The sequence below is a fragment of the Nocardia nova NBRC 15556 genome (assembly GCF_001613005.1).
Lineage (GTDB): Bacteria > Actinomycetota > Actinomycetes > Mycobacteriales > Mycobacteriaceae > Nocardia > Nocardia nova.
In genome coordinates this window covers 1-99,784 of the sequence record NZ_BDBN01000032.1, presented here as the reverse complement: position 1 = coordinate 99,784, position 99,784 = coordinate 1, and the positions used below count along the sequence as shown (strand labels likewise).

Genomic DNA, 99,784 nt, shown 5'->3' with positions numbered 1-99,784 from the left:
CCCGGCCGGTCTCCGGCCAGTCCGGCCACGGTGTCGCTGTGCAGGCCCGCGCACACGATGAGCCGATCGACCACGATCGCCGCGGCGGCCGAGCCGATGCGGATGCCGTTCGAGGCGCGCGTGACGGCGGTGACCGGGAACGACAACCGGATCTCTCCGCCGGCGGCGGTGATCTCGTCGGCGAAGGCGGCGGCGATGCGGGAGTAGTCGGTGATGGCGGTGTGCGGCGAATACAGCGCGGCCAGACCCGTCGCATGCGGTTCGATCTCGCGGATCTCGCCGGCATCGATGCGCCGCAGTCCCGGCACGGCGTTGCTGCCCGCTCGTTCGGCCAGCGCGTCCATTCGCACCACGTCGTCCGGGGTGACGGCGACGACCAGTTTGCCGACCTCGTCGTAGGGCAGCTGCTTCTCGGCGCAGTAGTCGCGCAGCAGCTGCCGCCCGCGGGCACAGAGGGTGGCCTTCAGCGAGCCCGGTTCGTAATAGATTCCGGCATGGACGACTCCGGAGTTGTGCCCGGTCTGATGGACCGCGACCCGGTCCTCCTTGTCCACGACGACGACCCGGGTGCCGGGCCGGCGGCGGACGAGTTCCCGGCCGATCGCCAGTCCGATGATGCCGGCGCCGATGATGCCGACGGTCTGCTCCGGCACGCTCACTCCCACTCTCACCCGAGATCGGCCATTGCGCTCGTGGTCAATGTACGGGCGGTCTCCGGCGATCGCGTTTCCGGGGCCGATCGGGCGCCGCGGCGGTGTCGGCTACCGCCGAGACCGATTTCGCGTGAACATCGTGGCCGCGGCGAGGACACCCAGTGCGCCGAGCACGATGCCGATACTGCCCAGCCATCGTGCCGTGGTGTCGGTTTCGTGTTCCTCGGCCGCGGCGGCGGCGTGGACGTCGCCGTGGTTGTGTGCCCCGCCCGCGTGTGCCGGCGCCAATGCCAGTGTCGGAGCGGGGAATTCGGGTTCGCTGTCCCCGGAGGAGGGTTGGTCCCATCGCACGACCCGGCCGTCGGCGTAGGTCTGGGTGGCGGGCAGGGGGACGGTGTCGGCATCCGGCAGTCCGTCGGCCAGTATGGAGAACTGTTCGAACTGCCCGGCCTCGATGCCGCTGCCGGTATCCGCCATCCAGGTGACGGCGACGACCCTGTGGTTGTCGTTGCGGGTGACCTTGGTCTTCCAGCCCGGCACGGGTTCGGTTTCGGCTTCGGTCAAGGCCGGAAGCTGCACGCTCAATTGGGTGGTGGCGCTACCGGTGGCCGATTCGTTGGGTACCCGGAAGGTCAGCACCGCCGAACCGCCGCGCGCCGCGTCCGGACCGGAGACGGTGACGTGGGCGAGAGCCGGGGCGGCCGCGAGGATTGTGGCCCCCGCGGCGGCGACACCGGCGCGTGCGGTGCGGTGGAACCAGGAATCGTTCATAACGCGGTCACTCCTTCGCGAAGGGAAAACGGAGACAACCTGTGCTGATCGTGTGCACGATATCCCGGAAGGGCTGCGCCGGCGCCGATCCCGGCGGATTGCGCTGGGCGCCTTCGCTGTTCCGCCGGCGGCCCCGCGCCCGATACCCGGCAGATCACCGGATATCGGGGTGCGGGTGCCGCGTCGTCTCGCTACCTCACTTCGCGGGGAACGGGGAGTTCACCGTGGTGAAGTACTGGGCCGCGGCCAGGACCGCGACCGGGGCGGTGACCAGCAGCTGACCCGCGAGGGTGCCCAGCGCGCCGATGGCCACGATGCCGCCGAGGCAGCCCACCACCGCGGCCGGTACGAACGGGCCGAACATGCCGACGATGGTGGCCGCCGCGATGGTCGCGCCCGCGATTCCGCCCAGGACGCAGCCGATTCCGGCGCCACCGATGCCACCCACCAGGGTGCCGATGGAAGCGCCGGCGCTGAGGGTGCTGGTCATCCGGCTCCACGCGGCCTGCTCCCGGTCGTACGGGGTCTTCCACGGCGCGCTGTCCTCGAACGGCATCGCGACCGGCTGGTAGGCCGCGTGCGCGAGGTCGAACTTCGGCGTGAGGGTCGCGGTGCGGTCGTGGATCCGCGCCTCGATCGGGAAGACGAAATCGTCGACCCGGAACGAGAGCTGCGTTCCGGCCAGGACCGTGCCGTCGGCCGCCTTGACGGTGAATACGCCGTCGTCGGCCGACAGCGATCCGGCATCGGTGGAGATGACGGTGCCGCTCGGCGTGGTGGTGGCCTGGAAGCCCACCGCGCCGGCGTCGGTGGGGGCGGCGCCGGCGGTGGCCGTGCTCAGGCCCAGGGCGGCGGCGACGAGGGCGGCGGTGGCGGCGATGTTCTTGATTCCCATGGTGATGAATCCCTTTGCGGTATCAGGTAAACGAAAGTTGCTGTAGGTGTGCCGACTGCGCCGAATATGGTCATGATGCAGCCCCGGACGACCGCAAGCGGTACGTCCTGCGTATTGCGGCGCAATCGGTGATGCCGGCCGATCGCTGTCGGCGGCTGTTACGACCCGGCCGAGCGCGCGGTCCATCGCACGGGCGACGCGGTGGTGCTCGCGTGCGCGGGAATGATGGTGCGGCGCAACCGAATTACCTCGGCTGGTGTCGTAACCGAGTGCGATTCAGGACCTCAGACGACTGCTCCCCGGCGTCGTCCCGCGATCAGGCCGAGGACGACATCGACGATCAGGAACGCGAGCAGGCTCACGCCCAGCACCGGTGCGAACCAGCCGATCCCCACAGTGACCGCGATCAGCGGCACGCTGATCCACAGCGGCGCCCGCCGCAGCACACCGCGTGCCGGTGCCCGCCCGAAGGTGAACGGGCCGTCCGCGCGGGTCGGCCGTCGTCGCCACCACATCAGATAGCCGCGTCCGATCACGGTGATCAGCGCGATCATCGTGGCCAGCAGCAGCAGTTGATTGGCGAGGCCGAACAGCATGCCCATATGCAGCGCGATGCCCCAGTTGGCGAGTTTGGCCATCAGCGGCCAGTCCGCGTAACGCAGGATGTCGGTGACATCGCCGGTCCTACCGTCCACGGCGATCGCGTCCTGGGTGTAGACCCCGGGCAGGCGGCGCTCCTTGACGGTGAAGGCGGTGGTGTCCTTCGCCGGGACGGAGATCTCGACCGGACCGTCGATGCCGTGTCCGCGGGCCACCGCGAGCACCTTGTCCGCCTGGGCGGCGCGGTCGGCGGGAACGGGCATCGACATGCCGTGGCCGCCGGTGTGTTCGGCGTGTTCGCCACCGGCTGGCATCGACGGCATCGGTGCACCCGGCAGCGCCGTGTCGACGACCGGCGTGGTCCAGCTCAATTGCTGCCGCAGCGACGTGATGTGCTGCCCCGCGTGCAACGACCAGGTCAGGCCCGTGGCCGAGAGGAACAGCAGCGGCAGCAGAATCCACATGCCGACCGTGGCATGCGCACCGACGCTGCGCGGGCGACCGGCCTTCGACCGGTCCGGCCACAGCAGCCGCCGCAGCGAGCCACGGGAGCGGCGCAGCCACATCACCACACCGGCCAGCGCGATGATCCACATCCACGAGGCGGCCATCTCGCTGTAGAGCCGGCCCACATCGCCGAGATGCAGGTTGCGATGCAGCACATCGATCCAGGTGCGCATGGGTAGCGCGCCCGTACTGCCGTACACGACGCTGTCGCCCACGGACGTCGCGGTCGCCGGGTCGACGAAGACGGCGCGGCGCTCGGATTCACCGAGGCTCGGATCGGTGAAGATCACGCGGGTGGTGTCGCCCGCGAGCTGCGCCGGGTCGACGGCGACCAGCGCGAGTCCCGGTTCGGCGGCCACACCCGCCGCGATCTGCTCCGACAGCGGCCGCGCCGGGCCACTCGAATCCACATGCAGCAGATCCCGATTCACGATCGACTCGAGGCTGGGGGCGACCGCGTACAGCGCCCCGGTCACCGCCGCGATCAGGATGAACGGCGCGACGAAGACGCCGGCATAGAAGTGCAGCCGCACGGCCAGCGCCTGCACCGCTCGTGCGGTGCCGGACCCGGACGGTCGCGACCGATCGGCCGAACCGGGTGGTGACTGCTGCGCCGCCTCGGGCGGCGACTTCTCCGGCTGCGGCGGCTCGGTGCCGGCAGCCGGAATATCGGTGATGCTCACTGGTAGTGCTCCTGTTCGAGGGCACCCACATGGCTGTGCGCGAAAACCGCGTGGCTCGCAACCGTATCCGGGATCGGCGTGGTCTCGGGTTCCGCCGCACTGGGACTGTGGCGGTACCCGCTTCCGAGACAGCCGAATACGCGCCGGGACGACGCGGTTCGGATTCACCCGCAGAGTCTCGGTGCGGACGATACGCCGCCCGATCCCGCGGTCGAAGCACCCGAAATGCTGCGCCGGTTACCCGGAACGCACTGTCGGCGAGAAGGATTCGCGAATGTGGGTGATGAGATGTATCAGCAGGACGCAGCGAGCGGGGGTCCGCGAGTGCGGAAGGTCTCGGTGGGGAAGATCCGCAGGATCACCCGGTCGCGGTGAACGCTGCGCGGAAGAATCGGTTCGTCGACGGCCGGGAGGCTGATTGGGACGGGCAGCGCCCGCACGACGGCGGTGCCGATCCGGTAGGCGGCCTCGGCACCGAGAATGACGACGGCGGCGCACACCGCGCCGACCAGGTGAGCGCCCAGCATGGCGGGCGTCCACAGCGGCATATCGTGCATCTGCGCCATATCGGCCGACATCACCAGATGGCCGATCAGCTGCCCGCCCCACAGGGCCGCGACGAGTCCGACGGCGGTGGTGCGCAGTGGCGCCAGCCCCGCGACGAGCGCGCCGACCACGGTGGAGGCGGCCACGAGCAGCATCAAGGTGCTGGACTGCACCGGCATCCCGCCCGCCGCCCATCCGTGCGCGGCGATCGACAGGGCGCCCGATACGGATCCGGCCGACGCGCCCCGCAACCGCGCCACCGCGGCCCGACGCGCACGCGTCGACACCTGGGCGCGGGCCGATGCGCGGCCGGACGGGGGAAACACGAGCTGAATGATAGCCGACCGCTTCGAAGCGAATTCACAGATACGTTCGACTCTTCCCGCGTGGAAGCTCCGCGGAAACACGATCGGCCCGGGAGTCGAAACTCCCGGGCCGATCGGTGCCGGTGAACTCAGTCGCCGGTGACGTCCATTTCGGTCAGCGGCTTGCGCAGCAGCTTGCCGGTGGCGTTGCGAGGCAGCTCGTCGAGGAAGATCACCTCGCGCGGCACCTTGTAACGCGCGAGGTTCGCCTTGACGTAGTCCTTGATCTCCTGGGCGTCGCGCTTGGAGTCGGGACCCGGCACGACGAAGGCGCGCAGGCGCTTTCCGAATTCCTTGTCGTCGACACCGACGACCGCCGCCTCCTGCACGTCGGCGCGATCGGCGATGAGGTGCTCGACCTCCTGCGGGAAGACGTTCTCGCCGCCGGAGACGATCATGTCGTCGTCGCGGCCGTCGATGAACAGCAGCCCGTCCTCGTCGAAGTGCCCGACGTCGCCGCTGGACATCATGCCGTCGATGGTCTCCTTGGTGCGGCCGTCGGTGTAGGCCTTGAAGGAGTGCGCGTTCTCGATGAAGATCGTGCCGGTGACGTTCGGTTCGGTGATGCGCTTGCGGTTCTCGTCGAACAGCGCCAGCCGGATCCCGAGGGGCGGGCGTCCCGCGGTGCTCGGCGACTTGCGCAGATCCTCCGGACTCGCGACGGTGATCAGCGCGCATTCGGTGGAGCCGTACACGTTGTAGAGGACGTCACCGAAGTAGTCGAGGCTGCGCGTCACGACGTCCGGCGGGATCGCCGAGCCCGCGGCGAAAATCATCCGCAGCGAGGACATGTCGTACTTGGCGAGCGTCTCGGGCGGCAGGTCCAGCATGCGCTGCAGCATGGTCGGCACCACCACCAGCGACTCCGCCTTGTACTTGTCGATGTTGGCGAGCGTCTTCTCGGGATCGAACCGGCGCTGCTGGAAGATCATCCGGTTGCCGAGCGAGAGCCCGAGGGTGAACTGCGAGAGCCCGGTGGCGTGGAAGACCGGCGCCGCGACGACCATGGAACCGTTGCGCGGCAACGGAATTCGATCCAGGAACTGCGCGGAGATGAACGGGCTGACCTTGTCGCGCGGCGCGCCCTTCGGGGTGCCGGTCGTGCCGGAGGTCAGAATCACCATGCCGCCCGGCTTCGTCGGCGCGCTCACCGCATCGGGGGACTGGCCCTCGCGCAGCGAATCGACGGTCGGGATCGAAGGATCGACGTTGTCGGACTCGTCCACCCAGGTCAGGATGCGGGGGATCTCGTCGGGAATGGCGCTCATCAGGTCGAAGAACTCGCTGTCGTGCAGCACCAGTTTGACCTGCTCGCGCGTGGCGACATCGGCGAACTGCGGTTTCGCGAAGCCGGTGTTCATCAATACCGCCCGCACACCGAGCTTGCCGGTGGCGGCCAGGCTCAGCACCATGCCGCGGTGGTCGCGCGCCAGCAGCGCCACCACATCGCCCTCGCGCAGACCGTGTGCCGCCAGGCCGCGAGCCAGCTGGTTGGACTGCTCGTTGACCTCGGCGAAGGTCAGCTCGCCCCGCTCGTCCAGCAGCGCCGCAGACTTCGGATTGGTCTTCGCGGCGTGCATGATCACGCCCGCGAAGGGTCCGAACCTGGTGACGTTGAGCGCCGAGCTGACCGCATGGTCCGGTCGCAGCGGGCTGAACAGCCCGCGTTTGCGCATGACGTTGACCCCCAGAGCCAGATCTCCGGCCTTTCGGAGGGCAGTGCTTGCTGACGGAAGGACAGCTGACATAGGTACAACCTTCCGCGGATTCCGCCAGGCAGGCGGGACCGCAACATCGAGATCCAGTGCCTGCCAACCCTAGCAAGCAGGGGCACGCGGGTGTGGTTCGCGTCTCTGTAACCGACGGTACCGTACAACTGGTCGGGTGACCGGTTATGTGATCTGGTATTCCACCAGTGCACGGCGCAGCAGCTTGCCGGTGGCGTTGCGCGGCAGATCGTCGAGGAACACCACGTCACGAGGCACTTTGTAGCGGGCCAGGGTGCCCTTGACGTAGGCCTTGATCTCGTCCGGATCCAGGGTCGCGCCGGGCTCGGGCACGACGAAGGCGCGCAGGCGTTTGCCGAATTCCACGTCGTCCACGCCGACCACCGCGGCGTCGAAGATGTCCGCCCGCTCCAGCAGCAGGTTCTCGACCTCCTGTGGGAAGACGTTCTCGCCGCCGGAGACGATCATGTCGTCGTCGCGGCCGTCGACGAACAGCAGCCCGTGCTCGTCGAAGTGGCCGACGTCGCCGGAGGACATGTAGCCGTCGATGATCTGCTTGTGCCGGCCGTCGGTATATCCCCCGAAGGGTGCGCCGGACCGAATGAATATGCGCCCCTTGACATTCGCGCCGTGCACACGCTTGCCGTTCTCGTCGAACAACGCCACCTCGCAGGTGACGGGCGCGCGGCCGGCCGTGCCCGGGGCGAGGGCCAGATCGGCCGGCTGGGCCACCGTCGCCACCGCGCATTCGGTGGAGCCGTAGAGGTTGTAGAGCACCGGGCCGAACGCCTCGGTGGCGCGCACGGTCAATTCCGGGGACAGCGCCGATCCCGCCAGCACGATGGATCGCAGTGAGGACAGGTCGTACCGCTCGCGCACGGCCGGATCGAGTTCGACCATCCGATGCAGCATCGTCGGCACCGCGACCAGCAGGTCGACCTCGTGTTCGGCGATCAGGGCCAGGGTCCGCTCGGCGTCGAAGCGGCGCATCATCACCGTCGTCGCGCCCAGCGCGGTGGCGATCAGCCAGGTGGCCTGGCCCGTGCTGTGGAAGATCGGCGAGACGATGAGCATCGTGCCCTGCGCCGGGAACGGGATCCGATCGGTGATCTGTGCCGAGGCGATCGGCGAAACCGCCTCCCGGGGAGCGCCTTTCGGCAGGCCGGTGGTGCCGCTGGTGAGGATCACGAAGCCGCCCGGCTTGGCCGGCAGCGGCAGCTCGGTCGGTGGATGGGCCGCGATCAATTCCTCGATCGTTATTGCGCCCGTGGGCAATTCGGCGCCGTCGTCGACCCAGGTGATCACCCGCGGCAGCTCCGGCGGCAGCGCGTCGAGCAGGCCGACGAATTCACTGTCGTGCAGCACCACCTTCACGTGCTCGCGCTCGCAGACCTGCGCGAACTGAGGTTTCGCGAAGCCGGTGTTCATCAGCGCCAGCCGTGCCCCGGCCTTCCCGGCGGCCGCCATCGCCAGCAGCAGTCCGCGATGATCGCGCGCGAGAATGCCGATCACCGTTCCGGGTTCGACGCCGAGCGATTGCAGGCCGCGGGCCAGCCGCGTGGAGTTGTCGTCGAGTTCGCGGAAGGTCATACTCCCGTGCTCGTCGACCAGCGCGGGCCGCTGCGGCCACATCCGCGCGGCATGCCGGACCATCGTCGCCTGCGGTCCGAGCCGGCGCCCCTCCTTCGCCGACAACACCGTCTCACCCAGATTGCGCGGGTCGATCAAACCGCGCTCCCGCAGCACATTCAGCGCCCGCACGGCCTCGGTCACCTCGACCGCCTTGCGCTGCACCCCCTGCAGAATCGACCCGATACCGACGCCCACGTCAACCACCTCCACACGACCCGATCGCGTGCTGGGGACGGTAGCAGCCGCAAGTGTGACTTGGTACACACTTCCGGTCAACAGCTTGGCCTCGATTGTGGGTGGCGACGTGTGACGCACGCCATAGCGTCGGGTGTCATGTTTCGCGCGCCGGCGGTGTCCCGAGAGCATGACCGAACACAACACACACCACAGGATCGTCGTCATCGGTGGCGGTTACGCCGGAACGGTTGCCGCCAACCATCTGCGGATCCGTACCGATGTCCATATCACGCTGGTCAATCCGCGTCCGGAATTCGTCGATCGGGTCCGGCTGCATCAGTTCGTGGCCGGTACCGGTGCCGCCACGGTCGACTACGGCACGCTGCTCGGTGCGGGCATCGAATTGGTCGTCGACAGAGCTACGCGCATCGACACGGCAGCCCGGGTCGTCCGGCTGGCGTCGGGCCGCGCCGTGGACTACGACCACGTCGTCTACGCGGTCGGCAGTGCGTCTGCGATACCGTCGTCGGTGCCCGGCGCGCCCGAACTCGCCTTCCCGGTAGCGGAATTGGAATCCGCGCAGCGGGTGCGCACCGAGTTGGACCGGCTGTCCTCCACTGCTCCGATCACGGTGGTCGGCAGCGGGCCGACAGGTATCGAGACCGCCGCGGAACTCGCCGAACAGGGACGGGTCGTCACGCTGGTCTGCGGCGAGACCGCGATGCCGTCGCTGGGTGCGCCGGGACGCCGATACGTCGGCAAGTGGCTGGCCCGCCACGGTGTCACCGTGCTCGCGGGCAAACGGGTGAGCGAGGTCCGCTCGGACGCGGTGGTCTTTGCCGATGGTGGCGTACGTCCCAGCGCCCTCACCATCTGGACGACGGGCTTCGGCGTACCCGAGTTGGCGGCCGCGAGCGGGTTGCGAACCGACGAACTCGGCCGGTTGCTGACCGACGAGACGCTGACCAGCCTCGACGACGAACGCATCGTCGCGACGGGCGACGCTGCGGCGCCCTCCGGGCAGCCGCTGCGAATGAGCTGCCAGGCGGCCGGACCGCTCGGAGCTCACGCCGCCGACACCGTCCTCGCTCATATCGCGGGGACCGAGCCCCCAACGATCGACCTGGCCCTGACCGGGACCTGCATCAGCCTGGGCCGTCGCGTCGGCATCCGTCAGCTGGCGCGCCGTGACGATATACCCGTGAACCTCTACATCGGTGGCCGCCCCGGTGCCAGGATCAAGGAAATGACCTGCGACCTCGGGGTGCGCAAAATTCGCCGCGAGGCGCGCAAGCCGGGGTCCCTGGTCTGGGTCAAGGGCGGCCCGCGGCCGACGCAGCCGGTCTCCTCCGAACGAGTGGAGAGGTCCGCATGACGACCGACGAACATGCCGAGCGCTTCACCGGCTTGCGACCGCTGCTGTTCACGATCGCCTACGAAATTCTCGGCGCGGCAAGCGAATCCGACGACGTGCTACAGGACAGTTATCTGCGCTGGGCGCAAGTGGATCTGTCCACCGTGCGCGACACCAAGCCGTATCTCGCGCGCCTGGTCACCCGGCAAGCGCTCAATGCCCTCCGATCCCGCACCCGCCGCCGCGAGGACTACGTCGGCCCCTGGCTGCCCGAACCGCTGTTGCTGGACGACACCGACGCGTCGGCCGACCTGGTCCTCGCCGAATCGGTATCCATGGCGATGCTCATCGTGCTGGAAACTCTGAGTCCGGATGAGCGCGCGGTCTTCGTGCTGCGCGAGGTCTTCGGCTTCGACTACGGCGAAATCGCCTCCGCCGTAGGCAAATCCGTGAGGACAGTACGCCAGGTCGCACACCGCGCCCGCGCCCACGTGCAGGCGCGCCGCAAACGCTTCGACTCGGTCGCAACCTCGGAGCTCGAGCAGATCACCGAGCAGTTCCTCATCGCCGCCGTCACCGGCGATCCGGAGGCTCTACTGTCACTGCTCGCTCCCGATGTCACCTTCACCGCCGACAGCGGGGGCAAGGTCATCGCGGCCCGCCGCCCTGTCGTAGGCGCACACCATGTCGCCCGATACCTGGCCGAACTGTTCGGAAAGGCCCGCGAGATGCCGAACTTGCGAATGGACGCGGTCAACTGCAACAACGCGCCCGCCATCGCCGCCTACGCCGACGACCACCTGGTAGGCGTCTACCTACTCGAAGTCGTCGACGGCAGAATCGCCAACTTCTACGCCATCCGCAACCCTGACAAACTCGCCACGCTGGGGGTACGTCGCCGGATCAGTCGATAGCGATCGAGCGGGGACGGCGATCACCCGCACCCGTGCAATCCGCGGATGCATCGACGCACCACGCCAGACCATTGTTGCCAACGAATTGGCCTCGGTTGTGGAACCGCGTCGCTAGTAATTCGCCGGCGTGGTTATCTCGGATATGTCCACGCGCTACCCGTTCGAGAGGAGTGGATATGCGTTCGGAAGAAGGTCGTATCGACGTTCCCGGCGGGCGCGTCTGGTATCGGTCGCTCGGCGAGAACGGAACTCCGCTCCTGTGCCTGCACGGGGGGCCGGGCTTTCCGCACGATTATCTGGAGGCGCTGGCGCAGATAGCCGGTGAGCGCCGGGTCGTCTTCTACGACCAGCTCGGCTGCGGCAATTCCGATCGGCCGAGCGATACCTCGCTGTGGACCGTGGACCGGTTCGTCGCGGAACTCGTGGCCGTGCGTGCGGCGCTGGGCTTGGAGCGCGTCCATCTGCTCGGCAATTCGTGGGGCGGGATGCTGGCCCTGCAGTACACGCTCGACCGGCCGCCGGCACTGGACAGTCTGGTGCTGGTCGGTGCTCCGGCAAGTATGCCGCGGTGGTCGAGGGACTGCGCGGAACTGCTCGAGGAGGAGCCGGCCGAGGTGCGAGAGACGATCCGGCGGCACGAGGCGAGCGGGTTCACCGGGTGCCCGGAGTATCAGGCCGCGACGCTCGGCTTCTATCGCAAGCATGTGTGCCGGCTGCGGCCGTGGCCGGTCGGGCTCGAACGTGCGTACGCGGCAGCGGGTTACGAGGTTTACCACACCATGATCGGACCCAGCGAGTTCACCGTGACCGGTTCGTTGAAAGAGTGGGACGTCACCGAACGGCTGGGGGAAATCGGCGTGCCCACCCTGTTGATCGGCGGCCGGCACGACGAATGCCGTCCGGCGCATCTCGAGGATATGCGCCGCCGCATCCCCGGCTCGCGAATGGTGACCGTCGAGGACGCCTCGCACCTGTGCTTCGCCGAGCAGTGGGACGCGTTCCACGCCGAGCTGACCGGCTTCCTCGCCGAGGTGGAAGGCAGGCCGGCCCAGCCGACGGCGTGAATCGACCTCGGTCCTTCGCTCGGGGTGACCTCCAGCGCCTCGAACGGGACCTACGGCACGGGATCGGGAACCGTCAGCGCCCTACCGTCGAAGGTGTACACCGAGGAGCGGCAGTGCCGCAAGGGAGGATGACACCATGAACTGGCCGACCGCCGCAGTCCTGATCGCTCTCCTCCTCACGATCATGGTCATCGTGACGACCTACCTGACCGGCCGCTTCTCCAAGCGGTAACCGGCCGTCGGCCGGTCCGGTGTAGGGCCGATCGGTGAACCGGTGCGAGTCGGACCCCCATCGGTTTTCCGTTGTCCCGCAACCTACTTCAGCTGCGCGTTGCTCAGCTCCAGCACCCGCCGGGCCACGATCAGCTGCTGAATCTGCTGCGTGCCTTCGAAGATGTCCAGAATCTTTCGGCTCAACGACTGCGACAGCAATGAGCGCAAAGATCGTGTTCAGCGGGTCGCTGCGGTGTTCACCCCTCTGATGGCCATCGGACCGAAGATGTCGTCGTTGTCGCGAATCAGCGCGGTGAACCGGTCACCGACTTGTCTTGTGGGATATACCTTCTCGGCGGTGCCGTCGACGGCGTTACACGCATGCAGCATCGCGGCCTCGATTTCGCCGCGGCCGAAGTCGTCGATCGCCAAGCGGATCGAATCACACCGTGGTGCCACTGAGCTGGAAAGAAGGATCGCCGATACAGCACCTGGTGGTCCTGAGTGCTGCGCCGCATTGGGACGGCGGATCGTGGTTGTCGCTGTGTGCGGTGGTCTTTGTCGCCGGCTCTCGGGTTGACGCGAAAGCGATCGGATAACGTGGGTGGATGCGGAGCGTTGAGCGTCCTTCGCGGGTGATTTTCCTCAACGGCACGTCGTGCGCGGGAAAGACCACGTTGGCGCGGGCCATCCAGGATGAGAGTGACGTCCCGTTCGTCTACTGGGGGATCGACACCCTGTTCAGTCTGGTGCCGCCGAACTGGGGTGGTGGGCGCGACGGCCGGCTTAGTCGCGACGGTTTCTGGTACGACCGGACTGGCCAGGATGCAGACGGTCATTCGGTGCTGGTCGTCCGTTACGGCCAGGTCGGGTACCGCATGCTGCGGTCGGAGTGTGCTGCGGCTGCTGAATTCGCTCGGGGTGGTGATCATCTGGTCATAGACGAGATGTTGCTTTCCCCGGATCTGCTGCCGATATGGCTGGATGAATTGGCCGGCCTGCATGTTCAACTGGTCGGTGTCACCTGTCCGCTCGCTGTCGCCGAGCAGCGGGAACTGGTTCGTGGCAAAACGATCGGGTTGGCGCGAGGCCATCTGGCCACAGTGCACGATCACGGTTTCCCCTACGACATGATTGTCGACACGACTACTGCGACGCCCGCCGAACTGGCCCGAGTTGTACTGCATCGAGAGCAGACTGCCGGCCAGTGACGTTGTTTGGCCTTGGTGGTGGTCGGTATGCGTACAGGGGTGGGCGAATGCCCATCACGTAGTGACGCGTAGCGCCCTCGAGGCTGGAGGGGCGCGGGAACACAATGCAGGGCCGACCACCACCAGGGCCACGCGGCCGAAGGACGCCCACGTCGGTAGACCGCATCGGCGGGACCTCGGCAAGGTAACTGGTCTTTTGACCAGCGATTATGTCGATTTTTGTTTGCTTTTTGTGTTTCGTTGCTACCAGGGGGTGGTAGCCATCGATCGGGTCGGGAATCAGAAAGAATCCATTTGAAGGAGATGAGGACGATGGGTTCATTCGGACTCGATACCAGTGTCGCCTTTACTGCCGCTCTGCGGTGGATTGAGCTGATGTTCGGAATCGACCTCGGCGTCCACTGACGGCGGCGTGTGACAGGTTGCTGACCGCCGGTAGCTCACTACCGGCGGTCAGTCCTTTGCCGGGCCGGTTTCCCGGCTTATCCGGCTTCTGTTCCAACCCCGCCTTGGAAAACGCCGGAGGTGAAAGAATCGGTGCGAGTGATGAAGCGAACCCGCACCGGTTTTCCGTTGTCCCGCAACCTACTTCAGCTGCGCGCTGCTCAGCTCGAGCACCCGCCGCGCCACGATCAGCTGCTGGATCTGCTGCGTGCCTTCGAAGATGTCGAGAATCTTCGAGTCACGGCTCCACTTCTCCAGCAGGGTGCGCTGGGAGTAGCCCACCGCGCCGGCCAGTTCGACGGCCTTCAGGGTCACGTCGGTGCCCATGCGCCCGGCCTTGGCCTTGGACATGGAGGCTTCGAGGGAGTTGGGCTTCTTGTTGTCGGCCATCCACGCCGCGCGCAGGGCGAGCAGGTAGGCGGCTTCCCAATCCGATTCCATGCGAAGGAATTCCGCGGCGGCGGCGGACTGGTTGTTGGCGGGGATGTCGTAGGAGATCTCCACGCCGGACTCCTCGAGGATCTTGCGCAGTTCCTCGAGTGCGGCGCGGCCGACGCCGATGGCCATCGCGGCCACCAGCGGGCGGGTGTTGTCGAAGGTCTGCATGACCCCGGCAAAACCCTTCTCCACGTTGACTTCCGGGCTGCCGAGGATGTTGTCGGCCGGAATGCGGCAATCCTCGAGGCGCAGTTCGGCGGTGTCGGAGGCCTTGATGCCGAGCTTGTGCTCGAGGCGAGCCACGGTGAGGCCCTTGGCATCTCGCGGCACCACGAACGACTTGATCGCCGCGCGGCCCTTGGACTTGTCCACCGAGGCCCACACCACGATGTGGGTGGCGCGCGAGCCGGCGGTCACGAAGATCTTGGTGCCGTTGAGGACCCACTCGTCACCGTCGAGCACCGCGGTGGTCGACACGGCCGCGGAGTCCGATCCGAAGGACGGTTCGGTGATGGCCATCGCCGCCCACACCTTGCCGAAGCGCTCCAGCTGCTCGTCGGTGGCGACCGCCGCGATCGCGGCGTTGCCCAGTCCCTGGTAGGGGATAGACAGCATCAAACCGACGTCGCCCCAGCAGGTTTCGAGAGCATTCAGCAGAGCCGACATGTTGCCGCCGTTGCTGTTGCCGAGCAGTTCGGTGGAGTGGCTGTCGGCGGCCTCCTCACCGGACTTGGCCTTGCGGCCGCCGGTGGCGCCGGAGATGTCCTGGGTGCCGGAGTCGGCCAGGCCCTCCACCATGGCTGCCATGGTGTCGAGCTCCACCGGGTATTCGTGCTCGCCCAGGTCGTACTTGCGCGAGATGGGGCGGAAGATCTCGGCGGCGACCTGGTGGGCCTGGTTGGCGCTGGCCCGCAGCTTCTTGGGGAGTTCGAGATTGATCATCGGAATGTCTCCATCAATACGGTTCAGGGGGTCGAGGAGACCCGGATCAGATCAGGACCACACCTTCGGCGACGCCGATCGCCCGCAGATCGCGGTACCAGCGCTCGACCGGGTGTTCCTTGGTGTAGCCGTGGCCGCCGAGCAGCTGCACGCCGTCCAGGCCGATCTGCATGCCCTTGTCGGTGGCGAACTTGCGGGCCAGCGCCGCCTCCCGGGAGAAGGACAGCCCCTGCTCCGCGCGTGACGCACCCCGCAGAGTCACGAGCCGCAGGCCGTCGAGTTCGATGGCGATATTGGCGACCATGAACGCCACCGCCTGCCGGTGCGCGATCGGCTCGCCGAACGCCTCGCGCTCCTTCACATACGGCTTGACGTAGTCCAGTACGGCCTGGCCGGTGCCGACCGCGAGCGACGCCCAGCCCAGGCGGGCCAGCCGCACCGCGTCGGCGTATTCCTCGGCGCGCTGGGCGGCGTCGCCGTCGCCCAGGATGGCCTCGGCCGGAACCGCGACGTTGTCCAGGATCAGCCGGCCCAGACCGGCGGCGCGCAGGCCCATACTCGGATCGGCCTCGATCACCACACCCGGCGTATCCGATTCGACGATGAAAAGCGCGGGGCGGCCGTCGATTTCGGCACCCACGATGAACAGCTCGGCGTCGGCGGCGGCCGGAACCAGGCTCTTGACGCCGTTGATCCGGTAGCCGCTGGGGGAGCGGGTGGCCTTGGTCTGCAGCGCGAACGGGTCGAACAGTGCCCGCGGCTCGCTGATCACGACCGAGGACTGCGGCACGTTCTCACCCGTGAAGGCGCCCAGGTAGGTCTGCTGCTGTGCGTCCGAACCCCACTGCGACAGCGCGACGGCCACACCCGACGGGGCCAGAATCGGCAGCGCCAGGCCCATATCTCCGTGCGCGAGCGCCTCCGCGACCAGCGAGTTGGTGACCGCGCCGCGCTCGGTGGCCGCACCCTCGAGCTCCTCGGGCACGTTGATCAGCGTGATGCCCAGTTCGGCGGCGCGCTCGAGCAGATCCTTGGGCGCCTGGGCCGCGCCGTCGGCCTCGTAGGCCGCCGGGCGCAGGATCTCCGCGGCGAATTCGCGCACCGTCTCGACGATCATCTGCTGCTCGTCGGTGGGGGTGAGGTCGAAGTAGTCCTTACTGCGGGACTCGTTGGCAGGCAAGCGCTTCGGTTTACCGCCACCGGATACCTTGCCGAATGCGCGGGTGGCTGCGCCGAGCGTGCGGAAGCCGGTCTTGGTGCCCTCGTAGGTCAGCCGTTCGATGGGCTTGCGCAGGTTGTACTTCTCGGCCAGTTCGGAACCGGTAATGGTCGTCATGACCCGCATGGCCGCGCCCATCCAGTCACGCTTGACCGGGTTGAGGCCGACGGCGGAATCCGGACGTCGCTCCGTTGCGGTGTCTCGAGTGCTCATAGTCACCAGTCTTCTCGGGTATGGGTTTCGGGTGATCGGTCCCAGGATCTTACTTGCGAGTAAGTCTATCTTACTCCAGAGTAAGAAGGCAGTCGAGTGCCGATCGGTCTGTATCGATTCTCATACCCCGGCGATGTCGCGACGATCGAAAATCGGCAGCGAAGCGACCACGAAGACAGCCGCGGCCACCACGAGCCACAGATAGCCCGGCCGCAGGCCCGCGCCCATCGGGCCGTCGGACAGCGCCTGTTCGAACGGCGACCACCGGCCCCACGGGCGCACCGCGTCGACGATCTTCGACGCCGCGTACAGCACATAGGCGGCCACCGCGGCCACGCTCGCCACCGCGACCGCGACCAGGCGGCGACCGGAAGCGGCGCCCACCGCCAAGGCCAGCCCGCCGAACGGCGCGGCCAGCGCGATCATGGCGATCGATCCCGTCGCCGCGGCCCCGACGCCGATATGCATCCCGAATATCGCCGAGAACACGACAACGGAGGCGAAAAGCACGGTGCCGAGCACCACCAGGCCGGTGAGCAGCACCGCGACCTGTTCCTGCACGAGCCGCACCGGCGTCACCCGCGTCACCAACAACACCTCGAGGGTCCCGGACTCCTCCTCCCCGGCGATCGCGCGGGCGCCGCGCGAGACCGAGAAGACCAGGAACAGGATGGGCAGCATGATGCTGTAGAGCTCGGTGTTGAGAAAGCCTGTGCCGGTGAGGAAGTCCTCGATCCCGAGCAGCTTCCGCAATGCCGGCGGGTAGTTGTCGACCATCTGCCGGAGCCCGGGGATGTTCGATATCGACGGCCACAGCGCCGATTCCAGCAGTACCAGCGCGACGATCCCGAGGCTCCAGCCGATCAACCCGCGCCGTTGGTCACGCAGGCATTTGACGAACACCGTGCTGAACATCAGCTGTCCTGTCCGTAGTAGGTGAGGAAGACCTCTTCGAGATCGGGTTCGTGGCTGATCACGTCGACCACCCCGTAGGGTGCGACGAACTTCAGGAGTTCGGCCGTCGAGCCGTCCACCTCGACGTGCAGCACCGGACCGGCGCCGCTCACCGATCGCACCCCGCCGACGGCGGCCAGCAGCTGCGGTTCCGGAGGTGTGGAGGCGAAGGTGAGGTCGAGCCGCCGCAGCGATTGCGCCGCCAGTGCCGCGACCGACCGGACTTCGACCAACCGGCCCCGCCGCAGAATCGCCACCGTGTCGGCGACCGCCTGCACCTCCGACAGCACGTGCGAGGACAGGAATACGGTGCGCCCGGCGTCGCGGGCCTCTCGCAGCAGAGTCAGGAATTCTCGCTGGACCAGCGGATCCAGCCCTTGGGTCGGTTCGTCGAGCACGAGTACGTCCGGTTCGCCCATGAATGCCTGCACCAGCCCGACCTTCTGCCGATTGCCGTGCGACATCGCCGAGATTCGAGCCGATGTGTCCAGGTTCAGGCGTTCGGCCAATTCGCGGGGAACCGCCGGATCGACGTCGCCGCGCAGCCGGGCCAGGTAGGTCAGATACCGCTCGGCGGTGAGATTCGGATAGGCGACGAATTGGCCGGGGAGATAGCCGATATGGCGCTGGGCGGCCGATCGGTCACGTCCGACGTCCGCGCCCGCGACCGTCACCGAACCGCGGCTCGGACGCATCAGGCCGACGAGTATCCGAACGGTCGTCGTCTTACCGGCCCCGTTGGGTCCCAGGTATCCGAAGATCACTCCGGGCGGAACCTCGAGGTCCAGGTCGAGCAGTGCCGGCGTGTGACCGTAGAACTTGGTCAGGCCGCGCATCGCGAGCATCGGTGGCATGGTCCCAGACTGCGCGGCCGGGGCCGGACAGAGCAGAGCCCTGCGAACCCGTGGGGACGGACTTATGTCACCCGCGCAGCGCCTCGAGTACGGAGTCGTGCAGCAGTCCGTTGGTGGCGACCGCGCTGCCGTGATGCGGTCCGGGGGTTCCGTCCAGGGCGGTGAAGCGGCCGCCGGCCTCGCGTACGAGCACATCGAGCGGCGCGAGGTCCCACAGCGAGACCTCCGGTTCGGTGGCGATATCGAGCGCGCCCTCGGCGAGCAGGCAGTAGCCGAAGAAGTCGCCGTAGCCGCGGGTGCGCCACACCTGATCGGTCAGGTCGATCAACTGCTCACGCAGCCCCAGGTCTCGCCAGCCGGACAGGCTGGAGATCGCGAGACTGGCCGAATTCAGCCCGCCGACCTCGGAGACCGTGATCGGCTTCGGCTCCCCGTCCTCGAAACGGGTCCACGCGCCGGAACCCGTTGCGGCCCACCAGCGTCGGCTCAACGCGGGCGCGCTGACGACGCCGACGACCGGAACGCCGTCCTGCAACAGCGCGATCAGACTGGCCCACACCGGAACTCCGCGCACGAAGTTCTTGGTGCCGTCGATCGGATCGATCACCCACTGCCGTCCGATGAACTCGGCCTCACCGCCGAACTCCTCACCGAGCACGGCGTCGTGCGGACGCCGCTCGATGAGAATGTCGCGCAGCGACCGCTCCACCGCCAGATCCGCGTCCGAGACCGGGGTCAGATCCGGTTTGCTGTTCACCTTCAGGTCGAGGGCGCCGAAACGATCACGGGTGATCGCATCGGCCGCATCGGCCAACAGCAGGGCAAGGTCGAGATCGCCGGCATGATCGGTCACACGGCCACCGTAATGGGCGCACCCGATCGGAGCCATTCGCGGTCTCGCCGGGGCCACGCGCTACTGCTGCGGATTCCAGACCGCGGGCCAGTCCTTACCGCGGAAGGCCGCATCGATGCCGCCGTCGCAGAAGATCACCGAGCCCACGAAGAAACCGGCCTTGTCCGACAGCAGGAAGGCCGCGAGGTCGGCGATCTCCTCCGGGCGACCGGGCCGCCCGATCGGGGTCATGGCGAGGAACTGCTTCATGCCCTCCCCGGTGAGCGCGTCCTTGCTGCCCTCCTGGGTCATCGGGGTGTCGATGATGCCGGGCGCGATGGCGTTGAGGCGGATGCCGTCGGCGATGTACTCCGCCGATTTCGTCCGCGCGTACCAGGCCAGGGCCGCTTTCGTCGCCGGATAGGCCTGGATCGCGCCCAGGTCGCCGAACGATTCGGCGATGCCGCGGGCGCGTTCCTCGTCGCCGGCCAGGCAGGCGTCGGCCAGTTCCACCGGCCAGAGTGGTTGTGTCGTCGTGGAATTCGACGACACCAGTACCACCGAGGCGTTGCCGGACTCGCGCAGCAGCGGCCGCAGCCCCTCCAGCAGCGCGATCGCGCCGAAGTAGTTCACCGACACCACGAGCCCACCGGGCCGCCCGGTCGCGGCGGCGACACCGGCGAAGGGCAGGAATCCGTCCAGCCGGCCCGCACTGATCCGGGAGACCTCGGCGACCGCGTGCGCGCGTCCCTCGGCCGTGCCCAGATCGGCGGTCACCTCGGCGTCGCGCAGATCGACCCCGATGACCCGGTGCCCTTCCTTCTCCAGGTGGGCGGCGACGGCCGCCCCGATCCCCGACGCGCTCCCGGTTACGGCGATGGTCCCCATCGACCCTCCTGTTTCGGCTGGATGAAACCACGAATCAGATATTCGAATCGAGGCTAGTTGTGGGCTCCCGTCGTGTGGAGGGTCGTTCCACTGAGCGGGCCCGGCCGAGCGTCTGTGACCGGCCCATGCCATCGCGAGCCGTTGTTCACGCCGCGACCCGCGCCGCAGCCAAAGCGCTCGCCCACCAATGCAATTGGTCGAGCATTCCCGCTGCCGCCGCCTCGGATTCGCCCGGTGCGGTCCACCGTCCCTCGGCGTCGAACTGCTGGTAGTACCGGGGGAAGGACACGTAGTCGCGGATCGTGTGCGCGTTCAGCTCGGCGAACACCTGCCGCAGGTGAGCGATGGCGTTCAGCCCGCCGCTCGCCCCGCTGTAGCCCACGAAGCCGATCGCCTTGCGGTCCCATTGCGTGTAGTGCCAGTCGATCGCCGTCTTGATCGAGGCCGGGTAACTGCTGTTGATGTCGGGCGTGACGATGACGATCGCATCCGCGGCATCCAGACGCCGGGTCAGATCGACCATGCCGGCGGGCCGCGGCGGATTCGGTTCCATTCGCGGGGGAACCGCCGGCAGTGCGACGGGCAGATCGGCCCCGGCGAGATCGATGAGGTCGACCTCGAATCCGTCGTGCCGCCGGGCCTGTTCGGCGAACCACTCACCGACCACCGGCCCGAAGCGGCCCTCCCGGACGCTGGCGATGACAACTGCGAGCCGCATTGTGCTGCTGGACATTTTGGATCTCCTTCGGAAAGCGTCGTTCGCTGTCGTCGACTCTGCCGTCCGGGCGTGAGGCCAGGGAGCCCGCTGCGAGGGTGGTAGTGAGAGGGATACCCTCGGCGCGCCCCGCGCTGTTAGCGTCGATCTGTGAGCGATAACGAGCTGGGGCTTTTCCTGCGTACTCGGCGTGCGGCGGTCACCCCCGCCGAGGTCGGGCTCCCGGCCGGGCCCCGCCGCCGCACCCCGGGGCTGCGCCGCGCCGAACTCGCGACACTCGCCGGAGTCAGCGTCGAATATCTGATCCGGCTGGAGCAGGGCCGAGACCGGCATCCGTCGGCGAGCGTGCTGTCCGCATTGGCCGATGCCCTTCGATTGAGCCCGAGTGAGCGCGTCCAGCTGCATCGGCTGGTCAAATCCGCCGATCCCGGATTCAGCTGTACGGGCGGCGCGCTGCCCAATCGCCTGGTCCGGCCCGCGGTGCAGACCATTCTCGACCGTCTCGCACCGGCGCCCGCGGCCGTCTTCAACCGCCTCGGTGAGGTTTTGAGCTGCACCGATGGCTATCGCGCGCTGGTCGGCGGCACCGGCCTGCTCGATCACGGCCTGCCCGCGGGCTACCCGCGCTGGCTGTTCACCGATCCGCGTGCCCGCATCGTCTACCCGGAGTGGGACCGTCGTGCCGATCTCGCGGTAGCCAACCTGAAGGCCGGTCCCTTTCGCTCGGATCCGACCATCGCCGCGCTCGCCGACGAGCTGACGCTGCTGGCGGGTGCGGAATTCACCCGTCGTGTCGCCGACATCGCCGGGCTGCCGGATACCAGCGGCATCAGCCGGATGGACCATCCCGAGGCGGGTCCGCTGCGGCTGGCCTACGAACGGCTGGACCTGTCCGCCGACGACGACCAGTACATCCAGGTCCAGCTGCCTGCCGACGACGCGACGGCCGCGGCCCTCGATGCGCTGCTGGGCCGCCGCCCGGGTGGATTGCGCGCGGTATCGGGCTGAGCCGGCCGCCCGCCGCATCGCCCGGGCTGCCGGCGACTCGCCGCATTTCACCGCCACCTGCGCGAGCGGTAGATTGGACAACCGTGCATCCTGACGTTTCCGCTGATCTCGCCGAACTCGACACCACGTTGAAGACTGTCGAGTCGGTACTCGACGTCGACGAGCTGCGCCGTCGCATCGACGAGCTCGAACATCAGGCCGCCGACCCGGAGCTGTGGAACAACCAGGAACACGCCCAGCAGGTGACCAGCGAGCTGTCGCACGCCCAGGGTGAGCTGCGCCGCGTCACCGAACTGCGGCAGCGGCTCGACGATCTGCCGGTGCTCTACGAACTCGCCGAAGAGGAAGAGGGCGAGGCCCGCACGTCCGCCCTCGCCGATGCCGACGCCGAACGGGCCGCGCTGCACGCCGACGTCGAGGCGATGGAGGTGCGCACGCTGCTCTCGGGCGAGTACGACAAGCGCGAGGCGCTGGTCAACATCCGCTCGGGCGCCGGTGGTGTGGACGCCGCCGACTGGGCGCAGATGCTGATGCGCATGTATGTGCGCTGGGCCGAGCGCCACAAGTATCCGGTCGAGATCTACGACACCTCCTACGCCGAGGAGGCGGGCATCAAGAGCGCCACCTTCGCGGTGAAGGTGCCCTACGCCTACGGCACCCTCTCGGTGGAGATGGGGACCCATCGCCTGGTGCGGATCAGCCCCTTCGACAACCAGGGCCGTCGCCAGACCTCCTTCGCCGAGGTCGAGGTGCTGCCCGTGGTCGAGGGCACCGACCATATCGAGGTTCCGGAGTCGGAGATCCGCGTCGACGTGTATCGCTCCTCGGGCCCGGGTGGCCAGAGCGTCAACACTACCGATTCGGCGGTGCGGATCACCCACCTCCCGACCGGCATCGTGGTGACCTGCCAGAACGAGAAGTCGCAGCTGCAGAACAAGATTTCGGCCATGCGCGTGCTGCAGGCCAAGCTGCTGGAGCGCAAACGGCAGGAGGAGCGCGCCGAGATGGACGCGCTCAAGACCACCGAGGGCGCCTCCTGGGGTAACCAGATGCGCTCGTACGTGCTGCACCCGTACCAGATGGTCAAGGACCTGCGCACCAACTTCGAGGTGAACAATCCGTCCTCGGTTCTCGACGGTGATATCGATGGTTTCATCGAAGAGGGAATCCGCTGGCGGATGCGCCAGGACGCGTGAAACCCGCCTATCACGGCACAATCACGGCATATCGGTCGGTCGCCGGTCGTAGTAACCTGTCTGGCGTGTGTTCGGGCGGCAGATCGGCTTGTGTCGGTGCACGGTTGATACCGGAAAGGATGCGCCGATGACGACGACTCTCGCCACCGGATCCGGTGCGGAATTCACGTCGTGGCTGCGCGGCAGCGGGCTCGAGATCGTGCTGCTGATCGTGGGCGCGATGCTGTTCAGCCGCTTCGCCACCTTCGTGCGTGACCGCATCACCCGCCGCATCGACGCCGGTTTCCAGAGCAGCGATTCGCTGGTGCGCACCGAGGCCGCCAAACATCGCCATGCACTGGCCCAGGTCATCACCTGGGTGGTGCTGTCCATCGTCTACTTCCTGGTGTCGCTGGAAGTGTTGCAGCGCTTGGGCTTTCAGCTCGGCGGTCTGGTCGCTCCGGCCGCGGTGCTGGGTGCCGCGCTCGGTTTCGGCGCCCAGCGCATCGTGCAGGACCTGCTCGCCGGATTCTTCCTGATCACCGAGCGGCAGTACGGATTCGGTGATGTGGTGCGCATCGCGGTCACCGGGCAATCCGAGCCGGCCGAAGGTACCGTGGAGGACGTCACGCTGCGGATCACCACATTGCGCAATCCGGACGGGGAGGTCATCACGGTGCCCAACGGGCAGATCGTGAAAGTGACCAATCTGTCGAAGGATTGGGCCCGCGCGGCGATCGATGTGCCGGTGCCCGCCACCGCCGATATCACCAAGGTCAACGAAATCCTGCACGAAGTGGGCGCCAAAGCATTTCAGGATCGCCGCCTGAAATCGCTACTGCTGGACGAACCTACGGTGATGGGCCTGGAAGATCTCACCGTCGACCAGATGAACATTCGGATGGTGGCCCGCACACTGCCGGGTAAACAATTCGACGTCGGACGCGAGCTGCGAGTGCGTGTCGCCGCGGCGCTGCGTCGGGAGGGTTTGAGTGAAACCGCGTAAATCGACCGCGATCTTGGTCAGTGTCTGGGTCGCGACGCTCGTGCTGTATCTGTTCGTGAAGCCGGCCACGCCGGACCATTCCGGTTTTCCCAACATCGCGAATACCGTTTCCGGTTCCGCGCTGACGACCGCGCCGGCCCGCTGACCTCTCTGTGACAAGTCGCATGCTCCGGAGTGGGCCGGGGTGTGCCATGACTTCGCTGGCTACACTGGCACCTCGTGATCACCCTGCGGAACGTCACCAAGTCATATAAAACCTCGACGAGACCCGCGCTGGACAATGTTTCGGTCGAGGTCGACAAGGGCGAGTTCGTCTTCATTATCGGACCGTCCGGGTCGGGTAAATCGACGTTCATGCAACTGTTGCTGAAAGAGGTCAAGCCGACCACCGGCGAAGTGCATGTCGCGGATTTCCGGGTCGACCGGTTGCCGGGACGACGGGTGCCCAAGCTGCGCCAGCGCCTCGGCTGCGTCTTCCAGGATTTCCGGTTGTTGCAGCAGAAGACGGTCGAACAAAACGTGGCGTTCGCGCTCGAGGTGATCGGCAAGAATCGCAAATTCATCAATCGGGCGGTGCCGGAGGCGCTGGACCTGGTGGGTTTGTCCGGTAAGGCGGATCGCCTGCCGACCGAGCTGTCCGGCGGTGAACAGCAGCGGGTCGCGATCGCCCGCGCGTTCGTGAACCGGCCGCTGGTACTGCTCGCCGACGAACCCACCGGCAACCTGGACCCCGACACCAGTCAGGACATCATGATGTTGCTGGAACGCATCAACCGCACGGGCACCACGGTGCTGATGGCCACCCACGACAATCACATCGTCGACGCCATGCGCCGGCGCGTGGTCGAACTCGATCGCGGCCGCCTGGTCCGCGACGAGGCCACCGGCGTGTACGGGGTGGGCCGGTAATGCGCGCGAGCTTCCTCTTCGGTGAGGTCTTCAACGGCCTACGCCGCAACGTCACCATGACCATCGCGATGATCCTCACCACCGCTGTCTCGCTCACCATGCTCGGCGGCGGCATGCTGGCCGTCCGGATGGCCGACAAGACCGAGCAGTACTTCCTGGATCGGCTCGAGGTGCGGCTGTACCTGACCGAGGACGTCTCGGCCAACGATCCGGACTGTTCGCAGGACCCGTGCAAGGCGCTGATGTCGGCGCTGAAGTCCGAGACCGGCGTGGAATCGGTGCAGTTCCTCAATCGCGAGGAGGCGGTCCGGGAGGCGAAGGAGAAGACCTTCAAGGATCAGCCGGAGCTGGCCAAATACGTCAGCGAGTCACCCCTGCCGGCCTCGCTGCGCGTCAAGATGACCGACGCCTCGCAGTATCCGCGCATCTTCAAGGACTTCCAGGGCAAACCCGGGGTCGGATTCGTGCGCAACGACAAGGACATCGTCGACCGGCTGGTGAGCCTGTTCGACGGCCTGCGCAACGCGGCCTTCGGCCTGGCGGTACTGCAGGCCCTGGCCGCCCTGCTGCTGATCGCGAATATGGTGCAGATCGCGGCGTTCACGCGCCGGGAGGAGGTCGGCATCATGCGGCTGGTCGGTGCGACGCGCTGGTACACCCAGCTGCCGTTCCTGCTCGAGGCGGTGGTCGCCGCGCTGGCCGGGTCGGTGCTGGCGGTGATCGGACTGATGATCGCGCGGCCGCTGGTCATCGACCGCGCCCTCGGCGACCTGTTCGCGTCGAAGGTCTTCCCGCGCATCACCGGCGACGACATCGCGGTGGTGGCGCTGACCGTGGTGCCGGTCGGCATCGTGTTCGCCGCGCTGACTGCCTACGGCACACTGCGCTACTACGTGCGCGAATAGGGTCGTTCCGGGTTTCAGCCGGAGCAGAGCAGCAACGCGAGAATCGCGCTGGCGTCGTTCGGTGTTGCCGGTCGCATCGGGGCGGAGTCGGTCACGTCGGCGGAGACTATCAATCGGTGGTGGTTCGCAGAATCGACAGCAACGGGTGCGGCTGTGGATTGGGGGTTCGGATCGTCGGTGGTGGTCCGTAGGATGGCTGGCGTGAATTCCCCGGAGACGCTCGAGACGGCCGATGCTTCGTCGCGCACTGTGGAAACCGATGCGGCGCAACAGATTCTGCAGCGTGTATTCGGGTACGACAGTTTCCGGGGATTACAGCGCGAGATCGTCGATCAGGTCGTCTCCGGGGGCGATGCGCTCGTTCTGATGCCTACCGGCGGCGGCAAGTCGCTGTGTTATCAGATTCCGGCGCTGGTGCGGCCGGGGGTGGGTGTGGTCATCTCGCCGCTGATCGCGCTGATGCAGGATCAGGTCGACGCGCTGACCGCGCTCGGGGTGCGGGCCGGATTTCTCAACTCCACCCAATACCCGGACGAGCGGCGCACGGTCGAGGCGCAGTTCGTCGCCGGGGAACTGGATGTGTTGTATCTGGCGCCGGAGCGGTTGAAGCTCGAATCGACCGCGGAATTACTCGATCGCGGCAAGGTGTCCGTATTCGCCATCGACGAGGCACACTGTGTCTCACAGTGGGGTCACGACTTCCGGCCCGACTATCTGGCGTTGTCGGTACTGCACGAACGCTGGCCCGACGTGCCGCGGATCGCCTTGACCGCCACCGCCACCGAGGCCACACGCCGCGAGATCGCCGAGCGGCTCGACCTCACCGGGGCCAAGCATTTCGTCGCGGGTTTCGACCGGCCCAATATCCAGTACCGGATCGAACCGAAGAATCGCGCCGATCAGCAACTGCTGTCCTTCATCCGCACCGAACATCCGGGGGAGGCGGGCATCGTCTACTGCCTGTCTCGCAATTCGGTCGAGCGGACCGCGGAATTCCTGTGCCGCAACGGAATCGAGGCGGTGCCCTATCACGCCGGTCTGGACGCGCGTACCCGCGCCACCAACCAGGCCAGGTTCCTGCGCGAGGACGGGCTGATCGTCGTCGCGACGATCGCCTTCGGGATGGGCATCGACAAACCCGATGTGCGGTTCGTGGCACATCTGGATCTGCCCAAGTCGGTGGAGGGCTACTACCAGGAGACCGGTCGCGCCGGCCGCGACGGCCTGCCGTCCACCGCCTGGATGGTCTACGGCCTCAATGATGTTGTGCAGCAACGCAAGATGATCGACTCCTCCGAAGGCGACGCGGCGCACCGGCGCCAGTTGCAGCTCCACCTGGATGCGATGCTCGCGCTGTGCGAGACCGTGCAGTGCCGCCGCACCCAGCTGCTCAACTACTTCGGCCAATCCGGTGACACCTGCGGTAACTGCGACACCTGCCTGAATCCGCCGGAATCCTGGGACGGCACGGTCGCCGCGCAGAAGGTGCTCTCGGCGGTGCTGCGGCTCAAACGCGAACGCGGGCAGAGCTTCGGCGCCGGACATATCGTCGACATCCTGCTCGGGAAGTCGAATCCGAAAGTGTTGCAGCACAAGCACAACGAGTTGAAGGTGTTCGGCGTCGGCGCCGATTTGCGCGATACCGAATGGCGCGGCGTGATCCGCCAGTTGCTCGCCCAGGGCCTGCTCGCGGTGCACGGCGAATACGGCGTGCTGACCCTCACCGAAGCCAGCGACGAGGTGCTGTTCAAGAACCGCACGGTCCTCATGCGCCGCGAGCCGGAACGTGTGAAGCCACCGCGCGCGGCCAAGGCGAAGGCGTCCCGCCTCGCCGCGGCCGAGCTGGCGCCCGCCGCGGCAGACCTGTTCGAACAGCTTCGTGCCTGGCGTGCCTCGGTCGCCAAGGAGCAGGGCGTTCCCGCCTACGTCGTCTTCCACGACGCCACCCTGCGCGATATCGCCGGCCGTGCCCCCGCGACCCTGGCCGAACTCGGCGGCATCAGCGGAATCGGTGAGAACAAGCTCGCGAAGTACGGCGAAGGTGTCCTCGAAGTGGTCGTGGGATTCGATGCGGGTAGCTCGGTCGGGGCGGCGGAGGCGCCGGCCCCGCGTCCGAACCGAGCCGAGCGACCGGCCGGCCGGCGCGGCTCCTCCCGCGCGGCCGCATCGGGTGCCCGCCCGCGCCCGGAACCGTCTCGCGGCCCGGTCACACGCTCGAGGTTCGAGGCCGCGGAACCGGCAGCCCCGAACGATTCGGTGAACCGGGACATCCCCGACGCCGATTTCGAGCCCCCGCCGGACGACTTCTACTGAACCGCTCGGTGCATCGGCGTGCCCGCTCACCAGCGCGGACGGTGGTTGCGGTCGCTGTGCGCGCCGGTGTCGACCGCCACGCCGGACTCGGGGTGGCGCCCGTTCCACGTTTATCCCTCCGCCCGGCGCGGGTAACCGTCTCGCCGTGACACATGGGCAGGACGGAGTGATCGAGACCAACGGGTCGCCGAAGAACCACGACCCGGCTTCAGGCGCCGATTGGGCCGTCTCGGCCACGCCGGATCCTTCCCGGCTCGGGGTGCGGCCTCTGGGCCGGATCGGCATGACCCGGCAGTTGCGACGAGCCCGCACCGGCATGCGGCCCTCGACGCTGGCCCTGATCACTGTCTGGATTGCCGTCTTGGCGCTGTATCTGGCGGTGCGACCGGGCGGATAGCGGTAGCGTGCCGCTATGTCCCACGACCATCACGACGACCGCTCCGATCAGTCGTCGGATTCCGGCCCCGGCGGCGATCCGCCGGATGCCGCGAAACCCGGACCTCGCCGCACCCGAGCGGATTCGGTCGAGGCCGGGTGGCTGCGCCCGCACGCGAACCCGCTCGGTCGCCCGCGGCTGACGACCGTGGTGCTGCTACTCGCGTGGATCGCCTTGCTGATTCTCTATCTGCAGGTCCGCCCCGGCGGCTGACCGCGCGTCAGCGGTCGGTGCTCACCCGCTCCCACATCATCGCGTTCTGCCAGCCGTAGCGCTGAAAGGCCCAGTCCTGCACGGTCTTTGCGACGAGTTCGAAGGCGGGTGAGTGCGGGGTTCCCCAGCGCGCGGTGTCGCGCACGCTGGCACGGAACTGCATGCCCGGCCCGCCCCCGCCGTATTCGACGATATAGCCGCGACCGTCGTCGGGATCGATGCGCCGATCCATCTCGACGCGCAGATAGTGTTGGGCCGCAGGCGAACCCGGGCGTTCGACGACGAGTTGGGGTTCTCGGTAATCCAACTCGGCCAGGAGATCGTGTAGTTGCGCATCGGTCGGGTCGTCGAGTACACGATCCGAGGCGGTGCTCACTCTGAATCTGGGTACCGTTGTCACGCAACCATTTTGCGCGCTCACTCGGCGATGGGCACACAAAATCGGTTCCCGGCGGTGGGGATGTCCGCATTCGTCCGCTGCCGCCGCCTGCCGCTGCGGTGGTTTCTCCCGCGACACCGGCACCCGGGCGGTGCGGGCGGGTTGCCGGAGACCGGCCGACCGTGAGCCGGATCACGGCATGTTCCGCGCCGGAATTTCGTTTTCCTTCTGTTCGGCGGCCGTGTAAACCGGACAGGTCCGCCCGCTCAGCGGGCGTCGAGGCACAATGACAGCGTGGAGCCCCGCCGAGCTGCGCGGAGTCGAGGGAAAGGTGTTCATGAAGGAGAAGGGGCGCAAGGTCATCGCCACCAACCGCAAGGCGCGGCACAACTACACGATCCTCGACACCTACGAGGCGGGAATCGCGCTGGTCGGTACCGAGGTGAAAAGCCTGCGGGAAGGTAAGGCGTCGCTGGTGGACGCCTACGCCACCATCGACGACGGGGAGGTGTGGCTGCGTGGCCTGCACATTCCCGAATACGGGCACGGCACCTGGACCAACCACGCCCCGCGCCGCACTCGGAAACTGCTGCTGCACCGTCGCGAGATCGACAAGCTCACCGGCAAGACCAAGGAGAGCTCACAAACCCTCGTCCCGCTGTCGATGTATTTCGCCGACGGCAAGGTGAAGGTCGAACTGGCGCTGGCCAAGGGTAAGCAGGACTACGACAAGCGCCACGACCTGGCCCGCCGGACCGCGGAGCGAGAGGTGACGCGCGAACTCGGCCGGCGCGTGAAAGGTATGCACTGACCGGCGGGAATGTATGACGGCGAAGTGATGTTAATATGAACAGCCCGGCCCACCAGCCGGGTGTTCAACTGAGTTGAGTACGGGGCTGATCGGTTTCGACTGCGTACGTCGATTCAGGGGAAGCGTGTCGGTGCAGGCAGGAGACCACCGTAAGCGTCGCTGTAACCCAATAAGCGCCGATTCTCATCAGCGCGACTACGCTCTCGCTGCCTAAGCAGTAGAGCGTGTCTGTCAGTCCGGGTTTGCTCTCGGCCCGGGTACTGGCATCAGCTAGAGAGCTCTACCGTGCGGCTCGGTCGCGGAGTCGTACGGGACATCGAACAGCGACTGGGATCGTCATCTCGGCTTGTTCGCGTGACCGAGAGATCCGAGTAGAGGCTCAGCGAACTGCACACGGAGAAGCCCTGAAGAAGCGGCGGAGGACCCGGGTTCAATTCCCGGCAGCTCCACCACAGCGGCCTTACTCGAAACGGGGTCCGTAAGGACATCGTGGAGGGTAGGGCCGCTTTTTCCGTTTCTGGACGTGGCTTGGCGCGGGGAGGTGCCGGGGTGCTCGCAGATCGAGCGGGTGCCGGCAGCATTGTGAAGATCGGCGAAGGGCTGGCGAAGTCGGTCGGTGCGGACCCCGTCAATGTCGAGGTAGAAGCGCTCGAAGAAGGTGTGGTTGAGATGGCGCCTCACCGCGTCGGTACGGGTGCGATAGAGCTGGGCAGGCTCGTTCAGTAGGTCGAGTCCTCGTTTGAGCACCTCGACGCCCACGGCGAGTTCAGCGCCGGTGGCCGCCAGGCTGGCTTGGACGCTAGAGCGGTCGGTCTCGATCGCGCGGAGCCGGGATTTGATCTTGGCTTGTGGCAGCGTGCCGTCGGCGGCGAGGTCGAGTAGGCGCTCTTCCTTGGCGTCGAGCTCCTTGAGTCGCGTGGTGAGCGTGGCATGCATGGTACGGACGCTGGACTGTTCGTCGGCCAGCGCTTCATCCAGCAGTCCGCGGATGGTCGTGTGGAAGCTGCTGGGAAGGCTGAGCGTGGCGTAGTGGTCGACGATGGCGCGTTCGACTTGCTCGGCCGGAATGTGGGGCATGTCGCAGTGGTTGTCTTGCCGCCCTCGGCAAAGGAAGTAGCCATAGAGGTGGCCGTTCCGTCCTCGGGCTTCGGTGTAGATGAAGCGTGACGTTCGCCCGCGATTGTGGCATCGATCACAAAATAGATCGCCTTTGAGGTAGTGCTGATGGATGCGGTCGCGTTGCCCGCGCCGGCTGCGCATGTCCACGACGTCTTGAACGCGATCGAACAGTTCTTGCGTGACAATCGGTTCATGCCGACCGGGGCGGAGTTCGCTGTCGACTTCGATCCATCCCGCGTAGTAGGGGTCTTGGAGCATCCGATGCAACAGTTTGAACGAGACCGGGCGCTCCGGGATGGTGCCACGTGCACGTGCGGTCAGTCCGAGGTCGGTCATCGTTGCTTCGAGCTGTTCGAGGCCGTAGTCGCCGGTCGCATAGAGTTCAAATGCCTTGTGTACCAAGGGAGCACGCTCTGGATCGAGGGCGATGGTGTTGATTTGTTTGCCTTCGTATTCGACCCGGACGTTCAGGTAGCCAACTTTGGCGAAGCCAATCGTGCCGCCGTTGCGGGCCTTGGTGCGCATCTTCTCCTGAATGTCTAAGCCCTGCAACGTATTCATCAGGTGATTCATCACGTCGAGCATGCCCTCCATCGCCACCGCGTGGGGACCTTCGCCGAAGTCCTCTTTGGCGCTGATGATGCGCACGCCCATCTTGTTGAGCTGCGTCTCGATGATGGCGGCGTCGAAGCGGTTGCGAAAGGCGCGCGAGCGCATGTAGACGATGACGTACCGGACTTCGGGATGGTCGGCGAGGTACTTGAGCAGTTCCCGGAAGACGGGCCGCTTGTCGATCGTCTTGGCAGAGTAGCCGGGTTCGATGAACTCCTCGACCACGTCCACCCCCATCGCGTCGGCCTTGGCGTGCCCTTGGGTGCGTTGGGTGGAGATGGACAGACCGTCGGGGTCGATGTCGATGGCAGTGTCGAGCTGCTTCTTGGTCGAAACACGCAGTAGGAGAACAGCTTTGTCACTTCTCTGACTCCTGCTCGGTTGGGTTCGTCGGGCCATTGGGTGCCTCCTTGCATGTGGGGGAGAGGAACGGTGGGTTCGTTTGTGTCAAGTCTGTGTGAGTCGGAATCCATTGCCACAGAGGCCATTCGGAGGATCCGGTCGGGCTAATCGCGTTGACGGCAATTTTGACGGCAACACAGCCGAACTTCCACGTCCTTTCGCGTGTTCGTACGACGTTGTGTATAGAGGTCAGACGCTCTTGCAAGGTGGCCCCGTTTGCTCTGAAGAGCCTTGTGTCCCCAGTTCGAGCCTGGGAGGAGCCACCAAGGAAAGCACCTAACCCATCAGGGGTAGGTGCTTTCCTTTTCTGTGGATGACGGTTGGTCGAAGTGCCCGCATACGCCGTTTGACGGCGATTCTGACGGCTACGCTGCCTTTTGACGGCTGCCGTGAACAAACGGTCCTCGACTTTGCTGAGGGCGTTGCGCTTGCTGGCGAGATCCACGTGTTCATAGATGCCGGTGGTGCGGACGTCGCCGTGGCCGAGGATTGCTTGGATGTCGCGGGAGTGGACATCGAGGTGCTTCTGGGTGGTGGCGTTGCTGTGGCGGAGGCCATGCAGTGTGATTCGTGGTAAATCAAGCCGTTTGCAGATCCGCATGAACGATCTCGCCAGATTGTGTGACTCCAGCGGTCGTCCGGTGCTAGTCGTGAAGACCAGCTCGTTCTCATCGCCAGCGCCTTGCCAACTTTCACCGGCAGTGCCCCTGGCGACTGCCTGGCCGGCTCGGTGCTGCAGGAGCAGGTCGCGGGCTGTCGCGAGTAGGGGTTCGTCTCGTCGGCTCGACTCTGTCTTGAGCTCGACCTGCCGAAGTTCACCGTCGATACGTTGCACCTGTTGGCGGATGCGAAGTACGCCATGATCGAAATCGACGTCACACCACCGAATGCCGACGACTTCACCGGCACGCAGTCCGTAGAGCGTGAGCAGGACGAAGGCTGGATAGAGCGGGTTCTCGCGGGCAGCATCGAGAAACTGAACCGTCTCATCGGGAGTCCAGTGCGCTGCTTCCTTGGCGCGGTGGCGCGGCAGTTCGACCAGGCGGGCGACGTTTCGGGTGATCACTTCCTGGCGCATTGCGTAGGTGAGGGCGGCGCTGAGCACTTTGCGGGTCTGGTGGAGGGTGGGGACCGATCGGCCGTCGGCGTGGAGGTTGTCGAGGAAGGTCTGCACCGTGCGCACGGTCAGTCTGTTGAGGTAGTAGTGGCCGAGGCCAGGTTTGATGTGCAGACGTACAGCCGACTCGTGCCGCTTCACGGTGAGGGAACGGCGTTTTTCGTGTTCGAGCCAGAAGTCCAGGTATTCGCCGACTTTCCATGCGCGGTCGGCAGGTAGGAGTCCCCGGCGGGCTTCATCGATGGCCTGGGTGAGTTTGGTGTGGGCCTCGGCGCGGGTACGGCCGTAGACGCGCAGTCGGCGCGTCTTCCCGTTGACCGTGCCGAGGTACGCGGCGCCTTCCCACCGCCCATCCTTCCGCCGGTACAGAGTGCCCTCGCCGTTGGTCCTACGCCCCGTCATGGTCGGCCTCCGGCATCGGATAAGTTGCCGACGAAACGCTCAATTTCCATGATGGGTACGAATCGTCGGCGCCCGATCTTCACCGTCGCGAGCTCGCGACGGTGGATCAGCTGGTAAACGCTCCATCTGCTTAGCCGAAGTCGCTCACAGGCTTCGGGAACCGTCAGGAGTGTCGACTGCGTGCTCGTGGTCGCGGGGGCCTTTGGCAAGTTGCCGAGTTGGGTGCGAAGCCACGCAGGATCGTCGGTCCCGCGGTCGGCCAATCTGAGCGCCACCGCTCCAACTGTTCGCAGCAGGGCGCGCGTGTCATCGGACAACACGGCAGAGCGCTCCGTGCGCGGCGTGGTTGCGGTAGCACGGGTCATGCCGGTGTCTCCGCAAACGAATGTGCGACCGGATGCTGGGAATCCTGGTTCGGCAGAAGCACCCGGACGTCGAGGCGTCGGAAGTGTTCGGTGAGCAGCTGCGCGTGGGCGCTGTTGAGCGCAAACCGGCGAGCTGAGGGGAAGATTGCGTAGCGGATGTCAGGGTGCTGTTCCAGGTGGGCAAGCAGTCGTCGAAGTACGGGGCGCCGCCGCAAGCTCGTTGCGGGAGCGCCGATCTCGACGAATTCCTTCACGATGCCAAGCTGATGCTTGGCCGCGGTGCGGAACCCTGCTTCGCGCTGCAGCTGAATGCGGATCGGCTCACCGCCCGCCGCCCTGTCTGCTTCGGACACGGCAGCTACGGACAAGAACATGACGGCCGGCGTGAAGCTTGCGTCGTTGACGACAGCATCCTGAGGACTCATGCCGCCCTCCAACTGGGGCTACCCTGAACGGCGGAGCCCACACGGACTCGCTCGTCGTAAAGACGCTCACGGATGACATCATCGGGAACGTCAAAATAGGCTGCGAGAGAGGTGATTTCGGTGAGGCCCGCCCGGAGGGCGCGTCGGAGAAGCTGATCCGGCACAAGCAGGTGACGGGCGAAGTAGTCGGCTGCGCGCTCCGCCTCACAGGCCGAGGATCTGACCGAGGGGCTTGGATACAGGGCCGCTGTGCGGCCGTGGTCAAGCACTCGCTTGAACTCGTGGGCGAGATAGATCCTGTGTCGTTTCCAGCTATCGGCTCGACGGAGCGAGATGACCCACTGTCGCGTGTGAACGTCCCAGAAACTGGCGTGGGCGATTTGCTGGTCGGGCGAGTACTCGATGCGGATACGGGGCAGCTCGGTGATGAGCTCTATGGGGGTGAATCCGGTGGATCGCCCTTCTCGCATGAGGGCGATCGCTTGTTGTTTGGCTAAGCGCAGGCTGTGGTCCCAGCGCACCGGTTGGCGAGGGATGAGGCCTCGCAGTTTGGCGATGATCCCTCGCGGCGGCGGGCCGGCGTGCGGGCGCTTCAGCTTGATGAGTTGAACTGACGGTGTCGTGGTTGGCATGGTGGTCTCCTTCCAATTGTTGTAACTGTCTCTATTTCCTTTCGTTTGCGTGGTGAACGGAATTGTTTTGCAGTTGCCTCCCTTTTGCAGCGGCCTCCTTTCATTGTCAGTCATTTACTTGTCGCCGAATCGTTGTCAGGCGGGCGGATTAGAGTTGCGGTTAATGGCTTCGTGGTAAATGTCGATATCCGGAGCGCTTCGTTTGACGAGCATGTTGATGCGCGCCTGGATGTGCTGAGCGACGTCGTCAGGGACACGGTGGTACGTGACCGCGATGTGCGGTCGATCGGTCGGCCGCTCCGTCTTGGGCATCCATCCGGCTTCGTTGAGCAGGATGTCCACCGGCATTTCCAGTCCGTCGGCAATGGCCTTTAGTGAGCGTGGGCTCGGATGAGCAAAGCTGCCTTCCTCAAGACGTAGTATTGAGGAATACGCCAAGCCGGTGCGGCGAGCGAGGTCGCTGCGCGTCAGACCTAGGTCTTTGCGTCGTTTCTGAATAATCACGGCTATCCGTTTGGCTTCGTGGGTCCGCGATGCGGCCATGTATCAATTCTCCCGTTTATTTCACGAATTAATAATAACTCCTTTTGTGCGTATGCGCAAAAGTAATTGCTATTTCGGCAACCTCTGCCATCGGTCATTGCTTTTATGTTTTTTCGTCGAATATCCACACGCCGCCACCTTCTGCCGGAAAGGCCACGATGTCGTCCTGTGCCAGCAGTTGCTCGCCGATCGCCTCGTAGTCGATGTAGGCCAGGTGTTTGAGCTGGTCCGGGAAGGCGTCTTTCAGGACGTCATCCAGTCCGAGCGGTGCGAGCAGGTGGCGCACGTAGCCGTCGACACTTTCGTAGTGCCCCTGGTAGGCACGCTCGAAGCGGCTGAATTGGCTGGGGTCGTCTTCGTGGGCGCTGGCCCAGGCGGAGAACGCCGGGCCGTAGTCGATGATCCCTTGCGCGACCGCGCTCAGAAGTTCGATGGTATGTACACCTTCAAGCCCCAGGGGGCCGGTGGTCGGCCGGAAGCTGGCGTAGCCCTGGTAGTCCCAGATGTAGAGTCCTTCGCGGTCATAAACCTCCTGCTCACCGAACATGCTGTAGAGCTCGGCGTGGATGCTTCGGGGGTCTCGGGCCATATCTATCCACGCACCGTCGGTCAGTTCGGCCCGAAGCGGCAACCCTCTGGTGACGTAGATGCGCGGATACCGCGGCGGATCCTTCTCGTGGCCGATTTCGGCCTCACGGTAGGTTGGCTCGTCATCGGAGGGTTTACGGGCGGCCTCTGGTTGGAAGTTGCTGTGCGCGTGGCTGTTTGCGTGTCGCTCATTCATGATCACCTCCTTCCAGCTGCTCGATGGTTCCGGTCGGCAACTGGCGTTGCACGAGCCGCAGGGTCAGTGCTTCAACGGCACCTTGGAGATCGCTGGTGGTCAGCTCGTCGTAGGCGTCGATCAGCTCGACAAGCCGGGCGAATATATAGCCGGCCTTGGCTGCCAACTCGTGCAGTCCGTCTTCCTCGGCCACGTCGAACTCGTGTGTCCGCTGCACTTGCTGCAACGCAACGGCGGCCGCAGCGGCACGGGCATCCAGGCTGGGGTGCCGGGCGGCATCGTAGATCACCCGGAGCAATGTTTCGCCTACGTCCCACACGAGCTGCTCGCGGTCGTGGTTTTGTTCGGCAGGCAGCGTCGTCTCGCCTGAACTGTGTTGTGGATTCTGAACTTTCTCGCTCATGTTCTTCTCCTTTCGGTTATGTTTGAGTGTTGGCCGGTGGACAGCAGTGAGGTCTGTGCATTCCTCGATCTGCTGTCCGCCGGCCTCTTACACCGGGCGCTGAGCGTGGCTCAGCTGTCCGCCTGCTCGCCGTCGCCCTGCTGTGTTCCGCGACGGCTTCGCGGTCGCCGATTCCTCTGTGATGCAGCGTTATCCATGGTTTCCTCCGCCTCTGCCGCGCCGTCGGGCGCTGGGGCGTCCTCGACGTTGGCGGGCGGTGGCGGGCTGGCGGTGAACAGGTTGGCGATAGCCGTTTGCCTCGCGCGGGCCTCTTCTTCGATGGCGGCGCGCGCGGCGTCGGCTTTGGCCATCAGCTCGGGGTCGTTCTTCGCGGCTTCGATGTAGGCATCGACAGCGTTGAAGCATTCGGCCTTCAGGCTGGTGCCGCGGAGTTCGGCGATCCAGCTGAGCTGGGCGTGGCGGGCGGTGTCGATACGGATCGCAAGGGTGATTTCCTTGCTCGACGGTTCGGACATGGTCCTTCTCCTCGGTGCGAGCGGCCGGTAAGCACGTGGTGCGCTTACGAGTACGGCCGCAGGACACCGACGAGTCGGTACCTTGCTAAGCTCAGCCCGCTCGGGGGCCGGGACGGGCGCGTGGATGTTCGAGGGGTCCGCGTGCTCGTTTTCTGTCGGAGGGCACTGGATAGCCGGGAATCGTGATGTTCGAGTGGATTTCGTTGCCCCACGCGTCCCACCCCGGTTGCGCCCGGCGCGCGAACAGCTCCAAATAGGGTCCGCTACTGACTCTTTCGATGATGGCGTACTGCTCTTCGGGCTTGTGACTGTGGTCCTGCACCGGTGCCATGAACCACGTCGGTTGCGCCCGGAAGTTGACCTTGGCCTTCCCTCGTGTGCCAAACAGGACATGTTCGGTCATATGCCGCAGATAATTGCCGAGTTGCAGGCGCGGCTTGACCCAGGTCAGTGGGGAGCGATAGGTGAAGCCCCAGGCTTCCATGACGTCGTAGCCTGCCCGCCATGATCCATTGGTGACCCACAGCCACAGGTGCGCATCGTCTTCGGCCAGATCGACAACCGGCATGTTCTTGATCTGCTCGACGGTCATGAGCGGGTAGTGCTGGCTGGCGCCGCGTCCGCCTGCCTGGTCAATATTCCACGGTGGGTCGGCCATGATCGTGCGGTAGCGCTTCTGGGGCGGACTGTGATGGTGAATCAGGTTGTCTTCGTTCATATATCGACTCCTTTCTGCATAATGGGAATGAGTTGGTCGGGCGCGATGATGCGGAACAGATCAGCGGGAAGCCTGCGGTCCTTATCGATCGCCTCGCGGAGGGCGATGCGCCGGCGTTCGGCCTTGGCGTCGGTATCGGCGCTCATGCTCCAGACCACGAACGGAAACGCGCCGTCGCTGCGGTCCTGTTCGATGCCTTGCCGTCGGTAGGCGTCGTACTCATGGCACTTCTTGAGCAACGTCGGGATGCTCTCGGTGCCCATATCGATCTCGATAAAGGCCGCGTCGACGTACTCGCTGCCGGGCGGGGAGGCGGTTTCGGCGTAGAGGTCCGGCTTGAGGGTCAGTCGCGCGCCACCGACGCCCAGGTAGGTGCGCCAGGCGGCGGGCTCGATCGCGCACCGTACCAGCTCGATACGTTCCTCGCGGGCGGCCTCGACTAGGGCCACGTGGGCGGACGCGATACCGAGTTGGTGGTCGAGAAACCGTTCCGTTGGTTCACGGAACGGCCGCCGAGACTGCCGGGCCGTGGCTTGCCGCAGCAACCGATCGCCCACCTCGTCGACGTAGTGGACCGTGGCAGTGCTGCCCGCCTGATGTCCGCCGATGCGCTGTTTCAGGGCACCGAGGACGCGGTCTCGCCGTAGCCGGGCCAGCACCCGCTGGGCGGTTCGTAGCCCGGAATCTGGTGGCATGTCGCCGAAGTGCAGTGCGTGGATGTGAGAGACGGTCAGGTAGCGATGTTCGGCCACGGACCGCAGGATGGACCAGTCCCGGTGACTCAGCTGCTTGGCCACCTTGCCAAGGTCGCGGACGGGCCGTTTTCTGGCGGGTGTGGTGCCCGGTAGGGCACCATCATTCGGCTTCCGCAGGGACCGAACTGGCGGGGCCAGAGGGGGTTTTGTGGTGGAGGCGGGACGAATAGCGGGACGAATACCATCAACAGATGTAGTTTCTCCGTCGCTTCCGCTCCTGCCGCGTGATCGTTCCGTCGTCATGCTTGTCTCCTTCGCCGCCGAGGCGCACCATCTGCCTCGCCGTTCACCTGGTCGAGCAACTCGGCGAACCCGGCCTCGATCTCGTCCAGCGGCTGGCCGTAGCGCTCCCGGCTGACGCGCCGGATCTCGTTCGGGTCGCTAGTCTCCGGCGGCGGTGGCAGCGTGACGCCGGAAGCCCACGGCTGAACGGTGTTCTCTCTCATCAAATTCACGTAGACGTGATGCGCAGGCAGCGCGCCGAAGTCCTCGGGCGCGAGCACGGACTGTCCGGTGGCCATGTCCTTGGCGTCGCCGGCCTGGAGTTGGAAGGTGATGCGGCTCCGCGCGTTGTTACGAAAGGCGTCGAGCATCGCCGGTGGCAGCTGCTTTTGGTACTGGTGGGCCAGATGGAAGCCAGCGCGCAGGCTGCGGGCGGTGGCCAGCGCGTCACCGAGATCGGTTGGCAAGCGCAGGTAGTCCTGTACCTCGTCGATGTAGACCATGACCGGGGTGCGGGTGTCTTCGGAGGTCCCGGCCCGTTCCCGGATCGCCTGCCACAGTTCGGCCAGGATGATTGCGCCGAGCAGCTGCGCCGCCTCGGGTCCGATCACGCCCTTCTGAAGCGGCACCAGCAACACCTTGTTCTCGCGGAGCACTTGTCGGATGTTGAACTTCGGGCTGCGCTGCGCCAGAACGGCTCTCAGTTGTTTCGTTAGCAGTGGACGCAATTTGTTGGAGAGCGGCGCGATCTTCGTGTCCACCGCCTCCGGCGACATCGAATCGAACCACGCCCAGAACGGTCCGGCCGCAAACGGATCGTCCCGGATGACTCGCTGCGTCAGTGAACGCCGGAAGCCAGGATTGGTGAGTAGCAGCGGCAGCATGGTCAGGCTGGCGTCGTCGCGCTTGGCCAGCACCTCCAACGCATTTCGCAGAATGTCGGCCGACCGCGGCCCGAGATCGCCGTGGATGGCATGGATAGTCCCGAACAGCGAATCGGCGATGACTTCGGGTGTGCGGCCCTCGCTGTGCGCCAGGGGATTTATGCCGACCGGTGCTTCATCGAGCGCATCAAGGAGGACGATGTCCTGTTTCCGGTGTTCGGGAATGCGGGCCAGGATGTCAGACACCAGGTCCTTGGGCTCGATCACCACCACCGGTCGGCCAGCCTGCAGGTCCTGAACGATCAGGTTCAAGAGCAGCGTCGACTTGCCAGTGCCGTTGGGGCCGATCACCCAGGTGTGGCGCATGCTGTCGAGCACGTCGTAGCCGAGCGTGCCGGAGACACCGGGCGCGTTGGCCTCGGCGATCACGCGCTCACCAGTGAGGAGCGCCGGGGTGGGTCGCACCGGCTTCGGGTGCAGCGGCGGCTGCCCCGGGAAGCACTCGTCGCGGTCGCTGACCGGCCAGGCCAGCAGATGGCTCAGTTCCGGCACACTCAGCGGTTGAGAAGGTGCGAGCATCGACCACGTCGCCTTTGGATCGTTGATGTTCTTCGGCTTCTCGTCCGCCAGCTTGAAGTGCACCCCGGCCGTTTCCACTGTCCCGATGGCCGCGGCCAAGCCGAGCAGCAAGGATTTCCGTCGTTCCGCGGTGCCGGCCTCGACGCCGATCCGAATCACCGCCGCGAAGCCGTGCTGGCCGAGTTTGCGAATGAGAGCCTGGCGAGCGTTCGGTCGCCGGTCGGGAAGCAGCCCGCTCCAGACCTTGGAGGCTACGGACTGCTGACCGCCCTGCGCCGGTTCGACCGGCGGCAACATCGGCTGACGGCGGGGGCCGAGGACGACCTGAATGACCAGGCGCTCAGAGTCTTTCACCGCCGTCAGAGCCGAGAGGATGGAGCGGCTGGAGGCCACCCGGTCGACTGGCTCCAGGGGCCAGTCCGTCGCCGTCAGTTTCAGCCGGCGAGCCGTGACAATCCCCCCGCGCTCCTCCGCGTCGAACGGCGTCACCACCGACCCAGGCACCAGCTGCTCGACCGAACGCCGAACACCAGACGCATGCCGAAGTTGGCTGCCAACAAGGTATTTCACACCGTCGCTCGTTGAACGGGCTTCGAGGATCAGTTGCGGCGCGTGCTTCTGCGCGGCCCAATGGCGGAGTAGCGACGTGGCTGCTCCTTCACGGAAAGGGCTGGGCCAAAACAGGATCTGCCAGGCGAGCGAGTCTGCGGCCAGTTCTGATGCTGAGTCAATCGTCATGGCGATCCTCCTTTCGATTGCTGCGGGTCTTCTCCGAATCGGTATCGGCGTCAGCCTCGGCCAGCGCGATGGCGATGACGGCGCGGCTCAGTTTGTAGAGGTCAGGCGGGGTACGCTTCTCGCTACGCACGGTGATCTTGCGTTCGCCCCTCGTCGATGCCTTACGGCGCTTGGCTTCGCGGTCAGCGCGTCTCGGATTGGTTCTCCCTGTTTTTGACATAGGTGTCCTCCTCGCTGAATTACGTTGGTATTTCGGTGATTACGTGAATCGTCGATGCGACCAATTCTTTGCGTGTGCGCAAGAATTACAGTTGCCACTATGTTGTGCGCGTGCGCAAAAGGCAACGAGCGTTGCAAAAACAACTACGCCGACGCGAATATGCTTGCTAGAGGTCAGGATTGACGAGACTTCAAGCGATTTCGTTCACCACCCGGCACGCATTTTTCGCCAGATGATGATGCCGCCAACCACGAGCGCGATCAGGCCGATCACGCCGAGGATCACCGCCAGCGTCGGCCACATCGACTGAATCAGGCTCACCGCGAAGTAGATTGCGATCACCCCGAGCAGGATGGCGATGCACGCCCGCTTGAATGCCTCGGCCATGCCCTGGGGCGAATCGCCGCTCACCGTGGCCACCGCCGTACCCACTCGATCGCCTCGTTCGCGACCAGGCCCGCGAACGCCAGTGCCAGCAGGCTGCTCGTTGGTGCGAGATCTTCCCGTTCGCCGGCATAGCGCTCGATCTCGCCGGTGAGGCGCAAACTGCGCCTCACCACGAAATTGACCAGCTCACTGCAGGTTTCGAGATCATCACCACGGGGCACTTTGGGTTGCAGTTCATTCAGGACGACGCGGTGGTTCATCGGACGCTCCATCCTCACCACTCCCCGCCGAGGTCGTCGGTGTCGTCGTCCGCCTCGGTGGGCGTGATCGGCACCAGGGCTGTGCTCGTGGAGATTGTCCGGCGCGGATTGTCCCTCGCGGGCGTAGTGGCCTCGGCCACCAGTTCGTCCAGGCGGTCCATCAGCTCGATCAGAATGGACCGGTCGACGCCGACAGACGGCCGCAGCAGGTTGCCGTTCGGACTGCCACCCTGGTCGGAAAGCGTTGCCTCTGGCCCGCATCCCTGGTGGTACGACCGGGCCAGTAGCCGCACCTGATCCGCCCCCTTGAGCGGTGCGCCCATGCCAGTCAGCGTGGCCGCGAAGACACGCCCCGCCCTCAGCTTGAGCGGCGGCAACTGGGCCGCGAGGCCATCACACTGGCGACGCAGCGCCACCCGCTGCTGTTCGATCGGTGCCAGTGCAGCGGCCAAGTGGGTGACCTCATCGGTCTGGAGCGAGCCGTCGCGGAACTTCGTCGCGAACACCACCACGTTCACCACGATCACGATGAGCGCGAAAAACACGCCCAAGATGGCCGCGCCGGTGATGCCGCCGCCCGCCGCCACGCTGTCGCTGATGATCCGGTAGGCCATGACGATCCCGGCTCCGACAGCGAGCGTCGTCGCCAAGATGACGAACACCAGCGGCAGGAGGCGCGCCGGGCCCGCGGGCAAGGCGATGCCACCGCGAAAATTTCTGTAGCCCTTCAGGTCTCGGCCGAAGAACTTCAGCCCCACAGCCACGGCTGCCGTGCCCAAGCAGGCGAAGACGATCGCGGTGGCCAAGGGGATGATGCTGCCGCCCCAGGCCGCGCCGCTACCACTGGCGATGCCGGTCAGGTCGACGTTGAACACCTGCGCCAGGAAGTACAAGAACACCAGGCAGTCCGCCAAGGGCATCCAGGTCGCGAATCGGTGCAGCCACACCGGCACGCGCCGATGCTTCAGGCTGCCTCGGTCGCGTTCCTCGGTGATGGTCGCGCTGACGGTCTTCATGCGCTCACGCGCCTCGCGTGCCGGAATGACATCGCCGTTCATGCCGGTAACCGGCTGCTCGTCCAGCCGATCCAGTTCGCCGCGCACCGTGGCCATTTCGCCCTTGATGACAGCGGCCTGGTCCACCAGCTGGCCGAGCTGCTCGGCACCGCGCTCGCGAGCCTCCTCGGCCGCCAGCATGCCCTTGCTCATAACCAGGGCTTCCATCTGGCTGAAGGTGTCCGGATCGCGGGTGACGCCGATCCGCCGCTGTTCATCGACCAACGCCAGCACCTGCGGCAGCCACTCGCGCGGGATCGGCTTGCCGGTCGCCAGCGACAGGGCAATGTCGCGCCTGGGCACATCCGGTGGCGATGACGTCGGATGGGTGCCGGTCGTCGGCGGCCTGGTGATCGCGGCGGGCAGGGCCTCGTTGCGATCGACGTGCCCATTACTGGGCGCAGTGGGTTGGATGGTCATGGCGGGATCTCCAATCTGGTTGGGGGATAGGGATTCTGAGGAAGTAGAAGAGTGGCCGGGGATCACCGGCCGCCGCGGTGGAAGGTCAGCTCGACGCGCCGGTTCTGCTGGGCCCGCAGCTCGTCGAAGACGCCGCCGACGATGTCCGGCACCACCGGTTCGCTGGCCCCCTTGCCGGTGACGGTGCCGAGCTGCCGGGTCGGAAGGCCCAGCGCCACAAGCCGATCCGCCACCGCTCGGGCACGTTGGCCGGACAGGTCGCTGTCGTCCCGGCCGCTGCCGGTGTCCGCGATGAACCCGGTGATGTCAATGGACTGGACGTCGCACGAGGCGGCGGACGCAACGATCGGGCGGAGGGCATCGTCGGCATTCGCCGGCAGGACGGCGCTCTCCGGGGCGAAGTGCAGCATCGAATCGTTCAAGTTCGCCCAGACCGGGCAGCCACCTTCCGTGATGGCGTCCGGCACTGGCACCACCGGCACCGGCATGGTGGCCACCGGCGCTAGCGCGGACGGCGCGCCATGCGCGACAACGCAACTGGCCGCTCCGGCTCGCTGGCAGATCCCGGCCCACAGTTGTTCGACAACGGTACGGGCGAACGGCGGCAACCCCGGTTGCGATCCAGCGGCGATACCGAGGCCATGGAACGTCACGTGACGGCCCTGAAGGTTCGGGATACGGCCCTGCCGGCCAATGCTGTCGATGATGCTGTCCGGCTTAATGTTCCAGCCGATCACACGCAGATCGACTGGCGCGGCCGTGGTGATGCCCGAGGATATGACTGCGATGTCGCCGGGCAGCTGGCTGGCGCGGTCGAGCAGGTCCAGGAGATCGAGACCGGGCTGATCGGCACGGTTGTTGGCGAGCGTGTTCGCCAGCTCGTGCAAGGAGGCGGTGATTTGGCGATCGGCGTCGGCGGTGGCGTGCTGCACCTGTCCGTTCGGCCGCAGTGGCGTCAGGTCCTTCGTGGTGACGGTGCCGGTGGCCGAGGTCAGTACATGCACGGCGGCGTCGCCGGGGCGCTTGGACTGCTTGGCCATGGTGGTCAGCTTGGAGATGAGCGAATCCGGCAGGGCCGTACGCGGTTCGGCGCTGGTGGTCGTGACGACGATGGTGATGGCGGCGGGCGCCTTGTCCGTAGGGTGCGAGGTGCAACCGGTCATGCCGAGCAGCGTGGCCAGCGACAGAAGGATCGCGACGCCCGCGGCGAGGCCGGCGCGGACGCGACGACCGATTCGCCTGTCGGGGGTTACGGTGGGAGGGGCCATACGGGGACTCCTTATCTGGGAATTGGAAGGCTTGGCGAGGGATGAACTCGGATGGTGCGTAAGTGACCTGGTGCCGGATGGCCATCCGGCACCAAGCGCACACGCGCGTCACCTTGGCCAGCAGTCGATCGCCCAGACGGCGAGCAGCCGCAGGTAGCCGGTGCTCAGATCCCAGGCATGATCGGCACTTGCCGGAGCAGCGGCGTAGTGGGCGTTGGCGAAGATGGTGATCTCCGCGCGCAGCTCGCGGATGTTCCGGAAGACGAAGGCCGTGATCTCGTAGACGGTCTCGGCATCATCGCCCTCCGGGATGGCCAAGCCGCCGCCGGTGGGCTTGGTCGTGGCCAGCGCCGATGTGGCGATGGTGTCCTGCTGCGCGGCGTCGAAGTCTGGATCTACCTCAGCGGCTTCGCGTGGCCACTGCCGAATCCACTCCAGCAGACCGGTGTTCATCCAGCCGGTGAGTTCGCCGGCGTGTGCGGCCACCGTGGGGGCAGCGTCGACGTGGCCGCTCAGGAACCGGCGCAACTTGTTGTCGAAGACGGTCTGTTGCGCCAGCGCGAAGTTCGCGATAGCCGACGCCGCGGCGGGATCGTCGCCGGGCGGGACGAGCGGCTTCAAGTCGCCGGATAGGCCGATCTGGACGTAACCGGTTGGCATGCTTGACATGCGGGTGCTCCTTGAGAGTGGTGGCCGGATGGCCGGAATGGTGCAACGAGATGTTGCTGAGTGGGAGCTGCAGCGCTCCCGTTTGGACGAGGTCAAGATTTACCAACCGCAAACTTGCGTGCCAAGCGAGATCAAATTTGCGGGCTAATATCCGATATAGTTGCAGCTCAACGAGCTTTTATGCCCGTTATGGGCAACTCTGGCTGGAGCGCGCAAGTCGCCTGGCCGCTTTGAAATCGACTTTGCGGATCGATTCGCGGATACTTTGCGGGTGAATGATTCGATGGCGTCGGGGTGCTGGGCTCGCGCCGAAGCTGTGGGCGAAGTGATGTTCGAGCTATCTCTCCGCGGCAGTAAGCGCACCGGCCGCTCTGCGTGAGCCGGGATGTCGGACACGTCACCTACACTGGTCGTGTGGCCATATCGGTGGCATGCCGTACACTACTGGTGTACGGAACGACAGTGAAGGTGATACGGATTGGCGACCGAAGAGAACGGGTTCTTGGAGTACCTGCAGCTACAAGGCAGTGACAAGCTGGTCACCAAGTCCGAGCTGATCGCCGCGGTCCGCCAGTCCGGTCTTCGGTTGACCTCTCGCCAGCTGACCTTCTACGCCACGACCGCTGGGCTCGTACCCCATAGCGTGCGTGTCGGCTCCCGCGCGGGGGCGTACCCGGCAATCGTGGTCGACTTGATGAAGTGGATCTTGCGTGCTCGCAAGGTGGGCGTCTCGATTGAAGCTTTGAAAGAACTGCTCCCGCTTTGGAAGTACCTTATTCAGGCGCGATCGGCCGGAGTGGTGGACTTGAAAGAGCTGGAATACATTGCACGCCAGCACGTCGAATCGTCGGAGGGGGCAATCAACGTCCCGAGACTTGTCATCGACACACTCGGCCAACTGCCGGAGCGCGCCGTGGAGATCGTTGACAAGGACGGGCGGCGGCGGCGATCGATCGAACCCGAGACGACGGTCGGGTTTGCGATCGCTCGACGGCAGGCCGATGAGGAGGGCGGGGATGGCGACCCCAACTGGTTCGTTGTCACTCGCATTACGTTGGCGTTGCCGCCGAACTACTCGACTGATCCCACCACGGTCATCCTCGGCCTGAAGCCTAACGAGAAGCTTCCGCCTGATCCCGACGATCAGACGGTCGAAACCTCTGTTGCGGCGAAGCAGGAGGAGGTGAGCAATTGAGAAGCCACAGATACAAGTAGCGAGGCGGGCATTGGTAGTGCCCGCCTCGCCGTGAAGGCCGCTACGCAACCCTCGATACACCCCAAGCGTACGGCCTTCACTTCGCAGAGCAAATCGAAACGACGAAAGTAAAGGTCAGAAGATCAACATGGCTATTCGTATCACTGCCATCCATCTGGAGGGCGGCTACGGTCACGAGCATATTCAGCAGGTGCAGTGGACCAACCCCGCAACCAATGAGACTCGCAAAAGCTCTCGGGCCGAGATTGTTGCCTGGATCGAGAACGAGGACGGTAAGGCGTACGTCGAACAGCCGCCGGCTCCGCGGGCCTGGGTTCATGTGGTCACTCCGGGAGGCGGTCGCGCGAAGTACCTTCAGACCAAATCTGATGGTGTCTGGTCGAACAACCTGCTGTCGTTGCCGAGGTTCTAGGCAGCATAAGTAGCTCACACATGAACGGGCGCACCGGCTTCCGACCTAACGGTTCCCTTCGGTGCGCCCGTTCTGCGTGTGCTGCTCCTGCTCCAGAGGTCCTCACCGACTGTTCAGTTCGGAGCAAGGAGAAGCCCGCGCCCCGGTGTTCGGGGTGCGGGCATGCGGGGGCGCGCTAGTGGGTGCGGTGGATAGATCGGTTAGTTGAAGGGTAGGCCGCCCGTTGGGCCGCTCTTATCGATAAAGCCGCGGCGGACGGGTTGGTGGAAGCCGACCGTTGGCCAGCTGCCGTTTGCTCCGGCGACGAGCGCCAAGATTGGAGCCAGGTCGATGGGCGTTTCGCCCTTCGAGTGGGAGGGAGTCAGGACCTTCGAGGCCCGGCGAGGCCACCTCTGTATCTCCTTGAGGGTCTTGGGGTCGCGTTCGATGTAGTCCATCTTGGCCGGGTCCTTCCACAGCTCGTCGACAACGACGGCGAAGATGGTCGGCACCAGTTGTAAGAACTCATGCCAGACGTCCTCGGCGCGCGCCGGGTTCAGCCATGGATAGTGGACGCCTGAAAAGATCCGGCATCGTTCGTACCCAAGCCAGATGTCGAACCAGGTCCAGAGATCAGTCGGGAGGTCCTCGGGAGCATAGGCCTCTAGCAGGATCGGATCGTTCTGCATGCTCCGAAAGAAATCCTCACAGGCACACCTGATGTGTTCTGCGATCGGACCTACACCAGTCGCATCCTGGTTGTCGGCAGTCGGCCTATCGGGATCCCTTGGCGGTTCTGTGTCACCACTTTTTTGCGACATAAGAGAAATCCTCTCTCTCATGCGCGCCCAACGTTTGTAATAACACAATCGTTAGCGTAAGTAAATAGCTAGAGTTTTTGTACCTACGGGCGATTCCAGGTTCGAAGCGTTAGAATGAAACGCTTATCCGAGCGGCTTGCAGATGGGGGATGGATGACCGAATCGCACTCTCTTGGCGTGCCCGACCCCACCGTCACCATGAGGCAAGAGGCGGCCGAAGACCTGAAGAAGTGCTGGGTAAATGGAACCGGTGTCCTGGTCGGCAAGGATGGTCAACTGAACGAGCACTTGCTTGCTTCGTTGAGTGATCTTCAGGCACTGGTCGCCTACCTCCTTGCCGACCAGAACCTGGACCTCACGCAACCCGCGGTCTTGCATGCAGTATTACGCACGATTCATCCGTCAGATGCTGACATCACCGAAGAGTTGATGGGCGCTCCTCGTGAATATTTGGAATCGCGAGACGCGCGCACGCGGGTGGCTATGGCATGGGCAATCGGCGTTCTGATGCGAATAGACGGAAAGTATCCGCAGAACGCTGGCGGCACTCGTAGAGATACGCCTGGCAGCGGGCGACGGAGATATATCGACGCCGCAATCGGCATAAACCCTTTCCAGCTGAACGACCCCAAAAATGAGAGCGATAAGCGCAGCAAGAGCCTCGACGTGTTTCGTGAGGCGTATATCGACCACCTCGTCGAACAACTCACCACCCCGGAAACTCGGGATCGAGTTGTCCGTACTGCGCGGGCGAAAATGCAGGAGTCGGCTGTCCGGGAGCCCACCGCCGATGCTCCGGTCACCCGTCTCCGGCCAGCGACCCCCACCTCCCAAGTGGATGGTTCAGCCGAGGCCGACACGCATGCTTCGGCCCGCGATACAGAAGCGGAAGAAGGCGGGGCAACAAACAAAGCAGGCGCAGAGACCGGGTGGACACGGTATTGGAAGCACCTTGCCGCCTTTGGCGCTGTCATAGCGCTCGTAATCGGCGGAACGATCATCTTCGTCCACCGCGGCTCGGGCAGCGCTCGCCCGAGTGTGGTCGCCGGAGCAACGACCGTGGCGCCGAGTTCGACCGACCAGGCAGCGCCAGGCATCCCGCTCTCCCCGGACCACGTGTGTGAGAACTCGCCTCCGGCGACTGCGGTGGGGCAGGTCAAGGTCGAGATCTGCGTCGAGTACTGGTGCACCGGCGATTTCCACGCCGCGAATGGCGTCGACACGATTCCCGGCCGGGGCCAGATCAAGTTGCGTCCCTTGCTGTTCAATAAATCGCCCTTTGCGGTCGATATTTCGATCTCGCCGAACGCAGCAATCCGTCTACTGGTGGTCACCCCGAAAGATCCGAGCGTCTGGTGGCAGCCTCCGCCAGTCACCTCCCAGGCCGGCGACCGTCCGGTGCCGATCAAATGGAACGGCCAGGATACGTGGGCCGTCCCGCCCAACGCCCCTCATGACGCCGTCCGCATCGACCTGCCCGGCAACATGTACACGTATGACGGGTTCGCCACGTTCTGGGACTTCACCATGCTCGCTCCCGGTGAAACAGCGTTCAAACCGCTGCGCTTCGACGATCAGCACCACGCCATCCAGGAGGGCGATCTGGTATTCAACGTGCCCCTCGACGACCAAAGGGCCAGCACGGCACGGGCGCTGGTGCTCGTCGACCGCAACGACCCCACGAAGATCCTGGCCTCCAGCGACACGACCACCTGGCCGAGGCCGTCGGATCTCAACTCGTTCTGAAACTGTCGTCCGCAGGTGCGATTACGGGTTCAGTCCGCGGAAGCGTACATCGAAGACTACTTCATGAATGGTGGTCCGAGGACGGCGCCTGTATGACACCAGCGTTAAGACATAAGCTAGTCTTTTGCCGTGGCGCCGAATTTCCCGGTCGCTCTAAGATTACTATTTACTTTTTAGAGCAAAAATGTTATAAATAGACGTGGGGGTCATCTCAGGTAGGGAGTCGAATGCATCACGAACGTGGTGCCTCGACTCCTTGCCTGAGATCTCTGGCGCGACCGAAGAGCGCGCTCGCCTATCGAAAGATATGGCGTTCCAATGAGTGACGGCAAGGAGATTGGATGTTTTTGAAAAATGCATCTTCCAGTTATCTGCGCCGGTCCTGCTTGGATTCGCGCATTGGCCTTTATCATGTACGGACCTAGTTCGCTAGTGCCCGCGAGAAAGTTGGCAGCAAATGTCGCTTGTCGGCAGTACAGCTCGCCCGCCGAGGTAGGGATGTCATCCGGGTATGTCGGATCGGTATGGCTCTGCGGGCCGAATCATATTGAGGAGTTTACCGCCGCTGTTGGCCGGCCTGGCGCTGCGCTTCAAGCGACTTACCTGGTTGTACGTGTACGCGACTGGCCGAAAGTCCGTCGTCAGAGCAGATCCGTGTTTGGGTGGTCTCAGTAACGTATTTCGAATATCATTCGATACACGCGCTAGAAGGCTTCCCACGACTACCCCGAGAGATTTCCGGCAGCGCCGGAAATCTCTCGGGGGTTTTCTATCGCGACTGTTTAAAAGATGAGGACAGTTTGGTTGCTATGGATAGACTCGACAGTACGATTGTGTACACTGGAGTGACCGCCCTACTGTTCGCGTTTCTACTCGCGATCATCCAGGTGGCATGGCCCGGAGGTGTGCCACTTGCAGGAAGGGCTCGGGTATTCGGTTATGAAATGACTGCCTACCGTAGACGAAACCGAGATCTATGGGGCCTGCTGCTAGTTGGCTTAGCGTTGCTATTCTACGTGGCTGATTTTGGTAGCAATATACTCGGGAGCGTCGGGGACGCATTTGGGAGGTTGTGGTATCCGGCGAGATACGTGGGCGGAACACTTGAATTCCGTCCAAGTATCGTATTAGCCTGGGCGACGATTGCCCTAGTTCTTCTCCGGGCATTCGCGCTCGTAGTTGCCCGAAGATATCCTGACAAAATTAACGTTTACTCTAGGTCGGCCACCGCAGTTGCCGGGATCTGCCTCGCTGTAGCGGTGGGCTTCGGCGTGTCGGCAGTATTTGAGCTGAATTTATGGCAGACTCTGGTGTTGTATGCTCTCATTGCAGGCATTTACTTCGTCTTGAAGTCGCAGTTTATTTCCGACCTCTTCAGGTTATCGTGGCAGAGACTCATTCTGCTATGGCGCTTCTTGTTGCAAGGAATCGCTCCTCTACTTGCTCGATTGGTATACGTATTTTGGCGCCTTGCCAGAATGATCACGCAAGTACCCCGCATTCTTGAGGGACCCCTGCGGCGGGCTGAGGAGCGTGTGCGAAACCCCGATACACAACCCAGTCGGGCAGCGCAGAAAGCCGAGCAATTGTTGGAGGAAGCTGAAGAAACTGAGCGAAGGGATAACCGATGATGATGGAGGATTTTTTAAAGTGGAGATGATAAAGTGTCGCCATTGCCTGCAAGAGTATCCGTTAACTGAAATTTACGGTTTGCAGCGCTTCGGCATGCACGCTCAAATGATGCGACACTCGGGCCAGGATCTGGAAGGATGGCCCGAAGGAGCTCGGCCGTGGTCTGAGGTTCGTCCCGCTGCGGTCGATACTTCTCGTAGGCGAGTTAGGTTCAAGCGGGCTGACAAATATGCGAACGCCACCAATTTGGGTGGCGGATTCGACCCGTACTGTCCATATGGACATGTTGTGATAGATGCGCTTGCTGACAAGCCTTTCGTCATAACGGTGGCCGGCAACGTCAATGCGGCGAAATCAACGTATCTGCTCGGAACAGCTGCTGAAATCTTCGCAACGGGCAGGTTGGGGCCGGTCGGCATCTCTGCAAGCATCTTGCCGTCACAAGTCGACGCTTTGAGAGCGAAAATCGATCTAGTTTACGGTGAGGGTCAACCATTACCCCCGACCCCCGAGGAGGAGGTCCATGAGGGGTACGTCGCTCGATTGCAGCTTCCAGATGGTACTCGCAGGAGTCTTGCGATGTTTGACGTCTCTGGAGAGGTCATAAGGAATGTTCAGAAGTCGGCGCAAAGCGGGCGTTTCCTATACGAGAGCGATGCGATCATACTACTACTCGATCCGGACGGATTTCCGGACCGAGATGCATTTATGAAACCGATAGTTCCAGGGACAGATTTGGCTGGCCCGCAGCAGGTCTCTACACTTGCGGATGGCATCGAGCAAGTGACTGAGCGCAAGGTGAATATACCGATAATTGTCACTGTGTCGAAAGCTGACAAATTCGGATCTTGGTCAGTCGATGTGCCGCAGCCGAAAACGCTGCAGGAAGTAGACAAGTATCTTCGAGAAGAATCCAAACAGGTGCAAGAATTCCTCATCTCCGAAGGGCTTGAGCCTGTTGTCTCGACAGCTATTGCACGGTTCGGAGAGGAAAAGACTGGTTTCGCGCGAGTGAGTGCTTTGGGTATGGATTACGGCAAGCAGGAATTCGGCGGAACCTTGCGCCCCGATGGCTGTTGGCGCCCGGTGGCTTCCGCGATATCGCTGGGTGGTATGTGATGGTATTAGTTGGACAGGCAATCTATACGTGGTCCAATAAGAATCTCTTCGGACAGTCGGGATTTGGATTCGTTGCAGTATCACCCGGCGTCGAAAGTAGACTGCAATGGCTGGCTCAGGAAACGAGACAACTGACCCTGTTTGAACCTTTAGCTGGGCATCCAGTTGTCGATCCAAAGCTTCAGGAAGCTATTCTGCCGTTCAGGGAAGTAATCGATGGAATAGCGATCACGGGGTACAAGACCTTCCAAGGTGAGGATGGAAAAGGAAGGCCGGGGCGGTATTGTATCCAAATGCTCCTCTCGGACGCTTTCAGTCTTCCTGTGTCCTGCGTCGCTTCGTTAAACCCGCAGCTTCTGGTTCGGCCTCGATCGCTCGATGTTGATTCCGAGCTTGAGCTTCGGGACCTCGATTCAGACGAACTGGTTCCTGTAGCGGCTAGTTACGGCGATGGGGCGCGAGTAGGGGCGCTCATAGCACGGCTAAGAGAGAGCGATTGGAGGTATCTCGATATTTCTGCCGATGAGCTTCCCTATCTGGGCGGTTTGATGGGCCTACTTAGCGAGATATGGGATGTGCATTCCAGCATTGCGGTGCATCAAGTCTATCCTGAGCCGTTGTGGAGGCTCGTAATTCGGGCTGAAACGGATCGAAGCGATGACCGGTATCCGGATGGTATTTCTTCTTCACGACCATTTATCGCTCAGGCCGGTGATGAAGAGTGGATGATTTTGCGCGACCGACTCGGCGCAGCTAAAACGCGTCGGGATCTGGCGGTGGCGTGGGACATGGGGAGTGTCGGCAGTGTGCAGGGGAAGCCGAGGACTGTGGATGGGAATCGGGTCGCATCTGCTATTGAGGCATTTGCTAACGGACGAGGGGCAGAACTGTGCGATATGTTGAATTCGCAGTCTGGAGTTCGCAATTCGCAGTTGCGAGAAGTTGTCCTTGAGTTCCTCGCGAACAATAACCGGCGGATGGTCGCGCGCGACTCCGATACAACAGGCGTTAGCGCGAGTCTTCTCGCCGCTTATGAGGGTGCGTGGGGAAAACGCAATAGGAATTTGTCTAGAATAATACCCGATTCGGCTGTCGAGCTTGCTACCCTTGCCCAAGCAGCCTTGACGCCATCCCTCCTAGAGGAGATTGCCAAGTTAAACCAATCTGCAGACAAAACTAAACACGTGACCCTTTCAGATCCTTCTGTTCAACCGGAACTGTGGCGAGTTATTAACCAACTTTGGTCCCGTGAAGATACCGCAACGGGTATAATTGCCACTTTGCGCCTTTCGGGCGTCACTAACACTAGTCTTATCGGGAAGCTGCTTGAGCTTCCTCGTCAGACGATTCCTTACGATTGGCTGTTTGAAGAAGTAATCCCCGCGACCTTCACCGTGTCACATGGTCTGAAACTCGTTGCCGAGAATTTCGACGAATTCAAGGATTATGCGAATCTTAATCAATATTACTGGAGGATGTTCAGGTTCGACAAGCATGCTATGCGGTTTTGGAGGCGCCTTCGTCGCTAGTTGGATTAGGTGTCGGCCGCCCGCGACTTGCGCAAGGAAACGTTGATTTGGCGTTGCATGTATGCCCGCGTTGAATCGGTACACCGAGAGTTCTGGTTCCGGTCGTAACCCGATACTTGTACTATCGCCGGGTATTCAATGCTGTGGAGGTTAAGCCATGGCGTGACGATCGAGGGGGCACCGATGACGATGAAGGTCGATCCCGACGCGCTACGTGCGTGGGCGAAGTGGCTGGACGGACTGTCCGGCGAAATCGACAGGCTGCGAGACGGATTGACGGAGCCGGCCGAAGCGAGCGACCTGTTCCCCGGTGTTGACCTCGGAGCAAGTATCTACTCGGCCCGCGACCAGGTGAAGGGCGGCTTGACCTTCTTCGCGGCTCGGCCGCAAGAGATGGCCGAGATCGCCAAGGGGGTTGGTGACAAGTACGAGATCACCGACGACGACTTCGCCGCGAAGCTACGTGAGATGGGTGGGCTGAAGTGAGCCCAGAGCCGGGCCGTCCGACGCTGAAGATCTCCGATGTCGAGAAGTGGAAGCCGGACGTGCTCGGCTTGTGCGCAACACAATTCGACAAGGTTGTCACCAAGGGTGATCAACTGCTCCAGTCCATGCTGACGACGCAAGATGACCTCGCCGAGTCGTGGAAGGGCGCCGGGGCCGATGCAGCCGCGTCGCGGGTGACGAGCGAGAAGACCGCGGGCAGCCACCTGATGGAGAAGATCGCCGGGCTCAAGACCGCCTTCACCACGCAGCAGACGGAATTGGCACACGCCAGGCAGTTCGTGATCGACAAGCGAAACCTGATCGTAGGCATGGGCTTTGAGGTCGCCGACGACGGCACAGTGACCGCGGAGGCCAAGCGAAAGGCAATCCAAGCTGCGGCCGGCAACTCGCAGCAGGAACCCGCCAACGTGACTATGGCAACGCTGCAGGTGGGTTACGAAGCCCAGCAGCAACATGTTGCGATGCTGGGCGCCCTGCAGCACGCCGAGAACACTGCCGTCGGTGCAAAGGCGGCGATCGACATCGCGAACCAGACGCTCAACCATGTCGCCATGTACGAGCTGCCGCCCAAGCAGATTCGCGCGATGTTCCCAGGCCTGACCCATCCAGATACTGCGAAACCAGGTGAGCTGCCGCCCGTGCTTGGCGGCGCGTTGCAGCTGGAGCAAGGCATCCCGATCACGGTGACAAACGCTGACGGCTCGACGACCACCACCACGCCGAATCCGGACGGGACGCTCACCGTTTCGACGTCGGTGCAGCAGCCGGATGGCTCCACTGTCATGACCGAAACCACGGGGAAGCAGCCGCCGATCACCACGGTCACGACGAAGCCCGACAGCGCTGGCATCACCAGCGTCACGGTGACAGCCGCGGACGGCAAGTCGCAGCAGTTCCAGAAGGTGCCCGAGGGCAACGGTAAGACCAGCACGTACGCCGTCAACGCCGACGGCTCGCGCGGGACGAAGGTGTCTGAGTCGTATCCGCAGAACGGCGGCACGACGACGGACCGCTTCGGGCCGGGTGGTGTCATCGAACGCCAGTGGCAACGCCCAGACGGCTTCCGCGCGTTCGAACAGTACGTCCCTGGCCCGGATGGACAGCCCAAACTGGCCGGCACGGCCAATTCGGCTGGCATGCGCTCGGTTATGAATCCCGATGGCACGATCACGACTACCGACGCGCAGGGCAAGACGGCGCAGACGGCCCAGCTGGCTGATGGTCGGATCGTCACCAAGTTCCCCGATGGCTCGGTACTCCAATATGACCCGAACCAAGCGCCCGCCGGAGCGCCCAAGCAGACGATTTGGGACAACACCAAGCTTTGGGCGGGTACAGAGTGGAACAGCTTGTACGGTTCGAGCAAGGACACCGTGATTCAGCATCCGCTCGCGACGGGGTTCGCCGGAATGACTGCAGGGTCGGCTCCTTTCGCCGAGGCAGCTGGCAACTCGTTGGCCGCCCAGGCGCAGGCGGCGATGGTGGATTCGCAGGCATCGCAGGCCCGAGCACTTCAGTTGCTGGATTCCGGGACGCCGGGCGCCGGGCACGCGTTTGTCGGGGCGATGGACTCCGCCACCGACGCAGCCAGCAAAGCCCAGCTGAGCCAGTTGCTCAAGTCCGACGGGAAGATGCTTGGCGGTGTCCCGTTGGGCGCGGCGGTCAATATCTACACGAACTATGACGACTGGAGTCACGGCAAACCTTTGGACGAGGCGGCAGCCAACGCAGCCGGCGGGACGGCAGGTGGCTGGGCTGGCGGCCTTGCCGGAGCGGAAGCCGGGGCATGGGCTTGCTCAGCGGCCGGGCCGATCGGGTCAGCCTTTTGTGCTGGCGCCGGAGCTGCACTGGGTGGCTTTTTCGGCGGCTCGTTCGGTGCATGGGCCGCTGAACAGCCCTTCAAGTAGCCTGACGCAGGAATCGAACCAGGAGGATGCCGGTTGTCCGCGAACACGAGGATCCAATCACCGCTACTTCCGTGGCCGAGCGAATGGGGCCCGCAGCGTCCTCCGGCCAAACTGCTGCTCGTGCTGGGCTTCTTTAGTTTGTGTTTCCTGATCGCAATCCCCTACGCTATCGACTTCGCAACCCATGGAGACACGCTGAGGGCGTTCTATGGCGTGCTTGGTGGGGTCGTGGCGGCGAGCTTCGTGTTGATGCTGTTGCCCAGTTTGCGCGTCCGGCGAAAGAGCCTGCCGGCCAACCTGCACGTCGGCCCGAGCGGACTGTTGATCGAGGTCAAATCTTCGTGGCGCCCGGTCATGATGCTTTGGCTCGTGACAGGCGCGATCTTCCTGGTCGTCCGCGGAGCGCTGTTTGTGCGTCACCTTTCGAGCGATGACGACGGGGCCGGCTCGGCGATAGATGTCGGAGGGATCGTCATCGTCGCCGTCGTGCTGGCGGTGATCGCGTTCCTCGTGTTCTTTCTGTTTGGTCGTCATCGTCGGTACAACGTCGTTCTGTCCCCGGGCGGGATATCGCAGGGCATGGGCCGTACGGTCCGGACGTTGTCGTGGGACCAGGTCGGTGCGGTGCTGCCAGACATAGTGAACAACGCTCATACGGTGCGCACCTACCCCACGGCAGGTGCACGAGTTGATGTTGAGAACGGACGCGGGTTTCTCGACCGCCTGCAGCAAGGTTTGCTGGAGCAATCCATCGACGTCGCCGCGTGGACACTGGCATTGGACCCGTCGCTTCTGCTGTATCTGATCCGCTACTACTGGCAGCATCCCGAAGCACGCGATGAGTTGACGTCGGATGCAGTCGTTGATCGGATGCGCCGCGGCGAATTGCTCACCGGCGCAACGCAGTAGTGACGTAACCAATGCGCTCACTGAGGAGCCAGCGGTGGCCGTCATGCCCATAGTCCCGCGCATGGAAGGTGCGGCAGATCGCGGCAGACCTTGTCGTCGATCGTGACGGTAAGACCTGAACAGTGTTGCGTTAGCTCCCGTGCCACATCGCGGGCTTGTTCCGCGCTCGCCTGGTAGTCGACTGTGAGGGCACCGGATTCGATACGGATATGGCGCTGGCGCCGGCTCCCGTAGGTGGCTGGCATCGGGCATCACGCTCCGCACCGTCGATGTGTGTCGGCATTGGTCGGCGCGGCGCTGGCGGTCGCAGCGCCAGCCCCGTACCGGGCGCCGTTCGGCGTCCGTTCTGCCGCACCACGGTCTAGCGCCCTTAGCAGGGCGGCTCGGCTCGCTGCAGCTTCAAATTCCGGTTCGACGGCGGCGCCCGAGTGAGTGATAGTGGCCGACTGCATGTTCGGGACCTCGGTTCGTAGCGGGATCAGCGGTGCGCCCGACACCGGGGGCTTTCGCCGTCAGTTCACTTGCCTCTCAAGCGAACTGGCGCGCCATTGGAGGAGAGAGGGGCGTCACCCCGGTGTCGGGTGCGGTCACGACGATATGGCGTAATGGCGGCGCTTTCGCCCGCAAATACCCACCTCCTTTTGAATATACGGAAACCGGTATATGGTCCGCTGTGTGGCTAAACTCGTTGCCCGGCAATGGGTTTGCTTTCGCGCAACTTCCCGAGATGCATTTCATTTTGAGGACGGGGATCGGCCGTGCACATGACAACTGGTGAAGTGATCCGGCGCATTCGCAAGTCCATCGGGATGACCCAGTCGGAACTCGCCGCCCTGATTCACGTCACGCAGCCGGGGATTTCCCAGCTCGAACACGACGGACCTGCCATTCACGATGTCCGAACGTTGCGCCGCGTAGCTCGTGCGCTGGGCGTGCCACTTGACATACTGGTGGTGGAGGACGAAGAGGAGGCGGCCGTGAAGCGACGCGAGTTCTTCAGAGTAGGCGCCCTCGGCGCTGGCAGCATGGCGGTGGTAGGCGCAGGAACGTCGCGGGCCGCCGCGGACTCGGCTTCTAGATCGACGCTTAAGGTGGGAGCGGCCGATGTGTCCGCGCTTTCCGACAGCGTGAACCAGATCCATGACCTCGATCTCGTTATCGGTGGCGATCGTCTGCGTGCGGTGGCGGCCGGGCAAGTCCGCTACGCACAGCATCTGCTGAATGTGGGCAGCTACAGCGACGCCGTCGGGAGCGATCTGGCAAGCGTGACCGCTGAAATGATGGTGGCGGCAGGCTGGGTGCACTACGACTCCGGAGATCCGGACAGTGCCGGCCGGTACTACGCAGAAGCTGCTCAAACCGCCACAGCGGCCGACGATGGCGTCGCTGCTGCACATGCCCTGGGCAACGCGAGCCACCTCATGGTCAATCGGTTCGGCTCAAACACAGCTCCCGATCAACGAGCGACCCAGTATGCACAGGCTGCTTCGCGGGCTGCGCTTAAGGCAGGTGGCCCCAAGCTACGGGCACTGATGGCGCTACGTGAGGCCGAAGCTCATGGTGCCCGCGGTGACAGGGCCGAAATAACGAAGGCGATCGGGAGGGCCTTTCGAGCCTACGAATCGACCCGAGGCTACGACCCTGATTGGGTATACCTGCCCGAAGCCGAGATGAGCGGGGTGTCGGGCAAGGCATATATGCGTCTCGGCGACCATGCGGCCGCCACGACACATCTGCGAGATGCGATCGAGCGGTCGGCCGCGTGGCCGCGGGAGCGCGCGTCATGGCAGCTGCATTTGGCACACAGCCTAATTCAGGACGGCGACGTCTCGCAGGCATGTTCGGTGCTCACCGGCACGTTACCGACGATCGCGGATCTGGGCTCTGCCCGGCTACAGAAGCGTCTGGATGAGGCCGCCCAAGCACTGCGGCCCTACGCGAAGGTGCCCGAGGCCCGGGAGTTCCTTGGGAGATGGACTGCCCGAGCGTAAGTGGCCTGCTCCTCTTCGCGAGCTTTAGTCGGACGGTACCGACACTGTGATGTCTCCGCCCGATCGGCCGACAATTTTCGCGTCGCCCACCTTGGCCGGGAAGTCTCGGAAGTTGTTGTAGCCGTGGCGGTTTCCATCGAAGGTCGGGTCAAGCGCCAGCATCTTGCTCTTGATGGCGCTGGCAGTCGGGGTGTCGGTCATGATCTGCGAAACCGCTTCGGCGAGTATTTGTTTGGCTTGGTGCACGCTCCCCGCCGAGCTTTGTGCCTTCGCCTTGTCGGGCGGCAGATACGCCCGGCTCACCCTGACGCAGCACTTTGCTAGCAACCAGATCGATAGCCGCGCCGGTCATTTCGTACATCACTTGCAATGAGGATGCGCGGCACTCGCGACTTCGGTCCGGCACCAGTCCAGGCCGGTGGCGGCTTCGAATAGCCATACGGATTGTCCCGAGGGCTGAAGCGTGATTGCGTACGAACGCTCGATGAATTTTGTCCGTTATGGGACGCTCCGCTGGTGGCTCGACTGCTCTTTGCTGAATGCGTCCGATCGCTTTGCAGGTTGTGTCGGCGGGCCGCCTCTCAACGTCTGCTGAGGGCTGGGGAAGGAGCGTTGATGTCGCGCGGTTTGTGGGCCGGTGTCGATGCTGGGAAGTTCCATCATCACTGCGTGGTGGTCGACGGCGAGGGCAAGGAACTGCTATCGAAGCGGGTTGCCAACACCGAGCAGGAGCTGCGTGAACTGATCAAGACAGTGATCGGCCTCGACGGCGGTGCGGGACTGACCTGGGCGACCGATCAAAGCCGCGGCGGCGCTGCTCTTCTCATCGCGGTGCTCCTGGACTGCGGTCAGCGGGTGATCTACCTTCCGTCGGGCAGCTTTCATCACGCCGCTGCGGCGTTGCCTGGGGAAAACAAGACAGATGCGCGGGACGCGTACATCATCGCCAACCACACTCGGACGCGTACCGACCTGCGGCCGTTACAGTCAGCCGACGAGATCGCTGTTCAGGTACGACTGTTGTCGGCGCGGCGCCGACAGTTGGTCGCCGACAAGACGAAAGCGCTGAATCGGCTTCAGGGGACATTGCTGGAGTACTCCCCAGCCCTGGGCGCCGCCTTCGACTACGCCCACTCCCAAGGCGCCTTGCTGCTCCTCACCATGTACCCGACCCCGGAGGCCATCCGGGCAGCCGGACCCGCCGAAATCGAAAGGGATCTTCGACGTGCCGGCGCCCGCCGCAGTGCCCAGCTCGCCGCGCGCGCAACAGAAGCAGCCGCCGATCAATCGATCCGCCTCCCCGGCGAGCAACTCGCCGCGGCGATCGCGGTCGAACTCGCTCAGACCACTCTCAACCTGTTCGCCGCCGTCGCCACAATCGAAAAGTCCATCAGGGCAGCGTTCCTCAAACATCGGCACGCGGAAATCCTGCTGAGCATGCCGGGCCTCGGGCAAACACTGGGCGCCGAGCTGCTGGCTGCGACAGGCGGCAACATGCAGATGTACGTGACCGCCAACCGGTTCGCCAGTGTCTGTGGTCTGGCACCCGTTGCACGCGACTCCGGGAGAATCACCCAGAACCACAGACGCCCAAAGCGATTCGATCGACGGCTTCTGCGCGTGTGCTACCTGTCCGCCTATCGGGCGATCCGTGACGACGACAGAGCCCGAAAGTATTACGACCGGAAACGGTCCGAAGGAAAGACTCACATCCAAGCCATCCTGGCGCTTGCCCGCCGACGCTCTGACGTACTCTGGGCAATGCTGCGCGACAACCAGCTCTACCAGCCACTGGCACGGACCGAACGGCCCTCCATACATCCAGAGGGCCCTGCTACGCCTCGTCCTCGATGAACGTAGCGACCCGCAGGAGCGTCGAGTCGAGCGCACGCACCACATGGAGCAACTCGATAGCGTCCAAGCGCCGCTCGCCAGATTCGTACTTGCTGACGAAGGATTGAGGCATGTCGAGCCGCTCCGCGACCTGCACCTGTGTCAGCCCAGCTTCCCGCCGCAACTGCCGCAGGAAGCCGCATAACCGCTGGTACTCGGCCGAATATATCGACTTTTCCACAAGGCCAACCGCACCTTGCGAAAGCGAATATCCCAATTTAGGATATTGCGCAGCTTGGCCATTTCGGTCCAGGCGTTCCGGGGTGGCGGGAGGTGAACCATGGGCGGCGACGGCGACTAAACGGCTGGCAATGGCCAAATGCGAGGGCCGCAACGGTCCATGTTCCGTTGCGGCCCTTCGCTTTTAGCGTTGGCATGACAATCCTGTATTGCTACAATGTAGGTAAGCTATGCAGGATCATCTTGAGCGCATCAACAAACTGCAGACCATCATCGTCGCGATCGTTGTGGCGGGTGGCGGTGTGGCGCTCATGATCTTCGGCAAGCAACTGCCGTCGATACCAAATCTGTTGTGGCTCAATTTCTTTCCTTGGAGCGAGGTCGGCGGCACCCTGCTCGTGGCCGGCGTGCTCGGCCTCGGCATCGACTACTTCACGGGGAAGGACCGCGATCAGCGGGACACCGCTCGGCTGAAGCGGGTTCTCGCGGACTCTGCTCCAGCCATGCGCGACGCAGTCATCGACGGATTCGCCTTCGGCAACCAGGATCTGGCCCGCGTCGCCAGCCCGGAGACGCTCGACGACATCATCCGAAATAGTTTGGCGCTCAGGCTCGGTGACGCCACCTTCGCCGACGAGGTCTACCAAGATGTTCGGGACCAAGCAGTGCGTGCCCCCGAACGCTGGCACGACGCCACCGTCGAGATTCGACTGACACCGCTTTCTGATGTAGATGGGGCGAACCCTGATGCTCATGCTGAGTCGGCCGACTCAAATCTGTTCGGCGTCAGCGTGCGCTGGGAGTACACGGTGGTGCCGAAACATCACAGCCGGCACTTCGCTGTCGTCGCCAACCGCCGTGAATACCTCGACCTGACGAACGGTCACGACGGCACCTCGGCATGGGTGCTTGTTCCGAAGCCTGGGGTCGATCCCACCAAGCCCGCGGCGTTCGAGCTGGTTCAGTTCAGTGTCGACGGTAACGACCGACCGATCCGCCGCGCCGCGCGTAAAGGAGGGCAGGTGTACAGCGTGGACCTCGGCCTCGATGCGAGGCAGGCCGAGGAGCTGGTGACTGTTGCCTACACCTACCGGACCGTCACCGAGCAGCGAGGCAATCTGCTCTACATCGACATTGAGCAGCCCACTCGCGGTATCACGGTCGAGCTCGACTACAGCGAATGTGACATCGAACGCGTCCGGGTCTTGGACTTCATCGCCAGCAGCCGCACCGCCCGGATCGAACGCAGCCCCGCCTCGGTGCCAGGTAAGACGGTCAGGGTCGGATTCGACGGGTGGGCCTTTCCCAGAAGCGGCGTCGGGTTCGTATGGACGCTCAATCAGGACCCCAGCGGAAGCACTGGCCGCACTTCCGAGTTAACTAAGACTTTCGTCGACGAGGGAAGTGGGCGACGATGAAAACTATCGAACGACACTGCCACGTTGTCATGACCGCGGTTTTGCCCCGGAGACAACATCCGGCTCGTTTCTACAACGAGCTTTCCGCCATTTAGGTGCCTGCTTGGTTCCCAGCGCTAACATGCTGAACCGGCCCTGGCCACGCTTGGCAGATCTTGTCGGCCAGCACTTCGGACCGAGCTTCGATGTCGTCCTCAGTCCAAGCCTTCTCATGCCCGTTGAGGAGTTCTTTCGTGAGGGCGAGCAGGCTGTATTGGTTCAGCAGCGAGTATTTTCCTCGTTGGGCGTGTTTGCCAGTCGGCGCAGTCAGTTTCGCCTCATCGTCGGTCCACGGCCGGTTCGACAAGCCACCGTTGAGACTTTGAGTGGTGAGTGTCAGGTTACCCAGACTATCCACCAGGCGGTCGCGGTCACGGGCTGCCGCCTCGTTCAGTGGCGGCTGCTCGTCCCAATGCTGTTTCCACTTCCTTGGCATGACGTGCTCGACCTGCAGATCGCCGTGGACTGTGACGGTCTCGTTCCGCTCAGTGCGGAGTAACGCTTCGACGGCCAGCAGCACTACCCGAAGTCGGTTCTGCTTGACCCGGCCATAAAGACGTAGTCCTGGCAGATCGGTCTTGATTTCCTCATCGGTCGGCCACCGCCGTGACTCGGCTTGCTGCTCCGACAAGAAGCGCTGCAGGGAGGCACCGACGGATTTCGGCGCCTCGCCGTCGAGCTTCGCGAGGGCGGACACCATCAGCCTGTTGATATCACTGCTGGGGAGGCGAAGCAGCGTACGTCGAACGACCCAGCTTTCGAGGCATGAAAGTGCGAGCGCGACTTGGTCTTCGGGAATGTCATGGTTGTCGGAGACGAGCCACATCAGCAGCGGTGTCGTCGCTGCCAGTTCGAACTCCTGGATCACCCGGTCGTAGAACCGGCCGACTGGATCGGTCGTCGGGCGGGTGGCGAATGAACGAAACGTACTGGCGTCACTGGCGAGTGCGGTCAAGAACCGCTCGGCCTCGGCCACCGTCTTGGTATGTGGATCGGCGTACTCGGTGAAGATGCGGAAGGTGTCGTTGATCAGGACCTCGCGGCGGGTCCGCATGGTTAGCCAGTACTGCAAGAAGATGTCGATGCGCGAACGGTTGTGCCGGCCCTGCGCGATCTCTTCACGCCACCAGTCGTCATCGAACTCCAGCCAGAAGCGATCAGGCCAACTGTCGATGTCGGCATGAAGCTTCTCTCCGCGTTGGAACACCCAGTTCTTAATCAGGTCGGCCTTCAGTAGCGGAGTGCCGCGGTCGTTGAGCGTCTCGAAGATCAGCTGGTCGTCGTCATGCCCGGACAAGTTGATCGCCACAACCATCAGCCGGAACTGCAGCACATCCGTGAGCGCCTTCGCTCGTTGCAGGCTCGGATTGCTAGCACCGGCAGACCCACCATCATCGATCCAGTCTTCAATCTGCCGGCGAAAGAAGTTGTGCGCTTCCACGATTCGATGTTCCTGAAACTTGTCGGCCGCCTTGGCGGTCATTGCCGCTGTGAACGCCGCGTGGTCAACCCGAGACGGTCGCAGTTTCAGGTGCTCCGCCTTGTCCTGAAACCGCCTGGCGGGGTTGACCGTCAACTCATCAAGCGCCTCGGCCTGATCTTCGTAGCCGCGGCCGATGAACACCTTTTTGGCCGCGTCCAATAGCAACAGCAGCGTGGTCGTGCGCTGTTGGCCGTCGATCACGCCGTACCGTGTGACGTCACCGGTGATGGCCGGCCGAGCCTTGAAGACGATAGCACCGAGGAAGTGCGCGCTCACCGCGGCGAGCGCGTCCTCATCGCTTCCGGCCGCGACTACCTGCTCGGCGACACGAACGACGTCTTGCCACAACGGCTCCCACTGATCTTCCTCCGACCAGACATACGGTCGCTGGAAGACCGGGATCTCGTAATGCACCCTTCCGTCGAACAGTGCTCGCGGTGACAGCGCATCAGCTTTCATCTGGTCCGAACTCCTCGCATCAACCGTGTCCCTCCGGGGCGAATCAAGCATAGGAGAGCCGACCGACAGCATGCTCCCGAACCGACTTGGCCCTGAGCAGTTGGTAGTCGAGTAACGGTTCATTTCACGGTGGCGACACTACGACCAGATAGGCGCCCGCCTGGCTGCGATGGCCGCGGCGACGGACTCGGAGGCAATCTGTGTCAGGCAATAGCGAACGCATACTTCTCGGCTCCAATAATGGAGATCGAGCGACGTTGTTCTTCGACGGCCGTGTCAAAGTCTGGTCAACGACGCACCTTTGGACAGTCATGGACCGCTACCGCCATAACGCTCTCGGCGAGACGGTCCTGCTCGGAATCGGCCGCGAGCTCACAATCCCGGGGCCGACTGACGGACAAGAAGTCCCGAAATTCGAGGTAACCCTCGATGCGAAGGAAGGGCACAATGTCGCCGCGACCATCGCCGGAGACAACGGCACCGTCGTCCAGTTCTTTCACGACGGCACCATCGCTGTCGGCAACGACGGCAGGGACATCGATGAGGTGCGCAACCTCCGGCGAGAAGCGACTCGCGATCGAAAGCGGAACGGCATCGGGGGATCCGTCACCGTCACCTTCACCGGCAACTACCGTCCCCGTAATCTTCGTGAAGCTGACCACTACATCGAGATACCCGAGCGGACTTCTCCGCCATCGTTCCGGCTCTATTCTGACGAGTTCGAGATCCGCTGAACACGTTGATACAGCTCCCCGCCGCAGTGGAGCGGCATGTTGGACGTACTGCAGGCCCATGGCGACCCAGTTTCTTTCCACCGACCAGTCCACCAGCGGAACTGCCTCGCTCTGACGGGAGCCACGGCCGAGTCAGCGCTACCGGCGACAACTCGGCCGTGGCGACCTTCCTGCATCTCGACTTCGTCATGTAAAACGTCACGCGGGATGTCGGATGGTTTTGCTGGTGTGGGTCACCTTCAGCTCTTCTCGAAGCCCGAGCTAGGATCGAACTTCAGAACGCGGGCGTTCTCACTGAGCGTGCGGACCTCGGACTCATCGAATCCTTCAGATTTGATGGCTTGGATGTCGATGGTGATCTCCAACCGAGCCCCCGCTCCAGCGAGTCGGTCGATGACCTCGCGCGTCACGTTCCCGATATCGCGTGAGTAGCGGTCGGGGTCGATCTTTACGGAGCCGAAGAAGCGATCTAGCACTGCTTCAGGTGCCGACTCCGCAGGTGCCAACTCGTCACCGCCCAGTTCAGCCGTGCCTGTCTCGGTGACGTCGCCCTGACCATCACTTCCGGTTGTTTCACGCACCACGACTTGCGCAGCTTTACGGTCTGCGTCGAGCTGCTCCTGTGCTCGCTTCGCGTCGAGGAGCAGTGTGCTGTCAGTGATCTGGATGGCCGCTTTCGGGTCGGGAGGAAGGACCAGCCCCCGGTAGCGCCCGGTCTCAGCGTCCTTGCCGACGGCGATCCCGAAGCATTCACTATCAACCAGGACTGTCGTGAGCGCCTGCTGGATGGCGGTGTCGAGAACTTCACGGCGCACGAGTCGGGGCATGTAGGTGTAGCGAGTGAAATAGCCCCACAGTTCGCCGACGGTAATTTCTCCGGCCTCGTCCCACAAGGCAGCGAGTTCCTGGTGCAGAGTGGCGCCTAGGATCGGCGCACCGAAATCAGTGATGAGTTGGTCTTCGCGACCGAGCTTGACGGCTACCCGTTCGGCGAGGGATCGGCCACCGGAGTCGGGCACCTTGTCAGCAACGAGCTCGAACGGCTTAGTGGGGTCGAACTGCTCGGGGTAGAGAGCCCAGACGAAGGTGTCGCGGATGCGATCAGAGACTGTTTGGTCGAGCCGTCCCACCCAGTCATCGGTCTGCCGGCGCTGCTGGGCAGACAAATTGAGGCTGTCACTGGTGGATTGCACCCGCTTCCAGCCAAGGTAGCTGCGGGTTGCTGCTTCCAGGTTTTCCACCTCGCTCTTGTCAGCGACGAGGAACACCAGCGCATTGCGATGAGTGCGCTGGCTGGCTCCCTTGGTTTCAAGCGCTCCGCGCACCCATTGATGGGTGGCCGAGTCCGCGCCGTCCTGCTTGCGGCGGGTGTGCCTGGGATGTGCGATGACGAGGCGGGTTTCTTCAAGGTCGGGGATGTCGGCGCTGGACGCCGGTGCAACGTGCACGCGGTCGAATACTCCTCGGGAACGCTCCTCGCTCTGAAGCCGTCGCGCGATCTCGTTCCAGACCGTCTCGACGTCCTCGCGGAGCCGTTCGGCGTAGTCGTTGGCAGTCTTGGTGACTGACGGCTGAGTATCGAACCAGTAGTGGCCCTGCTCCTCGTAGAAGTAGGTCGACCGCTGAGCGAGCAGCTCTATCGCGCTACCGAAATTGCCTAGCGTATCGCCCGGCACCGCAATGCCGAGCCATACGTATTGCTTGTCCAATCCCTTGCGAGTGCTCTTGATTCGTGGGGCAGCACCCATGAAGATCGTCCGCGCGATCCGCTGAGTCACGAACCGCTGGCCCAAATTTGGCCGGTCGAGGTCGATCTGCTGAGCGGTTGATCCCGGGCCGTCAATGTCAGAATCGATGATCGGCTTCCACTGTTCTTCCAAGTACTGAGTCAGATCAGTGTTCACCGTTGTGGCATCTAATGGCACATTGCCAGGCAGGATGAGTGGCGAAGCGTCGTTTGACGCCCACAGCTCATGCACAATCGAAGACATGAGCTTTAGCACGCCACGGGTGCGCTGGAACCGCTCCAACGTCGACCAATCCTCATATAGCCGATCCAGCAGCTCTGGGTGCAGCGGGTAGGAGGCGCGGATGCGCTTCTCGTAGTCATCGCTAGGCGACGCCGCATCGCGCGGGAACAGGGCCGTGTTGTTGCGGTACAGGGTGACGAAGCTTCGCGCGACCGCCGATATTGTGGTGAGACCTTCGGCGTTCGGCGGCTGGAATAGGCGGCGACGGACGATCTCGAATGACTCGTCCTTGCTGGATGGCCGCCATTGGTCTGCGACCCGGCGGATCACGTTCTGGAGACGTTCGAGGGCAAGCTGTCCATTGGCACCGCCGATCTCGATATCCGCCCCGTGCCCGTCATTGCCGGTGTCGGATGCTGGGATCGAGACGACGAGCATCGCGCCGGGTACCGACCGCACGATCTCGGTTAGAGACTGGGCAAAGGTGAATTGCGTCTCAAACGAGCCTGACGGTAGCTCCTTATCGGTCACGAGCTGGCGCGCGTAGGCTACCCATTCGTCGATCAAGATCAACGCGGGGGCGTACTTGTCGATCAAGGTGCGCAGGGCCGAACCAGGATTGGTGCCCGCACGGTCCGCATCAGCGACAATCTCGTAGGCCTCCCGACCCCCGAGTTGCCACGCGAGCTCACCCCAGAGGGTGCGAACCTCAGTACCATCGTCCTTGACCAGCGGCGACCCTGCTTGCAAGTAGGTACCGACGAGAGCAACACGCTTGACCCCGAGCGTGTCGAGATTGGGATTGCCATTCGAGGCTACTAGCTCTTGCAGCTCTTGCGGCAACGACCGTGCCGGCGTGCCGCTGAATAGGTGGTACAGCGCGAGCATCGAGTGGGTTTTGCCGCCACCGAAGTTGGTCTGGAGGTTCACCACTGGACTCGCGTTCCCGTCCCCGTTGAGGCGGCGCAACGCGCGGGAGAGCAGATCTCGCAGCCCCTCGGTGAGGTAGGTGCGGGTGAAGAACTCCACCGGGTCGCCGTATTCCGGGCTGGTCGCCTGCCCGGTGTGCACCAGGTACAGGTCAGCGGCGAACTCCGATGCCGTGAACTCTCCGCGCGCCACATCCTGATGCGGGCGGATCACCTCTCGCCAGGGCTTCAGCCCCGAGCTGGGTTCCAAGGACACCTTGGTGCGCTTAACCTGCTTGCGCGTCTGATCTTCGAACACAGTGCGCTGTAGATCGATCCGCAGTTTGCGGACATCTTCCGCAGAGTCGACCGCCCCGACCGCATGCAGTAGTCGCTCAATCGTGTCCAGTGTTCGCGCAGCGTCGTCGGAACTGAACGGCTCGTTGTGGGCCCACAGGTTCCGGCTCTCTCGCAGCTCGGACGCGAACCCCTGCTGAGCACGGGATAGCACGTCCTTGAAGTGATAGCCCTGCTCGGTTATCGCGCGAAGCTGCACCTGCACGTCATGTTTGGCGAATGTCCGCAGTGGACCGCCGCGCCGGCGGGCGTCTTCCTCGGCCCACTTCGTGGGCCACTCGCTAGAACCCTGGGCCCGAGTCATCACCTCGTCGACCACATCCTGCAGACCCTCCGCGAGCAGGTCAAACGCCTTTCCCACGCGGTCTCGGTTATTCATCGCCATGTCATCTCCCAAAGACTGTGCTCAATGTTGCAGCCACAACCTGCGAGTGGCAAGCAAGGATGCGTGGACGCGGCGGTTCGGACGAGTCTGCCAGGCGACCGCGCAGGCAAGAGCGACTTCTTGGCCCAGATACCTGCTTGTGCTCCACGTCCCATCGCAAACCAGTCATTCGTCTTCGTCTTCGTCGAAGTCGAATGCCTGCTGTGCGGACCGTGGTGCGGAGCCGATCTTGCGCGCTTGCTCGTTGACGTCACCCCACGCGCTGACCAACCCGTTAAACAAAATCGCGTCCTTGGCGTCCTTCTTCTTCTCAGCCTCGTGGAAAAGTAGGAAGCCCAGCTCTTTCACCGCATCCAGGTTCGCGCGGGTCTGGACGCTTGGCAGCAGCTCGGCCACCTTGTCTGCGCCGTCCTTCGCCATCACAGCTGCGAGCCGTACCGTCGCCTCCCACACGCTCACGCGGTCATCGGCAGCGGGGTCCCACGCGCCATCAAGTTGAGCTGGCGGCAGCAATCGCGCCTTGCCGCCTTTGGCCTCGAAGATGCCACCACGTTCCAACGCACCGATCGAGGTATCGGACGAGCGCGCCAGCTGGTCTGCGATCCCCGCGCTCTCCTGCCCCCAGCCGTACTGGCGGTACCACTTCACCGCGAAGCGAGTATCGGGGTCGAAGTCTGACTCTTGCTCACCAAGGACCTCATCGAGTGTGGCATTGATGAGCAGAAGCGCGTCTTTAATGCTCATGTCGGACCCGTCGGCTTCACGAACTCGCGAGTAACGGGAGAACACTGCGATACCGGGGCCGATCGCGGCTTGAGCTAGATCAACCGGAGCCACGTCGCCTGACAGGAGGTCACGCAGCGCACCCGGAAGCTCCGCTTTGAGTGAAGCGATAAAGGCACGACGTGTAGTCGCGGCTGCATCCTCCGGGCGCGGGCGGCATGCTAGAACGATTGAGGAGGCGAGCGCATTCGTCCCAACGCTGAGCATCCGTCCGCTGCGCTCGCTGCGCATCGGCCACGTAGCCGTGACCTCCCAACCCGAGCCGATCAGGCCGTCCAAGAGCGTGTGCCAACCCGTGGACGCGGTACCGACGTCGCGAGTGTCCTGCTGCTTATACGCGTAGTAGACAGTTATCGGTACATTTCGGTTCGCGCCATGCCTGATCTCCGAGAAGACACGATTGAATCCGTCCACGAAGAACTTGGCTGCAAGCTTCTTGCCAGCATGTCGATACTGGCTTGCCACAAGTTCTTCCGCCTTCGGTGTCAACAACGTACCGAGAGTTTTTCGGTGTACGTCGCCGAGTGAGCGCCTAAGCCAGACATAGAAGAAGTCCGATAAGTCAGAGTACGAGATGTTGTCATAGTATGGCGGGTCGGTTGAGACGACGACGCCGTCGTATCCTCGTCGTGCCGCATCCGCTTGAAGTACGCATCCTGGCAGCTCGGCGGGGGCTGGCATCGCGCCGATGCCAGCTGCAACCCAGTTCACATGCGAGAGAAAGTTGCCGACCGAATCCGAAAAGGGGTTGATTTCGGCATAGTCCCATGCCATAGGAATCGATTGACGTGCGAACGTGTCGCGTACGCCTTCGATCGTGTTTATCCAGCTGCAAGAAGTCGACGACCAGTCGGCCAGCTTACTGATCGCGAAGGATAAGTACGTTGCTACTGCGTCCCCGTAGGCGATGGCACCATTTCCGCCTTCTTCAAGCCGCGCGCCATCAACCATTTGTGCCGACTTCGCATCGCTGATTACTCGTTCACGTACTTCCGCGATCAAGTCGCTGAGCGTGATCAGCACCGTCAGTTGCCGGTTAGTGAATAGGTCTGAGAATCGAGTAAGCCCGTAGGGCGGCGTCCAGATATTTCTCGGATCGTAGGGCAACTCCTGATCCGGGGCATCGAGCGGTCGAGGAACCTGGGCCGCTAGCACGTGCTCTTCGCTCGGAGGCAGGTATAGACGGCCTCGGTTGCCTTCGGCCACAACCGCGATCAGATGTGCTCCAAGCCGGCCCGCCGATCCCTCGGCCTTGATGTAATCAGCTGATATCGGCGTCCCGTCTACGATGCTCACTGCTCCACGACCCACGCGGGTACCGTCGTTCTCCCCCTTTGGGCCATCGACACCTCGACGAACGTCGTACACAACACGACCTTCAACGACAGATGGAACGATATACGCTTCCTTGCCCTTTTTTTTGCTCAGCCACCAAGTCGCCGCTATCGGCACATCGACGGGGTTCGCGGGGTTGGGATTTCGTACGGTTCGAGCCCAGATCCATGCTATGACATTATGTTCCGTTCCTCCCGGTGCTACGGCCTTAGGATAAACGCCAGCCAGCCTGTGCTCTGCCTCATCGCGCATCCACTGCCCGTACATACGGACGTCTTCCGCCAAGCCTTCAGCCCGTTGCCAAGGCGTTGTTCGACTGCTCACGCAGGGATTGATCGGTGGCCTTCCGGCAAAGCGTGGTGGAATCTCTATGAGCCCCTTTGTGCGTAAGACGGCCACCGGGTTCAAGTCTGACGCGTAAGAACTGAGCCCAAGCCGTTGGGCCTCAAGTGGAATCGCCCCACCCCCTGCGAACGGGTCTAAGAATTGGATGGTCCCCTCGGGATTCGAGCGGCGAATCTCCTCTTTTGCTCGCGCAATTAGCTGCTCGTTGTTTGAGTTTTCCCACTTTACAATTTCGGCAAGCAACGCATGGAGCCGCGCTCGTTCCTTATCCTGTTCTTCCTGCGTGGGGTACAGATCTGGGTGCGCCGAAGGGTCATCGACAAGTTGAGCAAACAAGACTGCACGAGCAGCGGCCAATGGCCGGGGTGCCCAATACAGGTGCATTGTCGATGGATGGCCTCGCCGCGGCACAGATTTCTCGTGCTGGGCGGCCTCATTGATCGCCTTGAGCGGAAGCGAAACTTCTATCAGCTTCTTCTTCGGAGCGTCGTTCACCGTATCGCTTTCGTCGATTGCCGTGGGATTGGGTACCAGCTGGCTCACTGGGGTGGACCTCCCCGGAACCAATAGTCGCGCCACTTCTCGTTATAGGAGCGGGTTGTGGCCGAGGGCTCCAGGTGAGTGAAGGCGTTGGTGATGTAGCGGAGCTCGTCGTGCTCCGCGCCCTCAGGTGAGACGAGGACGAGTGCAAGGCGGTGCCGGTCAACTTGGGTCTGCGCAAAGGTGACCTCGTTGGCGGTGATGGTGAAAGTATCTGAGCCCACGACGCGGCCCTTAACCTCGATGTAGTGGATGCGGCCGTCACTGTCTATGGACTGGATGTCGTAGCCCGGATTGTTGCGGGGCATCTCGATGGGTGTCCGGCCGAGCGATCGTTCGGCGTCAAGCACGGCTTCGACGGCGCGGCGTTCGACTTCGTCGGTGTCACGCGCGAAGATCTGCGGTTGGTGGTGGGCCTCGTCCGCGATCACACTGCTCGGAATGACAAGTGCCGTCCCGCGGATAATGGCGGGGACAGCGACAAGTTGGGTGGCTTCGTCGAGTTCGCGGAGTCGGTGGTCGAGGCGTTCGTCAAGCTGACGCGCTCGGGCGTAGGCAGTCTCTGCCCGGAGTCGACCGATAGTTCCCGCGCGTTCGAGAGCCTCAAGGCGAGTGTATTCGCGGTCCCAGTGGTTGATCTCGGCGAGCAGTCGGTCCTTGACCTGCTTTCGGGTGCGTGAGGTCTCGATGTCAAGACGGACCTTGATTTCGTCCATACGCGGCTGGAGGCCGTCTCTGAAGGACCAGGCGCGAACAGCCTTCTCGTAGTTCTTACGGGCCCAGTCGCTGGCTGCAATCGCGGCAATTGCATCGGCTTCGTGCGGCTCAGGTGCGTCGTAATCCAGATACGGGGGCGCAGCTGAGACAGTGACGGTGCCGGTTTGTTCCAGCAGCGGATAGTCAAAGTGGTGAGACACTGTATGGGCGCCTGGGGCGGCGTTCTCAATGCGCTGCTCGACCGCATACATCAGCATGGGGGCGTCAGTTTGCTTCTCACGCCGGTCGACAAGGGTAGTGCCGCGTTTCAAAACCGCGCCGAGGTCTTCGATGGTCGCCTCGATCACGGCGTGTAACAGTGGGTGCCCAGGGGCAATGAGCGCGGCAGTGGTTTGCCCTGTGGGTCGGGTGAGGTGCAGTTCGAAGGTGACGCGCTCGTATTGGTCGGCGACCTGTGCCCATCGGTTGAGGCGCCGGGCGGTGTCAATGACCCGGGTAGGGACGCGGGTGACCTCGTAGCGACCCTTCTCGCGTTTGCGGATGCGGCCACCGAGGCGCTCAAAGGCGGGAAGAAAGAATGCGGCGATGTAGCCGGGCTGGAGACGGCGCTCACGGGCCTTCTCCATACGTGCCCGCACCTCGTCGAGATCGAGTGCACTGAACATCTCCGGGTGAAGAGCACGCTCAGCGACCATCTCGTCCAGGCCGTGGGAGACCCCTGCGTCAATGATGCGGTCGAGCCTTGCCTTCGTCTCAGGCTGATCGCCGTACCGGATGGCCTCGATGAGTAGATCGCGTAGTGACCGTTCTTGGAACGCGTCGGCATCGCCGAGTACGTTGAAAAGGTTGCCGTTGTAGGCCATGGACATCTGGGCGATCTTGGACAGCAGCCGTACAAACACGTCGCCCTCGCGTGTGTCTTTGGCGACCATGTTCCACAAGTGGCAGACTTCACGCTGACCGATGCGGTGGATCCGGCCGAAGCGCTGCTCGATGCGGTTCGGGTTCCATGGCAGGTCGTAATTGACCATCAGGTGGGCGCGTTGCAGGTTGAGTCCTTCGCCGGCGGCGTCAGTGGCCAGGAGTACCACGGTCTCGGGGCTGTAGGTGAACTTCTCGCGTGCGGCCTTGCGCTCTTCGCGGCGTATGCCTCCATGGATGGTGATGACCGAATCGGCGCGGCCGAGTCGCGCGCTGATTTTCTGGTTCAGGTAATCCAGGGTGTCGCGGTGCTCAGTGAAGATAATGATCTTTCGGGCTGCGCCGGCGCCGTCGTGGGCGAGGACCTGCTCGTCGAGGATGGTGCGTAGCTGTACCCACTTTTTGTCGTCGTCTTGCAGTCGGACGCGGCGCGCGACGCGGATGAGGTCTTCGAGGATCGAAATCTCGGCCTGCAGCTCGGGGATTGTTTGAGCCGCCGTTGCGAGATCTACAACTTGGTCGACCTGCGCCTCAAACTGAGCGCGTTCTTCCTCAGTGGCCTCCTCATCAAAGTCCTCAAAGTCCTCAATCGCCATCGCTGGGAGCTCTGTGTCAGTCTGAGAGGGGTAGGTCGGGCCAGTGGTGTAGCGGGCGGCGTCTTGAGCGCGGCGCATCTCCCGCAGGCGCCCCTCCAAGCGTTGCTGGCGTCGGTCCAGCGACCGCAGAATGGCTTCTGGGCTGGATGCGAGGCGCCGTTGCAGCACCGTCAGGGCGAAGCCAACGTTGTTGCCCCGCTTCTTGTCTCCTGCCTGAGCGATACGCTCGGCGCGTCCCATCTCGGTGCGCACATAGGCGGTGACCAGTTCATACAGTTCCCGCTCCGCAGCGCTCAGCTCGTACTCCACGGTGTAGGCACGGCGTTCAGGGAATAGCGGCTTGCCCTCAAATGTGAGCAGGTCCTCCTTCACCATTCGGCGCATCAGCCCTCGCGTGTCGGTGCGGTGCACACCCTGCCGAAACTGCCCCTCGAACCGGTCCCGGTCCAGTAGCGACATAAACAGCTGGAAGTCCTCTTCCTTGCCTGCGTGCGGGGTCGCGGTCATCAGCAGAAAGTTGTGCGCGGTCTCCGACAACAGCCGACCGAGGCGGAATCGCTTGGTCTCGTCGACTTCGCCCGCCCACGATGAGTACCTCGCCGACATCCGGTGCGCTTCATCAACTACGGCCACATCCCAAGTCACGTCGGAGAGCTGCTCCATCAGGTCGTCGCTGCGGGAGAGCTGATCCATCCGCACGATCAGATACGGATGCTGAGTGAAGACGTTGCGGCCCTCCGCATCATCGACCATCTGCCGACCGAAGACCTGGAAATGTAGGTCGAACTTCTGCGACAGCTCCTCACGCCACTGCTCGACCAGCCCGCCGGGCGCAACCACGATGGCCCGCTCGCAGTCCGAGCGAAGGATCAGTTCCTTGATGTATAGGCCAGCCATGATCGTCTTGCCTGCGCCGGGGTCATCGGCGAGCAGGAACCGCAAGGGGATCCGCGGCAGCAACTCTTCATAGACCGCGCGGATCTGATGCGGCAGCGGGTCGACGTCGGAGCTGTTAACCGCCACCATCGGGTCGTACAAAGCCGCGTATTTGATCCGCAGCGCTTCGGCCGCGAGCCGGAACTCGTCGGGATCACCATCGAACGCTGGTGCCGCGTCGAAGTCGCCCGCCAGTTCTAAACGTACAGTGTCGGCCTCAGTCAACGTACGGGCGCCGCTGCGTCCGGCGTCGTCGCGGTAGAAAATCTCGTACAGTGCCGAATCGATGGGATCGACGGCAATCAACGTGACCGTCTGCCCGGGCACCAGCCCGCGGAGGCGCTGCCCCGTGCGTAGAGTCGCCAAGCTCACCGTCGTCTCCGTGGTCTCGCTCACTGGGCAGCTCCCCTCCGATTTCAAAGCAGTAGATCAGGATACGTTCGACCTCCGACATCTTCTCTTGGACCGCATGAGATGCTCAGGAAGGGCATAGGCTTCCGGGAGCATAAGGGCCCCTCATCCGGCGTCAACGCTCTGAACCCTCGCCCCGCCCAGCACAGCACTTAGCATGCCAACACGACCTGCCCTTGGCGTCTGGTGATGCGCCGAGCGGTTCGCCCGGAAGAGCCGAAAACGCTTGTCCGACTAGCCTGCAGCGGCGACTTCTGCTTGGCTTCGCCCAAAGTGTTGGCGCCAAGACGAATGGCTGGCGGTGGTCTCAGCTCGCCCTGTTGTACGCCTCGATGATGTCCGCCTGGATCCGTCCACGGCTCGACACGTTGTAGCCGTTGTTCCGGGCCCATTCGCGAATCGCGCCGGTCTGTTCCTTATCGCCCACGGTGCGGGCGGCGGTCTTCCGTTTACCGCGGGGGATCCGGCCCACCTTGCGAGCAGATTCGGTCCACTGTTCGAAGTGGCCGCGCAACTTGCTCGCGTTCTTAGCCGACAAGTCGATCTCGTACTCTACGCCGTCGAGGCTGAAGAACACCGTCTCCTCGGCTTTCGACTTGCCGTCGTAGTCATCGATCAACTCGACGGTGACTTTCCTGGCCATGTTGTTTGTTCCTGTCTGATTCTGTGAATACTGGAGCAGCAAGCGTAGAACGCTGGTCGCTTGACTGCTCATCCGGGTTACGGGAATGTATCGCAGCCCACCTATCCGTACCTTCGAGCCGACTGATCACCGACTGATCCGTCTACTCTTGAGCGTCAGTTGGGCAGATTAGGGCAGTAGAAGGACAGTAGCGACCGGGTTAGTTGCTCCCCTCGCGTGGACAGCTTCGCAAGATCCTGGCTTGCCATTTTCGCGAAGTTGGTGGGGTAATCGTTGACGCTGCTTCTCGGAATTAAGTCGGAGACTGGCAACGGAAGATTTGAGTCGTTCATGCCCAAGTAGCTGTGGACAAAGCCGGATACTTGCCGCGCCTCGCCCGTAAGATGAATCCGAGAGCGGGCCGCGTCCTGGGTTTTTCGATGGGTTATGTCGAAGCTCTGCGCGAGTCGGCGGAGCATAAAAGATGCCGCTACGCGGTGACTAGTTCCCCTGCCGGCATCAGAGACGATTAAGTAGTCAAGTTCATAAACGTGGCTGGTGTGTTGGTGCGAACGACCAGGTAGAAGAGGCGAAAGGCCAAGGTTGTCATATACGCCCCCATCGGTCATAGTGACTGTCTTTTCGTGGGGCGATCCGTCCCGGTATTTGAAGTTGTACGTTCGCGTTATGGCAGGCAGTAATGCTGGGAAGGCTGCAGAGGCGGCTGCAGCTTCGGCAACCGCAATCTTGTCAGTAATCCGGCCGTATGGAGCGCATGAGCTGACGTTGCTGCCGAAGCGAATTGCTGATGACGTGGCCAAATCGGTTGCCGATATTACTGTTGACAGTCGGTCGTGGGTGACCTCGGAGAGATTCTTCTTACCAAATTCTCTGTGTGATAGAGCTTCGACAAGGCTGTCCGTTCTATTGTGTACTCGTTGAGATTTGCCGGTAAGGGCCTTGGCCAGACTCACTCCATTCCGAGAGACCGAATGTGGGCCAAACGTGCGCCAAACTAGCTCCGCCTGTAGACCTGTCCGAAGGAGGTTTACGACCGAGTCGTCGAATTCTGCGTAATTCTCCGGCCCGTAAGCCCACATGGCTGCTAGAATTCCTCCTCCGCTTATTCCGGACACTACGCGAACGTAGCGTAGGAGGTCACGGTCATGCAGGGCCCGTAAAACTCCGATCCCAAAAGCGATCGCCCGAAAGCCGCCACCCGAAAGTGCGAGCCCGATCTTTGGAGACGTACCGGTCATTTCTTACCAGCCCTAGCAAAAACGGACCACCAACGAAATTTGCGGGGAGTGTTATCGTCGTAAGAAGACGCATATCCGCCCGAATAGTATTTTGCGGTGGAGGGTGCTAATGATATCGAGTTTTCATGCGACTGTATGCTCCCCCCCGGGCGGGTGACTACGCGAACGTACATGCTCGGTGGTTTTCCGGATTCGACCCAATCGGTCCAACTCGCGTGGTCGCCGCCCAAGATCAGCATGAGGGCCCTCCGACCCGCGCCAGCAGGAGATACCAGCCACTTCATACCAGCAACGTCAGTGGGGCTTGGATGTGCTCTTCCGTAGGGATGGGTATGCCAGATCCCTACGAACCCAATACGTCCATTTGTTTGTGAACGATAGCGGTCTATAATTTCTTGCGTTCCTTCAGTGCCGTGGCTGAAGAAAATATCCGAAAGTTTCGAGTCCGGCGAAGGTCCCGTGGCCACGTCAACATGGACCACATTAATCGCTTCGTCGAATGAGCCGAGGAGCATTCCTCCAGTTTCGATGCTAGCGTTGCGGACTCGTGCCCCGCGTCGAGTTTCGGCGCGCATCTCATGTAGTGCTCGCTGTGTAAGCCGAATTTCGTACTGTCCTGTATCATCGCGCGCAACATGGTCGTTCGGCCAATCTAGGCGGGTGGTGCCGGGGGCGGGAGACGTGGTGCCGATTTGAGTTGCGATTGCACTCATCGGCTTCCCTTTGGCTGGACTTGTCAACTCATTTATCCCGAACCAGAACAATGATGAGGCTAGGGCGCCTGTCTGAACGGATGAGCCAACGAAAGTGGGCGCTGAACAGCCCGGCTCAGGAAAGAACAAATCGGATCTTGGAGTGCTGGGGAATATATCCCCCGCGATATCTGACCACGCGCCACTCTCGAATCCATAGGCGTCGATCGCTGCCCTTCGGAGGAGGTCGTAGCCAGAGCCTGTTGAGCCACCATGTGAGACGGTCACAATGCCGAGCGTGGCGTCGTGGCCAAACAGTGCTGTCAAGACCGGAGGCCAGATCTCCCTGTCGGGCATACGTCTAGCTTCGAGCGCGGCCCTGACACTCGCATTGGCGGTCGCGTCCACCACTAGGTCGAATTGTGAAACGTTGGCTGTTGCGCCGAGAAACTTGGCGACAACATCGCCGTTGACGAAATCGACAGTAAGCTCGGGTCGGATCTCTGAGAGTCGTTTCGCGAGAGCCCACGACTTGCTGAAGCCGATATCGCCATCACTGTATGGCTGTCGAACGAGAATTCCGGGTGTGACCGCACCGCTGTCGGCGACCGTCAGTTGCGCCACGCCGGCTCGTACGCAATGCTCGGCGATAGGTGCACCTAACGCTCCGCATCCGAGGATCAGAACTCGCTTGTTCGATAGCCAGTTAGCGGCGGTCCCGGAGTCGCGTCGGTTAGTAGTCTCTGGCCGGTTCTCGTAGACGACCATCCACTCAGCTTTTGCATATCCCATCCAACTCCGGCCGAGATCCTGCACTTCTTCTGAAAGTTCCAGAGGAGCGTTGGCGGGCATATCGCCGATAAGCTTAACGATCCGGTGCCCTAAGTCGTCGAGCTTCCACGCTACTATGTGCGTAACTGCACTTTCACCCGCCACGCCACGGCCTGGTGTCCCAAGAACGAGTATCGTGGGAAACTTCTCTGACGTATCTGTCAATGACTTGATATAGTTATTGATCGTGCTGGCTCTTGCCAAAGAATCGAGCAGAAACTTTCGGGTCACACCAAATCGATCAAGTGAAGTCGCTAGGGCGGAAACATTGTCCGGGTACTCAAAACCGATAATATCAGTCAGCAGCAAGACCGGGGCCACGAATATGAGCTCTTCGTGAGCATCGAAAGGCGAAAAACTCGATGCTGAGACACGTGAGTAGACGTCCGTCGCTCCGAGCCACTCGACAATATCGACTCGGTTACCCCTCCGGCGGCACCATGCGTATATAATCTTATGATTTCTATCTCGTGTTGATCCGAAGGGAGACAGAGGTAAAGCGTGCGTCAGCTCGGGGTGAACTACCAGCCAGCCCGCGTCACCTGAGGCATAAGCTGCGGGTGGATGCAGGGGCTGCCCATGGGGGTCGAGAGTGCCAGAAGCTGCGCGTTTGAGCCACAGGTTTAGCCTGGAGATCAAACCCCTCATGCCCTCGGCAGGGTTCCACTCGACTGAAGGCGCGAGGTACAAACAAAGCGTGCTGCCCCAATTTACATGCGGGCTTCCCGCCCATCTTCGGTGGTGCACGCTGACTGATGGATGCTTGAAGGGAAATTGGCCCCCGACGGTAATTTCGAAACGCTCGCGAGCGCGAACCTTAATGCCCCCTGTGACACTGGTGATCCCGCTTGTATCGAGCGAGACAGTATACGCTGTTGTTTGATCGCGACTAACTGTGCGCAAAATTTCTATGGCACCGTTGCTGGCCGCCGCGAGCTCCTGCAGCTGGTCAGTGGCGAGGTCGTTCACTGGCCGAATCCGACGGCTTGGTCAGGCGCACGCTCGCCGCCACGATCGGATATGACCGCATCTTCGATAGGATCTGTTGTGTCCTCAGTTGCATGCGCAGGTGATGGCAACGCGCTCGCAAGGCTCGTGGCGGCCGCGGTTACTGCTGCAAGACGGCTTGCAGCCGAAATATCGATCTCACGAACAATACGCGCGCCCATAGAATCGATGCCGAGAATGATGGGCGACGGCGCTTTATCGTCTCCCCAGGACATAGTGCAGATTGTCTCATCCGATATCTCAGCGTAGCGATCGGCTGCTTTTCGGTGGGGTGGATTCGCGCCTGGCGTATCGCTAGCAGGGACAATGCCGCTACTGAATATTACGACACCACTTTCGAGCTTATGGCGTTCGAAAGCGTCCATGATGTCCAGTTGAAGTTCGTCATTACCTGAATCGTCGGGTTTGTACATGACCTTCTTTGAGCAGTGGTGTGGAGCCAGTAACAAATCCCATTCTAAGTAATTTGCGCGATCATGGTGCTCGCTGTACTCGAATATCTTCATGATTGTGTCATGTGCCAAGTCTCCGAACAGCAACAACTTTCCTGTAGTGCCCGTGTCGTCAGTTAGTGTCACTTGCATGGCGAGGGACGTCTCATTGCGCGGGGCTGCACAGTCCTCTCGGAATGGCGCATGAATGAATGCTTCAAATCGGTCGCTGTAGTCGCGCCCATCGAGTTTAGTTATCGATTTGCCGGGCCAAGATTTATACTCGTCGGGAAGTTCATCGTACGCTTGCTTGCTGTGTTCATCGTCGTAGCCGACCACCTTAATTCGGTCACCACTGGCAGGTTGACCGCCCTTAGCAATGGCGGCCATAGTCGCCTCAATCCGGCGTTCTGACTCTTCGCGGAAAGCAACCGCATCAGGACAAGGTTCGGGTGCATCAGGGTCGTTGAACTCTCGCCACAAGCGCGGCGTAGACCACAGCTCGCCGATCTGAACTTTGGACAACAAGTCGGCGAAGCCGAGACAGTGATCCTTGTCGGCATGTGTGAGGGCGAAGGTCGCCAGGTACGGCTTGCCGTCTTGGGTGGGGAGAGCGTCGACAAGCCTGTCGACCACTGCGACCTCGGGGTTCTCTTCGTCCTGAGCCTTTGCCAGGTCGTGCAGGTCGATCTGTAGCACGGTCGATTCGTCGACAACCAGTGTCGTGCTGTCGCCGGTGCCAACCGGCCAAAATACCGCTCCACGAGCGGGCAAAGCTTCAGGACTGGCCACGGTTCCTCCCCGAGTGCGGCGTAGCTTCGTTTGAACAGCGTCGTGACTGTACTGGGTGACTCCGACAACAACCGGCGGCAAAGGCCCAGCCATGATCTGCAACGTTATGGAAGCAGGTGATCCGGTTCTGCTGACGTACCCAATGCTTTCCGCTATCGGAAGGTTGAGTGGCGATGTTACGGGCGCCACTCGTCGGTTCCGTACGGACCTGCATGCGCGGTGAGACATCACGTGGAATCGCCTAATGCGCTTGTCTTTCAGCGAGAGTTCGGCGGGCTGCGCCTGCTCGTCGGTCACATCCGCAAGGGTGATGTGGCCGATGGCATCTTCACGGTGAACAGCGGGAGTAACAGAACGTGTGCTACAGACGGCGTCCGCCCTACTTCCGCGCCGGCCGCATCTGCACGCCGCGGGCGATGAGCGCTTCGCGGACGGTGCTGAAGGAGCTGTCGAGTTGGACGGCTATGGTGCGGAGGGAGTTGCCGTCGGCGTACAGCTTGGCGGCTTGGTTGATCTGGTCAGGCGTAAGTGGCTGGCGGCGCATCGTGACGCCATGCTCGGCGAGCAGCTTCAAGATGCTGGCCTTGGAGATGTCGTAGCGCTTGCAGGTTCGGGTGTGGGCGTGCCCGCTTGGTAGGCAGTGACCAGCTCGGCAACAGTTTCCGGCGGCAAGCGTCGGGTCAGGCTGCGAGGCTTTGGCGGCGAAGTGGCTGGTCGGCGGGGCGAAGAATCGACGAGCTGGACAATCCGCGCGAGGTCTCGGGCTGACCACTGTTTTGAGTAGCGTTCGAGAAGGCCGACCACAGCGGCCTTACTCGAAACGGGTGCCGTCAGGACATCGTGGAGGATAGGGCCGCTCTTCCATTTCTGGACCCGGCCTGGCGCGGGAGGTGTCGGGGTGCTCGCAGGTCGAGCGGGTGCCGGCGGCATTGTGGAGATCGGCGAAGGGCTGGCGAAGCCGGTGGGCGCGGACACTATCAACGTCAAGGTGGACGCGCGCGAAGAAGGCGTGGTTTGGGTTGGGCCTGGACGAAAACGAAGGCGCGACAAAAAGTCAGGTAGCGGATAATTATTCGCTGAAATTCACTGTACGATTCGGATTAACATTGCTGCCCGAGGTGGTCCGATGTGCAAGAGCTCGCTGCCACGCCTGCACGACCGGCTCCAACTCTTTGCTAGACAGCTTGTCGACAGCTCCCAATTCCAATAGCCGTAGCGTCAAGGCGCCGATTTCGGCTCGTAGAGCCTGTTGTAGCTCGAAATGAGCTTCATCGCGGACTTGTTCTGGGCTTAACCTGCGCGGCATATTTGCTTGTATAATACCATAATTAAGCTATTCCGAATAGCTGCTAGCGTATTTGATTGCATTAAGGGTAGCGACGGTATTTTCTGGACATTGAGTACGTGGCAATAGATAGAGAAGAAACTCTGAATAGGCGCTCGCGCAGCCGCGGTAGAGTTGCGCGTTTAGTTCAGTGAGTCATGGAGCAACTTCGAGTTATCGGGTCGGAAAGCATCTCTGGTTTATCGCTTGCGCACATGCGCACATCGGCATCCTGGACCACAGTCAGTAGGCGCTGCGCTCTGGCGTTGCTTACGCGAACCGCCCACCAGTCGCTTTGCTTGATCCGCACCTGCAACCTGTGAGAACCTTCCTCATAGGCTAAAGCTCGGAGTTCAGGATCTAGAACTTTGGACTGCTGGTCTCAAACGAAGGAAGTACCGTGTCCCACCCTGACCTCCTGGCGGAGCGGCGCTCATGGGCGAAGCCGGCCGGCAAGAGGCGCCGCTTGTCGTCGGATGACTTGCGCAAACGGCTTCTCGATACTGCCCTGGACATGCTTCAGGAGACGGGGCTCACGGTTAGTTTGGCTCACCTGAACATGGAAGAGCTAATCCGCCTCGCTGACGTTCCGCGGAGCTCTGTCTATCGCGAATGGGAGTCGAAGGAAGCCTTCTACCTCGATCTGATGGAGAAGATGATCGAGCCCGCGACGAAGGACGGAGCTTTCGACGAGGAAACGCTTCTGGTGGTCGCGGTCATCATCGACGAGCATCGAGACCGACTGGCGACCGCCGAGGGGCGGCGAGCCGTCTTGCGCGAAGCGGTCCGGCGAGCAATCGAGCGCAACGTCGCTACCGTGACCACTGCCTTGTCCTACCGCACCTTCACCGCCTTAGTGGCAACCTTGCCGAGCTTGGTCGGCGCGGACCAAGAGCGAATACTTCGTCTCCTGCGCGGGATTGAACAACAGTTCAAGAGTCGGCTTGCCGCCTTCTACGAGAGCCTGATTCCGCAGTTAGGGCTGCGATTCAAGCCGGGATTCAACGGGACAATGCTGGCGCTCACCGGCTCGTCGGTCGTCGAAGGCCATATCAGCCGGCAGTGGACTAACCCCATGATCGTTAATACGCCCGTTCTGATGCCGGGCATCACTGATGAACCAGTCGAGTGGCATGTTGCCGCTGTCGGGTTCCTCGCGGTGGTCGACGGGATGACTGAGCCTGATCCAGATTTCGCCGGTTAACTCATACTTGGAGCTCATGCCGTTGCGCGGTCACAGCCGCGTCGCTTGGGAAAGCTGGCGGAGCATTTTCGCATCGCGTTCCTTGAGGTGTATCGGCGAGGTCACGCTCTCTGCCGCACCTGAGAACGCAGTTGTCCGCTTTCTGCCATGTCGTGAGAACCTGTGGTGAAGTTCCCGCGGCACAAGGCTTGAGACTTCAAGTCTCAAATGGAGGAGAATCGTCGTGTCAGATCGGTCTGGTGTAGATGACGAGGGGCACGCGTGGGCAACGGGGACAGGCCGTCAGCGCCGGCGGCTAACAAGGCCCGAACTGCGAGAGCGCCTGCTCGACGTAGCGGTGGACATGCTGCGGGACACTGGATTGACAGTGAGTTTGGCCCATCTCAGCCTAGAGGAACTGATTCGGATTGCAGATGTTCCGCGCAGCTCCGTCCGACGGGTCTGGGCGACTAGCGAGGCGTTCTACCTCGACTTGATGGAGCGAATGATCGAACCCGAGCAGTCACTGGGCGTCGCGTTCGACCAGGACACTCTGGACGTGACCACGGCTGTCGTACTGCGGTATCAGGATAGGCTTGGGACTCCTGGTGGTCGACGAGCCGTGCTTCAAGAAGCAGTGCGGCAAGGTGTCGAACGCAACTTCCACGCGATCGCCGAATCGCTGTCCTGGCGAACGTTCATAGCGCTGGTCGCCACGCTGCCGGCTCTCCAGGCGGAAGATCATGACCGATTGCTTCGAGCCCTGCAGACGGCAGAATCTCATTTCATCGACCGGATGGTGACCTTCTACCAGGAAATGATGTCGATACTCGGTCTTCGCATGAAGGCCGAATTCGACCTGCGCACCTTCGCTACGACGGCATCTTCCTTGATTGAGGGGATGATCGGACGGCGGATCACCAATCCGGCGATCGTCCGGTCGCCGATTTTGCTACCCGGTATCGACGACAAGCCAGTCGAGTGGCATCTCGCCGCAGTCGCTTTTCTCGGCATCCTGGATCTCATGGTTGAAGCCGACCCGGAGTGGACGGCTGCGGAAGAAGTGCAGCTGAAGCCGGCCACCGAGCTGTAAGACCGTCGAACGCTGCGGCTTCCCCTCCTCCTCGTCCCACCGTTCGGCGTAGCTGGGAAGGAAAGCGCCGCGCGAATGAGACTAGGAGTCTCAAGGCTTGTAGTTCACGTGCGGAGTCTGTAGTCTCGCCATCAGCTTCTTTGAGGTGAGCTCGGGCCGAATGGAAGCCTTCAGCCATCGAAGGAGGCTCGCGAATGGCGCACCGCGGACGCTTCGGAGACCCCAAGTCCTACCTTCGACTCGCCAGCGGGGCGAGGTGCCCGACATGGCGGGTGTGTCACCCCAGGCTTGCCGCCCTATCTGCCGGCAACTGGCACCACCGCCGGCGCAAGTTGCTGCTATGCCTTTCGCTTGTATCCCGGCTGCTCTATGCTAGTGTTCGCACACGGAAGGGGTTTAGCATGCCAGCTGACACCACCGAACGCCCTGAGTGGTTTGGGCCGTCCCGGTACCTGGACCACTTCCTCTTTCTGCATGATCTAGTGAATGTGCTAGTCGAGCGAGGCGAGGAGGGGGCGCGCGAGATGTTTGCGCGCACCGCACCCTTCCATCCCGAAATAACTATTGAGACACATATCAGGACGGCGGAAGCAAAGTGTGGCCTGGTATCACAAAGGCCGGCGAGATAGTTATGAATCAGGCCAATCACACAATGCTTCACATGGGTTTGCGTCTAAGGAAGGTGTCGGTGTCATGAAACTTGTGGAGCGAGTTGATGCAGTTCCGCTTGCGACTGCGGAGCTGCTTCTTCGACATGGGGCGCGAAAGGTTCGCACTGCGGCTATTGCAGAGCGCGCTGGCATCACTGAGAGTACACTCTTCCGACAGTACGGCAACCTGGAAAAAGTATGGACAGCCACAGACGCATGGTGCTGGGGGGAAGTCACTAAGCAGGTTGCTCGTGCTTCATTCGGATCACCTCAAATGGATGCTCGCAGAATTCTATTGCAGGACACCGCTGCCATCTGGGAAATGCGAGACGACCCAGATTTGAGAGTTGCTGCGACATGCGCACTACTTTTCATGCGACGTAAGCAAGCATTTGATTTGACTGAGAATTCGAAAGCGCAAGTCGAATTCGAACGCCGTATCGATACTCTGTGTCAGCGTATTGCTCTTGACGATGGACTTTCTCCAGAATGTGGATCGACCGTCGCCCAGCTGATCCTGAATTATATGGCTTCAGTATGGCTCACTTGGGCGACAATGCATTTTGGCTCGGATGACATAACCACAGCCCACGACCTGACGGCCGATGAAGCACAGATGGGTATCGCTGTCTTAGTGTCACATGAATATCTTCGTCGCAGCGGAGCGTCATCTACTGACGTCGACGAAACCACATGAGTACGTTGATCTCTTGCCGCGATGCGGTCGGCTGATCGCTGCCAGCCGACCGCTAGGTCGCTATTCTGAGAGGTCAATTACTATCGCATTGGTTGCTTGGGTCAGATGCGATGGGTCTACTTCTATTTCAACACCCACGGCGCCGCCGCCGACGAGCACGGTCATGTAGCCGAGCAGACCACGGTCGACAACTACGGCCACGTTTGGGCCTAGACCAAACGGCGATACCCCGTGCTTCGGGTAGCCAGTAACGTTTAGCAGATCGTCGGCGTTCGCTAATTCGAGACGTCCACATCCAAGAATATCGGCCGCGTCTTTGAATTTGATTCTTCGATCCATCGGCGCGACAAGAACTGCGTAGGTGCTTCCGGTGTGAGAACGACAGAAAACTGACTTGGTAACTCTGCCTAACTCGTATCCGAGGGATTCCGCGAAGTCATTTGGGGAGCGAATTTTTCGTCCAGCATTCATGTGTGGCCGAATTTGGTGCGGCACTTCGGTGGCGTCGAGATGTTTTTGCACGCGCTCATGTATTATGCTCATAATGAATTTATTGTACAACTATTGAACTTTAACTACCAGCTTTCTCGATGAATGCGTGAGGGCGATAAACGCGATAGTCGGCAGGTACGCTATGTTGACTAGTGGTGTGCGACGTTGAAATGCTGCTCTCTACGGAAGACGAGCCTTAGATAATAGTTTCCGTGAGAGGCGACGGGCGCTTGTTCGTGATCAGAGGTGCGGGCTTTACGCCGGGCCGAAGTGTGAGGGGTTCAAGGCAGAGGTGACTGGCCCAGTGCCGGCGCTTCCGACGTCCTTCGGCAATTCGCCAAGCTTTGTTCGATCGCTGCGAAGCGGCTCCCTCGACTTGTCAGTCTGAATCTCATGACAAGGGATGGTGGTTCGGCACGTTTATCGAGGCGACGTATGCCGCCCGACTTCCGTCGTGCCAAAATGATGCACCTCGAATGATACCGGACGACGCAACATCGGTGTCGGGTGCAAGGCGTCGTCTCGACGTCCAGTCACGGGTGTCCCTGCATGAGGAAACGAGGACGGGCCCGGAGTTGCGACTATCGCATACTCCAGGCCCGAGGCCACGCTGAGGGTGTCGATGCCCCCTGCTCGACTTCCGTGAGTTAGGCGGCGGTAACGCGTCGGATGATATCGATCCGTACCCGGGAGGGGATGTCCGGCGCGAACTGCGAGAAGTACACGCGCATCCACTCCTCGTTGCCGCACAGGAACGGATAATCGGAACTGACCATGTACCGGATGGCGAGCATCGGCAACGGAGCGTCCAGCGGCTTGAATGCGGCATTCCACAGGCCCTCTTGGGGACAACCGGGATAGAACTGTCCGACCATAAGTCCGGACCGGATGAAGAGATTTTTGTACTCCAACTGCACGCTGTCGATGGCCTGAAAGTCTGTGACCTCGGGAAGTATGAGCACGACGGTCTTGAATACCACCTCGGGCCCCTTCTCGGGCGGCAGGCCAGGGAAGATTCGCGCCACCTCCGTAAGGATTTCGCCCATCGCATCGCGGTCGATGGCCGCGCCGCGGACGAACGATACGAGGAACAGGTCTTTGCTGATCGAGGGGCCGGTGAACGGGCACACGGGCCCGTTTCTGCCCAGGTCTGGATGAGCCTTACTCAGCCAATTGCGCGCCCATGACCTCACGGTTTCGAACTCTTGTTCGGTCGCAGTGTCCGGTTTCGGATCGGACAGGCGGGAGAGTGTGATCGGCTCCCGGGGCATGGTCACCACATCCTCAGTTCGGGTGAGCGCCAGCACTGGCTCTCACTGTTGGTGTTGGTCGCCGCGCGGCGTCGAGCGACTATTCAGAAGTCTAGCGTGCACATCGTGTTATGCAAGTGGTCACTTCGACGGATGACTGTGGTGTGTATGTCGAACGGGAGCGCGCCGCTGCGGGGGCCTCACTCGTCGATCACCGACGACCACGGTCGGCTTTCGTCGGTCCCGCGTTGGGGTGCCGCGAGCGACGAGGTTTCGCAGACGCCGCTGCGGGAGTTCCCGAGCTTGGTGGCGACCGAGCAGAGGGAGCGGCCGTTGGCGTAGCTTGACCTAAGGCGTCTAGCGGCGAAACGTGGCCGACGAATCTGTGAAGGTGGCTGGCGGTCTGGTCCGATCGCGGTAACCGTCATCTCCACGCAGCCCGCATTTCAACTCCCCGCGTCAGCAATACCTCTCGCACTGTGCTGAACGAGCTGTTTAGACGTTGAACAGTCTCGCGATTTCAATGCCGCTGCCCACCCCGCGGACGGATGGTCACACCGGCCTCCCGCAGCAGCTTGGTCACGGTCCGCTTGGCCATGTGGTGTTCGGTCCTCAGCTGAACCAATGATGCGCCGGCCTCGTACTTCGCGACGATCTCTGCCCGTTCGGTCGCGGTGACGTGCTTCTTGCGGATCGCTCTCGGCGGCGCGGCCGGTGCTTGGAGCACTGGTTGGTTATTGCTCTCGGCGTGTTGCGATGTCAGGACCAGGCGTTCCAGTAGGTGTGCTTGTTTCGAGTAGTTTCCTGCGAGGTCCACCACAGGCCCCTCACCTGAGCCCCAGGTGAGGGGCCTTTTTCATGCACGAGGGTAGAACTGAGGTCGTGACGCGGTATGCATACGACGCGGGGGCCGGCGCACTTGTCGCGACGTGGGGAACCGGTGGGGGAGACGTGGCCGAGACCATCGCGCCCCTGTCGCGGACGGTCGAACCCGAGGTCGCGCTCGCGCTGGCGGCGGCGCTGACGAAACTGTCGGAGTATCAGTGGCGCACCTACACGCATCCGGCGTCGGCGGCGGGGGATCCGGAGGTGCCGAACAGTGTGGCGTGGCATCGGGCCGAGGAGCGCAATCGGTTCCGTGAGGTGGAGGCGGCTGTCCGGGAACCGAATCTGCCGGACGAGGACGGGATGATGGCGGTGTCCTACAGCGTGGTCGAGGAGGCGGCGCATCGGATCGGGCGGGTGGCGCATCTGATCGGCGATGCGACGCTGGTGGACGCGCTGGTCGCCGAGGTGCGGACCGAACAGGCGGCGATCGAGGCCGCGGAACTGGGCGATCTGTCCGGGCGAGCCCGGCAGGCGGTGGAGTTGTCGCGGGCGGACATCTCGCCGGTGCAGGTGCACGCGGCCGATGCGCTGCTGTATGCCGACCCGCTCGCCTCCCTCGACCGGTTCACCGATATCGACCCGGCCGCCGCCGCGGTGGCCGCCGCGCGCTGGCTGTACCTCGCCGCTGAGGTCGCTTCCGAGGCCGCCGAGGTGCATCCGGTGCACGTGGTCGCGGAGGCCGACAATCTGGAGGCGCTGCAGGTGGAGACGCCGACTTTGGTGCTGGAGCGGTTGTGTGCGGGCGAGAGCCCGACCGCCGTGGTGGTCGACCTGATCGCCGACGCGCTCGCCGCCGCCGAGGGCCGGGTGCGCAACCCGGTCCGGATCGTCGAGGCCGCCGAGGCGATCGAAAGGCGCTTGCGCGGAGAGGAACTCGACGAGGAGGGCCTGACCGCGCTCACCGACGAATTCCGGATCTCCTGCCTCGATCCGGGCCGTCCGGCCGTCGATCTGCTGGAGGATTTGCTGGACGCGATCCGCGGCTGCCGACTGCTGTACTGCGAGGAATACGAGTCGGGGTTCGAGGACGCGGTGCGGGCCGAGGCCGACGATCAGCGCCCGCCGGTGCTGTAGTCCCGTCGGGCATCGCCACAGCGGCCCCTCACCGTGCATCGCAGGTGAGGGGCATTCCGATGCGGACGAGGGTGGCGGCGTCAGCCGAGAATTCCCAGCTGCTGCAGGTGGGTTACGTCGTCACGAACGCCCCAGTGCTCGACGACGCGCCCGTGCTGGTCGAACCGCATCCAATGCATCTGGCGGAACCGGAACGTTCGGCCGGTGGGGGCATTGCCCATGAACTCGCCGACATGGGTTCCGCTGTACCAATTGCGTCCGACGACCACGTCGCCCGCTGCGGTGAAATCCTCGAATTCGGTTCGGCCATCGGGAAATGCGGACCGCAGCATCGACACCAATGCCTTGACGGGCGCGGTGCCGTGGCGGTGAGCCTCGGGGGCGGTGTGGTTGACCATGTTCGGATCGAAGAGCTCGTCGATCAACTCGAGTCGTCCCTCGTCGAAGATTTCGCCGTAGATGCGTCGCATCGCGGCGATGTTGCGTTGCTCGATGGTGCCGGCCGTTGCCGTGTCTTCTGTTGCCATGTCTCGATCGTGCGATCCGAACGAGTGGCACGGCCATCCCTACTTCCTGGGATTCTGCGGTGCCCGGGGGGACGCTACCGTTGCTCCGTGGGTGAAACACGGCTGGCGCGGGAAGTGGTGCGCCTGAGCCACCAGGGACTCGGGCTCGACGAGCTTCGCTACGCGCTCGATGCGGCAGTGGGCCGCGTGGTGTCGTGGGATATGGCGGCCTGGTCGACGACAGACCCCGCCACGCTGTTGTTCACCAGCTGCGTGGTCAGCGGACGGGAGGAGGACCCGCGGACCGAGGCGGCCCTGTTCGACAGCGAGTTCCGTGTCCCGGACATCAATACGTTCGGGGCGCTGGCGGCCGCGTCTCCACCGGTCGCGACGTTGTACGCGGCGACGGGCGGTGAACTGCGGCGCTCGCCGCGATGGCGCACGGTGCTCGCGCCGCTCGGCGTGATCGACGAGATCCGGGCGGCGTTTCTCGACGGTGGGAGCTGCTGGGGAACGCTGGTCGGATACCGGACCCACGGAAATCCGTTCGGACCCGATGATGTTCGGGCGATCGCGCAGGTTGCGCCACTGATCGCAGACGGCTTGCGCCGCGCGATGCTGCACACCGCGGTGGACCGTGCGATCGACGAGGTGGCCGGCCCCGGTATCGCGATCGTCGATCCGGAGGGCACACTCGGCGACGTCACCCCGGCGGCCCAGCGCTGGCTTGCGGAAATCGCCGAACCAGGGGCGGTTCCCAGCGTTTTCCGCTCCATCGCCGCGGCCGCTCGATCGGCGGCCGCCGGATTGTGCGAGCGCCCCGCGCACGCGCGATTACCCCGACGCGGCGGCGGCTGGATTCTGGTGCACGGATCGGTGCTCGCCGGTTCGGGCCAGATCGCGGTGATCGTGGAGAGCGCCGCGGAAAACCACCTCTCCGACGTCCTGGTCCGCGCCTACGGCCTGACGTCGAGGGAGCGCGAAATCACGGAGCTGGTGCTCAGGGGCGCGTCGACGGACGCGATAGCCCGGCAACTGTTCATCTCGGCGTACACCGTCCAGGACCACGTGAAGTCGATCCTCGCGAAGTCGAACATCCGCAGTCGGCGGGATCTCGTCGCGACGTTCTACGGACGCCACTACGCGCCGCTGACTACGGCCGGCGCGATTCCGAGCCCGTACGGGTGGTACTTACCGACGGAGCCGGGTACGGAATCGGAGGCTCGTTCCGCTCAGGCGCCGGGCTCGCCGTAGGCCGCCGCGATCTCCTTCGATCCACTCCACCGGCTGTAGGTGGGCGACTGCGGCCATCCCTCGGGTGAGTCCTGCCATTCCTCCTGGCGGCCGTAGGGCAGCAGGTCGATCAGGGCGAAGGTGTAGCCGAGCTGTTCGGTGCCGCGGCCGTCGGTGTGCCAGGTGCGGTAGACGGTATCGCCGTCGCGCAGGAAGACGTTGACCGCGAAGCCGCCGCCGGGAGGTGCGCCGACGTCCGCGCCGAAGGAGCTGTTCGCGGTGGAGTACCAGCTCATCGTGTTGCCGACGCGTCGCTTGTAGGCCAGCGCCTCGTCGATCGGCCCCTGGGTGACGATGACGAAGGCGGCGTCCCAGTTGTCCAGGAACTCCAATCGGGTGAATTGCGAGGTGAATCCGGTGCAACCGGGGCATTGCCAGGTTTCGCCGGGAAACCACATGTGGTTGTAGACGATCAGCTGCGACTTGCCGTCGAAGACGTCCGCCAGCCGGACCGGTCCGTTCTCGCTCTCGAGGGTGTAGTCGGGCATCCGCACCATCGGCAGGCGGCGGCGCGCCGCGGCGATCGCGTCCAATTCCCGGGTCGCGGCCTTCTCCCGCCTTCGCAGCGTGTCGAGTTCACGCTGCCAGGTCTCGGCGTCGACGACGGGTGGCAGTGCTGTGGTGCTCATGGGTCCTCCCTGACCGTTCTCCCGGATTGCGAGCTGTAGATACAGACGCGATGCCGCGCCGGAACTCATCGGTCGCGGCCCGTCGATTCACGAGCGGGTGCGGCGGAAGGTGGTGCGATAGTCCCCGGGGCGCTGACCGGTGTGTTCGGCGAACAGGGCGGCGAAGGTGCCCGCATCCCGGTAGCCGACGGCGCCGCAGATATCTGTGACGGTGCGGTCGGTGGTTTCGAGCAGGTGCCGGGCGCGGCGCACGCGTGCGGACTGCAGATAGTCGAGCGGGCTGCGCCCGGTCTCGTCGGCGAAGCGCCGCAGCAGAGTGCGAGTGCTCACGTGGAACGCGCTCGCCAGTGCGGTGAGGTCGTAGCGGGCGGTGAGATTGCGGTCGAGGTGACGCATCACCTTGCGGGAGAACGTATTTCCGGGCTGTGGCAGCAGCCGCGCGTCGACATACGGGGTCTGCGACGAGCGAGCGTCGTCGACGAGGGCGATCCGCGCGGTGGTCCGCGCGACCCGCGCGCCGCTGTGACGTGCGATGAGGTCCAGTGCGAAGTCGTACATGGCGCTGAAGGCAGCCGTCGTCGTCACACCGCGGTCGGTGACGACGAGTCGATCGGGCCGGATATCGGCCTCGGGGCACTGCTGCGCGAGTTCGTCGGCGAACAGCCAGGCCGTGGTCGCCTTCCGGTCCGCGAGCAGCCCGGCCCGGGCGAGCAGGAACGCGCCCACACAGATCGATACGACGGCTCCGCCCGCGGCGGCATGGGCGCGGATCGCCGCGATCTCGGCGGTGAGCGGTGGCAGCCGGGCATCCGGGTCGAGACCCGGAACGAGTTCGAAGCCCGGCACCACGAGGATATCGACCTCGCGCAACGGCGAAACCGACAGTGCCACACCGCCCGACGCCACCACCCGGCGCCGCGGCGAGATCACGGTCACCTCGTAACCGGCGCGATCAGGACCGGCGACATGCGCGGCCATCGTCAGCAGATCGGGAATCCCGAACACCTCGGAGGCGAAGCAGCCCGGATACGCCAGCACTCCCACTCGATACGCGCTCACGACCCGCCTCCTCGTCCGATGGCGAGATTACCCTCGAACATGGCGATCCCGCCGATCGCCTTCCCGCCGATTCCGGCCGAGGCTGACCACATGGATACCGACGACAACCCGATCGCCGCTTTCGCGCCCCGCCTGGTCGACGTGGACGGGGTGAGCAAGACCGTCTACACGGCCGGATCCGGCCCGGCCGTGGTGGTGATGCCGGAGATGCCGGGCATCAGCCCCGACGTCCTCCGGCTCGCGCGCTGGATCCGCGACGCGGGGTTCACCGTCTACCTCCCCTCGCTGTTCGGCGTCGACGGCGCCTATCCCACGGCCGAGGAGGGCGCCGAAGTAGTCCGCCGCGCGTGTGTGAGTGCCGAATTCCGCGCGTTCGCGGGCGGCGGCACGAGTCCTGTCACCCGATGGCTGCGCGGGCTCGCGCGGATGGCCCACGACGAATGCGGCGGTCCGGGAGTCGGCGCGCTCGGCCTGTGTTTCACCGGCAATTTCGCGCTCACCATGACGCTCGAACCGTCGGTCGTCGCCCCGGTGGTGAATCATCCTTCGCTGCCGTTGGACGATCCCGCCGGCATCGAGGTGAGCGACGAGGACGCGGCCGCGATCCGCGACCGCATCCAGCGCGACGGTCTGACGGTCCTGGCCTACCGTTTCGACAACGACCGCTGGTGCACCGGCCGTCGCTTCGCCGCCTACCGGGCGCTGCTCGGCGACGCCTTCGACGGCCGCGTGCTGCCGGGCGAATCCGCCAACCCCGCCCCGCCGCCGTTCTTCCGCGACGTGGTCCAGACCCCGCACAGCATCGTCACCGCGCATTTCGTCGACGAGCAGGGCCACCCCACCCGCACGGCCCGCGACGAAATTCTCGAGTTCCTCAGCGCACGCCTGCATACCTCGGCGGAGTAGCGCCGCGACCGCGGGCGTACCTTCCGGCCGCCCTCCCCGGTAGCCGACCGCCGGCCGGCATCGGCGCGTTCCGGCGAGGCCTGCCGATGTGGGCGTAGTTGAGTACAGTCCCGGGTACTCGAAAGGCGACGGGGAGCGCAGACGCTGCGGAGGGGGCGACGCATGCCGGATGTACGAGGCGACGTTCGCAGGATCCAGAATCTGCTGCGCCGGGTGACGGTGCCCGACGAGCGACCGCGGGTGCTGCCGGTGCTGTTCCGCTACCGCAAGACCAGGCGAACGCCGCCGCCGATCGTCTGCCTGATCAGCAGCGCCGCACCGCTTTCCGCGGATGGCCTGCTGCGGCGCTGTGGTGACTGGCTGGCCTCCCCGGGCAGCCGCCGCGCGGTTCCGCGTGCGGTGGTGCAGATTCCGAAACTCGAGCCGTCCACGCCGGACCACCCACCGGAGGGCCCAGACGAGCTGGATCCGCGTTTCCTGGCCCTGCTGCAGGAGCTCTACAAGTGCTTCTCCAGTGACGACACGGCCATGGGGCCCATACCCTTTCCGCGCTACCGCACTGCCGATTGGCTCATGCGGCAACGGCTCGAGGGGGCCGCGACCGAGGCGTCGGCGCAATTGCGCGAGCGGTTGCCGGAACTGCTGCGCCGTGGGCCGGCCGCCGAGCATTCGACCACGGCACTCGGCGCCATCGGAGGGACCGTCTCCCGGGTGCTGACGGTGGTGCTGTCGATGTGGCCGATCGTGCGGTTGTGGCTGTTCGTGAGTTCGCATGTGCCGGGGTTGTCGCCGGTGAGCTATTGGTTCATGCACCAGCGCTATCTGACGCCACGGCTGTCGAACAGTTTCGTCGGATTCGGGGTGCGTCTCGCCGAGCCGATGCGCCGCCGGGAGAACAACGAGCAGATCGCGAAGTTGCTGGTCAACGCCTTTCTGGAAGATCTGCGCGTCGCTTATCGCCGGAGGCTGTGGCGTCCGTCGAGCTGGCGTCGCACCGCATATCCGGTGGCGCTGCTCGATGGCGTCGAACCGGGGGACAGCGCTACCGGCCTGATGCGCTACGTCAACGAGATCCGCAACGAGACCGGGCTTTTCGATCCGCTCGCGCTGATCTCGCGCATCGAGGATTCCGTCGAGCACCCGCACCTGCACTTCGAATCGCTGGACTCTCGCGATGATCCGCTGAGCTCCTGGCAGGCCGATATCGATGGGCGCCGTCGCCGCCGCCGCACGGACAGCTGGTATCTCAGCCTGCCCCTACCGGATTCGCTGTCCGGCACGCTCGAACCGTTCGAGCACGCCGAGCTGGCGCAGCCGCCGGCGCCGCCGTGGGCGGCGCGACGGTCGGTGGTCACCGTGATCGCCCTGCTTCCCGTTGCCGCCCTGGTAGCCGCGACGGTCACGGCCGTCCAGCCTCGCATCGCCGTCGGATGCACCGCGTGGCCGTGGCACGCGGGTGTCGATGTCGTGGTCCGCGGAACCGAATGCATCGGGCTGAGTGCCGGTGCCGCACAGGTTTTCGCCGACGACGAGGAACTCGTCGAGATGGAGCGCGAGGTGTTCCGCCAGAACACCGTGGCCGCGCGGTTGCGCCACGACAATCCCCGCCGTCCGCTCGTCACCCTGATCTACTTCGCCGGGATGACCTACACCGACCGCAACGTGCGCTACCCCCACGCCCAGGCCGAGGAACTGGCGGGCCTGGCGGTTCAGCAGCGGCGGGCGAACAAGCAGAACGGCGAGTCCGAACCGCTGCTGCGCATCGTGATCGCGAACGGCGGATCGACCATGCGATACGCGACCTGGGTGGTCGAGCACCAGATCAGCCGGCTGGTGCGATCGGATCCGACCGTGGTCGGTGTGATCGGACTCGACCGGAGCACGGCCGAAACCCGCAGAGCCATCGCGCGTTTGGGTGAGCTGGGGGTTCCCACGATGGCGACCACCCTGTCGGCCGACGGGCTCGACGCCGTGTCGCCCACCTACTTCCAACCCGTCCCCGACAACCACGCCCAGGCCGAACTCGTCGCGGAGTACGCCGCGGGCGCGAGGAATGCGGACGGCACCCGCCGCTACGACAAGGTGACGGTCTACGCACCGACGGATCGCGACGACATCTACGTGCGGACTCTGGCCGACGACCTCGAAGCGGTACTGGCGCAGCGACATATGCTCGGCGACGTCTACACGTGGTCCGAACAGCAGCAGATCTACGGTCTGCCGCTGCCGTGCGCACCGGCGGACCCCGACGCGCCGCGGACGCTGTTGTTCTTCGCCGGCCGCAATCCGGATTTCGGGCCGTTCGTCAACGTGGCCGCTCAACACTGTGGTGACGCCCCGCCGCCGATCCTGGCCAACGACACCGCGACCCGCGCGGTGTCGGACAAGCTGGTGCAGAATGCCGCGCCGATCGGATTTCCGGTCCGATACGTCGCCAAGGGGGTACCGGCGCTGCTGGCGGGCAGCAATTGCGTGCGCGACGGCGCGCCGGACCGCATGGAGCACGCGGGCCTGAGCCTGCGCAGCCTGTGCGCGGAGCTGACGCAGTTGCGGCGCGACCTGCCGCATTTTCACGAGAGCTGGCCCGGCGACCGCACCGGAATCACCTTCGACGTCGCCGAACTGTTCCTCCGGGCCGTGCAGCGTAATCGGTCCCGGCCGGAGCGGTCGGCCGCGGACGGCGCGATCGACCGCGCGGCCATCGGCCTGGAACTGCGGCGTCCCGATCTCGACGCCGACACGATCACCGGCAAGCTGCGTTTCGACGGCCCGGGCGGAATCGCGACTGGCGCCTCGATCGGCGTGCTCGTCACCTCGGATCTGAACGATCCCGACCTGCCGCCGAAATGCCTGGTGATGTATCCGATCGCACCCGAGCGCCGCACACCCACCGGCTGTCCCGCCGGCACCGAGAGTGACGGCGAGAAGTGGGAACAACCCACGGGCTGAGGCACCGCGCCGGTCAGGGCGAGCAGGGCGGTGCCGGGCCGGTGCGGTAATAAGGATCCATGGAGGCCTTCTATCGACCCGATCCCTCGGATCCCGTGCTGTTCCACTCCACCGAGCTGACCCGGGGTCCGTGGTCGCCGGACGCGCAGCATGCGGGGCCGCCGTCGGCGCTGCTCGGGCATGTGATCGAGCGCTGTGAGCCGCGGCCCGGTTTCCGGGTCGGGCGGGTGGCGGTCGAGATTCTCGGGCCGGTCCCGATCGCGCCGCTGCGGGCCGAGGCGCGGGTGGTGCGGCCGGGGCGCAGCGTGGAGTTGATCGAGGCCACCGTCGCCACCGACCGTGGACCGGTGTTGAAGGCGAACGCGTGGCGGCTGCGGGTGGCCGATCCGGAGGTCGAGGTGCCGCCGGATGCGGTGGCGGCCGGCGCGTATCCCGGGCCGGACACCGTGGCACAGAGTGGGGAGTTCCCCAGCAATCAGCCCGTCGGATTCCACACCGGAATCGACTACCGCTTCGTCGCCGGCTCCTTCCAGCAGCCGGGTCCGGCGGTCTGCTGGATCAAGCTGCGCTATCCGATCGTCGCCGGAACCACTCCCAGTCCCCTGGAGCGGACTCTCGCGGCGGCCGATTCCGGTAACGGCGTGAGCGCGGTATTGGATTGGGAGCGTTACCTTTTCATCAATACCGACCTCACCGTCACGCTGCATCGTGAACCGGTGGGGGAGTGGGTCTGCCTGGATGCGGTGACCTATCCGGAACGCAGTGGCATCGGGATGGCCGAATCCCGGCTCTACGACGAGAAGGGTCCGGTCGGCCGCAGCACCCAGACTCTGCTGATCGGCGACCGGTAGGCGGGCGCCGGATTCTTCCCGCCACGGGCGACCCCGAATCCCTCGGCTACCGTGGCGACGTGGACGAGTGTGGCGCTCGCAGGGCCGGAACCTGTTGATGTCGAGGGTGTTTCGCTGGACGGCGGCCGTGCTGGCGGTGGCGGCCGTGCTCGTCACCTCCGGTGCGGCGGTTCCGTCGCCCGTCACGGGCATGGACCGCTTCTACCGCCAGCGGGCCAACTGGAAGCCGTGTGGTCTCGACACCTTGGACGCGGTCGGCGGTTCCTGCGCGGCAGTGCGGGTCCCGCTGGACTACGCCGACCCCGACGGCCGGACCCTGAACATCGCGATATCCCGGGTGCCGGCGACCGATCCGGACCGCAGGCGTGGCGTCCTGCTGGCCGATCCCGGCGGGCCCGGGGCCTCGGGGCTGGACACGATCGATCTGCTGGGAGACGTTCTGGCGCCGGAGGTTCGGGCGCACTACGACCTGATCGGCATGGATCCACGCGGTGTCGGGCGGTCCGGCGGCGGCCGGAGCTGCGGCTGGCCGATCGGTGAGATGATTCGTTCCGCCGGGGTCGGGCTGGACGGATTCCTGGCCGACACCGCTCGCGCCGCGCGTCTGGCGATGGCTTGTCTGGCAGGCGATTCCGCCGCGCTGCGGCAGGTGACGACCCGCAACACGGCTCGCGATATGGAGGTGATCCGGCGCGTCCTCGGGGAACCGGCGCTGAGCTATTACGGCGTCTCCTACGGCACCTATCTGGGTGCGGTGTTCGCGCAGATGTTTCCGCGGTCGGTCGATCGCATGGTGCTCGACAGTGCGATCGATCCGGACCGGTACTGGACCGGGATGGTGCGTGACTGGGGCGCCGCCGACGAGGCGGCACTCGACGACTGGGCCGGATGGGCCGCCCGGCACGATCCGGACTATCACTTCGGTACGACGGCGGCGCAGGTCCGCGCCACCGTCCAACAGCTGGTGAACGACCTCGCTCGTCGGCCGGTCACGGTGAACGGCTTCGCCGTCGACGATCATTGGCTGCCGTTCCTCCTGCACAACCTGCTGGGCAACTTCCGGCTGAACGGGAAGGCCGCCGACACCGTCGCCGAGTTGCGGGCCGCGGTGAGCGGAACGCCCGTCACCGACCACACACCCTGGCTGGCGGATACGCTGGATACCCTTCGGCACTACGAGGATTCGGCACTGGCGTTCGTCGCCTGCGGTGACGATGCCGCGCCCGCCGATCCGGCGCGATACTGGTCGGAGATCGAGGAACGTCGCGCCACACAGCCGATATTCGGCGCACTGGCGGCGAACATTCAACCCTGCGCCTTCTGGCCCCCGCCCGTGGAAAGCGCTACCACGGTGCGGAATTCGGTTCCGGCGCTCATCGTGCAGGCGACCGGTGATCCGCGCACGCCGTACGATCACGCCCTCGCCCTGCATCGTGATCTGAGCTCGTCCCGCCTCGTCACACTGGCGAACGTGCGGATTCACATGACTTTTCGTCCCGGCCTCAGTCGCTGCGTCGGCGCGGCCATCAACGGGTACTTCGCCGACGGGGTATTGCCGGCGGCCGATGTGGTGTGCGCGCCCGACACCGAAGCGGAGCCGTAACGCCCTGGCCTGAGGTCCACCTCGCTCGAGTGGTCGCCCGGACGCGGAAAGGCCCGGCTTCCGC

At 63.7% G+C, this 99,784-nt stretch carries 88 protein-coding genes, 1 other RNA gene and 2 pseudogenes; 38 read left to right on the top strand and 53 right to left on the bottom strand.

The genetic code is table 11. The annotated features are described in order from the left end of the window. The 7 genes from NN2_RS14240 to NN2_RS14210 form a co-directional block, all read right to left on the bottom strand. On the bottom strand, positions 1 to 653 hold a 653-nt coding region (locus NN2_RS14240; RefSeq protein ID WP_156511334.1), incomplete at its 3' end, for an FAD-dependent oxidoreductase. Between the two features lie 108 nt (positions 654 to 761). After that, positions 762 to 1,424, bottom strand: a complete 663-nt coding sequence (locus NN2_RS14235) for a YcnI family copper-binding membrane protein (RefSeq protein WP_063013842.1) — start codon at positions 1,422 to 1,424, stop codon at positions 762 to 764. A 196-nt stretch (positions 1,425 to 1,620) separates the two neighbouring features. Beyond that, entirely contained in the window at positions 1,621 to 2,319 is a 699-nt protein-coding gene (locus tag NN2_RS14230) for a DUF8020 domain-containing protein (RefSeq protein ID WP_063013840.1), read from the bottom strand. Between the two features lie 284 nt (positions 2,320 to 2,603). After that, positions 2,604 to 4,109, bottom strand: a complete 1,506-nt coding sequence (locus tag NN2_RS14225; RefSeq protein ID WP_082856993.1) for a PepSY-associated TM helix domain-containing protein — start codon at positions 4,107 to 4,109, stop codon at positions 2,604 to 2,606. Between the two features lie 293 nt (positions 4,110 to 4,402). Beyond that, on the bottom strand, positions 4,403 to 4,981 hold the full coding sequence (locus tag NN2_RS14220; protein ID WP_063013838.1) for a hypothetical protein: 579 nt from the start codon (positions 4,979 to 4,981) through the stop codon (positions 4,403 to 4,405). A gap of 128 nt (positions 4,982 to 5,109) precedes the next feature. After that, positions 5,110 to 6,768 carry an acyl-CoA synthetase gene (locus NN2_RS14215; RefSeq protein WP_063013836.1) on the bottom strand — a complete coding sequence of 553 codons (1,659 nt, stop codon included), beginning with the start codon at positions 6,766 to 6,768 and terminating at the stop codon, positions 5,110 to 5,112. 144 nt (positions 6,769 to 6,912) lie between these two features. After that, positions 6,913 to 8,583 (bottom strand): acyl-CoA synthetase, encoded by a 1,671-nt coding sequence (locus NN2_RS14210; RefSeq protein ID WP_439955854.1) that lies wholly within the window; start codon positions 8,581 to 8,583, stop codon positions 6,913 to 6,915. A gap of 160 nt (positions 8,584 to 8,743) precedes the next feature. Between NN2_RS14210 and NN2_RS14205 the strand changes: the two genes are divergently transcribed. The 3 genes from NN2_RS14205 to NN2_RS14195 all read left to right on the top strand — a co-directional run bounded on the left by NN2_RS14205 (position 8,744) and on the right by NN2_RS14195 (position 11,888). Next, positions 8,744 to 9,931, top strand: a complete 1,188-nt coding sequence (locus tag NN2_RS14205; RefSeq protein WP_063013834.1) for an NAD(P)/FAD-dependent oxidoreductase — start codon at positions 8,744 to 8,746, stop codon at positions 9,929 to 9,931. Further along, positions 9,928 to 10,824, top strand: coding sequence for an RNA polymerase sigma factor SigJ (gene sigJ / locus NN2_RS14200; protein WP_063013832.1), 897 nt, complete (start codon positions 9,928 to 9,930; stop codon positions 10,822 to 10,824). Before NN2_RS14205 ends, sigJ begins: the two co-directional genes overlap by 4 nt. Positions 10,825 to 11,000: 176 nt before the next feature. Continuing rightward, positions 11,001 to 11,888: a proline iminopeptidase-family hydrolase gene (locus tag NN2_RS14195; protein ID WP_063013830.1), complete on the top strand. Its 888-nt coding sequence runs from the start codon at positions 11,001 to 11,003 to the stop codon at positions 11,886 to 11,888. A gap of 315 nt (positions 11,889 to 12,203) precedes the next feature. On the opposite strand, the pseudogene NN2_RS39195 reads toward NN2_RS14195, so the two are convergent. Both NN2_RS39195 and NN2_RS14190 read right to left on the bottom strand, forming a co-directional pair. After that, positions 12,204 to 12,332: pseudogene (locus NN2_RS39195) on the bottom strand (acyl-CoA dehydrogenase family protein); the annotation flags it as partial. A 6-nt stretch (positions 12,333 to 12,338) separates the two neighbouring features. Continuing rightward, complete coding sequence (locus NN2_RS14190; protein ID WP_063013828.1) at positions 12,339 to 12,533, bottom strand: Rv1289 family protein; 195 nt, start codon at positions 12,531 to 12,533, stop codon at positions 12,339 to 12,341. Positions 12,534 to 12,709: 176 nt separating this feature from the next. Here NN2_RS14190 and NN2_RS14185 point away from each other — a divergent pair, with 176 nt between their 5' ends. Further along, positions 12,710 to 13,312, top strand: a complete 603-nt coding sequence (locus NN2_RS14185; protein ID WP_063013826.1) for a chloramphenicol phosphotransferase CPT family protein — start codon at positions 12,710 to 12,712, stop codon at positions 13,310 to 13,312. 585 nt (positions 13,313 to 13,897) lie between these two features. On the opposite strand, the gene NN2_RS14180 is transcribed toward NN2_RS14185, so the two are convergent. The 7 genes from NN2_RS14180 to NN2_RS14150 all read right to left on the bottom strand — a co-directional run bounded on the left by NN2_RS14180 (position 13,898) and on the right by NN2_RS14150 (position 20,829). After that, positions 13,898 to 15,136 (bottom strand): acyl-CoA dehydrogenase family protein, encoded by a 1,239-nt coding sequence (locus NN2_RS14180; RefSeq protein ID WP_063013824.1) that lies wholly within the window; start codon positions 15,134 to 15,136, stop codon positions 13,898 to 13,900. A gap of 46 nt (positions 15,137 to 15,182) precedes the next feature. Then, a complete protein-coding gene (locus tag NN2_RS14175; RefSeq protein WP_063013822.1) occupies positions 15,183 to 16,568 on the bottom strand; it encodes an acyl-CoA dehydrogenase family protein in 1,386 nt (461 codons plus the stop codon). Positions 16,569 to 16,688: 120 nt separating this feature from the next. After that, positions 16,689 to 17,483, bottom strand: coding sequence for an efflux permease Rv1217c-related protein (locus tag NN2_RS14170; RefSeq protein WP_063013820.1), 795 nt, complete (start codon positions 17,481 to 17,483; stop codon positions 16,689 to 16,691). Continuing rightward, entirely contained in the window at positions 17,483 to 18,376 is an 894-nt protein-coding gene (locus tag NN2_RS14165; RefSeq protein WP_063013818.1) for an ABC transporter ATP-binding protein, read from the bottom strand. Before NN2_RS14165 ends, NN2_RS14170 begins: the two co-directional genes overlap by 1 nt. Positions 18,377 to 18,443: 67 nt before the next feature. Next, entirely contained in the window at positions 18,444 to 19,229 is a 786-nt protein-coding gene (gene hisN / locus NN2_RS14160) for a histidinol-phosphatase (protein WP_227462794.1), read from the bottom strand. Positions 19,230 to 19,289: 60 nt separating this feature from the next. Then, positions 19,290 to 20,096 (bottom strand): SDR family oxidoreductase, encoded by an 807-nt coding sequence (locus tag NN2_RS14155; protein ID WP_063013814.1) that lies wholly within the window; start codon positions 20,094 to 20,096, stop codon positions 19,290 to 19,292. A 145-nt stretch (positions 20,097 to 20,241) separates the two neighbouring features. Beyond that, the gene (locus NN2_RS14150; protein WP_063013812.1) at positions 20,242 to 20,829 is read right to left on the bottom strand and encodes an NADPH-dependent FMN reductase; all 588 of its coding nucleotides are present in this window, start codon (positions 20,827 to 20,829) and stop codon (positions 20,242 to 20,244) included. Positions 20,830 to 20,961: 132 nt separating this feature from the next. Between NN2_RS14150 and NN2_RS14145 the strand changes: the two genes are divergently transcribed. The 9 genes from NN2_RS14145 to NN2_RS14110 all read left to right on the top strand — a co-directional run bounded on the left by NN2_RS14145 (position 20,962) and on the right by NN2_RS14110 (position 28,776). Beyond that, positions 20,962 to 21,819, top strand: coding sequence for a helix-turn-helix domain-containing protein (locus tag NN2_RS14145; protein WP_063013810.1), 858 nt, complete (start codon positions 20,962 to 20,964; stop codon positions 21,817 to 21,819). Positions 21,820 to 21,902: 83 nt separating this feature from the next. Further along, complete coding sequence (gene prfB, locus NN2_RS14140) at positions 21,903 to 23,015, top strand: peptide chain release factor 2 (RefSeq protein WP_063013808.1); 1,113 nt, start codon at positions 21,903 to 21,905, stop codon at positions 23,013 to 23,015. A 127-nt stretch (positions 23,016 to 23,142) separates the two neighbouring features. After that, positions 23,143 to 24,000: a mechanosensitive ion channel family protein gene (locus NN2_RS14135; protein ID WP_063013854.1), complete on the top strand. Its 858-nt coding sequence runs from the start codon at positions 23,143 to 23,145 to the stop codon at positions 23,998 to 24,000. After that, complete coding sequence (locus tag NN2_RS37185) at positions 23,987 to 24,145, top strand: Rv3103c transmembrane domain-containing protein (RefSeq protein WP_156055619.1); 159 nt, start codon at positions 23,987 to 23,989, stop codon at positions 24,143 to 24,145. The genes NN2_RS14135 and NN2_RS37185 overlap by 14 nt, the downstream gene beginning before the upstream one ends. Positions 24,146 to 24,219: 74 nt before the next feature. Further along, positions 24,220 to 24,909, top strand: coding sequence for a cell division ATP-binding protein FtsE (gene ftsE, locus NN2_RS14130; protein WP_063013806.1), 690 nt, complete (start codon positions 24,220 to 24,222; stop codon positions 24,907 to 24,909). Continuing rightward, positions 24,909 to 25,814 (top strand): permease-like cell division protein FtsX, encoded by a 906-nt coding sequence (gene ftsX, locus NN2_RS14125; RefSeq protein WP_063013804.1) that lies wholly within the window; start codon positions 24,909 to 24,911, stop codon positions 25,812 to 25,814. Before ftsE ends, ftsX begins: the two co-directional genes overlap by 1 nt. A gap of 201 nt (positions 25,815 to 26,015) precedes the next feature. Beyond that, positions 26,016 to 28,127, top strand: coding sequence for a DNA helicase RecQ (gene recQ, locus NN2_RS14120; RefSeq protein WP_372453218.1), 2,112 nt, complete (start codon positions 26,016 to 26,018; stop codon positions 28,125 to 28,127). Between the two features lie 145 nt (positions 28,128 to 28,272). Beyond that, positions 28,273 to 28,524 (top strand): Rv3103c transmembrane domain-containing protein, encoded by a 252-nt coding sequence (locus NN2_RS14115; protein WP_146098649.1) that lies wholly within the window; start codon positions 28,273 to 28,275, stop codon positions 28,522 to 28,524. Positions 28,525 to 28,539: 15 nt separating this feature from the next. Then, a complete protein-coding gene (locus NN2_RS14110; protein WP_030515490.1) occupies positions 28,540 to 28,776 on the top strand; it encodes a WLR motif membrane protein in 237 nt (78 codons plus the stop codon). A 7-nt stretch (positions 28,777 to 28,783) separates the two neighbouring features. Here NN2_RS14110 and NN2_RS14105 read toward each other — a convergent pair whose 3' ends face one another. Continuing rightward, a complete protein-coding gene (locus NN2_RS14105) occupies positions 28,784 to 29,152 on the bottom strand; it encodes a hypothetical protein (RefSeq protein ID WP_063013798.1) in 369 nt (122 codons plus the stop codon). A 340-nt stretch (positions 29,153 to 29,492) separates the two neighbouring features. On the opposite strand from NN2_RS14105, the gene smpB reads away from it, so the two are divergent. The 4 genes from smpB (at position 29,493) to NN2_RS38570 (ending at position 31,133) form a co-directional block, all read left to right on the top strand. Continuing rightward, complete coding sequence (gene smpB, locus NN2_RS14100; RefSeq protein WP_063013852.1) at positions 29,493 to 29,966, top strand: SsrA-binding protein SmpB; 474 nt, start codon at positions 29,493 to 29,495, stop codon at positions 29,964 to 29,966. An 81-nt stretch (positions 29,967 to 30,047) separates the two neighbouring features. After that, positions 30,048 to 30,418: a transfer-messenger RNA gene (gene ssrA, locus NN2_RS14095) on the top strand. Between the two features lie 97 nt (positions 30,419 to 30,515). Beyond that, entirely contained in the window at positions 30,516 to 30,692 is a 177-nt protein-coding gene (locus NN2_RS37180; protein WP_156511333.1) for a hypothetical protein, read from the top strand. Positions 30,693 to 30,896: 204 nt separating this feature from the next. Next, positions 30,897 to 31,133: a hypothetical protein gene (locus NN2_RS38570; protein WP_063013796.1), complete on the top strand. Its 237-nt coding sequence runs from the start codon at positions 30,897 to 30,899 to the stop codon at positions 31,131 to 31,133. Here NN2_RS38570 and NN2_RS39090 read toward each other — a convergent pair. The 18 genes and pseudogenes from NN2_RS39090 to NN2_RS14000 form a co-directional block, all read right to left on the bottom strand. Then, positions 31,053 to 32,096, bottom strand: a pseudogene (locus tag NN2_RS39090) (recombinase family protein); the annotation flags it as partial. The gene NN2_RS38570 and the pseudogene NN2_RS39090 sit on opposite strands and share 81 nt — an antisense overlap. Next, positions 32,056 to 33,618 carry a tyrosine-type recombinase/integrase gene (locus NN2_RS36295; RefSeq protein ID WP_082856991.1) on the bottom strand — a complete coding sequence of 521 codons (1,563 nt, stop codon included), beginning with the start codon at positions 33,616 to 33,618 and terminating at the stop codon, positions 32,056 to 32,058. The pseudogene NN2_RS39090 and the gene NN2_RS36295, both read right to left, overlap by 41 nt. Continuing rightward, the gene (locus NN2_RS39085; RefSeq protein WP_082856990.1) at positions 33,615 to 33,983 is read right to left on the bottom strand and encodes a helix-turn-helix domain-containing protein; all 369 of its coding nucleotides are present in this window, start codon (positions 33,981 to 33,983) and stop codon (positions 33,615 to 33,617) included. Before NN2_RS39085 ends, NN2_RS36295 begins: the two co-directional genes overlap by 4 nt. Next, positions 33,980 to 34,408, bottom strand: a complete 429-nt coding sequence (locus NN2_RS14065; protein WP_063013786.1) for a recombinase family protein — start codon at positions 34,406 to 34,408, stop codon at positions 33,980 to 33,982. Before NN2_RS14065 ends, NN2_RS39085 begins: the two co-directional genes overlap by 4 nt. Beyond that, entirely contained in the window at positions 34,405 to 35,040 is a 636-nt protein-coding gene (locus NN2_RS14060) for an ImmA/IrrE family metallo-endopeptidase (protein WP_169812409.1), read from the bottom strand. The genes NN2_RS14065 and NN2_RS14060 overlap by 4 nt, the downstream gene beginning before the upstream one ends. A gap of 135 nt (positions 35,041 to 35,175) precedes the next feature. After that, positions 35,176 to 35,583, bottom strand: coding sequence for a helix-turn-helix domain-containing protein (locus NN2_RS36285; RefSeq protein WP_082856988.1), 408 nt, complete (start codon positions 35,581 to 35,583; stop codon positions 35,176 to 35,178). Between the two features lie 103 nt (positions 35,584 to 35,686). After that, positions 35,687 to 36,367 (bottom strand): antirestriction protein ArdA, encoded by a 681-nt coding sequence (locus NN2_RS14050; RefSeq protein ID WP_063013779.1) that lies wholly within the window; start codon positions 36,365 to 36,367, stop codon positions 35,687 to 35,689. After that, positions 36,360 to 36,770 carry a hypothetical protein gene (locus tag NN2_RS14045; RefSeq protein ID WP_063013777.1) on the bottom strand — a complete coding sequence of 137 codons (411 nt, stop codon included), beginning with the start codon at positions 36,768 to 36,770 and terminating at the stop codon, positions 36,360 to 36,362. The genes NN2_RS14050 and NN2_RS14045 overlap by 8 nt, the downstream gene beginning before the upstream one ends. Positions 36,771 to 36,880: 110 nt before the next feature. Further along, positions 36,881 to 37,285 carry a hypothetical protein gene (locus NN2_RS14040; RefSeq protein ID WP_063013775.1) on the bottom strand — a complete coding sequence of 135 codons (405 nt, stop codon included), beginning with the start codon at positions 37,283 to 37,285 and terminating at the stop codon, positions 36,881 to 36,883. Between the two features lie 91 nt (positions 37,286 to 37,376). Next, positions 37,377 to 38,003: an MT-A70 family methyltransferase gene (locus NN2_RS14035; RefSeq protein ID WP_063013773.1), complete on the bottom strand. Its 627-nt coding sequence runs from the start codon at positions 38,001 to 38,003 to the stop codon at positions 37,377 to 37,379. Beyond that, entirely contained in the window at positions 38,000 to 38,755 is a 756-nt protein-coding gene (locus NN2_RS14030; protein WP_063013850.1) for a replication-relaxation family protein, read from the bottom strand. Before NN2_RS14030 ends, NN2_RS14035 begins: the two co-directional genes overlap by 4 nt. Before the next feature lie 242 nt (positions 38,756 to 38,997). Next, a complete protein-coding gene (locus NN2_RS14025; protein ID WP_063013771.1) occupies positions 38,998 to 41,181 on the bottom strand; it encodes a type IV secretory system conjugative DNA transfer family protein in 2,184 nt (727 codons plus the stop codon). Next, positions 41,171 to 41,401 (bottom strand): hypothetical protein, encoded by a 231-nt coding sequence (locus NN2_RS37175; protein WP_155525634.1) that lies wholly within the window; start codon positions 41,399 to 41,401, stop codon positions 41,171 to 41,173. The genes NN2_RS14025 and NN2_RS37175 overlap by 11 nt, the downstream gene beginning before the upstream one ends. Positions 41,402 to 41,605: 204 nt before the next feature. Further along, positions 41,606 to 41,812, bottom strand: coding sequence for a hypothetical protein (locus NN2_RS14020; RefSeq protein WP_227462793.1), 207 nt, complete (start codon positions 41,810 to 41,812; stop codon positions 41,606 to 41,608). Further along, the gene (locus NN2_RS14015; RefSeq protein ID WP_155525633.1) at positions 41,809 to 42,048 is read right to left on the bottom strand and encodes a hypothetical protein; all 240 of its coding nucleotides are present in this window, start codon (positions 42,046 to 42,048) and stop codon (positions 41,809 to 41,811) included. Before NN2_RS14015 ends, NN2_RS14020 begins: the two co-directional genes overlap by 4 nt. 14 nt (positions 42,049 to 42,062) lie before the next feature. Then, positions 42,063 to 43,523 (bottom strand): hypothetical protein, encoded by a 1,461-nt coding sequence (locus tag NN2_RS14010; protein ID WP_063013767.1) that lies wholly within the window; start codon positions 43,521 to 43,523, stop codon positions 42,063 to 42,065. A gap of 62 nt (positions 43,524 to 43,585) precedes the next feature. Beyond that, a complete protein-coding gene (locus NN2_RS14005; protein WP_063013765.1) occupies positions 43,586 to 44,791 on the bottom strand; it encodes an OmpA family protein in 1,206 nt (401 codons plus the stop codon). Positions 44,792 to 44,899: 108 nt separating this feature from the next. Next, positions 44,900 to 45,460 (bottom strand): hypothetical protein, encoded by a 561-nt coding sequence (locus tag NN2_RS14000; protein WP_155525632.1) that lies wholly within the window; start codon positions 45,458 to 45,460, stop codon positions 44,900 to 44,902. 478 nt (positions 45,461 to 45,938) lie between these two features. Here NN2_RS14000 and NN2_RS13995 point away from each other — a divergent pair, with 478 nt between their 5' ends. Beyond that, a complete protein-coding gene (locus tag NN2_RS13995) occupies positions 45,939 to 46,655 on the top strand; it encodes a MerR family transcriptional regulator (protein WP_063013761.1) in 717 nt (238 codons plus the stop codon). Between the two features lie 148 nt (positions 46,656 to 46,803). Continuing rightward, the gene (locus NN2_RS13990; protein WP_063013759.1) at positions 46,804 to 47,088 is read left to right on the top strand and encodes a DUF3892 domain-containing protein; all 285 of its coding nucleotides are present in this window, start codon (positions 46,804 to 46,806) and stop codon (positions 47,086 to 47,088) included. 200 nt (positions 47,089 to 47,288) lie between these two features. Here the strand turns inward: NN2_RS13990 and NN2_RS13985 are convergent, their stop codons facing one another. After that, a complete protein-coding gene (locus NN2_RS13985; RefSeq protein ID WP_063013757.1) occupies positions 47,289 to 47,756 on the bottom strand; it encodes a hypothetical protein in 468 nt (155 codons plus the stop codon). A gap of 285 nt (positions 47,757 to 48,041) precedes the next feature. Here NN2_RS13985 and NN2_RS37170 point away from each other — a divergent pair, with 285 nt between their 5' ends. From NN2_RS37170 to NN2_RS13955, 7 genes are all read left to right on the top strand, one after another. Next, positions 48,042 to 49,634: a hypothetical protein gene (locus tag NN2_RS37170; RefSeq protein ID WP_155525631.1), complete on the top strand. Its 1,593-nt coding sequence runs from the start codon at positions 48,042 to 48,044 to the stop codon at positions 49,632 to 49,634. A 1,656-nt stretch (positions 49,635 to 51,290) separates the two neighbouring features. After that, positions 51,291 to 52,385: a TRAFAC clade GTPase domain-containing protein gene (locus tag NN2_RS37165; RefSeq protein ID WP_227462801.1), complete on the top strand. Its 1,095-nt coding sequence runs from the start codon at positions 51,291 to 51,293 to the stop codon at positions 52,383 to 52,385. After that, positions 52,382 to 53,914, top strand: coding sequence for a hypothetical protein (locus NN2_RS37160; RefSeq protein WP_155525629.1), 1,533 nt, complete (start codon positions 52,382 to 52,384; stop codon positions 53,912 to 53,914). The genes NN2_RS37165 and NN2_RS37160 overlap by 4 nt, the downstream gene beginning before the upstream one ends. A gap of 183 nt (positions 53,915 to 54,097) precedes the next feature. Continuing rightward, entirely contained in the window at positions 54,098 to 54,400 is a 303-nt protein-coding gene (locus tag NN2_RS13970; RefSeq protein WP_155525628.1) for a hypothetical protein, read from the top strand. After that, complete coding sequence (locus tag NN2_RS13965) at positions 54,397 to 56,328, top strand: RHS repeat protein (protein ID WP_063013749.1); 1,932 nt, start codon at positions 54,397 to 54,399, stop codon at positions 56,326 to 56,328. The genes NN2_RS13970 and NN2_RS13965 overlap by 4 nt, the downstream gene beginning before the upstream one ends. A gap of 120 nt (positions 56,329 to 56,448) precedes the next feature. Beyond that, a complete protein-coding gene (locus NN2_RS13960; protein WP_063013747.1) occupies positions 56,449 to 57,237 on the top strand; it encodes a hypothetical protein in 789 nt (262 codons plus the stop codon). A gap of 764 nt (positions 57,238 to 58,001) precedes the next feature. Beyond that, positions 58,002 to 59,228, top strand: a complete 1,227-nt coding sequence (locus NN2_RS13955; RefSeq protein WP_155525626.1) for a helix-turn-helix domain-containing protein — start codon at positions 58,002 to 58,004, stop codon at positions 59,226 to 59,228. Positions 59,229 to 59,252: 24 nt separating this feature from the next. Here the strand turns inward: NN2_RS13955 and NN2_RS13950 are convergent, their stop codons facing one another. After that, positions 59,253 to 59,531, bottom strand: a complete 279-nt coding sequence (locus NN2_RS13950; RefSeq protein ID WP_063013742.1) for an LOTUS domain-containing protein — start codon at positions 59,529 to 59,531, stop codon at positions 59,253 to 59,255. Between the two features lie 312 nt (positions 59,532 to 59,843). On the opposite strand from NN2_RS13950, the gene NN2_RS13945 reads away from it, so the two are divergent. After that, a complete protein-coding gene (locus NN2_RS13945; RefSeq protein ID WP_063013740.1) occupies positions 59,844 to 61,082 on the top strand; it encodes an IS110 family RNA-guided transposase in 1,239 nt (412 codons plus the stop codon). Here the strand turns inward: NN2_RS13945 and NN2_RS38555 are convergent. Further along, positions 61,063 to 61,440: a helix-turn-helix domain-containing protein gene (locus NN2_RS38555; protein ID WP_227462792.1), complete on the bottom strand. Its 378-nt coding sequence runs from the start codon at positions 61,438 to 61,440 to the stop codon at positions 61,063 to 61,065. The genes NN2_RS13945 and NN2_RS38555 overlap by 20 nt on opposite strands. Before the next feature lie 91 nt (positions 61,441 to 61,531). Here NN2_RS38555 and NN2_RS13935 point away from each other — a divergent pair, with 91 nt between their 5' ends. After that, a complete protein-coding gene (locus NN2_RS13935) occupies positions 61,532 to 62,719 on the top strand; it encodes a hypothetical protein (RefSeq protein ID WP_063013736.1) in 1,188 nt (395 codons plus the stop codon). Between the two features lie 91 nt (positions 62,720 to 62,810). Here NN2_RS13935 and NN2_RS13930 read toward each other — a convergent pair whose 3' ends face one another. Next, the gene (locus NN2_RS13930; RefSeq protein WP_063013734.1) at positions 62,811 to 64,700 is read right to left on the bottom strand and encodes a DUF262 domain-containing protein; all 1,890 of its coding nucleotides are present in this window, start codon (positions 64,698 to 64,700) and stop codon (positions 62,811 to 62,813) included. A gap of 200 nt (positions 64,701 to 64,900) precedes the next feature. On the opposite strand from NN2_RS13930, the gene NN2_RS13925 reads away from it, so the two are divergent. After that, positions 64,901 to 65,434 carry a hypothetical protein gene (locus tag NN2_RS13925; protein ID WP_155525625.1) on the top strand — a complete coding sequence of 178 codons (534 nt, stop codon included), beginning with the start codon at positions 64,901 to 64,903 and terminating at the stop codon, positions 65,432 to 65,434. A gap of 239 nt (positions 65,435 to 65,673) precedes the next feature. On the opposite strand, the gene NN2_RS13920 is transcribed toward NN2_RS13925, so the two are convergent. The 8 genes from NN2_RS13920 to NN2_RS13900 all read right to left on the bottom strand — a co-directional run bounded on the left by NN2_RS13920 (position 65,674) and on the right by NN2_RS13900 (position 81,847). Beyond that, positions 65,674 to 69,054, bottom strand: coding sequence for a DUF499 family protein (locus NN2_RS13920; RefSeq protein ID WP_063013730.1), 3,381 nt, complete (start codon positions 69,052 to 69,054; stop codon positions 65,674 to 65,676). A gap of 165 nt (positions 69,055 to 69,219) precedes the next feature. Then, on the bottom strand, positions 69,220 to 72,060 hold the full coding sequence (locus NN2_RS13915; RefSeq protein ID WP_321190236.1) for a DUF1156 domain-containing protein: 2,841 nt from the start codon (positions 72,058 to 72,060) through the stop codon (positions 69,220 to 69,222). After that, on the bottom strand, positions 72,057 to 75,623 hold the full coding sequence (locus NN2_RS13910) for a helicase-related protein (RefSeq protein WP_063013726.1): 3,567 nt from the start codon (positions 75,621 to 75,623) through the stop codon (positions 72,057 to 72,059). The genes NN2_RS13915 and NN2_RS13910 overlap by 4 nt, the downstream gene beginning before the upstream one ends. Positions 75,624 to 75,945: 322 nt before the next feature. After that, positions 75,946 to 76,281: a histone-like nucleoid-structuring protein Lsr2 gene (locus tag NN2_RS13905; protein WP_063013724.1), complete on the bottom strand. Its 336-nt coding sequence runs from the start codon at positions 76,279 to 76,281 to the stop codon at positions 75,946 to 75,948. Between the two features lie 155 nt (positions 76,282 to 76,436). Then, positions 76,437 to 77,519, bottom strand: a complete 1,083-nt coding sequence (locus NN2_RS36280) for a patatin-like phospholipase family protein (protein ID WP_082856984.1) — start codon at positions 77,517 to 77,519, stop codon at positions 76,437 to 76,439. Beyond that, positions 77,516 to 80,011 carry an anti-phage 6A-MBL system cap2_3 protein gene (cap2-3, locus tag NN2_RS36275; protein ID WP_082856983.1) on the bottom strand — a complete coding sequence of 832 codons (2,496 nt, stop codon included), beginning with the start codon at positions 80,009 to 80,011 and terminating at the stop codon, positions 77,516 to 77,518. The genes NN2_RS36280 and cap2-3 overlap by 4 nt, the downstream gene beginning before the upstream one ends. Further along, on the bottom strand, positions 80,008 to 81,273 hold the full coding sequence (gene mblB / locus NN2_RS37155; protein ID WP_155525624.1) for an anti-phage 6A-MBL system MBL-fold protein: 1,266 nt from the start codon (positions 81,271 to 81,273) through the stop codon (positions 80,008 to 80,010). Before mblB ends, cap2-3 begins: the two co-directional genes overlap by 4 nt. A 379-nt stretch (positions 81,274 to 81,652) precedes the next feature. Further along, complete coding sequence (locus tag NN2_RS13900; protein WP_063013722.1) at positions 81,653 to 81,847, bottom strand: helix-turn-helix domain-containing protein; 195 nt, start codon at positions 81,845 to 81,847, stop codon at positions 81,653 to 81,655. 1,150 nt (positions 81,848 to 82,997) lie between these two features. Here NN2_RS13900 and NN2_RS13895 point away from each other — a divergent pair. The 3 genes from NN2_RS13895 (at position 82,998) to NN2_RS36270 (ending at position 86,220) form a co-directional block, all read left to right on the top strand. Beyond that, positions 82,998 to 83,801, top strand: a complete 804-nt coding sequence (locus NN2_RS13895; protein ID WP_063013720.1) for a TetR/AcrR family transcriptional regulator — start codon at positions 82,998 to 83,000, stop codon at positions 83,799 to 83,801. A 367-nt stretch (positions 83,802 to 84,168) separates the two neighbouring features. Next, on the top strand, positions 84,169 to 84,873 hold the full coding sequence (locus tag NN2_RS13890) for a hypothetical protein (protein WP_155525623.1): 705 nt from the start codon (positions 84,169 to 84,171) through the stop codon (positions 84,871 to 84,873). A 693-nt stretch (positions 84,874 to 85,566) separates the two neighbouring features. Further along, the gene (locus NN2_RS36270) at positions 85,567 to 86,220 is read left to right on the top strand and encodes a TetR/AcrR family transcriptional regulator (protein ID WP_082856982.1); all 654 of its coding nucleotides are present in this window, start codon (positions 85,567 to 85,569) and stop codon (positions 86,218 to 86,220) included. A 60-nt stretch (positions 86,221 to 86,280) separates the two neighbouring features. On the opposite strand, the gene NN2_RS36265 is transcribed toward NN2_RS36270, so the two are convergent. The 3 genes from NN2_RS36265 to NN2_RS13875 all read right to left on the bottom strand — a co-directional run bounded on the left by NN2_RS36265 (position 86,281) and on the right by NN2_RS13875 (position 88,779). Continuing rightward, positions 86,281 to 86,742, bottom strand: a complete 462-nt coding sequence (locus tag NN2_RS36265; protein ID WP_169812408.1) for an aminoacyl-tRNA deacylase — start codon at positions 86,740 to 86,742, stop codon at positions 86,281 to 86,283. Positions 86,743 to 87,359: 617 nt separating this feature from the next. Continuing rightward, positions 87,360 to 88,019 carry a DUF6875 domain-containing protein gene (locus tag NN2_RS13885; RefSeq protein ID WP_063013716.1) on the bottom strand — a complete coding sequence of 220 codons (660 nt, stop codon included), beginning with the start codon at positions 88,017 to 88,019 and terminating at the stop codon, positions 87,360 to 87,362. Between the two features lie 463 nt (positions 88,020 to 88,482). After that, on the bottom strand, positions 88,483 to 88,779 hold the full coding sequence (locus NN2_RS13875) for a helix-turn-helix domain-containing protein (protein WP_155525622.1): 297 nt from the start codon (positions 88,777 to 88,779) through the stop codon (positions 88,483 to 88,485). A 65-nt stretch (positions 88,780 to 88,844) separates the two neighbouring features. Between NN2_RS13875 and NN2_RS13870 the strand changes: the two genes are divergently transcribed. Then, the gene (locus NN2_RS13870; RefSeq protein WP_218022022.1) at positions 88,845 to 89,924 is read left to right on the top strand and encodes a hypothetical protein; all 1,080 of its coding nucleotides are present in this window, start codon (positions 88,845 to 88,847) and stop codon (positions 89,922 to 89,924) included. Positions 89,925 to 90,004: 80 nt separating this feature from the next. Here NN2_RS13870 and NN2_RS13865 read toward each other — a convergent pair whose 3' ends face one another. Continuing rightward, positions 90,005 to 90,451, bottom strand: a complete 447-nt coding sequence (locus tag NN2_RS13865; protein WP_063013708.1) for an ester cyclase — start codon at positions 90,449 to 90,451, stop codon at positions 90,005 to 90,007. An 87-nt stretch (positions 90,452 to 90,538) separates the two neighbouring features. Here NN2_RS13865 and NN2_RS13860 point away from each other — a divergent pair, with 87 nt between their 5' ends. Further along, on the top strand, positions 90,539 to 91,684 hold the full coding sequence (locus tag NN2_RS13860; protein ID WP_063013706.1) for a helix-turn-helix transcriptional regulator: 1,146 nt from the start codon (positions 90,539 to 90,541) through the stop codon (positions 91,682 to 91,684). Here the strand turns inward: NN2_RS13860 and NN2_RS13855 are convergent. Continuing rightward, positions 91,663 to 92,352 carry a DUF899 domain-containing protein gene (locus NN2_RS13855; RefSeq protein ID WP_063013846.1) on the bottom strand — a complete coding sequence of 230 codons (690 nt, stop codon included), beginning with the start codon at positions 92,350 to 92,352 and terminating at the stop codon, positions 91,663 to 91,665. The two genes, NN2_RS13860 and NN2_RS13855, sit on opposite strands and share 22 nt — an antisense overlap. 87 nt (positions 92,353 to 92,439) lie before the next feature. Continuing rightward, positions 92,440 to 93,411: a GlxA family transcriptional regulator gene (locus NN2_RS13850; protein ID WP_063013704.1), complete on the bottom strand. Its 972-nt coding sequence runs from the start codon at positions 93,409 to 93,411 to the stop codon at positions 92,440 to 92,442. 39 nt (positions 93,412 to 93,450) lie between these two features. Here NN2_RS13850 and NN2_RS13845 point away from each other — a divergent pair, with 39 nt between their 5' ends. The 4 genes from NN2_RS13845 (at position 93,451) to NN2_RS13830 (ending at position 99,720) form a co-directional block, all read left to right on the top strand. Continuing rightward, positions 93,451 to 94,317: a dienelactone hydrolase family protein gene (locus NN2_RS13845; RefSeq protein ID WP_245658700.1), complete on the top strand. Its 867-nt coding sequence runs from the start codon at positions 93,451 to 93,453 to the stop codon at positions 94,315 to 94,317. 162 nt (positions 94,318 to 94,479) lie between these two features. Then, positions 94,480 to 97,266, top strand: a complete 2,787-nt coding sequence (locus tag NN2_RS13840; protein WP_063013702.1) for an ABC transporter substrate-binding protein — start codon at positions 94,480 to 94,482, stop codon at positions 97,264 to 97,266. A gap of 59 nt (positions 97,267 to 97,325) precedes the next feature. Continuing rightward, positions 97,326 to 98,117 carry a thioesterase family protein gene (locus tag NN2_RS13835; RefSeq protein ID WP_063013700.1) on the top strand — a complete coding sequence of 264 codons (792 nt, stop codon included), beginning with the start codon at positions 97,326 to 97,328 and terminating at the stop codon, positions 98,115 to 98,117. 97 nt (positions 98,118 to 98,214) lie between these two features. Beyond that, complete coding sequence (locus NN2_RS13830; protein ID WP_063910756.1) at positions 98,215 to 99,720, top strand: alpha/beta fold hydrolase; 1,506 nt, start codon at positions 98,215 to 98,217, stop codon at positions 99,718 to 99,720. The last annotated feature ends 64 nt before the right edge of the window (positions 99,721 to 99,784 follow it).

Bases quoted from the DNA above. Each gene is read 5' to 3' on its own strand.
- NN2_RS14235 (WP_063013842.1), bottom strand. From the start codon at position 1,424: ATGAACGATTCCTGGTTCCACCGCACCGCACGCGCCGGTGTCGCCGCC.
- NN2_RS14230 (WP_063013840.1), bottom strand. From the start codon at position 2,319: ATGGGAATCAAGAACATCGCCGCCACCGCCGCCCTCGTCGCCGCCGCC.
- NN2_RS14215 (WP_063013836.1), bottom strand. From the start codon at position 6,768: ATGTCAGCTGTCCTTCCGTCAGCAAGCACTGCCCTCCGAAAGGCCGGA.
- NN2_RS14205 (WP_063013834.1), top strand. From the start codon at position 8,744: ATGACCGAACACAACACACACCACAGGATCGTCGTCATCGGTGGCGGT.
- sigJ (WP_063013832.1), top strand. From the start codon at position 9,928: ATGACGACCGACGAACATGCCGAGCGCTTCACCGGCTTGCGACCGCTG.
- NN2_RS14195 (WP_063013830.1), top strand. From the start codon at position 11,001: ATGCGTTCGGAAGAAGGTCGTATCGACGTTCCCGGCGGGCGCGTCTGG.
- NN2_RS14185 (WP_063013826.1), top strand. From the start codon at position 12,710: ATGCGGAGCGTTGAGCGTCCTTCGCGGGTGATTTTCCTCAACGGCACG.
- NN2_RS14180 (WP_063013824.1), bottom strand. From the start codon at position 15,136: ATGATCAATCTCGAACTCCCCAAGAAGCTGCGGGCCAGCGCCAACCAG.
- NN2_RS14175 (WP_063013822.1), bottom strand. From the start codon at position 16,568: ATGAGCACTCGAGACACCGCAACGGAGCGACGTCCGGATTCCGCCGTC.
- NN2_RS14170 (WP_063013820.1), bottom strand. From the start codon at position 17,483: ATGTTCAGCACGGTGTTCGTCAAATGCCTGCGTGACCAACGGCGCGGG.
- NN2_RS14165 (WP_063013818.1), bottom strand. From the start codon at position 18,376: ATGCCACCGATGCTCGCGATGCGCGGCCTGACCAAGTTCTACGGTCAC.
- NN2_RS14155 (WP_063013814.1), bottom strand. From the start codon at position 20,096: ATGGGGACCATCGCCGTAACCGGGAGCGCGTCGGGGATCGGGGCGGCC.
- NN2_RS14150 (WP_063013812.1), bottom strand. From the start codon at position 20,829: ATGTCCAGCAGCACAATGCGGCTCGCAGTTGTCATCGCCAGCGTCCGG.
- NN2_RS14135 (WP_063013854.1), top strand. From the start codon at position 23,143: ATGACGACGACTCTCGCCACCGGATCCGGTGCGGAATTCACGTCGTGG.
- ftsX (WP_063013804.1), top strand. From the start codon at position 24,909: ATGCGCGCGAGCTTCCTCTTCGGTGAGGTCTTCAACGGCCTACGCCGC.
- NN2_RS14110 (WP_030515490.1), top strand. From the start codon at position 28,540: ATGTCCCACGACCATCACGACGACCGCTCCGATCAGTCGTCGGATTCC.
- smpB (WP_063013852.1), top strand. From the start codon at position 29,493: ATGAAGGAGAAGGGGCGCAAGGTCATCGCCACCAACCGCAAGGCGCGG.
- NN2_RS38570 (WP_063013796.1), top strand. From the start codon at position 30,897: ATGCATGGTACGGACGCTGGACTGTTCGTCGGCCAGCGCTTCATCCAG.
- NN2_RS36295 (WP_082856991.1), bottom strand. From the start codon at position 33,618: ATGACGGGGCGTAGGACCAACGGCGAGGGCACTCTGTACCGGCGGAAG.
- NN2_RS39085 (WP_082856990.1), bottom strand. From the start codon at position 33,983: ATGACCCGTGCTACCGCAACCACGCCGCGCACGGAGCGCTCTGCCGTG.
- NN2_RS14065 (WP_063013786.1), bottom strand. From the start codon at position 34,408: ATGAGTCCTCAGGATGCTGTCGTCAACGACGCAAGCTTCACGCCGGCC.
- NN2_RS14060 (WP_169812409.1), bottom strand. From the start codon at position 35,040: ATGCCAACCACGACACCGTCAGTTCAACTCATCAAGCTGAAGCGCCCG.
- NN2_RS36285 (WP_082856988.1), bottom strand. From the start codon at position 35,583: ATGGCCGCATCGCGGACCCACGAAGCCAAACGGATAGCCGTGATTATT.
- NN2_RS14050 (WP_063013779.1), bottom strand. From the start codon at position 36,367: ATGAATGAGCGACACGCAAACAGCCACGCGCACAGCAACTTCCAACCA.
- NN2_RS14045 (WP_063013777.1), bottom strand. From the start codon at position 36,770: ATGAGCGAGAAAGTTCAGAATCCACAACACAGTTCAGGCGAGACGACG.
- NN2_RS14040 (WP_063013775.1), bottom strand. From the start codon at position 37,285: ATGTCCGAACCGTCGAGCAAGGAAATCACCCTTGCGATCCGTATCGAC.
- NN2_RS14035 (WP_063013773.1), bottom strand. From the start codon at position 38,003: ATGAACGAAGACAACCTGATTCACCATCACAGTCCGCCCCAGAAGCGC.
- NN2_RS14025 (WP_063013771.1), bottom strand. From the start codon at position 41,181: ATGACGATTGACTCAGCATCAGAACTGGCCGCAGACTCGCTCGCCTGG.
- NN2_RS37175 (WP_155525634.1), bottom strand. From the start codon at position 41,401: ATGTCAAAAACAGGGAGAACCAATCCGAGACGCGCTGACCGCGAAGCC.
- NN2_RS14015 (WP_155525633.1), bottom strand. From the start codon at position 42,048: ATGAACCACCGCGTCGTCCTGAATGAACTGCAACCCAAAGTGCCCCGT.
- NN2_RS14010 (WP_063013767.1), bottom strand. From the start codon at position 43,523: ATGACCATCCAACCCACTGCGCCCAGTAATGGGCACGTCGATCGCAAC.
- NN2_RS14005 (WP_063013765.1), bottom strand. From the start codon at position 44,791: ATGGCCCCTCCCACCGTAACCCCCGACAGGCGAATCGGTCGTCGCGTC.
- NN2_RS14000 (WP_155525632.1), bottom strand. From the start codon at position 45,460: ATGTCAAGCATGCCAACCGGTTACGTCCAGATCGGCCTATCCGGCGAC.
- NN2_RS13990 (WP_063013759.1), top strand. From the start codon at position 46,804: ATGGCTATTCGTATCACTGCCATCCATCTGGAGGGCGGCTACGGTCAC.
- NN2_RS13985 (WP_063013757.1), bottom strand. From the start codon at position 47,756: ATGCAGAACGATCCGATCCTGCTAGAGGCCTATGCTCCCGAGGACCTC.
- NN2_RS37170 (WP_155525631.1), top strand. From the start codon at position 48,042: ATGACCGAATCGCACTCTCTTGGCGTGCCCGACCCCACCGTCACCATG.
- NN2_RS37165 (WP_227462801.1), top strand. From the start codon at position 51,291: ATGATAAAGTGTCGCCATTGCCTGCAAGAGTATCCGTTAACTGAAATT.
- NN2_RS13970 (WP_155525628.1), top strand. From the start codon at position 54,098: ATGACGATGAAGGTCGATCCCGACGCGCTACGTGCGTGGGCGAAGTGG.
- NN2_RS13955 (WP_155525626.1), top strand. From the start codon at position 58,002: ATGACAACTGGTGAAGTGATCCGGCGCATTCGCAAGTCCATCGGGATG.
- NN2_RS13945 (WP_063013740.1), top strand. From the start codon at position 59,844: ATGTCGCGCGGTTTGTGGGCCGGTGTCGATGCTGGGAAGTTCCATCAT.
- NN2_RS13935 (WP_063013736.1), top strand. From the start codon at position 61,532: ATGCAGGATCATCTTGAGCGCATCAACAAACTGCAGACCATCATCGTC.
- NN2_RS13930 (WP_063013734.1), bottom strand. From the start codon at position 64,700: ATGAAAGCTGATGCGCTGTCACCGCGAGCACTGTTCGACGGAAGGGTG.
- NN2_RS13920 (WP_063013730.1), bottom strand. From the start codon at position 69,054: ATGGCGATGAATAACCGAGACCGCGTGGGAAAGGCGTTTGACCTGCTC.
- NN2_RS13905 (WP_063013724.1), bottom strand. From the start codon at position 76,281: ATGGCCAGGAAAGTCACCGTCGAGTTGATCGATGACTACGACGGCAAG.
- NN2_RS36280 (WP_082856984.1), bottom strand. From the start codon at position 77,519: ATGACCGGTACGTCTCCAAAGATCGGGCTCGCACTTTCGGGTGGCGGC.
- NN2_RS36270 (WP_082856982.1), top strand. From the start codon at position 85,567: ATGAAACTTGTGGAGCGAGTTGATGCAGTTCCGCTTGCGACTGCGGAG.
- NN2_RS13865 (WP_063013708.1), bottom strand. From the start codon at position 90,451: ATGGCAACAGAAGACACGGCAACGGCCGGCACCATCGAGCAACGCAAC.
- NN2_RS13855 (WP_063013846.1), bottom strand. From the start codon at position 92,352: ATGAGCACCACAGCACTGCCACCCGTCGTCGACGCCGAGACCTGGCAG.
- NN2_RS13845 (WP_245658700.1), top strand. From the start codon at position 93,451: ATGGCGATCCCGCCGATCGCCTTCCCGCCGATTCCGGCCGAGGCTGAC.
- NN2_RS13840 (WP_063013702.1), top strand. From the start codon at position 94,480: ATGCCGGATGTACGAGGCGACGTTCGCAGGATCCAGAATCTGCTGCGC.
- NN2_RS13835 (WP_063013700.1), top strand. From the start codon at position 97,326: ATGGAGGCCTTCTATCGACCCGATCCCTCGGATCCCGTGCTGTTCCAC.
- NN2_RS13830 (WP_063910756.1), top strand. From the start codon at position 98,215: ATGTCGAGGGTGTTTCGCTGGACGGCGGCCGTGCTGGCGGTGGCGGCC.